Source organism: Bacillus sp. ISL-55 (assembly GCF_018613155.1).
Taxonomy (GTDB): Bacteria; Bacillota; Bacilli; order Bacillales; family Cytobacillaceae; genus Mesobacillus.
Map to the genome: position 1 here is coordinate 1 of NZ_JAGGQU010000013.1, position 115,343 is coordinate 115,343.

106 protein-coding genes and 2 other annotated features (1 of these 108 running past the window's edge) are annotated in these 115,343 nt (G+C 43.2%); of the genes, 24 read left to right on the plus strand and 82 right to left on the minus strand.

The annotated features are described in order from the left end of the window. The first annotated feature begins 190 nt into the window (after positions 1 to 190). Positions 191 to 592 (plus strand): sigma-w pathway protein ysdB, encoded by a 402-nt coding sequence (locus J7E32_RS07415; protein ID WP_214905837.1) that lies wholly within the window; start codon positions 191 to 193, stop codon positions 590 to 592. 37 nt (positions 593 to 629) lie between these two features. On the opposite strand, the gene J7E32_RS07420 is transcribed toward J7E32_RS07415, so the two are convergent. The 27 genes from J7E32_RS07420 to J7E32_RS07550 form a co-directional block, all read right to left on the minus strand. Next, positions 630 to 1,202, minus strand: coding sequence for a TVP38/TMEM64 family protein (locus J7E32_RS07420; protein WP_214905838.1), 573 nt, complete (start codon positions 1,200 to 1,202; stop codon positions 630 to 632). Between the two features lie 58 nt (positions 1,203 to 1,260). Next, a complete protein-coding gene (locus tag J7E32_RS07425) occupies positions 1,261 to 1,536 on the minus strand; it encodes a DUF1294 domain-containing protein (protein ID WP_353654028.1) in 276 nt (91 codons plus the stop codon). Positions 1,537 to 1,622: 86 nt separating this feature from the next. Further along, entirely contained in the window at positions 1,623 to 1,982 is a 360-nt protein-coding gene (gene rplT / locus J7E32_RS07430; RefSeq protein WP_041967619.1) for a 50S ribosomal protein L20, read from the minus strand. Positions 1,983 to 2,019: 37 nt separating this feature from the next. Next, positions 2,020 to 2,220, minus strand: a complete 201-nt coding sequence (gene rpmI, locus J7E32_RS07435) for a 50S ribosomal protein L35 (RefSeq protein ID WP_023627047.1) — start codon at positions 2,218 to 2,220, stop codon at positions 2,020 to 2,022. Positions 2,221 to 2,236: 16 nt separating this feature from the next. Continuing rightward, entirely contained in the window at positions 2,237 to 2,758 is a 522-nt protein-coding gene (gene infC / locus J7E32_RS07440) for a translation initiation factor IF-3 (protein WP_214906305.1), read from the minus strand. A 114-nt stretch (positions 2,759 to 2,872) separates the two neighbouring features. Then, positions 2,873 to 2,999, minus strand: a sequence feature (ribosomal protein L20 leader region). A gap of 512 nt (positions 3,000 to 3,511) precedes the next feature. Next, a complete protein-coding gene (gene thrS, locus J7E32_RS07445) occupies positions 3,512 to 5,443 on the minus strand; it encodes a threonine--tRNA ligase (protein WP_214905840.1) in 1,932 nt (643 codons plus the stop codon). 359 nt (positions 5,444 to 5,802) lie between these two features. Then, complete coding sequence (ytxC, locus tag J7E32_RS07450; RefSeq protein WP_214905842.1) at positions 5,803 to 6,678, minus strand: putative sporulation protein YtxC; 876 nt, start codon at positions 6,676 to 6,678, stop codon at positions 5,803 to 5,805. A gap of 133 nt (positions 6,679 to 6,811) precedes the next feature. Next, positions 6,812 to 7,744 (minus strand): primosomal protein DnaI, encoded by a 933-nt coding sequence (dnaI, locus tag J7E32_RS07455; protein WP_214905844.1) that lies wholly within the window; start codon positions 7,742 to 7,744, stop codon positions 6,812 to 6,814. A 5-nt stretch (positions 7,745 to 7,749) separates the two neighbouring features. Beyond that, complete coding sequence (locus tag J7E32_RS07460) at positions 7,750 to 9,165, minus strand: replication initiation and membrane attachment family protein (RefSeq protein ID WP_214905846.1); 1,416 nt, start codon at positions 9,163 to 9,165, stop codon at positions 7,750 to 7,752. Between the two features lie 157 nt (positions 9,166 to 9,322). Beyond that, positions 9,323 to 9,784 carry a transcriptional regulator NrdR gene (gene nrdR, locus J7E32_RS07465; RefSeq protein ID WP_214906308.1) on the minus strand — a complete coding sequence of 154 codons (462 nt, stop codon included), beginning with the start codon at positions 9,782 to 9,784 and terminating at the stop codon, positions 9,323 to 9,325. Positions 9,785 to 9,910: 126 nt separating this feature from the next. Next, positions 9,911 to 10,315, minus strand: a complete 405-nt coding sequence (locus J7E32_RS07470) for a hypothetical protein (RefSeq protein ID WP_214905848.1) — start codon at positions 10,313 to 10,315, stop codon at positions 9,911 to 9,913. Between the two features lie 103 nt (positions 10,316 to 10,418). Beyond that, a complete protein-coding gene (gene speD / locus J7E32_RS07475; protein ID WP_192471432.1) occupies positions 10,419 to 10,799 on the minus strand; it encodes an adenosylmethionine decarboxylase in 381 nt (126 codons plus the stop codon). A gap of 382 nt (positions 10,800 to 11,181) precedes the next feature. Next, positions 11,182 to 12,219 carry a glyceraldehyde-3-phosphate dehydrogenase gene (locus tag J7E32_RS07480; protein WP_214905852.1) on the minus strand — a complete coding sequence of 346 codons (1,038 nt, stop codon included), beginning with the start codon at positions 12,217 to 12,219 and terminating at the stop codon, positions 11,182 to 11,184. Positions 12,220 to 12,645: 426 nt separating this feature from the next. Then, a complete protein-coding gene (gene coaE / locus J7E32_RS07485; protein WP_214905854.1) occupies positions 12,646 to 13,254 on the minus strand; it encodes a dephospho-CoA kinase in 609 nt (202 codons plus the stop codon). A gap of 25 nt (positions 13,255 to 13,279) precedes the next feature. Then, on the minus strand, positions 13,280 to 13,912 hold the full coding sequence (gene ytaF, locus J7E32_RS07490) for a sporulation membrane protein YtaF (protein WP_214905857.1): 633 nt from the start codon (positions 13,910 to 13,912) through the stop codon (positions 13,280 to 13,282). 82 nt (positions 13,913 to 13,994) lie between these two features. Beyond that, complete coding sequence (gene mutM, locus J7E32_RS07495) at positions 13,995 to 14,825, minus strand: DNA-formamidopyrimidine glycosylase (protein WP_214905860.1); 831 nt, start codon at positions 14,823 to 14,825, stop codon at positions 13,995 to 13,997. A 39-nt stretch (positions 14,826 to 14,864) separates the two neighbouring features. Continuing rightward, positions 14,865 to 17,495 carry a DNA polymerase I gene (gene polA, locus J7E32_RS07500; protein WP_214905863.1) on the minus strand — a complete coding sequence of 877 codons (2,631 nt, stop codon included), beginning with the start codon at positions 17,493 to 17,495 and terminating at the stop codon, positions 14,865 to 14,867. Between the two features lie 114 nt (positions 17,496 to 17,609). Continuing rightward, entirely contained in the window at positions 17,610 to 17,966 is a 357-nt protein-coding gene (locus J7E32_RS07505; protein ID WP_214905866.1) for a hypothetical protein, read from the minus strand. A 162-nt stretch (positions 17,967 to 18,128) separates the two neighbouring features. Then, positions 18,129 to 19,058 (minus strand): protease modulator HflC, encoded by a 930-nt coding sequence (hflC, locus tag J7E32_RS07510; protein ID WP_214905870.1) that lies wholly within the window; start codon positions 19,056 to 19,058, stop codon positions 18,129 to 18,131. Then, complete coding sequence (gene hflK, locus J7E32_RS07515; protein ID WP_214905873.1) at positions 19,051 to 20,025, minus strand: FtsH protease activity modulator HflK; 975 nt, start codon at positions 20,023 to 20,025, stop codon at positions 19,051 to 19,053. The genes hflC and hflK overlap by 8 nt, the downstream gene beginning before the upstream one ends. A gap of 366 nt (positions 20,026 to 20,391) precedes the next feature. Beyond that, on the minus strand, positions 20,392 to 22,158 hold the full coding sequence (pnpS, locus tag J7E32_RS07520; protein ID WP_214905875.1) for a two-component system histidine kinase PnpS: 1,767 nt from the start codon (positions 22,156 to 22,158) through the stop codon (positions 20,392 to 20,394). Continuing rightward, positions 22,155 to 22,871 carry a response regulator transcription factor gene (locus J7E32_RS07525; RefSeq protein ID WP_214905878.1) on the minus strand — a complete coding sequence of 239 codons (717 nt, stop codon included), beginning with the start codon at positions 22,869 to 22,871 and terminating at the stop codon, positions 22,155 to 22,157. The genes pnpS and J7E32_RS07525 overlap by 4 nt, the downstream gene beginning before the upstream one ends. Positions 22,872 to 23,370: 499 nt before the next feature. Beyond that, positions 23,371 to 23,847: a MaoC/PaaZ C-terminal domain-containing protein gene (locus tag J7E32_RS07530; RefSeq protein ID WP_102263834.1), complete on the minus strand. Its 477-nt coding sequence runs from the start codon at positions 23,845 to 23,847 to the stop codon at positions 23,371 to 23,373. A gap of 136 nt (positions 23,848 to 23,983) precedes the next feature. Next, complete coding sequence (gene mdh, locus J7E32_RS07535; RefSeq protein WP_214905881.1) at positions 23,984 to 24,922, minus strand: malate dehydrogenase; 939 nt, start codon at positions 24,920 to 24,922, stop codon at positions 23,984 to 23,986. A 280-nt stretch (positions 24,923 to 25,202) separates the two neighbouring features. Continuing rightward, entirely contained in the window at positions 25,203 to 26,471 is a 1,269-nt protein-coding gene (gene icd / locus J7E32_RS07540; RefSeq protein ID WP_214905884.1) for an NADP-dependent isocitrate dehydrogenase, read from the minus strand. Between the two features lie 192 nt (positions 26,472 to 26,663). Beyond that, positions 26,664 to 27,779, minus strand: coding sequence for a citrate synthase (gene citZ, locus J7E32_RS07545; protein WP_214905886.1), 1,116 nt, complete (start codon positions 27,777 to 27,779; stop codon positions 26,664 to 26,666). A gap of 367 nt (positions 27,780 to 28,146) precedes the next feature. Further along, positions 28,147 to 28,605 carry a DUF441 domain-containing protein gene (locus J7E32_RS07550; protein ID WP_041966468.1) on the minus strand — a complete coding sequence of 153 codons (459 nt, stop codon included), beginning with the start codon at positions 28,603 to 28,605 and terminating at the stop codon, positions 28,147 to 28,149. Between the two features lie 410 nt (positions 28,606 to 29,015). Between J7E32_RS07550 and ytvI the strand changes: the two genes are divergently transcribed. Beyond that, positions 29,016 to 30,143 (plus strand): sporulation integral membrane protein YtvI, encoded by a 1,128-nt coding sequence (gene ytvI, locus J7E32_RS07555; RefSeq protein WP_214905889.1) that lies wholly within the window; start codon positions 29,016 to 29,018, stop codon positions 30,141 to 30,143. An 89-nt stretch (positions 30,144 to 30,232) separates the two neighbouring features. On the opposite strand, the gene J7E32_RS07560 is transcribed toward ytvI, so the two are convergent. The 8 genes from J7E32_RS07560 to dnaE form a co-directional block, all read right to left on the minus strand. Further along, on the minus strand, positions 30,233 to 30,619 hold the full coding sequence (locus tag J7E32_RS07560; protein ID WP_214905892.1) for an FxsA family protein: 387 nt from the start codon (positions 30,617 to 30,619) through the stop codon (positions 30,233 to 30,235). A 781-nt stretch (positions 30,620 to 31,400) separates the two neighbouring features. Then, a complete protein-coding gene (gene pyk, locus J7E32_RS07565) occupies positions 31,401 to 33,161 on the minus strand; it encodes a pyruvate kinase (RefSeq protein WP_214905894.1) in 1,761 nt (586 codons plus the stop codon). A gap of 33 nt (positions 33,162 to 33,194) precedes the next feature. After that, positions 33,195 to 34,154, minus strand: coding sequence for a 6-phosphofructokinase (pfkA, locus tag J7E32_RS07570; protein ID WP_214905897.1), 960 nt, complete (start codon positions 34,152 to 34,154; stop codon positions 33,195 to 33,197). A gap of 295 nt (positions 34,155 to 34,449) precedes the next feature. Continuing rightward, positions 34,450 to 35,427, minus strand: a complete 978-nt coding sequence (gene accA / locus J7E32_RS07575; RefSeq protein ID WP_214905900.1) for an acetyl-CoA carboxylase carboxyl transferase subunit alpha — start codon at positions 35,425 to 35,427, stop codon at positions 34,450 to 34,452. Next, entirely contained in the window at positions 35,412 to 36,290 is an 879-nt protein-coding gene (accD, locus tag J7E32_RS07580) for an acetyl-CoA carboxylase, carboxyltransferase subunit beta (protein WP_214905903.1), read from the minus strand. Before accD ends, accA begins: the two co-directional genes overlap by 16 nt. Before the next feature lie 174 nt (positions 36,291 to 36,464). Then, entirely contained in the window at positions 36,465 to 37,028 is a 564-nt protein-coding gene (locus tag J7E32_RS07585; protein WP_483297600.1) for a FadR/GntR family transcriptional regulator, read from the minus strand. A gap of 67 nt (positions 37,029 to 37,095) precedes the next feature. After that, positions 37,096 to 38,334, minus strand: a complete 1,239-nt coding sequence (gene ystJ, locus J7E32_RS07590; RefSeq protein WP_214905906.1) for an NADP-dependent malic enzyme — start codon at positions 38,332 to 38,334, stop codon at positions 37,096 to 37,098. A 235-nt stretch (positions 38,335 to 38,569) separates the two neighbouring features. After that, entirely contained in the window at positions 38,570 to 41,920 is a 3,351-nt protein-coding gene (gene dnaE, locus J7E32_RS07595) for a DNA polymerase III subunit alpha (RefSeq protein WP_214905908.1), read from the minus strand. Positions 41,921 to 42,278: 358 nt separating this feature from the next. Between dnaE and ytrH the strand changes: the two genes are divergently transcribed. The 3 genes from ytrH (at position 42,279) to J7E32_RS07610 (ending at position 44,469) form a co-directional block, all read left to right on the plus strand. Then, on the plus strand, positions 42,279 to 42,608 hold the full coding sequence (gene ytrH, locus J7E32_RS07600) for a sporulation membrane protein YtrH (RefSeq protein ID WP_031308334.1): 330 nt from the start codon (positions 42,279 to 42,281) through the stop codon (positions 42,606 to 42,608). Continuing rightward, positions 42,609 to 43,115 (plus strand): sporulation membrane protein YtrI, encoded by a 507-nt coding sequence (ytrI, locus tag J7E32_RS07605; protein ID WP_214905914.1) that lies wholly within the window; start codon positions 42,609 to 42,611, stop codon positions 43,113 to 43,115. It abuts the gene before it with no gap. A gap of 1,030 nt (positions 43,116 to 44,145) precedes the next feature. Beyond that, positions 44,146 to 44,469 (plus strand): hypothetical protein, encoded by a 324-nt coding sequence (locus J7E32_RS07610; protein WP_286182873.1) that lies wholly within the window; start codon positions 44,146 to 44,148, stop codon positions 44,467 to 44,469. A 49-nt stretch (positions 44,470 to 44,518) separates the two neighbouring features. On the opposite strand, the gene J7E32_RS07615 is transcribed toward J7E32_RS07610, so the two are convergent. Then, positions 44,519 to 45,457, minus strand: coding sequence for a DHH family phosphoesterase (locus J7E32_RS07615; RefSeq protein ID WP_214905917.1), 939 nt, complete (start codon positions 45,455 to 45,457; stop codon positions 44,519 to 44,521). Between the two features lie 357 nt (positions 45,458 to 45,814). Between J7E32_RS07615 and J7E32_RS07620 the strand changes: the two genes are divergently transcribed. After that, positions 45,815 to 46,111 (plus strand): YtpI family protein, encoded by a 297-nt coding sequence (locus J7E32_RS07620; RefSeq protein ID WP_102263849.1) that lies wholly within the window; start codon positions 45,815 to 45,817, stop codon positions 46,109 to 46,111. A gap of 47 nt (positions 46,112 to 46,158) precedes the next feature. Here J7E32_RS07620 and J7E32_RS07625 read toward each other — a convergent pair whose 3' ends face one another. From J7E32_RS07625 to J7E32_RS07635, 3 genes are all read right to left on the minus strand, one after another. Then, positions 46,159 to 47,478: a CBS domain-containing protein gene (locus J7E32_RS07625; RefSeq protein WP_214905920.1), complete on the minus strand. Its 1,320-nt coding sequence runs from the start codon at positions 47,476 to 47,478 to the stop codon at positions 46,159 to 46,161. Positions 47,479 to 47,861: 383 nt separating this feature from the next. After that, complete coding sequence (locus J7E32_RS07630; protein ID WP_214905923.1) at positions 47,862 to 48,110, minus strand: hypothetical protein; 249 nt, start codon at positions 48,108 to 48,110, stop codon at positions 47,862 to 47,864. A 106-nt stretch (positions 48,111 to 48,216) separates the two neighbouring features. Continuing rightward, positions 48,217 to 48,897 carry a metal-dependent hydrolase gene (locus J7E32_RS07635; protein WP_214905926.1) on the minus strand — a complete coding sequence of 227 codons (681 nt, stop codon included), beginning with the start codon at positions 48,895 to 48,897 and terminating at the stop codon, positions 48,217 to 48,219. 163 nt (positions 48,898 to 49,060) lie between these two features. On the opposite strand from J7E32_RS07635, the gene J7E32_RS07640 reads away from it, so the two are divergent. Beyond that, positions 49,061 to 50,158 (plus strand): M24 family metallopeptidase, encoded by a 1,098-nt coding sequence (locus tag J7E32_RS07640; RefSeq protein WP_214905930.1) that lies wholly within the window; start codon positions 49,061 to 49,063, stop codon positions 50,156 to 50,158. A gap of 278 nt (positions 50,159 to 50,436) precedes the next feature. On the opposite strand, the gene queF is transcribed toward J7E32_RS07640, so the two are convergent. Further along, complete coding sequence (gene queF / locus J7E32_RS07645; RefSeq protein WP_214905933.1) at positions 50,437 to 50,934, minus strand: preQ(1) synthase; 498 nt, start codon at positions 50,932 to 50,934, stop codon at positions 50,437 to 50,439. A 408-nt stretch (positions 50,935 to 51,342) separates the two neighbouring features. Between queF and deoC the strand changes: the two genes are divergently transcribed. The 3 genes from deoC (at position 51,343) to J7E32_RS07660 (ending at position 53,395) form a co-directional block, all read left to right on the plus strand. Then, positions 51,343 to 52,017, plus strand: a complete 675-nt coding sequence (deoC, locus tag J7E32_RS07650; RefSeq protein WP_214905936.1) for a deoxyribose-phosphate aldolase — start codon at positions 51,343 to 51,345, stop codon at positions 52,015 to 52,017. 36 nt (positions 52,018 to 52,053) lie between these two features. After that, a complete protein-coding gene (locus tag J7E32_RS07655) occupies positions 52,054 to 52,476 on the plus strand; it encodes a cytidine deaminase (protein ID WP_214905939.1) in 423 nt (140 codons plus the stop codon). A gap of 304 nt (positions 52,477 to 52,780) precedes the next feature. Continuing rightward, positions 52,781 to 53,395: an AmiS/UreI family transporter gene (locus J7E32_RS07660; RefSeq protein ID WP_214905942.1), complete on the plus strand. Its 615-nt coding sequence runs from the start codon at positions 52,781 to 52,783 to the stop codon at positions 53,393 to 53,395. 55 nt (positions 53,396 to 53,450) lie between these two features. Here the strand turns inward: J7E32_RS07660 and J7E32_RS07665 are convergent, their stop codons facing one another. From J7E32_RS07665 to J7E32_RS07675, 3 genes are all read right to left on the minus strand, one after another. Continuing rightward, on the minus strand, positions 53,451 to 54,380 hold the full coding sequence (locus tag J7E32_RS07665; protein ID WP_214906318.1) for a manganese-dependent inorganic pyrophosphatase: 930 nt from the start codon (positions 54,378 to 54,380) through the stop codon (positions 53,451 to 53,453). Between the two features lie 172 nt (positions 54,381 to 54,552). After that, positions 54,553 to 55,674 (minus strand): alanine dehydrogenase, encoded by a 1,122-nt coding sequence (gene ald, locus J7E32_RS07670; protein ID WP_214905945.1) that lies wholly within the window; start codon positions 55,672 to 55,674, stop codon positions 54,553 to 54,555. A gap of 313 nt (positions 55,675 to 55,987) precedes the next feature. After that, the gene (locus J7E32_RS07675; protein WP_214905972.1) at positions 55,988 to 56,143 is read right to left on the minus strand and encodes a hypothetical protein; all 156 of its coding nucleotides are present in this window, start codon (positions 56,141 to 56,143) and stop codon (positions 55,988 to 55,990) included. A 105-nt stretch (positions 56,144 to 56,248) separates the two neighbouring features. Between J7E32_RS07675 and J7E32_RS07680 the strand changes: the two genes are divergently transcribed. Beyond that, complete coding sequence (locus J7E32_RS07680) at positions 56,249 to 56,698, plus strand: universal stress protein (RefSeq protein ID WP_214780695.1); 450 nt, start codon at positions 56,249 to 56,251, stop codon at positions 56,696 to 56,698. A gap of 56 nt (positions 56,699 to 56,754) precedes the next feature. Here the strand turns inward: J7E32_RS07680 and argH are convergent, their stop codons facing one another. Both argH and J7E32_RS07690 read right to left on the minus strand, forming a co-directional pair. Beyond that, a complete protein-coding gene (gene argH / locus J7E32_RS07685; protein WP_214905975.1) occupies positions 56,755 to 58,125 on the minus strand; it encodes an argininosuccinate lyase in 1,371 nt (456 codons plus the stop codon). Beyond that, positions 58,122 to 59,327 (minus strand): argininosuccinate synthase, encoded by a 1,206-nt coding sequence (locus tag J7E32_RS07690; RefSeq protein ID WP_214905978.1) that lies wholly within the window; start codon positions 59,325 to 59,327, stop codon positions 58,122 to 58,124. The genes argH and J7E32_RS07690 overlap by 4 nt, the downstream gene beginning before the upstream one ends. A gap of 211 nt (positions 59,328 to 59,538) precedes the next feature. Here J7E32_RS07690 and J7E32_RS07695 point away from each other — a divergent pair, with 211 nt between their 5' ends. After that, on the plus strand, positions 59,539 to 59,856 hold the full coding sequence (locus J7E32_RS07695; RefSeq protein ID WP_214905980.1) for a hypothetical protein: 318 nt from the start codon (positions 59,539 to 59,541) through the stop codon (positions 59,854 to 59,856). A gap of 200 nt (positions 59,857 to 60,056) precedes the next feature. Here the strand turns inward: J7E32_RS07695 and J7E32_RS07700 are convergent, their stop codons facing one another. The 10 genes from J7E32_RS07700 to sppA form a co-directional block, all read right to left on the minus strand. Continuing rightward, positions 60,057 to 60,542 carry a GNAT family N-acetyltransferase gene (locus J7E32_RS07700; protein WP_353654030.1) on the minus strand — a complete coding sequence of 162 codons (486 nt, stop codon included), beginning with the start codon at positions 60,540 to 60,542 and terminating at the stop codon, positions 60,057 to 60,059. Positions 60,543 to 61,108: 566 nt separating this feature from the next. Continuing rightward, entirely contained in the window at positions 61,109 to 61,621 is a 513-nt protein-coding gene (locus J7E32_RS07705) for a MogA/MoaB family molybdenum cofactor biosynthesis protein (RefSeq protein ID WP_214905982.1), read from the minus strand. A 4-nt stretch (positions 61,622 to 61,625) separates the two neighbouring features. Continuing rightward, positions 61,626 to 62,462: an EcsC family protein gene (locus J7E32_RS07710; RefSeq protein ID WP_214905985.1), complete on the minus strand. Its 837-nt coding sequence runs from the start codon at positions 62,460 to 62,462 to the stop codon at positions 61,626 to 61,628. 343 nt (positions 62,463 to 62,805) lie between these two features. Further along, positions 62,806 to 63,993, minus strand: coding sequence for an acetate kinase (locus J7E32_RS07715; protein ID WP_214905988.1), 1,188 nt, complete (start codon positions 63,991 to 63,993; stop codon positions 62,806 to 62,808). 249 nt (positions 63,994 to 64,242) lie between these two features. Then, positions 64,243 to 65,238: a class I SAM-dependent methyltransferase gene (locus J7E32_RS07720; protein WP_214905991.1), complete on the minus strand. Its 996-nt coding sequence runs from the start codon at positions 65,236 to 65,238 to the stop codon at positions 64,243 to 64,245. Between the two features lie 414 nt (positions 65,239 to 65,652). Continuing rightward, entirely contained in the window at positions 65,653 to 66,153 is a 501-nt protein-coding gene (gene tpx / locus J7E32_RS07725) for a thiol peroxidase (RefSeq protein ID WP_214905993.1), read from the minus strand. A 172-nt stretch (positions 66,154 to 66,325) separates the two neighbouring features. Next, positions 66,326 to 66,838: a GerW family sporulation protein gene (gene ytfJ / locus J7E32_RS07730; protein WP_214905995.1), complete on the minus strand. Its 513-nt coding sequence runs from the start codon at positions 66,836 to 66,838 to the stop codon at positions 66,326 to 66,328. Positions 66,839 to 66,856: 18 nt separating this feature from the next. Beyond that, positions 66,857 to 67,552, minus strand: a complete 696-nt coding sequence (locus J7E32_RS07735; protein WP_214905997.1) for a DUF2953 domain-containing protein — start codon at positions 67,550 to 67,552, stop codon at positions 66,857 to 66,859. A gap of 74 nt (positions 67,553 to 67,626) precedes the next feature. Beyond that, positions 67,627 to 68,247: an RDD family protein gene (locus tag J7E32_RS07740; protein ID WP_214905999.1), complete on the minus strand. Its 621-nt coding sequence runs from the start codon at positions 68,245 to 68,247 to the stop codon at positions 67,627 to 67,629. A gap of 13 nt (positions 68,248 to 68,260) precedes the next feature. Further along, complete coding sequence (sppA, locus tag J7E32_RS07745) at positions 68,261 to 69,271, minus strand: signal peptide peptidase SppA (RefSeq protein ID WP_214906000.1); 1,011 nt, start codon at positions 69,269 to 69,271, stop codon at positions 68,261 to 68,263. A 143-nt stretch (positions 69,272 to 69,414) separates the two neighbouring features. Here sppA and J7E32_RS07750 point away from each other — a divergent pair, with 143 nt between their 5' ends. After that, positions 69,415 to 70,215, plus strand: coding sequence for an NAD kinase (locus J7E32_RS07750; RefSeq protein WP_214906002.1), 801 nt, complete (start codon positions 69,415 to 69,417; stop codon positions 70,213 to 70,215). 38 nt (positions 70,216 to 70,253) lie between these two features. Here J7E32_RS07750 and rarD read toward each other — a convergent pair whose 3' ends face one another. The 7 genes from rarD to ezrA all read right to left on the minus strand — a co-directional run bounded on the left by rarD (position 70,254) and on the right by ezrA (position 78,098). Then, positions 70,254 to 71,189: an EamA family transporter RarD gene (gene rarD / locus J7E32_RS07755; RefSeq protein ID WP_214906004.1), complete on the minus strand. Its 936-nt coding sequence runs from the start codon at positions 71,187 to 71,189 to the stop codon at positions 70,254 to 70,256. 144 nt (positions 71,190 to 71,333) lie between these two features. Next, a complete protein-coding gene (locus J7E32_RS07760) occupies positions 71,334 to 71,654 on the minus strand; it encodes an iron-sulfur cluster biosynthesis family protein (protein WP_214906006.1) in 321 nt (106 codons plus the stop codon). Between the two features lie 134 nt (positions 71,655 to 71,788). Continuing rightward, on the minus strand, positions 71,789 to 73,369 hold the full coding sequence (mbcS, locus tag J7E32_RS07765) for an acyl-CoA synthetase MbcS (RefSeq protein WP_214906010.1): 1,581 nt from the start codon (positions 73,367 to 73,369) through the stop codon (positions 71,789 to 71,791). A 197-nt stretch (positions 73,370 to 73,566) separates the two neighbouring features. Then, entirely contained in the window at positions 73,567 to 73,773 is a 207-nt protein-coding gene (locus J7E32_RS07770; protein WP_023626976.1) for an alpha/beta-type small acid-soluble spore protein, read from the minus strand. 91 nt (positions 73,774 to 73,864) lie between these two features. Next, positions 73,865 to 75,073, minus strand: a complete 1,209-nt coding sequence (gene thiI / locus J7E32_RS07775) for a tRNA uracil 4-sulfurtransferase ThiI (RefSeq protein WP_214906013.1) — start codon at positions 75,071 to 75,073, stop codon at positions 73,865 to 73,867. Beyond that, positions 75,070 to 76,215 carry a cysteine desulfurase family protein gene (locus tag J7E32_RS07780; protein WP_214906016.1) on the minus strand — a complete coding sequence of 382 codons (1,146 nt, stop codon included), beginning with the start codon at positions 76,213 to 76,215 and terminating at the stop codon, positions 75,070 to 75,072. Before J7E32_RS07780 ends, thiI begins: the two co-directional genes overlap by 4 nt. A gap of 191 nt (positions 76,216 to 76,406) precedes the next feature. Beyond that, positions 76,407 to 78,098 (minus strand): septation ring formation regulator EzrA, encoded by a 1,692-nt coding sequence (gene ezrA / locus J7E32_RS07785; RefSeq protein ID WP_214906019.1) that lies wholly within the window; start codon positions 78,096 to 78,098, stop codon positions 76,407 to 76,409. A 203-nt stretch (positions 78,099 to 78,301) separates the two neighbouring features. Between ezrA and hisJ the strand changes: the two genes are divergently transcribed. After that, a complete protein-coding gene (gene hisJ, locus J7E32_RS07790; protein ID WP_214906022.1) occupies positions 78,302 to 79,102 on the plus strand; it encodes a histidinol-phosphatase HisJ in 801 nt (266 codons plus the stop codon). Positions 79,103 to 79,158: 56 nt separating this feature from the next. Here hisJ and refZ read toward each other — a convergent pair whose 3' ends face one another. Then, entirely contained in the window at positions 79,159 to 79,794 is a 636-nt protein-coding gene (refZ, locus tag J7E32_RS07795) for a forespore capture DNA-binding protein RefZ (RefSeq protein ID WP_214906025.1), read from the minus strand. A 153-nt stretch (positions 79,795 to 79,947) separates the two neighbouring features. Between refZ and J7E32_RS07800 the strand changes: the two genes are divergently transcribed. Then, the gene (locus tag J7E32_RS07800; RefSeq protein WP_214906027.1) at positions 79,948 to 80,430 is read left to right on the plus strand and encodes a GAF domain-containing protein; all 483 of its coding nucleotides are present in this window, start codon (positions 79,948 to 79,950) and stop codon (positions 80,428 to 80,430) included. A 69-nt stretch (positions 80,431 to 80,499) separates the two neighbouring features. Here the strand turns inward: J7E32_RS07800 and megL are convergent, their stop codons facing one another. Both megL and J7E32_RS07810 read right to left on the minus strand, forming a co-directional pair. Beyond that, on the minus strand, positions 80,500 to 81,711 hold the full coding sequence (gene megL / locus J7E32_RS07805) for a methionine gamma-lyase (RefSeq protein ID WP_214906030.1): 1,212 nt from the start codon (positions 81,709 to 81,711) through the stop codon (positions 80,500 to 80,502). A gap of 178 nt (positions 81,712 to 81,889) precedes the next feature. Then, a complete protein-coding gene (locus J7E32_RS07810; protein ID WP_214906033.1) occupies positions 81,890 to 83,785 on the minus strand; it encodes a sensor domain-containing diguanylate cyclase in 1,896 nt (631 codons plus the stop codon). Between the two features lie 455 nt (positions 83,786 to 84,240). On the opposite strand from J7E32_RS07810, the gene rpsD reads away from it, so the two are divergent. Next, a complete protein-coding gene (gene rpsD, locus J7E32_RS07815; protein ID WP_041965450.1) occupies positions 84,241 to 84,843 on the plus strand; it encodes a 30S ribosomal protein S4 in 603 nt (200 codons plus the stop codon). A gap of 248 nt (positions 84,844 to 85,091) precedes the next feature. Here rpsD and tyrS read toward each other — a convergent pair whose 3' ends face one another. Continuing rightward, positions 85,092 to 86,351 carry a tyrosine--tRNA ligase gene (tyrS, locus tag J7E32_RS07820; RefSeq protein ID WP_214906036.1) on the minus strand — a complete coding sequence of 420 codons (1,260 nt, stop codon included), beginning with the start codon at positions 86,349 to 86,351 and terminating at the stop codon, positions 85,092 to 85,094. A 72-nt stretch (positions 86,352 to 86,423) separates the two neighbouring features. Then, positions 86,424 to 86,645: a binding site (T-box leader), on the minus strand. Positions 86,646 to 86,787: 142 nt separating this feature from the next. On the opposite strand from tyrS, the gene J7E32_RS07825 reads away from it, so the two are divergent. After that, a complete protein-coding gene (locus J7E32_RS07825) occupies positions 86,788 to 89,697 on the plus strand; it encodes a transglycosylase domain-containing protein (protein WP_214906038.1) in 2,910 nt (969 codons plus the stop codon). 105 nt (positions 89,698 to 89,802) lie between these two features. Here the strand turns inward: J7E32_RS07825 and acsA are convergent, their stop codons facing one another. Beyond that, complete coding sequence (gene acsA / locus J7E32_RS07830) at positions 89,803 to 91,521, minus strand: acetate--CoA ligase (protein ID WP_214906041.1); 1,719 nt, start codon at positions 91,519 to 91,521, stop codon at positions 89,803 to 89,805. Positions 91,522 to 91,809: 288 nt separating this feature from the next. Here acsA and J7E32_RS07835 point away from each other — a divergent pair, with 288 nt between their 5' ends. Genes J7E32_RS07835 through J7E32_RS07845 form a run of 3 tightly spaced genes read left to right on the plus strand, consistent with a single transcriptional unit; the run spans position 91,810 to position 94,290 of the window. Next, complete coding sequence (locus J7E32_RS07835; RefSeq protein ID WP_213369136.1) at positions 91,810 to 92,442, plus strand: GNAT family N-acetyltransferase; 633 nt, start codon at positions 91,810 to 91,812, stop codon at positions 92,440 to 92,442. A gap of 31 nt (positions 92,443 to 92,473) precedes the next feature. Beyond that, positions 92,474 to 93,121, plus strand: coding sequence for an acetoin utilization AcuB family protein (locus J7E32_RS07840; protein ID WP_214906043.1), 648 nt, complete (start codon positions 92,474 to 92,476; stop codon positions 93,119 to 93,121). Further along, positions 93,118 to 94,290 (plus strand): acetoin utilization protein AcuC, encoded by a 1,173-nt coding sequence (locus J7E32_RS07845; protein ID WP_214906046.1) that lies wholly within the window; start codon positions 93,118 to 93,120, stop codon positions 94,288 to 94,290. Before J7E32_RS07840 ends, J7E32_RS07845 begins: the two co-directional genes overlap by 4 nt. Before the next feature lie 125 nt (positions 94,291 to 94,415). Here J7E32_RS07845 and ccpA read toward each other — a convergent pair whose 3' ends face one another. Together ccpA and J7E32_RS07855 are read right to left on the minus strand one after the other, a co-directional pair. Continuing rightward, positions 94,416 to 95,414, minus strand: a complete 999-nt coding sequence (gene ccpA, locus J7E32_RS07850) for a catabolite control protein A (protein WP_214906048.1) — start codon at positions 95,412 to 95,414, stop codon at positions 94,416 to 94,418. A 360-nt stretch (positions 95,415 to 95,774) separates the two neighbouring features. Beyond that, on the minus strand, positions 95,775 to 96,848 hold the full coding sequence (locus tag J7E32_RS07855; protein WP_214906050.1) for a bifunctional 3-deoxy-7-phosphoheptulonate synthase/chorismate mutase: 1,074 nt from the start codon (positions 96,846 to 96,848) through the stop codon (positions 95,775 to 95,777). 356 nt (positions 96,849 to 97,204) lie between these two features. Here J7E32_RS07855 and J7E32_RS07860 point away from each other — a divergent pair, with 356 nt between their 5' ends. Continuing rightward, positions 97,205 to 99,358, plus strand: coding sequence for a cell division FtsA domain-containing protein (locus tag J7E32_RS07860; protein WP_286182880.1), 2,154 nt, complete (start codon positions 97,205 to 97,207; stop codon positions 99,356 to 99,358). A gap of 26 nt (positions 99,359 to 99,384) precedes the next feature. Here J7E32_RS07860 and ytxJ read toward each other — a convergent pair whose 3' ends face one another. The 3 genes from ytxJ to J7E32_RS07875 all read right to left on the minus strand — a co-directional run bounded on the left by ytxJ (position 99,385) and on the right by J7E32_RS07875 (position 100,779). Then, entirely contained in the window at positions 99,385 to 99,714 is a 330-nt protein-coding gene (gene ytxJ, locus J7E32_RS07865; RefSeq protein ID WP_214906055.1) for a bacillithiol system redox-active protein YtxJ, read from the minus strand. A gap of 85 nt (positions 99,715 to 99,799) precedes the next feature. Further along, positions 99,800 to 100,279: a YtxH domain-containing protein gene (locus tag J7E32_RS07870; RefSeq protein ID WP_214906058.1), complete on the minus strand. Its 480-nt coding sequence runs from the start codon at positions 100,277 to 100,279 to the stop codon at positions 99,800 to 99,802. Positions 100,280 to 100,299: 20 nt separating this feature from the next. Next, the gene (locus tag J7E32_RS07875; protein WP_214906061.1) at positions 100,300 to 100,779 is read right to left on the minus strand and encodes a DUF948 domain-containing protein; all 480 of its coding nucleotides are present in this window, start codon (positions 100,777 to 100,779) and stop codon (positions 100,300 to 100,302) included. A 798-nt stretch (positions 100,780 to 101,577) separates the two neighbouring features. On the opposite strand from J7E32_RS07875, the gene J7E32_RS07880 reads away from it, so the two are divergent. Continuing rightward, on the plus strand, positions 101,578 to 102,693 hold the full coding sequence (locus J7E32_RS07880) for an aminopeptidase (RefSeq protein WP_214906064.1): 1,116 nt from the start codon (positions 101,578 to 101,580) through the stop codon (positions 102,691 to 102,693). A 209-nt stretch (positions 102,694 to 102,902) separates the two neighbouring features. Here the strand turns inward: J7E32_RS07880 and murC are convergent, their stop codons facing one another. From murC to J7E32_RS07895, 3 genes are all read right to left on the minus strand, one after another. Continuing rightward, entirely contained in the window at positions 102,903 to 104,204 is a 1,302-nt protein-coding gene (murC, locus tag J7E32_RS07885; RefSeq protein WP_214906066.1) for a UDP-N-acetylmuramate--L-alanine ligase, read from the minus strand. A gap of 282 nt (positions 104,205 to 104,486) precedes the next feature. After that, a complete protein-coding gene (locus J7E32_RS07890) occupies positions 104,487 to 105,587 on the minus strand; it encodes a nicotinate phosphoribosyltransferase (protein WP_214906069.1) in 1,101 nt (366 codons plus the stop codon). Between the two features lie 83 nt (positions 105,588 to 105,670). After that, complete coding sequence (locus tag J7E32_RS07895) at positions 105,671 to 108,829, minus strand: DNA translocase FtsK (RefSeq protein WP_214906072.1); 3,159 nt, start codon at positions 108,827 to 108,829, stop codon at positions 105,671 to 105,673. 75 nt (positions 108,830 to 108,904) lie between these two features. Between J7E32_RS07895 and J7E32_RS07900 the strand changes: the two genes are divergently transcribed. After that, complete coding sequence (locus J7E32_RS07900) at positions 108,905 to 109,108, plus strand: hypothetical protein (protein ID WP_214906075.1); 204 nt, start codon at positions 108,905 to 108,907, stop codon at positions 109,106 to 109,108. Positions 109,109 to 109,155: 47 nt separating this feature from the next. Here the strand turns inward: J7E32_RS07900 and J7E32_RS07905 are convergent, their stop codons facing one another. The 7 genes from J7E32_RS07905 to J7E32_RS07935 form a co-directional block, all read right to left on the minus strand. Then, the gene (locus J7E32_RS07905) at positions 109,156 to 109,956 is read right to left on the minus strand and encodes a DUF1444 domain-containing protein (RefSeq protein ID WP_214906078.1); all 801 of its coding nucleotides are present in this window, start codon (positions 109,954 to 109,956) and stop codon (positions 109,156 to 109,158) included. An 89-nt stretch (positions 109,957 to 110,045) separates the two neighbouring features. After that, positions 110,046 to 110,360, minus strand: coding sequence for a thioredoxin family protein (locus tag J7E32_RS07910; protein WP_214906081.1), 315 nt, complete (start codon positions 110,358 to 110,360; stop codon positions 110,046 to 110,048). 240 nt (positions 110,361 to 110,600) lie between these two features. Beyond that, on the minus strand, positions 110,601 to 111,959 hold the full coding sequence (locus tag J7E32_RS07915) for an IS1182 family transposase (RefSeq protein WP_214906084.1): 1,359 nt from the start codon (positions 111,957 to 111,959) through the stop codon (positions 110,601 to 110,603). 49 nt (positions 111,960 to 112,008) lie between these two features. After that, complete coding sequence (locus J7E32_RS07920) at positions 112,009 to 112,221, minus strand: hypothetical protein (protein ID WP_214906087.1); 213 nt, start codon at positions 112,219 to 112,221, stop codon at positions 112,009 to 112,011. 41 nt (positions 112,222 to 112,262) lie between these two features. Further along, on the minus strand, positions 112,263 to 112,766 hold the full coding sequence (locus tag J7E32_RS07925; protein ID WP_214906090.1) for a hypothetical protein: 504 nt from the start codon (positions 112,764 to 112,766) through the stop codon (positions 112,263 to 112,265). 401 nt (positions 112,767 to 113,167) lie between these two features. Further along, positions 113,168 to 113,695, minus strand: a complete 528-nt coding sequence (locus J7E32_RS07930; protein WP_214906093.1) for a DUF84 family protein — start codon at positions 113,693 to 113,695, stop codon at positions 113,168 to 113,170. A gap of 66 nt (positions 113,696 to 113,761) precedes the next feature. After that, positions 113,762 to 114,835 (minus strand): M42 family metallopeptidase, encoded by a 1,074-nt coding sequence (locus tag J7E32_RS07935; RefSeq protein ID WP_214906096.1) that lies wholly within the window; start codon positions 114,833 to 114,835, stop codon positions 113,762 to 113,764. Positions 114,836 to 115,038: 203 nt separating this feature from the next. Between J7E32_RS07935 and J7E32_RS07940 the strand changes: the two genes are divergently transcribed. After that, positions 115,039 to 115,343: the 5' portion of a PepSY domain-containing protein gene (locus J7E32_RS07940; RefSeq protein WP_214906099.1), read on the plus strand. The gene runs 10 nt beyond the window's last position; only the first 305 of its 315 coding nucleotides appear in the window; its start codon is at positions 115,039 to 115,041; the stop codon falls past the right edge of the window.

The window sequence follows — 115,343 nt, forward strand, 5'->3', positions numbered from 1 at the left end:
TGACAGCTTTGCCTTGTTTCCGCCTATACCTGTCCCATCTCCTTACTTCTCGATGTTCCCTCTTTAAAATGGATCAATCCTCACCCGCAATCATCATCCGCATAAAAAAAGTATAAATCAATTATAAATTTGTTGAAACTATTTGGAACCTCATCCGTAAATAAAGAAAGTTCGCATTGGAGGGGCAGTCATGATTCTGCTTTTACGTCTTATTTTATTACTTTTATTCATTTTTCTAATATACAGCGCGGTGAAGTATTTATTCCACCCGAAAAGAAAGCTGGAGCTTGCTCATGAACAGAAGCGCTTTTTCTTATTGGATGATCAAGACAATGTCCGCAAGAATTTCTTATTAACATATAAGGGAGTTTTATTTGAGGGTGAAAAGTATTTAGGCACGACGCCGTCTGCTTTTGAGGTTGTTTCCATTTTTATTTGGCCTAAAAAAACTTCGGCCTTAAAAGGGCTTGTCCTTGAGGATTTCCAATTCATTGAACGGAAAATCCGTGAAAGCTATCCAGTGGCCAAAATTGACTGGAAAAGCCCAATTAAGGAATTCATGGCGAATCAGGACCAGAATGATGAGATATAAAATGTAAAAGCGTCCGAAATATTCCGGACGCTTTTTCTTATGTTGTTCTATCAAAAAATTCACGCCATTTTATGAAGGTAATTTTCTCTCGCAACAAATAGGCTAACAGCAAAAATACCATCATCATAAAAAGCCCTGTAAATGAGCTGAATTCTCCGACATACTCGCCGAATATCGTATAAAAGATAACGAATGGAATATTCGCAAGAAATGAAGCAATCATAAAATCTTTAAAATTGCTTTTCCGGTCGTAAAGGCAAAAGCTTAGCAGCTGGTAATGAATCACCGGCACAAGCCTCAACAGCGCGACCTGGGCGACGGTCAAATCCCTGAAGCGCCCTACCAGCCTTTTTTTCAGCCTGCTTAGCTTGTTCATCATTTCTGGAATCTGTCTCATTAAAAAGTAGAATAATATACTTGCACCCGACAAGCCGAGCAGCGAATATACAATTCCGGGTACGACCCCAAACATTAATCCTCCAGCAATACAGACAACCGCAGGAGGTATGAATACAAATTGGCGGAAAACATGAAACAAGATAAACAACACTGGTGCAAACCAGCCTCCAGATTCCACAACAATCAGCAGCATTGACCACGCATCATCCATTCTTGTCACCTGCCTGCTAAGTCTTTGTTGCTACTAGCTTATAGAATCATACAAGCTGTTATGCCAAAAGCTTAAATAAATATGTAAATATACCAATCTCAATTATCGCAAGCAGCGGCAACCCATATTTAAACTGGGCATGCTTCGTCTTATGCCTGTAATGCTTCATACCAGCTGCTGCCCCGATTGCTCCTCCAAAAAAAGCAATATTCCACAGAGTTTTTTCGCTTATTCGATAATGATTGTTCCTTGCCCGCTTTTTATCCATTCCCATGATAAAAAAGCCCGCAAGGTTCATAATAAAAATCAAGCCAGCCAAACTCCAAATCCCCACATCTTCACGTCCTCTTTATGTTGTATGAGATTCATTATATCTTAAAAAAAGAAAAAACCATCCTCTGGAGAGAATGGTTATCTTCATTACTTGTTGAATTGTTGCTTAGCTGTTTCAGCCAATTGAGCGAATGCTGCTGCATCGCTTACTGCTAGTTCAGCAAGCATCTTGCGGTTTACTTCGATACCTGCAAGCTTAAGGCCGTGCATCATACGGCTGTAAGAAAGGCCGTTCATGCGAGCTGCTGCGTTGATACGAGCAATCCAAAGTTTGCGGAAGTCGCGCTTCTTCTGGCGACGGTCGCGGAATGCATACATTAGGGATTTCATAACCTGCTGGTTAGCAACCTTGTATAATGTATGTTTTGAACCGTAATAACCTTTTGCTAATTTAATGACTTTTTTACGACGCTTGCGCGTAACTGTACCGCCTTTTACACGTGGCATGTAATTTCCCTCCTATATAAATCGAGCTCGCTCGAATTTACTTAATGTTGTCAAGCATGTGACGAATGCGTTTGAAATCGCCTTTAGAAACGATTGCAGATTTGCGAAGCTTACGCTTAGCTTTTGTAGACTTGTTAGCAAATAAGTGGCTAGTGTAAGCGTGTGAACGCTTAAGCTTGCCAGTTCCAGTTTTCTTGAAACGCTTGGCAGTGCCGCGGTGAGTTTTCATTTTTGGCATAGGGACTTCCTCCTCGTTACTTTTCAGTTTTAGGTGCTAGAACTAGGAACATGCTTCGGCCATCCATTTTCGGATGTGATTCAATTGTCGCTACTTCTTTGCAAGCTTCAGAGAAGCGATCAAGAACACGCTGACCGATTTCCTTATGGGTTATAGCACGGCCCTTAAAACGGATTGATGCTTTAACCTTATCGCCTTTTTCCAGGAACTTGATAGCATTGCGCAACTTTGTGTTAAAGTCATGCTCATCAATTGACGGACTAAGACGGACTTCTTTAGTTGTGATGATTTTTTGATTCTTACGTGCTTCTTTTTCTTTCTTTTGCTGTTCGAACTTGAATTTTCCGTAGTCCATGATTCGGCCTACAGGAGGCTTCGCGTTCGGAGCAACAAGGACAAGATCAAGATTTACACGTGTTGCGATCTCAAGAGCCTCAGCTTTGGATTTAATTCCTAATTGCTCGCCATTTTGATCGATCAGACGAATTTCGCGAGCACGAATTCCCTCGTTTAGTATCATCGCATCTTTGCTAATAATTAGCCACCTCCAGGGTTTTATCGAATACATTGTCAAGGAGAAGAAGTACATTGCCAAGGCCGAAGCCTTATCTTGCTCACACAATGACATACGATATAGTCCAATTTTTATTTTGCAATAAAAAAAGTGCAGGCGACGACACCCACACTTACGGAAACAAAATAATTAGACGTTTACGTATTACCTGCCAACAGCTGAAATGCGTCAGCCAGGTGAGAAGCGGGTGCTTCTTCTTTCCTAAAACTTGTATTCAGTTCACTCTTGCTAATATAGCATAAAGAAATTAATGTGTCAAACGAATCACTTTCGTTAACTGCAACAAAAAGTATTGTATCAGATAGAAATACAGGCTGCAATACTTTTTTTTAGGCATAAGTAAATTTCCCTGCGAAAAGTAGTCGCTAAATCATAACTATCATGATAATTTGTCACTGCCTCATTGCTTATTTCTTGCTATAATTATTGGTAGAAATAGACAAGAAAGCTGGTGTACAAATGCTGATCGCGATTATTATCACCGGTGTGGTCACTGGATTGCTCGCTGGCACCGCATTGAAATTTTTCAGGACTGGCTACGGTTTTTCCAATGATATTGACAATACGCCTGTTAACATAAAATCCTGCCGGAATTGCGGTGAAAGAATACCGCGCAGCTATACAAAAAATTTATGTCCAACGTGTTCCAAACCTATAGAATAATAGCTATAAAATAAGAGGAGCCTGGAGCTCCTCTTATTTCATATTAAGCTTTTCTTATTTCTTCGCTTCTTTCCTGAATGACTCCAGGAATTCATCAAAGGCAATTGTGTCTGATTTCTGTTCGCCGTATTTACGGACGTTGACTGCTTTTTCTGCTACTTCATTGTCACCGACTACGAGCATATAAGGAACTTTTTGCATTTGCGCTTCGCGGATTTTGTAGCCGATTTTTTCGTCACGGCCATCGATTTCAACACGGAAGCCTTCTGCTTTAAGCTTCTCTTTGATTTCTCTTGCATAGTCATAGTGGACTGAAGGAGATACCGGAATAATCTGTGCCTGTACTGGAGCCAGCCAAGTCGGGAATGCCCCTTTGTACTCTTCGATCAGGAAGGCTACAAAGCGTTCCATAGTCGATACGACGCCACGGTGGATAACGACAGGACGATGGTGCTTGCCGTCTTCGCCGATATAAGTCAGGTCAAATCGCTCTGGAAGCAAGAAGTCAAGCTGGACTGTTGAAAGAGTCTCCTCTTTGCCAAGGGCAGTCTTGACCTGGACATCAAGCTTCGGTCCGTAGAATGCTGCTTCGCCTTCAGCCTCGAAATATTCAAGACCCATCTCATCCATCGCTTCTTTCAGCATAGCTTGAGCCTTTTCCCACATCTGATCATCATCGAAGTACTTTTCCTTATCTTCAGGATCTCTGTAGGATAGACGGAAGGAATAGTCATTCATATCAAAATCCTTGTAGACTTCAAGTACAAGCTCTACTACACGTTTGAACTCTTCCTTGATCTGATCAGGGCGGACAAAGAGGTGAGCATCGTTCAAAGTCATGCCGCGCACACGCTGCAACCCAGCCAGTGCACCGGACATTTCGTAACGGTGCATTGTTCCAAGCTCAGCTATCCTGATTGGAAGCTCCCTGTAGCTATGGATGCTATTTTTGTACACCATCATATGGTGCGGACAGTTCATTGGTCTTAAAACAAGCTGTTCATTTTCCATTTCCATGACAGGGAACATGTTTTCCTGATAGTGATCCCAGTGTCCTGAAGTTTTATAAAGTTCGACACTTCCCATTACCGGAGTGTAGACATGATCATATCCAAGGCTGACTTCTTTATCAACAATATAGCGTTCGATGATGCGGCGGATTGTTGCACCTTTCGGAAGCCATAAAGGAAGCCCCTGGCCTACCTTCTGTGAATTAGTAAATAAGTTAAGTTCCTTGCCAAGCTTGCGATGGTCACGTTCCTTTGCTTCTTCCAACAGTCTCAAGTGCTCCTTCAGGTCTTCCTTTTTGAAGAAAGCTGTACCGTAAATTCTTTGGAGCATCTTGTTGTCACTGTCACCGCGCCAGTAAGCACCGGCAATGCTCAACAATTTGAATTCCTTCAGTTTGCCAGTTGATGGGACGTGTACCCCACGGCAAAGGTCGACAAAGTCTCCCTGTTCATAAAGAGTGACCTTCTCATCCGCGGGAATCGCTTCAATCAATTCAAGCTTATAAGGGTCACCAAGCTCTTTGAAAAACTTGACAGCATCCTCACGGCTTACTTCTTTACGGACAATCTCAATGTTCTCATTGATGATTTTCTTCATTTCCTTTTCAATCTCTGGCAAATCTTCCGGAGATAAAGAATGTTCCATATCGATATCATAGTAGAAGCCGCCTTCAATTACCGGCCCTACTCCGAGGTTAACATCTTTATAAAGACGCTTGATTGCCTGTGCCATCAAGTGAGCTGAGCTGTGGCGCAGGATTTCTAGTGCTTCTGGATGGTCAGGAGTGACGATTTCGATTGCTGCGTCCTCCTCGATCGCTCTCTTGAGATCATACGGCTGTCCATTGACCATACCCGCAATGGCTTTCTTCTTTAGGCCCGGGCTGATCGAGCTGGCGATATCTTCAGTCGTTGTGCCTGCCGGAAACTCCTTCACTGCTCCATCTGGAAACGATATTTTTAACATGTCTGCCATTGGCTTTTCCTCCTTTTAAAATGTGGCGCAATTTTTGCGCAAAAAATAAAAAAACCCGTCCCTGAAACAGGGACGAGTTTGATCACACGTGGTTCCACCCAATTCCCACTCTAGCGCAAAGATCACGCAGGAATGGCTCTGGTTGCGGTAACGGCTTCTGCCGCCAGCCAATACTTGCCCTATGGGCGTTCACAGCTGGAGTTCAGAGGTGGTAAGCGTTTCTTTAGTGTTAGGAAGTTTTCAGCCAAGCCTTCCCTCTCTTGAAACCTTTCAAGAATGCCCATGTCCTCATCATTACATTCACTATTGATTTAGTATGTACGTAATTATAGTTTGTAATGTTTTGAAAATCAAGTGGGCTATTGTATATTTTCACGATCCTCTTTAAAAAAGTTTACTTTTTCATCATAAAAAGCGGAAACTGGGCTGACTTTTACACGTTCTTCAAAAAGATTGATGATCGTCCTCACTAATGGCTGATGGGAATCATCTGTGTATAAGTAAATGGTTTCAGGCGCAATTGACAGCAACGGCGCAATCGTCCCGGAGTCAACATAGACAGGATGGTTGACAAGCAGCTTACGGTCAATCGTTTTAAACAGCTCACTCCGTTTCATTTCTGTGAATTGCTGATTATAAAAGATCATATTCTCGTCAATCACCAGATATAAATGGGACATCTGCGGCTTCCTGCCCTCAAGGAAATCCCTCAGTGTATGCAGGAAAACCTGGTACTCCTGTTCCATTTTATACTCATCAATCGCAATCTCTACCCATTGGGAGAGCTGCTCAGTATAGGCCTTAAGCCTGAACATGACAAAGGAGTCAAAAGAGAATGAAACTCTTTCATTAATAATTTCATTAATCGAACTCTGGATCATGCCTTGTTCCCCGACACCGTCCATGAAAGGAGCCAGCTCTTTACGGTTGCCTTCTATGACGGAATAAATGATATCAAGAATTTGGTCCTGTTCTTCACTGTCATTATAATAATACGATTCTGCCAGGATGGCTCTAAGCCAGTCATCGCGTTTCACCTTTAAAATAAAATCATAAACACTTTTCTTGAGTACATGCAATTTCTCATTTTTATAAAACTCTTCTGGAATAAGCACTCTATTTCGATCTTCATTAAGAAGAATTGAATTCGTTTCCTGCCACGAAGCAAGCCTGGCGACTAAATGTTGATACAAATTCCAGGCATCCTGCTTTTTTTGGAAGATGATTTCAATCAACCATATCCCCCCTCTTAAATAATCCCTGATTATATATATGGGGGACTTGGACAATTTAGAAGTGTCCATATGGCCGATAACTGGTTATAAGTGCAAAAAATGTGCCGCAGCTTGATTAGCTGCGGCACATTTTTTATATTCTGCGATTCTTTCCTTCTACTTTCACCGGTTCGGCAAGATATTTAATCCGTTCCATAATTCTTGCTGCCTTCAATTGTTCTTCTTCTCCCCGCTGGCTGTGCGTCAAATGATGCTCGAGCCCTTTTAAGTCGAAATTGGAGGTAAAGAAGGTTGGAAGGTTCTCAAGCATACGGAACTGCAGGATCGTTCCGAGGATTTCATCCCTCGCCCAGCTGCTCATCGTTTCTGCTCCAATGTCATCGAGCATGAGTACATTAGCCTTCTTGATTGCTTCAAGCTTGTCATTGACAGTATGATCACCGATCGCATTTTTCATTTCTCTGAAAAATTCAGGTACATAGACAATCAATGAACTAATCTGTTTCTGTGCAAGTTCATTCGCGATTGCCCCAAGCAAATATGATTTACCTGTCCCGAACGGTCCATGAAGGAATAAACCCTTTTGCTTTCGGCCCGGTTCATAATTCTCAACAAAGTCTTTTGCCATCTTGATCGCCTTGAACCTTCCGGCGTCATCCAGCTCAATATCCCCGAAAGATGCCTTCAAGATTTCCTTTGGCACAAAAATACTATTGATCAGGCTTGCATTCTTTTGCTGCTCATCATGCATGACCTTCTTCTTGCACCGGTCATATTTTATGTCAATGAAATTGCCTTTTATGAAAAGCTCTGGCTCATATCCCTTAATCATGTTCTTGCAGCCCGCGAGACTCTCGCAAACTTCACAGCCTTTGCTCTGGTTTGAGAACTCATAAAGCTTCGACATACTGCCGTCGAGCATTTCCCTGGTGATATACTCTGCATTTTCATCGAGGAATTCCTTGATATGCGGATCCTGCATGACCTGCCTCTTGATAGCTTCATAGCGCTCCTGAAAATTCTGGTTATTCGCCAGCTTCTTCAATGTTTCATTAATGTTTTGCAAATAAATCACCTCCCAGATTTAAATTTCTTTAATTCTTCTTCAAGCTTTTTCTTTTCTATTTCAAAATCAGGATCCACATCTGCAGCATTTTTTTGCTGCTCAGGTTCACCGTCGGTCTTTTTACCAAACCAATCGGGCAAAACCTCTTTACGGACAGGCTTCCTTTTTCCAGATGATGAAGAAGGTGCTTTTTTCCCTTCTGCCCATTCAAGATACTGCCTGTGCTCGCTTTTAGCCAGCTGCATTGCATCCCTGACGGTCGATATTTTTTTCCTGGACCAGTGGCTGGCAATCTTTTCAATATAACCCTTTGCCAGCTTCATATCCGTTTTGAGCATAACATATTGAACTAAAACATTCACGACTCCCGGAAGCAGCTTTTGCTTGAACATCACCTCTTCGATGATCTGTAAGTCTGCCTTCGATGGTTCCGCTCCGCCAGACAGGTCAATCAAAAGCTGGCGTGGGGATGTTTTTTCGAAATAAAGCACCAATTCCTCTTCCTGTGTTTTCGGCTTCTCGATACCAGCTTTTTGCTGGAGAGGCTGGGTCCGGTCCAGCAGTGCCGGAAGCTGATCCTGGTGTTCAAACTGATACCAGTCACGAGCGGCCTTTCGAAGTTCCTCTATATCTATATCGTTATCTGTATTTACCGCACTCAAAACGATGTTCTTCATCTTCAGGGCATCAATACCATATAGGAAGGCAAGATTGCTGATTGCTTCCTTAACCTTGGATGTAAATGCTTTTTTAGGTATGAGTGATTCCTGCAGCCCTCCCAAAAGCAAATCAAAGTTGAACTCTGCAGGGTCAATCTGTATTTTGGAAGTTTCTCCTCTGCCGATAAAGGAATTCCCTTCCTCCACCTTAAGGTCGGCAGCTGAATCTTCATTATGCATTAGTGCCTGAGTCGGTACAGACAAGAACACATCCTGGAATGCCTTCGTAATCTCCTCATATCCGGTCTCTGATTCAGCAGTTTTATCGCTGAAAAATCGTTTAAGCCGCAAAAATTGGTTCTTGCCGACTTTTCGATACAAATAGACATTCAACATGCCATCTAGGAAAAATTGTTCAGGAGTCAAAGGCGGCTGCAGTTCATAAATAAATGAACGGCCTTCCTCGCTATTTTTCACATAGGTCTTCAACAACCCCATGCCTTCGAGCTTTTGGCGAGCCTGGTAAATATCCTTAAGGTTCATGTCCATGATTGTCATCAAGTTATGGTGTGTGACAGGCTGTGACCAAAGCCGGTTTTCTTCCAGCTCTGCCCATAAGGTCATATAAAGGCTTAAGCAAGCTGGCCCAATCAAAGGCTGGTACAAGAAAGTGAGCACCTTGCGATCGTAGTCATGCAATAAACCACCTGATGCAACAATATATTGGTCTACAGGCAAAGTCTCTTGCCAATGCTGAGCCATCCTATTCCCTCCATTCTGAATCAATAAGTACACTTCATGTTAAGGCTCTCTACCATCGAATTCAAACCTCTAGTGAAATTCTAAAAAAGCCTTAAAAAGAGCTGAAGTTCCCTTCAGCTCTTCAGGATTTTTCCAGGAGTCAACCGGACCCCAATTGTTATGACTGCTCTTTTTTCAACAACTCTTTCAATTCATCAATAAAGACATTGATATCCTTAAACTGTCGGTAAACTGACGCGAACCGGACATAGGCGACTTCATCAATCTTAGCCAGCCTGTCCATCACCATTTCTCCAACGGCATCGCTCTTTACTTCAGAAACTCCATGGCTTCGAAGTTCTTTTTCTACTTCGGAAACCAAATCCTCGAGTTCTTTCAAAGCGACAGGCCGCTTTTCACATGCTTTTATTAAACCGCGAAGGAGTTTTTCCCGATTGAACTCTTCACGAGTACCTTCTTTTTTCACGACAATCAAAGGAATTTCTTCAACCTTCTCGAAGGTGGTAAAGCGAAATCCGCAAGCTTCGCATTCGCGTCTGCGTCGAATTGATCGGCTATCGTCAACCGGTCTTGAATCAAGAACCCGGGTAGAGTTATTTTGGCAAGTTGGACATTTCATTTCGATCAGCTCCGAATATTTTGAAATATAGTATGAGCGAAGGACCATTCGCTTGTTCCACCAATACGTCCATAAGCATTATCCTAGTATTATCTTATAAAAAAGATGGTGATGGGACAAGAGGAACTATTGCTTTCCATACTTGCCTGAACCAATAAACGGGTGTGTGGAGTCCAGTTTCTCATAAATCTTCACCAGCTCCTGCTTCAAAGTCGGGTTGATGCCTGCCAGTGAAAACTTTTCAGTAGAGATATGTAGGTCGACTGCGGTCTCAAATGGTTTTGTAGTAATAACTGTGGCCGTTAAAAAAGCAGACATCTTCCCCTTTAATTCGGCTGATATTTCTCCATGTTCTTTTGAAACACTCGTTATCTTAAACAAAGGGTCAGCCTTCAGCAAGTCTTCGACCGTCTGGAACATCTGGTTAAAGTTCGTTTTATAATAACGGGTCTTCAGCTGCTCATCCCTATTATTTTCACTTGTTCCACTGAATTTTTCGTACCGTCCTGTTATGGATTTTAATAGTGACATCAAAAATCCTCCTGCAAGTTATTTCTATTATCATTCTACCGTATTTTACAGCAAAATAAAAAGAGGTGTATCGCTACACCTCTTGTGAATTTTCATATTTTCATTATAGAGCTTTAGCTTGTGCTTGCTTCACATGCACAGGACCCATGCCGCGTGGAATTTCGATATTCTCACGAGTTTGAGCGCCAAGAGCTTCTGCAATATAGTCAGCTGCAATGTTAGGATTCAGATCACCGCAAGTGTAAACATCGATGCTGGCGTATCCGTGTTCCGGGAAGCTGTGAATAGTTAAATGAGATTCAGAAATAATGACAACTCCACTTACACCCTGTGGCGCAAATTTGTGGAAAGCCACTTCGCGGATTTCAGCACCTGATTTCAATGCTGCTCCAACAAAAGTTTGTTCAATAAAATCCATATCATTCAATTTTTCAAAATCGCAACCCCAAAGTTCAGAAATTACATGACGACCCATTGTTTCCATATTCAATTTCCCCCTCTAACAATATTAGAATGAATTTCTTTGCTTCAATGGTATCTTAACTACCACGGGGGAAAGTTAGTCCAGAGAGGTCCTAACCCTTTAAGTAGCCAATTGGTACCGTTATTAAGAAGTTCACGATGACTAGTATACTTTGTTTATATTTTTTTTGCAACACATGGAAACAAATTTTTTTCATGATTTTTATGCTTCGATTTTTATAGTTTGGGAGATAGCTATTCTATAGGCTTTTAGGGGGGATCCAGCTATAAAAACTGTCGGGTTTTTTACCTGGGGATCGGCTGCAAAGTTATATGAAAATAAGGTATGTAATACAGACAAAACAAAAAGCTTGCCGGTAAGCAAGCTTTTTGTTTTATGAAAATTACCCTACTCTTACCGTTGCTGAATTGGAATTAAACATTGCCTGGGCAACATGCTTTGTCAGGTCTACAACCCGGCTTGAATATCCCCACTCATTGTCATACCATGCAAGAACCTTTACTTTGTTGGCACCGATGACCATTGTAGACAGGCCATCAATGATTGCAGAATGTTCATTGGTATTAAAGTCGATTGAAACAAGGGGATCTGTTGTGATATCAAGGACGCCCTTGAGCCTTCCTTTAGATGCTGAATAGAACGCGTCGTTTATTTCGTCCACGGTTACCTCACGCTTCAGGTCGACAACCAGGTCAACTAGTGAGACGTTTGGAGTCGGTACCCTTAGCGCCATACCATGCAGTTTTCCTTTAAGCTGTGGCAGCACAAGTGAAAGTGCCTTAGCTGCCCCAGTTGATGTTGGAATGATGGATTGCCCGCAAGAACGCGCCCTGCGCAAATCCTTGTGAGGGTTATCGATATTATTCTGGTCATTTGTATAAGCATGCACAGTGGTCATCAAACCATTTTCGATACCGAAAGTATCGTCCAGCACTTTCGCAACCGGTGCAAGGCAGTTTGTTGTGCAAGATGCATTCGAAATGATATCATGCACTTCAATATTTAATGCGCTTTCATTTACTCCCATCACGATAGTGATATCCTCATTAGTGCCTGGTGCTGTCAAAATGACCTTCTTTGCGCCAGCATCAAGATGAGGTGCAGCCTTTTCACGGGAATTGAACTTTCCAGTAGCTTCTATGACAATATCAATCTTCATGTCCTTCCATGGAAGCTCGGCAGGATTTCGGTTGCTTAATAGTTTAACTGTTTTTCCGTTGACAACAAGATGATCATCAGCCGGAATGACTTCTCCAGCAAATTGTCCATGAGTGGAATCATATTTTATTAAATGCGCCAGTGTTTCAGCTGGGTAGCTCGCATTAATCGCTACAACCTCAAGATTTTCTTCAAGAATGGCTCTTCTGAACACCATTCTTCCAATTCTCCCAAAACCGTTAATCGCAATTCTCGCCTTCATTGTACGGCCCCTTCCGAATTAGTGTTATACTTAATAACCCCTTTGCATGGTATTAGTATAACATATTAAATTTTATTTGTGATAAATAAATGCACACAATTAAAATTTAAAATAATTCTGATAATAATATTCATTTAGAGGTAAATTTAATGGCCCACCAGAAATGAGTCAGTTCATTTCAGAACAAAAGCGCAAACGACTCGTTCAGCCCCGACAAGCGCTGCCCGCCTATAACGCCACATCCTGTGGCTGGCGGGTCTGCACGTCCTGTGCCTCAGAGGGCCGACCGGTGAAGTCGTTCTTTGACTTCATTGGGCGGCTCGAAGCGACTCGAGGGGCTAGGCGCTGGAGCTGGATTATGAAAACCACAAGCATTTATCCACACCTAAATACATTTATAATTTTCTTTAAGAACAAAAAAAGAGCCTACTCGGCTCTTAAGATTTCCCATTTAATTAGTATTTCCATCAGTTGCTGCTTCGATTGCACGACGCTGCCGCTGTTATCAATTACTGCGTCTGCCAATCTGACTTTATCTTTCAGTGGCATTTGTGAATTGATCCTAGAAGATGCTTCTTCTTCTGAGAACCCGTTCCGCTTCATCAGTCTTTCCAACTGGGTTTGCTCATCCACATATACCACGATGATTTTTTCGACCAGTCCTGTCAGCTTGCTTTCAAACAATAGCGGAATATCCAGTACAACGGCTTTTTCATTCGCCTCTTCAGCTTTCGCTCTCTTCTCTGCCATCCGTTCCCTTACTGCTGGATGGACAATCGAATTTAACAGCAAGCGCTTTTCTTCATTGTTAAAGATGATTTCCCCCAACTTAGGGCGGTTTATCAAACCGTCATCTCCTAAAATTCCTTGGCCAAAATGGCTGACAATATCATTGTATGCTTTTTCTCCTGGCTCCACAGCAAGCCTGGCCTCGATATCTGCATCGATCACCGTGATGCCAATGTCAGTGAACATGGCTGATATCGTGCTTTTTCCGCTTGCTATACCTCCTGTCAATCCGATAACTAATGACATCCCATTTTATCCTTTCAAGGGGCTGTTAAATTTTCATCAACCCAATTATGATCAATAATATTCCCGGTACAAAAGAAAATCTTTGCATCCATCCGCTCTCCGAAAAATAACTTCCCATCCTCATCCCTGCATACACAAATAATGAACTCATGCAGGCAACTGTCAAGGCCAGATATCCTGGAGAGAATCCTAAAAACGCCGCCCCTACCCCTGCACCAAATGCATCAAGCGACAGGGCAAGCCCGAGCATGACAGCTTCAATTCCATTGATTGTACCTGAACGGTCAAAATCCGCTGTCATTGGTTTTTTCAGAATATTGATGACGATACCAAGCGATTTGATTTCTAGATTAAGGATTATTTTTTCGTGACAGAGCAATTCTGTTTTGTCTTCGCGGAAAAATTGGAACAGCACCCATCCGCCTAAAACGATCAAGACAGCGCCACCCAGTGTCTCTGCCATTCCTGGTGAAAAAAAGCTCTCAAGAAAATGCCCGATCATCATGGCTGCCATCAGGACGACAGCCGAACAAACGGCTATTACAGCAATCGATTTAATCGGGATCTTCATCTTCCGCAATCCATACGTTAATCCTACACTGAAACTGTCAAGACTGACAGCGAATGCAAGTAAAAGCAGCGAGATTGTTTGTGCCATAAACTGAGCTCCTTCCTGTCAATCGCTACGTTAGTATATGGAAGGAGCCCAGTTATGGTGAGAAAATCAACATGTCATTATTTTATTTAAGTTTCTGGCACGACGGGCAATAATGGGTACCACGTCCTCCTACAACGGTTTTCTCCAATGGAGTGCTGCAAACCTTGCAGGGTTCACCCTTGCGTCCATATGCATAAAGCTGAAGCTGGAACATGCCAATCTGTCCTTGTGAGTTCACATAGGAACGGATTGTGCTCCCACCTTTCTCGACAGCTTCAGACAGAGTGCTGACTATTTCCTTATAAAGCACTGCCTCCTCATCTGGAGTCAGGGAATTAGCAATTCTTTCGGGATGGATCTTTGCCCGGAAAAGTGCCTCATCAACATAGATATTTCCCAGGCCAACAAGGATTTTTTGGTCAAGCAGTGCCGGCTTAATTTTTCTATTGGTTTTTTTTAGTTTTTCAGACAGCCATTCCACTGAAAAATCTTCTGAAAAAGGTTCCGGACCTAAATCGGCAAGAGGCTGCGTTTCAAACTCTTTCCCTTTTTCATAAAGGTGCATCGTGCCGAATTTCCTGACATCCTTGTAGCGCAATTCTGTGCCATCGGTAAAATGGAAAATGACATGCGTATGCTTATCCACAGGTTCATCCGTATTGAACACACCATATTTCCCTTCCATCCTTAAGTGGGAAACGAGCGCGAAATATTCCGTGTAAAGGATCAGGAATTTCCCCCTCCGGCCAACATTTTTTATCGTCTGACCTTTCAATGCATCGTTGAACTGCTCGACCTCATTTGGAAGCTTAATCATTTTTGGCCAAAAAACAGAGACTTCTTTAATTTTTTTGCCTATTGTCAGAACCTCTAATGTCCGTCTGACGGTTTCGACCTCTGGTAGTTCAGGCATTTTATCCCGCCTTTCTCTGTAAAAACCATGTTGCAAATGCTATTTTGCGTCATACCACGTCGGGCCATATGAGAAGTCCACCTTTAACGGCACCTTTAATTCAATGGCATTTTCCATGACTTCTGGCACGATCTTTTTCAATAACTCAATTTCATCCTCAGGTGCTTCAAAAATCAATTCATCATGTACCTGAAGCAGCAATCTTGTCTTTATGCCCTCTTCGCGCAGTCTCTCTGCCATATCAATCATTGCCTTCTTGATAATATCTGCGGCACTGCCCTGGATCGGAGTATTCATAGCCGTCCGTTCCGCAAAACTCCTTAGGTTGAAGTTTCGTGCCGTAATTTCCGGAATGTATCTGCGGCGATGCAATAATGTCTGGACATAGCCCTTCGCTTTGGCATCCTGAACGATTTCATCCATATATTCTTTAACACCAGGATAGCTTTCAAGGTATCGATCAATAAATTCGCCAGCTTCCTTCCTTGTAATGTTCAGGCTCTGGGACAATCCATAATCGCTGATTCCGTAGACAATCCCGAAGTTGACTGCTTTTGCATGTCGGCGCATATTGGAGGTGACTTCATCTTTCCCTACATTAAATACTTCCATTGCCGTCTTGGTATGGATATCCATGTCATTCTGGAAAGCATCAATCAGTTTCTCATCGCCGGCAATATGGGCGAGGACACGAAGTTCAATTTGCGAATAGTCCGCCGCAAAGATCACCCAGCCTTTTTCGGATGGAACAAATGCCTGCCTGATCTTCCGCCCTTCTTCAAGCCTGATTGGTATGTTCTGCAGGTTCGGATCCGTCGAACTCAATCTTCCAGTTGCTGTTAAAGCCTGGTTGAATCTTGTATGCACTTTTTCTGTTTCTTTATTGACGACCTTTTGCAAGCCTTCAATATATGTTGATTGTAATTTTCCTAGCTGGCGATAGTTAAGAATTTCTTCAATGATTTTATGTTTCGGTGCCAATTTTTCAAGGACATCCGCTGAGGTAGAATAGCCTGTTTTCGTCTTTTTCACAGCCGGCAGTCCCAGTTTTTCAAAAAGGATGACACCTAATTGTTTAGGAGAATTGATATTGAACTGTTCTCCTGCCATTTCAAAAATTCTGGTTTCGATATCGGCTAGACGGCCTTTGATTTCTTCACCCATATTATCCAGACGATTCATATCAAGCTTAACACCCTGATATTCCATATCGGCAAGCACCAATGATAGCGGCATTTCAAGGCTTCTGAACAGATCATATTGGTCATTGTCCCATAGCTCCTGCTCAAGCTTATCTTTTAATGACACAAGTACATCTGCCTTGCGGACCAGATGCTCTCCAAGGATACGCTCCTCAGGTATTTTACGTTTAGCACCTTTTCCATAGACAGCTGTGTCAGCCTGCACGCTCATAAATCCGTGCTGCCTTGCAATGGCAGACAGGTCATCTGGCGACTCCGAAGGATTGATGATATAGGATGCAAGTGACACATCGAAGTCGGCACCCTTTAAATGGATCCCGTGGTGGCGCAACGAAACCTCAGAACGTTTCGCATCATAAACTGTTTTTTTGCTGGACTCATCCTCGGCCCATTTCTTGAACTCTTCAGATTCCAGGGCTATTTTTACAGGCAGATAGAAGCTGCCGTTTTCATTGACTACTCCAAAGCCGATAATATCTGCATAATGATAGTTATCCTCTAGAACTTCGACATAAAAGCCATTGTCTTTGGCAAAAATATCTTTCTCAATCTGATCCAGCTGTTTGAACTCTATGTCTTCAAGCTCCACATCCTCTGTTTCCGCAACTGCTCCCAGCTTGTCCAGAAGGGAATTGAATCCGAGCTCTTTGAACATTTTCACGAGCTTTTCGTTCTCTGCTCCTTCATACTCAAGCTCACTCAACTCGACTCCCACTGGTGCTTCCCGCGTGATGGTTGCGAGTTCCTTGCTCATGACGGCCTGGTCTTTGAATTCCTCCAGCTTTTCCTTGAGCTTATTCCCGCTGACTTGATCAATGGAATCCAAAAGATTTTCAAGTGTGCCATATTCCTTCAACAGCTTGATTGCTGTTTTTTCCCCTACGCCAGGAACTCCCGGAATATTATCAGATGCATCCCCCATAAGACCCTTCATATCAATGATTTGTTCCGCAGTGAGACCATATTTCTCCTTGATGTGCTCAGGTGTATATTCCTCAATATCAGTGATTCCTTTTCTCGTGATATTGACTGTCGTTTTGTCAGAACTTAATTGCGTTAAGTCCTTATCCCCTGAAATGACCTTTGTTTCAAAGCCTTCTTTTTCAGCCAGCAAGCTTAATGTACCGATAATGTCATCGGCTTCATAGTTCTCCAGCTCATATTGCGGGATGCCATAAGCCGTCAGCAGCTCACGGATAAACGGAAACTGCTCAGAAAGCTCTGGCGGTGTTTTTTGCCTTCCACCCTTGTATTCACTGAAGGTTTTATGCCTGAAGGTCGTTTTTCCGGCATCAAACGCAACAAGGATATGGGTAGGCTTTTCATCCTCGAGAATTTTCATAAGCATCATCGTAAAACCATAAACCGCATTCGTATGTATTCCTTTTTCATTATTCAACAGCGGCAGCGCGAAAAATGCACGGTAAGCAATACTGTTTCCATCTATCAACACAAGCTTTTTAGACATGTCATTCCTCCTCTATTTTAAATTAGGCTCTGTTTACCACGGCTGTTGATTTTCGTTCCAGGCGCTTCGCTTTCCGCGGGGAAGAATTAAGAAAAAGCCCAACTGCCGGCTTTTTCAAAAATCAAATTCTTCCTTGCAGTCCGGGAGCCTCCTCGGCGCTTTCAGCGCCTGCGGGGTCTCCCGAAGACTTGCTAATCCCCCAGGACATTGATTAGCTTCCTCGAAACTACCCACGCACGATGAAAATGCGTTAGCATTTTCGGAGGAGTCTTCGCGCCTTCCACTGCAATCAACAGGAGTAAAAACTTCATTGGCGTTAACAGAGCCTAAAAGAAAATCTCGTTTCTTGCAAATTTTCGGTTGCATGATTTTATATAAAAAAAAGACCGTTAGATTCCTTCCTATTTTATCATGAGAGATGATAGAAAGAAAAATAACGGCCTTAGGCTGCTTCTTTGTTAATGTAATCAAAATGATAAATGATTTGCTTTAAATAAATAGTTATTCTTAATCTAGCTCCAGCGCCTAGCCCCTCGAGACGCTTCGAGCCTGCCAATGAAGTCAAAGAACGACTTCACTGGCAGGCTCTCCACCGCTTGTCGGGGCTGAACAAGGCGCTTATGCTTTTTGTTTTTAATTTGTATAACCCATCAGCATTCTTGCGTACGGTGAATCAGATGGGAGGACAATGACGGTTTCACCGTTGATTGTCTTTTTATAAGATTCCAGTGTGCGGAACATAGAATAGAATTCCGGGTCCTTGGAGAACGTTTGGTTGTATACTTTAGCAGCTTCCCCTTCTCCTTCGCCTCGGATGGTTTCAGCGTCTGCTGACGCCTTTGCGAGAAGCTCTTTCACTTCCCTGTCGGTCTGTGCGATGACTCTATTTTTCTGGGCATCACCCATGGAAAGGTATTCCTGCGCCTTAGACTCACGCTCAGAGATCATTCTCGTAAAAACAGACAATTCATTTTCTTCCGGCAGGTCGGTCCTCTTCATGCGAACATCTGTCACAACGACTCCATAATTACCGCCAGCGAGCAGCTCATTGACTTTTTCAGTCACCCTGTCATTCAATGAACCACGAGATGACTTTTCATCGTTGATGATTTCATCATAGTCCAGCTTACCAAGCTCAGAACGGACAATCGAATAAATGAATTCCTCCATTCTTGATTCTGCACCTTCTAACGTTCTTGCATTGGAAATCATCTTCTTAGGATCTTCGATTCGCCAGATCGCATAGTTGTCGATCAGCATTCTCTTCTTATCCTTCGTGTTGATTTCCGCCTGGGAAACATCATATGTCATCTGGTATTTAGGAAGAGTTGTGACACTTTGGATAAACGGAACCTTGTAATTTAAACCAGGTTCATCGATAATCTTGACAACCTCTCCAAATTGCCTTACCACTTTATACTCCCCTTGTTTCACGATGAAAACATTAGTAAAAATGAAGACAAGCAGTGCAATAAGGATGACTAAGAGGATTCCAACTTTGGTATATTTTTTCCAGGATCCACCGCCGCGTTCATTTATATCAATCACGTTTTGATCAGCCATTATTCTTTTCACTGCCTTCCTTCTCTGACTTAGGTACTGCTTTATCTGCTTCAAGCGGGCGAATCGGGAAATACTTCATTGTATTGCCATCATCATTCATGATGTAAATCTCTGTTCCCGGCAAGACTTGCTCAAGCGTTTCCAAAATCAAACGCTGTCTTGTGATATCCGGATTGGTTTTGTATTCAACAAGCAGCTTGTTGAATACCGCCACATCACCTCTGGCCCGTTCGATCCTCGCGGCTTTTTCACCTTCCGCTCTTGAAATTAACGCATCCTTTTCCCCCTGGGCTTCGTTCAACTTCTGGTTGCGGTATTTCTTTGCCTCATTTATTTTCGTGTTCATTGTTTCACGGGCATCCGTAACATTGGTAAAAGCCTTGCGGACTTCTTCATTAGGCAATTCAACATCCTGCAGTTTTACACCAAGGACAGATACACCTATATCGTACTTTTCAATCAAAGAAGACAATAAGTCTCGGACTTCTGCTTCGATTTCTGCTTTCCCAGATGTCAGGGCCTCATCAATTTCGGAGCTTCCGATAATACTCCTTACAGACGCTGAAGTTGCATCATATAAAATTTCTCTCGGATTATCAGCATTAAATAAATATTTTTCAGGATCGGTTATTTTCCATTGAACAACCAGGTCAGCAAGGACGATGTTTTCATCACCTGTAATCATTTTAGTTTCATCAGGAAATTCCTGGATTTCTCCATTCTTTTCCTCGTAACCAAACTGCAGGCTGAATGTTTCCTTTGATAATTTCTCGACACTCTGGATTGGCCAAGGCAGCTTAAAGTGCAAGCCCGGTTCGCTAATCCCTTCCTCCACTTTTCCAAACGTCAAGATGACCGCCTGCTCAGATTCATCGACTGTATACCACGTCGTGAAAGCCGAAAGACCCAAAATAATGGCTAAGACGACAATACCGCTCGTAACGTAGATCTTTTTTAAGCTTACCATTTTATCCCCCTCTTCCTATGCTTTTGTCTATGTTTGTTTTTACGTTTATAAACAGCAAAAGTTTCAAAAGAATGATAATTGTGATACAGAATTGTTTCAATGAAATATGAAAAAAGCACTAGCGGGGTCAGCTTGTGCTTTTTTCTAGCTCCTTGGATGAAGGGGTTTTCACTAATGATTGTAGCAAGGCAGTGTTAAGGAAAAATAAACCTTTTGTTAAGTGAATGTAAATTGGGTGATTTTTTTAAAATCATACTGTCATTTTAATACCAGCAGCTAAGAATTCCGCGGAAACAAGAACAAAGCCCAATTCTGTTATGAATTGGACTTGCTGATTAGTTATTGTACCCATTTGGTTAGTTTTCCCTATTGAGGCAGCTTTTTAAAGAGCTTAATCGTAAAAGTTGTCCCTTTGCCTATCTGGCTGTCAACTTCGATATGTCCTTTATGTGCTTCAACAATGTGTTTGACGATGGCGAGGCCTAGACCTGTTCCGCCAGAGTTTCGGCTTCTTGCCCTGTCCACCCGATAAAATCGTTCAAAGATCCTCGTTATTTCGCTCTTCTCGATCCCTATACCGGAGTCCTTGACTACAACCGAAACGGACTCTTCCTGGTCAGTTAGAGAAATCTCTACACTTCCTCCATTTGGCGTGTAGGTGATTGCATTGCTGACAAGGTTGATCAGCACCTGCTTGAGCCTGTCTGGATCTCCTTCAATGATCGTCTCTTCGCCTGGCTGAATGAGCTTCAGCATAATATCCTTTTGTGCTGCTTTTCTTTTTAGTATCTCAATAACTTCATTTGCTTCTTTTACGAGATCAACTTTCCCTATAGTCAGCCGGAAACCATGCTGCTCAATCTTCGAAAGGTCGAGCAATTCCTGGATCAATACCTGTAGGCGGTCACTTTCCTTTAAAATGATTTCGAGGAAAGCTTCAAGCGTTGCGCTATCATGCATCGCACCATCCAGCAGAGTTTCCGAAAAACCCTTAATCGAGGTAATTGGTGTCTTAAGTTCATGCGAGACATTTGCAACAAAGTCTTTCCTCATCTGTTCCAGTTTCTTCAGTTCGGTAATATCATGGAAAACGAGAAGGATTCCCTTCCAGACATTGTTTGTCCCGATAATCGGCACTCCATAAACTTCGAAATGGCGTCGTTCAATTTCCAATGGCAAAACAACTTGCTTCCGTACTTTTTGTTCTGTCATGAATATCTCTTCGACCATCCGGGTAATTTCTTCATGGTCAATTACTTCATAGTAAAGTTTGTAGAGGTACTCAGAAGCCTCGACATTAAAAATTTCCTTGTAAGGCTTATTAATCAAGTTGATAAAGCCCCTGCTGTCGATCAGAATCAAACCGCTGCCCATATTTTCAATCAGCGTGGTCAATCTGTCTTGCTGGGATTCTTTAAGCTTCATCAGTTCCTGAAGGTTTCTGGCAAGGATATTGATAGACGAACTCAGCATGCCTGTTTCATCAATATGATCCTCATATGTCCTGGCCCGATAATTCCCTTTTGCCAGCTCGATCGCGACGTTTGTGGCAGACTCGATCGGTTTTGTATAGCGGTTGGTGATCCTTGTACCGAGAAGGATGATGACCATTAATGCCATGCCAAGGCTAACGGTTAGAATCCACCAAATTTGACGGTAAGCTTTCTGCAGCTCATCAATCTTTGTTGTTAAAAAAACATAGCCTTCCTTTTCGCCATCATGAATGAGCGGTCTCCAATAATAATGCAGGTCATAACCTCCGCCTACTTCAAGGTCACTCTGCTTTTCAGGGGTCCCCTCAACGATGTCGCCAATAATATCCCTGTGCCTGTTGATTTTCGTGCTTGATAGTTCACCTGTGTCATAGTGGATGTCTCCCTCAAGATCAACGATGGTGATCCTTGCGTTAAGCAGGTCGCTCATCCGCGAAATTTCTTCAGTATCAAGCGATGCGAGTCCTCCATTTTGTTCGATATTGGAGGTTAAAAGATTCATTTCAATTTTCAGCCGTTCATTGAATGAATTAATAAAGTAATTCTTGAATAATTGCCCTAAAAGCAGGCCCAAGCCTACCAACACGATGATGATCAGGGTAATGAGGGCAAACAAGAGACGTGTCCGGTACTTTGTCATTCTCCCTTTGGTTCCTCCAGCTTATATCCCAGGCCTCGTATGGTTTTGATATAGGATGGCTTTTTCGTATTCAGCTCTATTTTTTCCCGTAAGTGGCTTATATGTACATCTACAATTCTTGTATCTCCCGCAAAGTCATAATTCCACACAGCGCTGAGCAGCTGATCACGAGTCAGCACCCTGCCTTTATTCTTTGCCAGGTAAAGGAGCAGTTCGAATTCTTTCGGAGTCAATTCAAGCAAGTTTTCCATAAAATAAGCTTCATAGAAATCCGGGATGATTTTAACATCACCAATCTTGATTTGCCCCTCATCCTCAGGTTTTTCCTCTACTATTTCTGGCTGGGTCTGCGTCCTTCTTAGTATGGCTTTTACCCTTGCTACGACCTCACGCGGACTGAACGGCTTAGTCATGTAATCATCAGCGCCCAATTCCAGACCTAGCACTTTGTCAAATTCATCATCTTTCGCCGTCAGCATCAGAATCGGCACATTGATTTTCTGCTGCCTGAGCTGCTTGCATACTTCCATGCCATCGAGCTTAGGAAGCATCAAATCCAAAATCATCAAATCCGGTCTTTCATCAGCAGCAAGGCGGATCCCTTCCTCGCCGTCCATTCCAGTTACCACTGAATAGCCAGCCTGTTCGAGATTATACTTCAGCAGTGTCACAATAGACTGTTCATCATCCACAACCAAGACCTTCTTGTTCATATAAGCCTCCAAAAAAGTTATTACCCCTGTTTCATCCAGGCTCTCTTCTCAAACTTTGCTGCTGTTGAATACAAAATTGGATTTAGCAACCAATGTTATTCAACAAATTAAAGCTTATTATGAGAAAGGAGCTCTCACACCTAATACCGACCTGCAAATTGGCTTTTCATGATGTTAAAATTTTAACATCAGTCTTAAAAAGACAGCCTTCATCCAGGCTCTTTTCTCAATCTTTGTTGCTAGTGACTACAAAATTTGATTGAATCACCAAAGTTTCTCTACAAATTAAAAGCTTATCATGAGAAAAGAGCTTACAAACTTAATACCGACCTACAAACTTCCTTTTGATCACGTTAAAATCGGCTTTAGGATTTTAACATCAGTCTTACGAAGACAACCTTCATCCAATAGCTCTATTTACATTATAATATCAACCCAACTGATAAAATCAAATTATAAACAAAAAGGGATGCACAATTATTGTACATCCCGAACAAACTTAAAAGTTTTCTAATGCTTTTCCTTCCATACGCTGGACTGGATATGGAGGACAGACGAGCAGAAGCCCCTTTACAACTGTCTCATCTTCTTCATTTTTTCCTGTAACCGAAATTTCAACATTATGCTTACTCCTGATCACCTCGGTTACTTCAAAGAAGAATTGGACTGTACCATAATGGTATACAGGCTTCACATACTCAATATCCTGCTTCAGAATATGGCTCCCTGGTCCTGGGAGATATTTTGAAACAGCTGAAGTGATGATCCCATTCAGCATAATTGCCGGAACAATTGGTTTTTCATAAGGCGTCTGTGAGGCGTAATCATGCTGGATATACAAAGGATTGGCATCATTCGTCAATCCCAAATATAAGAGAAGATCTTTATCTTCGATTTTTTCTGTTAATGTTAATTTTTCTCCGACAGTGATTTCTTCTATTTTCCTGCCAAGCTTACGTTTTCTTCCAAGCAGCATAGCATTTACCCCTTTGCAATAGAAGTTCAGGAATGTCCATTCCTATCTCTTGTCCCAAATTCATATACTTTATAATTTTTGCAAAAAAATCGGGGAATATTCCCCGATTCTTTTTTTACTAATAATATGCTAACGATTAAGCAAGTACAGCCATAACGTTGCGGACTGCTTCTGCAGACTTATCAAGTGCTGCTTTTTCTTCTGAAGTCAGTTCAAGCTCGATTACTTTCTCGATACCGCCAGCGCCAAGGATTGTCGGCACTCCAAGGTAAATTCCTTCGTAACCATACTCTCCTTCTAGATATGCAATAGAAGGCAATACGCGTCGCTGATCCTTCAAGATAGCTTCACACATTTCAACCAGGGAAGCTGCCGGCGCATAGTAAGCGCTGCCATTCCCAAGAAGGTTAACGATTTCGCCGCCGCCTTTGCGAGTGCGTTCGACGATGGCATCAAGGCGTTCTTTTGGAATTAGTGTTTCGAGAGGAATGCCCCCTGCATATGAATAACGCACAAGTGGAACCATGTCATCGCCATGGCCACCAAGAACGAAACCAGTAACGTCTTTAACAGACAGGTTTAATTCCTGAGCCACGAATGTACGGAAACGAGCTGTGTCCAATACGCCCGATTGACCGATTACGCGATTCTTAGGAAAGCCAGACTCTTTGAAAATAGTATAAGTCATCGCATCAACCGGATTCGTCAATACAACGATGAAACTATCAGGAGAGTGCTTGGCGATTTCCTGGGCTACACTTTTCATGATTTTTTGGTTCGTCTGGACAAGGTCATCACGGCTCATGCCAGGTTTGCGCGCAATACCAGCAGTTACAACAACGATGTCTGAGTCTTTCGTATCTTCATAGCTGGAAGTACCGGTAATGTTCGCGTCGAAACCTTGCACCGGGCTCGCTTCAAGCATATCAAGCGCTTTACCCTTTGTAGGGTTCTCCATTTGCGGGATATCGACTAATACTACATCCCCAAGTTCCTTCTGTGCTAGCAAGAATGCTGTTGTTGCTCCTGTGAATCCTCCACCAATGACTGAAATCTTTTTGCGTTTCAATGACATAAGGCTTCCTCCTCAGAACGAATATATTTTTAAAAAGGCTCTTTTCTCAAACTTTGCTGCTATATCTACTAAATAGGATGGAATTACCTATGTTTCTACAAAAAATCAACCCTTATGAAGAGAAAAGAGCTTGCAAACTTAGTACCGACATACAAAATGGATTTTATCACGTTAAAATCGGCTTTAGGATTTTAACAACCATCTTTACGAGAACAACCTTTAAAAATATATGTTATTTATGTAAAGGCTATCCTTAAAAAGGATAGCCTTCCGCACTTTTTTAGCCCATGTTCTTGATCAGTTCATCACCGAACTCAGAAGTCTTAACTTCTGTAGCGCCATCCATCAAACGTGCAAAGTCATATGTTACAACCTTTGAAGCGATTGATTTTTCCATTGACTTGACAATCAAGTTAGCTGCTTCAGTCCAGCCAAGGTGCTCAAGCATAAGAACGCCTGAAAGGATAACTGAAGATGGGTTAACTTTATCCAAACCAGCATATTTCGGAGCAGTTCCATGAGTTGCTTCGAAAATAGCGTGGCCAGTTTCATAGTTGATGTTTGCTCCAGGAGCGATACCGATACCGCCTACCTGTGCTGCAAGTGCATCAGAAATGTAGTCTCCGTTCAGGTTCATTGTTGCAACAACATCGAACTCTTTCGGACGTGTAAGAATCTGCTGAAGGAAGATATCTGCGATCGCATCTTTAACGATGATTTTGCCAGCTGCCTCAGCGTCAGATTGAGCTTTATTTGCTGCATCTGTACCTTGTTCATCTTTAATCTTGTCATACTGAGCCCAAGTGAATACCTTATCACCGAATTCCTTTTCAGCAAGTTCATAACCCCAGTTTTTGAACGCGCCTTCTGTGAATTTCATGATATTGCCTTTATGTACAAGCGTTAATGATTTACGGCCTTCTGTGATGGCGTAATTGATCGCTGAACGTACAAGGCGCTCTGTTCCTTCTTTGGAAACAGGCTTGATACCGATACCTGAAGTTTCAGGGAAACGGATTTTATTTACACCCATTTCGTTTTGCAGGAATCCAATAAGCTTTTTGACTTCGTCAGATCCGCTTGCATACTCGATACCAGCATAGATATCTTCAGTGTTTTCACGGAAAATAACCATGTCAGTGTCCTGTGGACGCTTTACAGGAGAAGGAACACCTTCAAACCAGCGAACTGGGCGCAGGCAGACGAATAGGTCAAGTTCTTGACGCAATGCTACGTTAAGAGAGCGGATTCCGCCACCGATTGGTGTTGTTAAAGGCCCTTTAATCGCGATTAAGTATTCATTGATTAATTCTAAAGTTTCGCTTGGAAGCCACTCACCAGTTTGGTTGAATGCCTTTTCTCCAGCAAGAACTTCTTTCCAGACAATCTTTTTCTCACCCTTGTATGCTTTTTCAACTGCTGCATCAAGAACGCGGACAGAAGCTGCCCAGATGTCAGGACCTGTACCGTCACCTTCGATAAAAGGAACGATTGGATTGTTTGGTACGTTTAAAACTCCATCTTTTACTGTGATTTTTTCACCTTGCATATTATTCTCTCCCTCCAAAATCCTACTTCATTTACAGATTCAAAGGTTAGCAGGCGAGATTGCCACTAACCTTTTTTAGAAGCTGATTATCCATCAATTTATAAAAATTCGGTTGGAAATCAGCTTCCTTCACTCTCCTATTAGAACAATTTTTCACTAAAAAGTAAAATATTGCTCCTTTATCTCTAATAATTATCTCATTTCGATGGCAACATATTCCTGCTTGCCAGGACCTGTATAATCAGCACGAGGGCGGATCAGGCGGTTGTTGTCATACTGCTCAAGGATATGCGCAAGCCATCCGGATACACGGCTTACAGCAAAAATTGGCGTGAACAGGTCATGGTCGATGCCAAGGCTGTGGTATACAGATGCTGAGTAGAAGTCAACATTTGGCGGAAGGTTCTTTTCGCCTGTAACGATTTCTTCAATCTTAGTGGACATTTCGTACCAGTGAGGTTCACCAGTCAGTCCAGTCAGCCTCTTGGACATTTCTCTCAGATGCTTCGCACGCGGGTCTCCCTGGCGGTATACACGGTGTCCAAAGCCCATGATCTTCTCTTTGTTCGCAAGCTTTCCGCGGATTGCCGGCTCAACATTTTCAAGAGTGCCGATTTCAGTCAGCATTTTCATAACTGCTTCATTTGCTCCCCCATGAAGAGGGCCTTTCAATGCACCGATCGCAGCTGTAACACCAGAATACACATCAGATAGTGTTGCAACGCAGACACGCGCTGTGAATGTTGAAGCGTTCAGCTCATGGTCAGCATGAAGCACTAGCGCCTTGTTCATAGCTTCTACTGCTATTTCATCTGGCTCTTCTCCAGTCAGCATATAAAGGAAGTTTGCCGCGAAGTTAAGGTCTTCTCTTGGCGCGATTGGCTCAAGACCTTTCCTTACTCTCGCGAAAGCCGTAACGATAGCTGGCATCTTAGCCTGGAGGCGGATCGCTTTGCGGTAATTCGCTTCTTTTTCCATTACATCTGATTCATCATCATATAATCCTAAAAGAGATACAGCCGAGCGAACGGCAGCCATCGGATGGACTTTATCAATCGGGTACATCTTGAAATGCTCAAGAACTTCTTTTGGCAAAGCCGCATTCTCTGCAAGCTGCTTTTTCAATTCTTCCAATTCTGCTGCTGTTGGAAGCTTGCGGTGCCATAATAAGTAAATCACTTCTTCGAAACTAGCATTTTCAGCTAGATCATCAATGTCATAGCCTACATAAGTCAGCGTGTCATCGATAATAGAGCTGATAGAAGATGTTGTTGCCACTACCCCTTCAAGACCACGTGTTACTGTCATACTCAATCTCTCCTTTGTAGTTAATTTCCCCATATCCCATTTTGTCTGTATGTTGAATTGCTGATAAAAACAACGATATCAGAAAAAAAGAATTTTCTGACACTTTATGTGCAAAGCCGGACCATACACCGGCGACAGACCGATACAGCCGATATACCCTAAACACATGGGTACCGAGCGCTTGCTCAGGCAACCGGCAAAAAGAAAATGCTTACATTTTATTAAATTTAAAAACCGTGGATACCTTCTCCATCCCCAGGCCTATGTAAGGGAATGGAAGCAGTTACAAGTCCTATTATAAACAATTATCTGACATTTGTGAATGAAAACAACTTAAATCAATATAAAATATTATTTTACAAAAAGGCTATTTAAATAATTCAAAGATTTTCATAGCCGCAAATGCGATACCGGCACCAATCAAAGGACCAACTGCTACTCCTTTGAATAATGATACGGCCAGAATTGTTCCCAGGACCAGAGCCGTCGTTATATGGGGATCTTCGGCCAGCAAGGTAACTCCGCCTTTTGCAAGCAGAGCAACTGCCATCCCGGATATCAATGCTATCCATGCATAGGGTGACTTGAAAGCACCACCTAAATCTTTAAAGCCAATATCACCGCTGGCAATGGGCGCCAGAACAGCAATAGTAATAACCGTTACACCCCAGTTAATACCCTTACCCTGGAGCAGAGAAAATGTTTTGGCTTCAACACCCGCAATCTTCATCACAAGCAGGACCAGGACCGCAATAATTAACGATTGGTTTTTCGCAAGAAAAGCAATTGCCAATAAAGTTAGTAAAAAAAGCATAGGCTCAAGCATAAAATTGTCATCCTTCCACGGTTAAAACTATTGTAACATAATTAAAAATATTACACCAAACAGGTAGGATTAACAGTTGTTGCACCTACTGATTATACGCTTTAGCTGCTTGTTTACATGCACAATTCCACAAATGAATATACTGCTTTGAACAATTTACATCATTTTATTTGGACAGCCTTTTTGCGAATTCTCCTTTCAAAGATTACGCCGGACGCAAATAGGTATGTGGATTTCAAAAAAGCCATTCTCTTAGATATTTTATATTTTAAAGGATTTTTTAAAATTAAATCGAATCTTTTAAAATTATAAGCCGTATATTTTAGGAAACTTTCAGGACTGGCATCAAGCTTTTAAGATATACAAACAGTATTGGCATCCAGTTGGCCATTCCAAAAGGAGGAACCTGTTTGAATCTAGTATATCTACATAGGACATTGCGTTTTATTTTCGTAATTGGTATCGTTGTGGCCGGCGCACTTGCACTTTTTTTCGTATCCAAAGTAACTTACCCATTCATCATCGGCTTCCTGATTGCTTTTATGATGAATCCGCTAGTAAACTTTTTCCAGACACGTGCAAAAATGCCCAGGTCTCTGGCGGTACTCATATCCCTTGTGTTAATCATGTTGGTGTTCGCAGGGCTGATTACATTGCTTGTTGTCGAGATCGCCTCAGGGGCTGAGTATTTAGCGAAAGTAGTTCCTGACCATCTGGTTACTTTGATCGATTATATTGAACATTTATTTGCTGCTCAACTAATTCCTCTTTACAATCAGCTGACAGGTATGTTCCAAAGCCTTGAATCGGGGCAGCAGGATACCATAATGGATAATATCCAAAACGTCGGCGCCACCATCGGGACAACGACAGGAAATTTTATCAAGGACTTTTTCGAAAAAATCCCTAACATCCTGTCCTGGTTTCCGAATGCAGCAACCGTCCTTATTTTCTCATTATTAGGGACTTTCTTCATAAGCAAAGACTGGTATAGATTATCGGCAATGGGTACCAGGTTTTTGCCTAATCGCGCAAGGACGAGCAGCAAGACTGTTTTTGATGATTTAAAAAAGGCATTATTCGGTTTTGTCAGAGCACAGGCTACACTGGTGTCGATCACTACCGTCATTATCCTGATTGGTTTGCTGATCCTTCGTGTCGATTATGCCATCACGATTGCCCTGGTTACCGGTATCGTTGATATCATTCCATATCTCGGAACGGGGGCTGTCTTTGTCCCTTGGATCATCTATGAGGCGATTGCCGGAGAGATGAGTACTGCCATCGGGTTAGGTGTCTTGTATGTTGTTGTATTGGTCCAAAGGCAGATCATGGAGCCAAAAATACTCTCATCAAGTATCGGGCTTGACCCGCTTGCAACCCTGATCGCTCTGTTCGTCGGCTTCAAGACCATCGGCTTCATCGGGCTGATTGTCGGTCCAGTCATCCTGGTGATTATCAATACACTGCAGCGCGCGAATGTGTTCCGGGATATTTGGACATTCGTTAAAGGCAAAGATGAATTGATTATAAAATAGGATAGGATCCACGCTTATGAAAAAACGCCAACCTCACAGCAGGTTGGCGTTTTCTATTTATCCAGCTTCAGCGCTTGCACTTTTCTATGTTAACGAATGACTCTGATCGTACCTTTATCAATCCAGTTACGGAATAATCTGAGCATTAATGCTTTAAAAAACTTCCTGGTCGGTGGTGCCAGAAGCAAAAATCCAAGAGTGTCAGTAATGAAGCCTGGTGTCAGGAGAAGAGTACCGCCGACTAGGATGCTGACTCCATCTAGGATGACATCGCCTGGCATCATGCCTCTGCTTAACTGGTCCTGAGTTCTTCTTATCGTTTCCAATCCCTGCTGCTTCGCTAAAAATGCCCCCAGGAAACCTGTAAGGATGATGAGAAGAATCGTCGGCCAAATTCCAATCGTTTGACCAGAAAGAAGCAGGAGCGCAATCTCAGCAGCCGGAACAATAACTAGTAACAAAAAAATATATTTCATTCTCCACCTCAATGTTTTGGAATAGCTTGTCCTTCTATTATACGTGGCGAGGTGACGAGAATACAATATTATGATTGGTGGAGATTCCTGAAGATAAAACGGGCTCGAAAAAGGGTTAACCCTATTGCACAAGCACTTCGGACATTTTCAGCATGATCACTCGGTGTTTTGTCCGAACATGCGGTGTCTTCGGACATTTCCAGCATGATCACTCGGGGTTTTGTCCGAACATAGGGTGACTTCGGACATTTCCAGCATGATCACACGCTGATTTGTCCGAACACGGGGTGTCTTCGGACATTTCCAGCATGATCACTCGGGGTTTTGTCCGAACATGGGGTGACTTCGGACATTTTCAGCATGATCACTCGGTGTTTTGTCCGAACATGGGGTGTCTTCGGACATTTTCAGCAAAATCACTCGGTGTTTTGTCCGAACACGGGGTGTCTTCGGACAGCTATTCCTCACTTCCTATGAAAGCTGTCTGAACTTGAGGTCACTTCGGACAGCTTTTCCTCGTTTCCTGTTAAAGCTGTCTGAACTTGAGGTCACTTCAGACAGCTTTTCCTCACTTCCTATGAAAGCTGTCTGAACTTCGACTGTCTTCGGACAGCTTTTCCTCACTTCCCACGAAAGCTGTCCGAACTTGGCACGACTTTTGCCGCTCTTCCTCATTTCCTGAAAAAGCTGTCTGAAACTGGTAGGCTACCCAAGGGTAACTCCAGGAATTATAAATAAAAGCGTGAAATCGGTAAGATTTCACGCTTTATTTGGATGATATTTATAAGACACTTGCATGTCCTTTGTAGATGACGCCTCTTGCTGAGTCAACCGTAATCTCCTGGCCATCTTCGAATAGTTGCATTGCGTTTTCTACGCCGACGATGACTGGGATTCCCAGGTTCAATCCGACAACTGCTGCATGGCTTGTCAAACCGCCTTCTACTGTAATCAAAGCACTGCACTTCTCAAGTGCTGGGACCATTTCGCGGTCTGAGCCGATTGTTACAAGGATGCTTCCTTGTTTTACCTTACTGATTGCTTCTTGTGCATCCTTCGCAATAACTACTCTTCCGTATGCAGACTTGCGTCCGATACCTTGAGCTTTTGCAAGGATATCGCCTACTACATGGATCTTCATCAGGTTCGTTGTGCCTGCTTCTCCAACAGGTACACCCGCTGTGATGACGACAAGGTCACCGTGCGAAACAAGACCGCTGTTCACACTTTCATCTACTGCGATTGCGAGCATTTCGTCAGTTGTTTCAGCTTTTTGGCCAAGCTGAGGATACACTCCCCATACTAGAGCCAAACGGCGAAGAACATGGTCATTCGATGTTGCTGCAATGATTGGAGCCTTCGGGCGGTATTTCGAAATCATACGGGCTGTATGACCGCTTTCAGTCGGTGTGATGATTGCGTTCACTTCAAGGTTCAACGCTGTATGTGCAACCGATTGTCCGATAGCATCCGTGATATTGTGCTCTGTATTTTTACTGCGAGCTGATAAAAGCTCTTTATGATCAAGTGCTTGTTCTGCACGCGATGCGATATTATGCATTGTCTGTACAGCTTCCACAGGATATTGTCCTGCAGCTGTTTCACCAGAAAGCATGATTGCATCTGTTCCATCAAAGATCGCATTTGCTACGTCACTTGCTTCTGCGCGTGTCGGACGCGGATTGCGCTGCATGGAATCAAGCATCTGGGTGGCCGTGATAACAGGCTTACCAAGTGTATTGCACTTTTTGATCAGTTCTTTTTGCACAAGTGGTACTTCTTCAGCCGGAATTTCGACACCAAGGTCTCCACGGGCAACCATCAGGCCATCAGAAACTTCAAGAATTTCATTGATGTTATCGACGCCTTCCTGGTTTTCAATTTTAGGGATGATTTGGATATAGGAACCGTTGTTTTCCTCAAGCAGCTGACGGATTTCCAACACATCTGTCGCGCGGCGCACAAAAGATGCTGCAATAAAATCTACACCTTGCTCAATACCAAATAGGATATCCTTTGCGTCTTTTTCGGTGATTCCTGGCAGGTTGACTGAAACACCTGGTACGTTCACACCTTTTTTATTCTTAAGCGTTCCGCTGTTCATTACCCTAGTTTTGATCTCATTGTTAGACTTGTCGATGCTGATAACTTCCAGACCGATCAATCCGTCATCAAGAAGGATTTTCGCTCCTGGATGTACATCATCAATCAATTGGTCATAAGTAACAGAGAACTTTTCCGCTGTGCCCAGCACCTCTGTCATAGAAACGATGCATTCCTGGCCTGTCGTAAGCTCGATCGCTCCGTTTTCCATATCATTCGTGCGGATTTCAGGGCCTTTTGTATCAAGAAGGATACCTACCTTCTTCCCTGTTTTCTCAGCAGCTTCTCTGATATTCTTGATACGTGCAGCGTGTTCCTCATGATTTCCATGTGAAAAATTAAGACGCGAAACATTCATACCTGCTTCAATCAATTGAACTAATTTGTCTACACTTTCACTTGCGGGCCCAATAGTACAAACAATTTTTGTTTTGCGCATAGCTTGCAACCTCCTGGTTTACTGTAAAAGAGATTAAATAGAAAGCTCTTTCGATAATTTATATAAGTTCAAGTCAACAGTATGCTCTTTTGCCAAAGCTTCAATGATATCATAATCAACTAATTGATTCTTTTCCATTCCAACAGCACGTCCGCCTTTGCCTTCCAGTAAAAGCTCTACTGCCCGTGCTCCCAGCCTGCTTGCAAGTACGCGATCGAATGCAGTTGGCGTTCCTCCGCGCTGAACATGGCCAAGGACCGTTACACGTGTATCAAAGTCAGTCTCTTCCTGCAGCAGCTTCGCGAAATCATAACCGTTCATGACACCTTCTGCTACAACAATAATACTGTGTTTTTTACCACGTTCATGTCCTTTTTTAAGTCGGCGAGCTATGTCCTTCATATCATGTGGATCCTCAGGGATCAAAATGGTTTCCGCTCCGCCTGCCAGACCAGCCCATAATGCCAGATCTCCAGCGTTGCGTCCCATTACTTCTACCACAAACGTTCTTTCATGTGAAGAAGCAGTATCACGGATTTTATCGATTGCATCAATGACAGTATTGAGGGCTGTATCAAATCCGATTGTGAACTCAGTTCCTGGAATATCATTGTCGATTGTTCCTGGTACACCGACACAAGGGAAGCCTTGTTCAGTCAACGCCTTTGCACCTCTGTAAGAACCATCTCCGCCAATGACGACCAGTCCATCGATACCAAACTTATTCAGTTGCTCTATTCCTTTTTGCTGGCCTTCTTTTGTCTTAAATTCTTCGCTGCGCGCAGAATAAAGGAATGTTCCACCACGGTGGATGATATCACCAACGGAACCAAGCTCCAGCTTTTTAATATTTCCGCTCATCAAGCCAGCGTAACCGCCATATACACCATAAACCTCTACATCATGATAAATTGCTTTTCTAACAACCGCACGTACTGCGGCATTCATACCGGGCGAATCCCCGCCGCTCGTCAAAACACCAATTCTTTTCATCTTTTCACCTCATTCAATATGTACTGTACCAAAAACTAAACGTAGTATTCTGATATTAGCTTGTCTTATTATAAACAGAATACCCGGGAATATTTCTAAAATACCACGTAGAATACCTTATCTCAACTGAATCCTCAATATTGACAATAAGACGGAATTATCGAGTAATTGCAAGCGCTTTAATAGTATTTTCAACACAGCCGCCTTCGTATTAATGACTACTTTTGGGTGCATGTTCAATTTGTCAAGATATATTTTTATAAAATAAAAATAAAAACGTGCTGTTTCGCACGTTTTATTTTACCCCTATAAATTCAGTTGGAAACGAAAACTCTCCAATTCGTTTATATTTTTCGTAGCGTTGACTCAGGAGTGTCCCTTCATCTAGAACAAGCAGTTCGGACATTGAGTCTTTTAAAACTTTATCCATATATTTTGCCTGCTGCTTTAGGTCTTTATGAGCACCGCCCTTAACTTCAGGTATGATTTCATCTATGATACCTAGTCCTTTAAGGTCTGGTGCAGTGATCTTCATTGTTTCGGCAGCTTTTTTCGCCAAAGTAGAATCTTTCCAAAGAATGGCAGCTGCTCCTTCAGGAGAGATCACAGAGTACGTGGAGTTCTCTAGCATATGAATGTAATTGCCGACTCCAAGCGCCAGCGCTCCACCGCTTCCGCCTTCACCAATGACCACACAGATTACCGGAACGGTGAGCCCTGCCATCTCGAATAGATTGCGGGCAATCGCCTCACTTTGACCACGCTCTTCTGCCGCTTTTCCAGGGTACGCCCCCTTCGTATCAATGAAGCAAATAATCGGACGCCTGAATTTCTCAGCCTGCTTCATCAATCGCAAAGCCTTCCGGTAACCTTCAGGATGTGGCATGCCAAAATTTCTGCGGATATTTTCCTTTGTATCTTTTCCGCGCTGATGGCCAATAACGGTCACGGGGTAGCCATGAAACTTAGCGATACCGCCAACAATTGCTTCATCGTCACCATATAATCTGTCACCATGACATTCGAAGAAGTCAGTAAAGAGCAAAGAGATGTATTCAAGCGTTGTCGGCCGATTTGGATGGCGGGCAATTTGTACCCTGTCCCACGGTTTCATGTTCTCGTATACTTCAGATTCAAGCTTTTGCAGTCTTGTTTCCAATTTATCAATTTCCGCGGTAAGATCTACATCCGTATTCTTCGTGAATTCCTTGAGCTCACTGATTTTATTCCTGAGCTCCATTACTGGTTTTTCAAATTCTAGTTCTCCTGCCATTCGAACGTCCCTCCTGGCTGATGGATTTCAAGTATTCCTGAGATTTTTTCTTTTAATTCTGTTCTCGAGATCACAGCATCAAGCTGTCCATGCTTCAGCAAGAATTCAGATGTCTGGAAGTCTTCAGGCAGCTCTTCGCGGATTGTCTGTTCAATGATCCTTCTTCCTGCGAAACCGATCAAAGCTCCAGGTTCTGCTAGATTGTAATCCCCAAGCGAGGCAAAACTCGCGGAAACTCCACCTGTTGTCGGGTGAGTCATAATGGAGATGATCAACCCGCCATTATCACTGAATCTTTTCAATGCGACGCTTGTTTTCGCCATTTGCATCAAACTCAGGACACCTTCCTGCATCCTCGCCCCGCCAGAAGCGGTGAAAATGATAAATGGTATCGATAATTCATCTGCTTTCTCAATCGCCCTGGTAATTTTTTCACCTACGACGGAACCCATGCTCCCCATCCTGAAAGTCGCATCCATGATCGCTATAGCGATATCAAGTCCATTCACACTGCCTAATCCGGTAACTACCGCTTCATTCAAGCCTGTTTTTTCCCGGTCCTTTTCGAGCTTTTCCTCATATCCAGGAAACCCCAATGGATTGCCTGAAATCATTTCTCGATCCAACTCGCGGAAACTTCCTGCATCGAGGAAACTGTCGATTCTCTCTGCTGAATTCATTTGATGGTGGTAACCGCACTGGAAACACACCTTGCAATTTTTATTCAGTTCTTTCGTATACATGATCTTCTTGCAGTTCGGGCATTTCGTCATGATTCCTTCAGGAACATCCTGCTTCGCTGCTTCAGAAGGAATTGTCGCGTACTTTTTCTTTTTCGTTTTCGTAAAAAGTTCCTTAAGCAAGTTATAACCCCCTCCGAATATGGCTAGTTATTTTGTAATATCCTAAATTTAGTAACAAAGAACTAAGTGGCCAGACCACTATTTCAAAAAAGAAAGAGAGGCTGCCCTCCAGGCATCATAGGCATGTCCACAAGTATATAACATCCTATTTACAAAAGATGTTACTTCATGTCGTCATTCTGTCGACATTTTCCGCAGCATGCGATACCTTTCGAGGATCAGGTCTCCTCTTTTTGTTTCAAGCGAGTCTACCAGTTTGTGATAATCTGCTTTTTCAGCTGGTGATACCTTCAACTGTAAGGCATCATAATAATCATTCAATATATACCAAATCCGATAAAACAGATGATTGTCGGCAAGCTCGGCAATTTTCCTGAAAAATTCCTCGTCCTCAAAATTATGGTCATCAATCCAGGCCTTTAATCTTTTGATTTCGCCTTCCTGCAACTTTTCAGAAGCCAAGTATAGACAATCAACCTCAATCATATTTTTTGTTTCCACTACATCATTTTTAGCTTTTTCATCCTGCAGGATAAAGGTGCTTAATAATTGGACAAGCTGGTTGCCGCGGAAGTCCCTGATAAACGTTCCTTCTCCCCTTCTCGTCTCAATCAAACCGAGAAGCTCGAGGGCACGCAATGCCTCGCGGACGGAGGAGCGCCCTGCATTCAGGCGCTCTGAGAGTTCACGTTCGGAGGGGATTTTATCTCCTGGCTTTAAGCCATCTTTATTAATCATTTCCCTTAGCTGCCTGACGATTTCCACATATACCTTTGTGCTTTTTTCAGGCTGTGCCACTAAGAGATCACTCACCTTTTCCAATCAATGCAAGGCGCATGGTGCGCTCTTTGACTTCTTCGGGATCCACTTTAATGCGCGCCACGCCAGTTTCCATCGCTGCATTCGCAACAGCCGCTGCAACAGCAGGTGCAACACGCGGGTCAAACGGGCCTGGAATGACGTAATCACTAGAAAGCTCGGATTCCTCAATCAGGCTGGCAATTGCGTTAACAGCAGCTACTTTCATCTTTTCGTTGATATGGGTAGCCCTGGCATCCAATGCGCCGCGGAAGATTCCCGGGAAGGCAAGAACATTATTCACCTGGTTAGGGAAATCGGATCGGCCTGTGCCGATAACCGCCGCTCCTGCCGCTTTGGCTTCATCAGGCATGATTTCTGGAACAGGGTTTGCCATCGCAAAGATAATCGGATCGTTATTCATTGTCTGGACCATTTCAGCAGTAAGCGCTCCAGCTACAGATACCCCGATAAACACATCCGCATCTTTGATAGCATCCGAAAGGGATCCTTCAACGTTGTCACGGTTGGTGAATTTAGCCACTTCTTCCTTGATCGCATTCATTCCGTTAGGGCGTCCTTCATAGATCGCACCCTTTGTATCGCACATGATGATGTCTCGGACTCCGTATGAATATAGAAGCTTTATGATCGCAATTCCCGCAGCTCCTGCTCCGTTTGCGACCACTTTAATTTCGTTCATTTTTTTACCGACAATTTTTAGCGCGTTCACGAGGCCAGCCACTGTTACAATCGCAGTTCCGTGCTGATCATCGTGGAATACAGGGATATTCGTTTCTTTTTTCAAACGTTCTTCTACGGCGAAGCAGTTTGGCGCTGCTATATCCTCCAGGTTGACTCCACCGAATGTCGGCTCAAGCAGTTTTACCGTCTCGACAATTTTATCAACATCCGTTGTATTCAAACAAATTGGAAAGGCATCGACGCCAGCAAAGCTCTTGAAAAGGACAGCTTTGCCTTCCATTACCGGAAGCGCGGCTTCGGGACCGATATTGCCAAGGCCCAAAACGGCTGTGCCATCAGAGACAACGGCCACCATATTGCCTTTCATTGTATAGTCATAAACGGTTTCAGGCTTATCATATATTTCCTTGCAAGGCTCCGCCACACCCGGAGAATATGCAAGACTCAAATCTCTTGCATTCCTTACAGGCACTTTTGATTTTGACTCTAATTTCCCTTTGTTTACACGGTGCATGTGCAAAGCTTCTTCACGTAAAGTCAACTCAGGTCCACTCCTTAGTTATAGGCTTTCTTCGCCAAATATTGGCGCTTTCGTCCTGCTCATTTCCCGCTGTGAAACAACTAGATTAACCGCGAGAAGGATGGACAGCATTTCTTCCAGAAACGACAATTATTTACGAAAAAATACCTGATTATAAAAAAAGTTTGCCAACTACAGTGGTCTGACCACACATATCCTTTTCCAATATAACACATCTATTATACTTGTAAAAGAACTAATTTTTCAGGACGACATTATTGTCACCCAATACCTTCTTCAACTCTCCCATACTTCCACGTTCTGCATTAATGCTGAACTCTCCTGGCAGCAATAGTGATTTCTCGGTTTCTTCGTTATACACTATTACCGGCACAGCGCCATGATGTTTTTTCAATAAAGCTTTGATGGCATTCATCTTGCCAGCACTGTCCGTTCCTCTAGCTATCCGCAAATATAGAACTGGTTTTTGTTCTGCTTCTTTTTCAAGGTCGAGTACTTGTTGCACGATAAATTGGCTTTTCCCATCACGTTCATCGAACTTTCCTTCCAGCAGCGCCATTTTCCCCTGCCCTAACACATGTCCATACTGCTTATATACAGTTGGGAATACGACAGCATCCGTTTCCCCGCTTGCATCGCTAATAGTGAGGAAAGACATTGCTTCACCTTTTTTCGTCCGGATTTTCTTTTCCTCAGTGATATAGACACCAAGCCGCACTTTACTTCCCGGCGATTTAGATGAGATTTTTTTAACACCTGCTGCCTTGAATTCTTTTTCGTGAATTGAAGCGGGATGCTTGGATAAGTAGACTCCGAGAACATCTTTTTCCAGGCTGAGCTTGTCCTCAATCCGCATCGGGTCGACCTGGGTATACTTTGGTTTCAGGGAGAACTCTGCTTCAGCGAACATATCAATCTGTCCAGAGTCATCAGGAGCCACCAGCTGTGCGTGTTCAATCGCGACATCAATCGTCGCTAAAAGCACGGCGCGATCCTGTCCGAATTCATCGAAAGCGCCTGAATAAATCAATGCTTCGAGCACTTTTCTTGTGGCTGCCTTTTGAGGCACTCGAATACAAAAATCGAATATATCCTTAAAAGGCTGGTTTCGTCTCGCCTGGAATATTTCCTTTAGAGAGGCAATTCCTACACCTTTAATCCCTGCGAGGCTATATCTGACACCATCCCCTTCTGGCTGGAAGCTGAAAGCACTTCTGTTGATTGAGGGAGGAAGAAGTTTGATTTCCATTTGCTGCAGCTCTCTTGCATACTGTGCAATTTTCACATCATTCCCGATTGCCGAAGTAAGCAGTGCAGCCATAAAGTAGAGCGGATAATGCGCTTTAAGATACGCCAGCTGGTAGGCAATCATGCTGTAGGCGACCGCATGGCTCCGGTTAAATCCGTAGTTAGCGAATCGGACAATCAAATCATAAATAAGATTCGCGGTTTGCGTATCATATCCTTTCCTTAAAGCCCCATTCACGAAATGTTCACGTTCCTGGTCAAGAACTTCCTTCTTCTTCTTTGAAACAGCTCTTCTCAGCAAATCCGCTTCACCTAACGAAAATCCTGCCATCTGTGATGCAATCTGCATGATTTGCTCCTGATAGACGATAACCCCGTATGTATCCCCAAGGATCGGTTCAAGGTCCTTATGGTAAAAATCTATAGGCTGCCTTCCGTGCTTTCGGTCTATAAAAAGCGGAATATTTTCCATCGGGCCTGGACGGTAAAGCGCATTGACCGCGACAATATCTTCAAACCTTGTGGGTCCCAGCTTCATAAGTACTTTTCTCATCCCATCAGATTCCAGCTGGAAAATACCTGTCGTCTCTCCCCTTCCAAGCATCTCGAATGTTTCCTTATCTTCAGCCGGAATGTCATGAATGTCCAGCTTGCGCCTTGTTTTTTGCTGGATCGAGTGAAGGATTGAGTCTATTAATGTCAGATTCCTTAATCCTAGGAAATCCATCTTCAACAGACCTATTTCCTCAAGGTGGTCCATCGAATATTGAGTAAGGAATACTTTTGACTGGCCGGATTGGATCGGCACGACATTTGTAAGTGGCTGTTCGCTGATTACGACCCCCGCAGCGTGAGTTGAAGTATGCCGCGGCAAACCTTCGAGCTTGATTGCCGTTTCAAGAATTCTCTTATTCTTAGAGGACTCTTCTATAAAACCCCTTAAACCGGCAGATTCCTTGATGGCATCTTTCAGGGTGATGCCAAGTCTCGATGGCACAAGCTTTGACAGCCGGTCGAGCTCCTTCGCGTTCAAACCAAAAACACGGCCAACATCCCTTACGGCTGCCTTCGCAGCGAGCGTTCCAAAAGTGGCAATCTGTGCCACATGAAGCTCGCCATATTTGGAGGCGACATATTCAATCACCTCATCCCTGCGATTATCAGGGAAGTCGATATCGATATCAGGCATTGAAATTCGTTCTGGATTTAAGAACCTTTCAAAGAGTAAATTATGTTCAATCGGGTCGGCATCAGTAATGTACAATACATAGGAAACAAGCGAACCAGCTGCTGAGCCACGTCCCGGTCCGATGAGGATGCCTCTTTCCCTAGAATACTTTATGAAATCCCAAACAATCAGGAAGTAATCGCTGAAGTTCATTTTTTTTATGACTGACAGCTCATATTTCAGCCTGTCGATATGCTTTTGGGACGGATTTTCGTATCGCTTCTCAAGTCCCTGAAAGCAAAGTTCTTCGAGCATTCCATCTGCACTTTTTCCCGGATCCACAGGGAATTTCGGCAGATGCCTTGATTCAAAGTCAATCATGACATTGCAGTTCTCCGCTATTTTCAGCGTATTCTCCAATGCTTCAGGATACTCCGAGAACAGCTCTCCCATTTCTTTTGCTGGCTTTAAGTAAAATTCACTGCTGCCCAGTTTTTCACGACCATCATCCTGCAGTTTCTCACCATTCTTGATTGCCAGCAGGCACTCCTGTGCAAATGAATCTTCTTTTTCCAGATAATGCACCTGGTTGGAAGCAGCCAGTGGAGTGCTGGTTTCACTGCCCAACCTTGCCAGCTGTCCAACTAATTCTTTTTGACCCGGCAGGCCCTGGTCCTGTATTGACAGGTAAAAGTTATCCCTGCCAAAGATCTGCTTGTATAGATCTACAGTCTTTATTGCTTGCTCTCTTTCACCGTTTGTTAAATAATTTTCTATTTCTCCCTGGGTTCCCGGAGTTAGTGCAAACAGGCCTGAAGCGTAATGTTTCAGCCATTTCACCGGTATTCCCTCAGGTGATTTCGTCTGTACAGCACTGGAAATCTTGATCAGGTTCTGGAATCCCTCATTGTTTTTCGCAAGCAGCACAAGCGGGTATGATTCATGTTCCAGAGTGGGGCTGACTACGTCTACAGTCAGGCCGAGCAGTGGTTTGACCGAGTTCCTCAGGCATTCTTTATAAAATGCGACACTTCCGTACATTACATTTCGATCCGTCAGTGCGAGAGCGGAAAATCCTTTTGCCCTGGCATCGCGGACTAGCTGCTCTACTGTCGCCGTACTCGTGAGCAGGCTGTATGCACTATAGACATGAAGGTGAATAAATGGCATTTCTCTCACACCCTTAAAGGTTAGGTTCATCTTCTTTCATTATAGGCTTTTCAGGCAAAAAAAGAAAATATGTTCTCATTTGATCAAGGAAGTTTAAACATATAGGCTGTTTCTCAAACTACGTTGCTATTGCCTACAAAATAGGATTGAATCGCCTGAGTTTCCTCACAAATTTAACGCTCATTATGAGAAAAGAGCTTGCAAACTTAGTACCGACCTACAAAATGGCTATTATCACGTTAAAATGGGCTTTAGGATTTTAACAACAGTCTTTACGAAAACAGCCAACATATTAAATGCAGTTTGTCCATATGATGAAATACGAGGAAAAAATCTACATTTACTGAGGGTGTTTTATGTGAATCAACCATTTGCTTCTCATTTATTCGAAGCCTATTTCATCGCGCTCGGTGTTTTGCTTGGAGGCTCGTTGATTGGCGGATTGGCCGCTTTTTTGACAGGTCAGCCTTTAATGACGGAAATTGCCCGGTTTTCAAGTTCCATCCGGATTTGGGCCATCATTGCTGCGATCGGCGGTACCTTTGATACCGTCTACAGCTTTGAACGGGGGCTATTAAACGGTGAGACAAAGGATATCTTCAAGCAGTTCTTGTTGATACTCACAGCCATGGGCGGTGCTCAGACTGGCGCACTTCTGATCAACTGGCTGACGCAGGAGCATGTTTAAATGAGAATCCCCCCTTATTATCGCAGGCCTGAATGGCAGAGATTTTTTTCAGGTATGGCTATAGGCGCTGTCTTAAGCTGGTGTGTGTTCCTATATATCAATGGTGTATCACTGGAGAAAAATGCGAAGACCATACATGAACAAAAAGATGAGATTGCTGAATTAAAAAGTGATATTCAAATCTGGATGGATGATTACGCTGAATTAAATAAAAAAAATCAGGAAAGTCTGACCGTCCAGGAGATTAAAGTGAAGATTGTTAACGACAAAAAATATAAACAATATCTTGATACTCTCAGCATCTATGAGATCGAAGAGGAAACCAAAGGGCAGCTGAACATGCTGCTTGCCAAGGATCTGGATTCAGTTTTTAAAAGCAGGGATTTGATCACCAGAGTGATTGAAAACAAATCCATCAAAGTGAATGACAAACGTTATAAACTGAAAATCAAATCAATGGTCATCTATACTTCTGTCAGCATTCAGGTGGAGATTAGCTTGGATTGATCAAGAAGCCGGAATGCGTGGCTGGTTTAGGAGAGACCTCGGAAATTCTTGCGAGTAAACTGCTTTTTGAAAGCTTTGGAGCATTCTGTAAGAAAGGCTGTCATGATACGGTCTCTTTATTTTTACAGCTTTGGATCTTGAACCCTGAAACCTGTCACAATATTGGCGTTTTCTTGACAGCTTTGGACTCTGAACCCTGAAACCTGTCACAATAATCACGTTTTCTTGACAGCTTTGACCTCTGAACCCAAAAACCTGTCACAATAACCGGGGTTTCTTGACAGCTTTGGCCTCTGATTCCTGAAATCTGTCACAATAATGGCGTTTTCTTGACAGCTTTGGACTCTGATCCCTGAAACCTGTCACAATAACTACGTTTTCTTGACAGCTTTGGTCTCTGATCCCTGAAACCTGTCACAATAATCACGTTTTCTTGACAGCTTTGGACTCTGAACCCTGAAACCTGTCACAATAACCACGTTTTCTTGACAGCTTTGGACTCTGAACCCTGAAACCTGTCACAATAACCACGTTTTCTTGACAGCTTTGGCCTCTGATCCCTGAAACCTGTCACAATAACTACGTTTTCTTGACAGCTTTGGCCTCTGATTCCTGAAACCTGTCACAATAATGGCGTTTTCTTGACAGCTTTGGACTCTGATCCCTGAAACCTGTCACAATAACCTCGTTTTCTTGACAGCTTTGGACTCTGATTCCTGAAACCTGTCACAATAATGGCGTTTTCTTGACAGCTTTGGCCTCTGATCCCTGAAACCTGTCACAATAATCACGTTTTCTTGACAGCTTTGGCCTCTGATTCCTGAAACCTGTCACAATACAGCTTTGAAGCTTGCTTCTCCAAAGTTGTCACAATTCATTCCTGCTTTTTTCGACCGCTTTGGATCGTTCTTAACGAAACTACCATAATCACTATTAGGTAATTCCCTCCAGTTGTTATCAGTTTGTGTCACACCTGATAAAACCGGGAAATATAAAAAGAAATTCGAAGATATCGACTGGAGGGATTCAGATGAGCTTTAACAATGGTGCAGGCAATAGCGGAAGCGGTGTTGGCGGAGGTTTATTCCCTGCATACGCCATGAATAACCGTGAACAGGAGAACCAGGTGAAATTAAATGAGGACCAGTATGATGTATACGTGAATGATGATTTTGTTGGTCAAAAAAGCCTTAAAAGCCAAGGTGAGAATCTTTCTGACATTGATGACTTCTTAAGACAGCAAGGAATAAGTGATTTTACAGCATCGCTTGATGGCGATCACTACAAAATCAGGACAGATGGTTATAATGCAGAAATTGCTGGTGCATTAAATGTTTATTTTAATAATAGATAAATGATAATAGCAAGGTGTGTTTCAGTATTGAAACGCACCTTGCTTTTTGCTAATATTCCTTGCAGGCTTGAACGAGGTCAGCAAGAACGTTGTCGACATCGTCCCATGAATAGATGGATGCACCTGCAGCCAGTGGATGGCCGCCGCCATTGTAATTCCTGGCGATTGTGTTGATCACAGGTCCTTTGGAACGAAGGCGTACCCTGATTTGATCTTCTTCCTCAATGAAGAAAACCCACGCTTTGATCCCTCTGACATTCCCCAATTCACTCACAAGCAATGAGGCTTCTGAAGGCTTGACGGAATACTGTTCAAGCAGTTCCCTTTTCATGACAACCTTGGCCGCTCCATTTTCCAGCAGCTCGAAGTTCTGGAGGATGTATCCATTTAACTTCACCACATTCGGTGCCAATTCATACATTTTGTCATAAAGCTCTGTGCGCGAGAAGTTATAGTGGATCAATTCTCCCGCGTAGGCAAAAGTTTTATTCGTCGTGCTTGGATACAGGAAGCGGCCAGTGTCGCCCACAATTCCCGCATACAGCAATCTGGCTGCCTCGTCAGACACCTTAAGGCCCTTATCCTTGAAAGTAAGGTAAAACTCATAAATCATCTCACTGGTAGAACTTGCAGAAGTTTCAACCCATTGAAGGTCTCCATACGGATCTTCATTTGGATGATGATCAATCTTTACAAGCTGCTCACCTAAACGATAACGCTCGTCACAAATCCGCTCAGCGTTCGCTGTGTCACATACAATGACCAACGCTCCTTTAAAAGTATCGTCCGAGATAGAATCAAGCCTTCTCAGATAATTAAGCGATCGCTCCTCTGCTCCAACGGTGTAAATATTCTTTTCAGGATACGAAGCCTTCAGGATTTCAGCCAGCCCTCCCTGTGATCCGTACGCATCAGGATCCGGTCTCACATGGCGATGGATAATGATCGTTTCATAATTTTCAATAGCTTCAAGAATTTGCTCTTTCATTAAATTGCTCCTTCACCTTTTTCATATCTTAATTATGAACATATTTTTTGGAAAAGAAAAGCAGGAAGACATTTTGTGGGGAGCGTTTCGCTGAAAAAAAACGCATTTTTTTTCAGTTTGTGAATAAACAGATGGTTTTCGCGAATAGAACCAATAGTTTCACGTAGAAAATCCTTTTCTTTTGAAATTAACTCTCTTTTTTTTCGATTAAAATTATTATCTTCCGAAATTTCATCTATTTTTTCACCATGGATGTTCCAAATAAAATCGATCCCACATAGCATTTCAACCTATGTTATGGCATTCTCCTTAAATTAGCGGTAAAATAGGAGTGATTCTGAATGTGGAGGAAATGCAATGCCTATTTTTGTACTACTAATCGTTCTTTCATTTGTCTTTTATATCTTTTACAAAATCAAATATGTTCGCAGCAAACGGCCTGCTGAGCGAAAATGGCTATCAGCCAAGTCAAGCATCGCTCTGGGTTTGTTCGTCGCACTATTTGGGATCAATCAGCTGTTCCTTTTCCAGACTACTGTCACATATATCGTAGGTGCTATATTCATTGTCATTGGTTCATTGAGCATCTGGGGCGGAATTAAAGCGTATAAATTCTACCTTCCCCATGCTGCCAAGGAAGCACAGGAAAACTAAAACACACAAAAGCCGATCCCGTTATTTAAGGATCGGCTTTATTTATTTTAGTGCCTGTCAATCAGCTGGCACATCATCATCGCTTTCCCAACGAGAACTCCGTCATTGAAGGCTTCGATATCGACCTTACCGAACTTCCTTCCTACCTCGAGCACCTTTGGATAAATTTCTATGACACTGTCAATCTGCACAGGTTTCATAAAATAGATCGTCATATTCTCGACAACCAAATCCCCTTTTTTATATCCACGCAGCACACGGTTCGCAGCTTCTGTCACGACTGTCGTGAACACGCCATAAGAAATCGTCCCAAGATGGTTTGTCATCTGCGGAGTCACCTGGCAGCGGAATATATCTTCATCCTTTGTTTTCCCTTTTGCCAGAACCAGCTGGTTTGTAACGGTATCATCGAGAGTCTCCCCTACCTGCGGCTGGCGCTGGATCATTTGAAGAGCCTTCAATACATCCTGTCTGCTGACAATGCCTTGAAGCCTGTTGGCGTCATCCACAACCGGCAGTACCTCAATGCCTTCCCATACCATCATGTGGGCAGCTGAAGCGACACTCGTCGATCCGCTTACAGTCATCGGATTCTTTGTCATGATTTTCTCGATCAATATTTCCTGTTCATGGCCCATAGCGTCCTTCGATGTTATCATCCCGATTACTTTCATATTCTGGTCCACTACCGGGAAGCGGCTGTGCAGTGTTTCATCCTTATGACGGTACCAGTCAGATACACGGTCATCCGCTTTCAGAAAAATGGTCTCAGAAACCGTCGTCAGGATATCCTCGACAAGGATGATTTCCTTTTTGATCAATTGGTCGTATATCGCACGGTTGATCATTGTCGCTACTGTAAAAGTATCATAACTGCTTGAAATGATCGGCAGCTGCAGTTCATCTGCAAGCTTTTTTACATGGTCTTCGGCATCGAAGCCGCCGGTCACTAGAACAGCTGCCCCTGCCCTTAACGCATGCTCATGAGCTTTGTCGCGGTTCCCGACGATCAGCAGATTGCCCGCCCCTGTATAGCGCATCATCGCTTCAAGTTTCATTGCCCCGATGACGAATTTATTCAATGTTTTATGAAGTCCAGCGCGGCCGCCCAGTACTTGTCCATCCACGATATTGACAACTTCGGCAAAAGTGAGCTTCTCAATGTTCTCTTTCTTTTTCCGTTCGATCCTGATGGTGCCGACACGTTCAATCGTGCTCACATATCCTTTATTTTCAGCATCTTTAATTGCTCTGTATGCAGTTCCTTCGCTTACGTTAAGCGCCTTGGCGATTTGGCGTACCGATATCTTTTCTCCTATTGGCAATTCATCTATATATTGAAGTATTTGTTCATGCTTAGTTGCCAAGACTTTCACCCTTTTTAGTAATTTTCCGTACAAAGTAGTTCTATCCATTCCCATTATAAGGTTTTAAAGGGTTGGATTCAATTTAATTAGGGTGTGAGAAATTTCCTTCCTAATAAGGGCTTATAAATCAGCCTGTTGATTTTCGTTCCAGGCGCTTCGCTTTCCGCGGGAAGAATTATGAAAAAGCCTTAATGCCGGCTTTTTCAGAGAGCGAATTCTTCCTTGGGGCGTGCGGTGAGCCTCCTCAGCGCTAAAGCGCCTGCGGGGTCTCACCTGTCCCGCTAATCCCGCAGGAGTCTGCGCGCCTTCCACTGCAATCAATAGGACGTCAAAACAACACTTAGCTTATATATCCTATAAAAAAGAAAAACTGGCTGATCCGCTCAGCCAGTATAAACGCGTGATTTTCTTTTCTGGTTGGATTCCATTTTTCTGCTGGCTGTCCGGGTGCGCTTCTTTGGAGTGTATAAAAAGGCTGCCAGATTCCCTGCAAAGACGAGCAAAGCCAGGAATAGCCATGAACCGGCGAACAAAGCTTCTTTCCCTCCACCCTGGAAGTTCAGCTCCGGCATTCCTATGTAAAGCATCATGCCGCATAACAACAAGTATAACAAGTAGCGGTTTTTCTTCATTTTCCCCCTCCTATAGGTTGTCTTATTTTATATCTATGCTTCCAGAGCTAAAAAAAGCATGGTAAATAGAAAAAGCTGCACAACTTTTTGTGCAGCTCGGTCACGGTTACAGCTCGATAGTCTCTCCAGCTTCAAGGACGGTGCCTTTGTTTTTCTTAAGCATTTTTACAAAAGCATGCGGGTCCTGCTTGATTGGCGGGAATGTATTAAAGTGGATCGGTACGACTTCCTTGGCATTCAGGAATTCAGCCGCTAATGCAGCATCTTCCGGTCCCATCGTAAAATTATCACCGATCGGCAGGAATGCCAGATCAATCGGATGCCTTTCACCAATCAGCTTCATGTCGGAAAATAAGCCTGTATCACCCGCATGGAAAACGGTCTTGCCCTCCGCCATGAACAGGATACCTGCAGGCATTCCGCCATAAATAATTTCGTTGTTTTCAGTCATCATGCCTGTACCATGAAATGCCTGAGTCATTTTGACTTTTCCAAAATCAAATTCATAAGCACCGCCAATAGACATGCCGTGAGTGTTCAAGCCTTTCCAGCTTAAGTATGTAGCCACTTCGAAGTTTGCGATTACAAGGGAGTCATGTTTTTTAGCCAGCTCAACCGTATCTCCCAGATGGTCTCCGTGCGCATGGGTCAGGATGATGACATCCGGCTTCACATCCTCCACCTTTAAATCAGTAAGGTCATTGCCGGAGATGAATGGGTCAATCAGGATGGTCTTTCCTTGCGTTTCAATTTTAACAACAGAATGGCCGTGATAAGATACCTTCATATTATCGCTCCTTTCAATCATTCATTAGATATTTCAACGTTACTTCCTTATCTCCTGCTTCCTTTTTCTGTATACCCACTAAGTCTCTACTATAAAAGTTTTACTTTTCAACTGTGAATTGCTACTCTCATAGTGTGATGTACATATCAGAGGAGGAATTTCTATGACTGAAAGATTGGCTGCATTATCAGGTTGGATGAAGGACAATAATGTCGATGTCACGTTCGTTACATCCCCTGACAATGTATTTTACCTGAGCGGATTTTTAAGCGATCCACACGAAAGACTTCTGGCTGTTGCCGTTTTCCAGGATGCCGAGCCATTCATGATTTGCCCGGCGATGGATAAGGAAAATGCGAAGAACGCAGGCTGGGAACTTGAAATCATCGGCTACAGTGACACGGATGATTCGATGGAGCTTGCTTACAATGGTATTAAAAAGCGCATTCCTTCCATCAAGAAAACTGCAATCGAGAAGGAACAACTGAATGTTGAACGATATGAAAAAATGGCTGGCCTTTTTGGCGGTTCTGAATTTGTTTCGGCAGAGGAAAAGCTTCGCCTGATGCGCATGGTTAAATCCGAAGAGGAGTTGCAGAAATTAAGGGTTGCATGTGAGTTAGCCGACTTCGCCATCCAGACAGGTGTAAATGAAATACAGGAAGGCAAAACCGAGCTAGATGTCCTTGCAGCGATTGAATACGAATTGAAGAAAAAAGGCGTCACGGAAATGTCGTTTTCAACGATGGTCCTTACTGGTAAAAATGCAGCGGCACCGCATGGCACACCAGGGCTGACAAAGATCAAAAAGGGCGACCTCGTCTTGTTCGATCTTGGCGTTGTGATGGATGGCTACTGTTCAGACATCACAAGGACCGTTGCTTACGGTGAAATCAACAAAAAGCAGGAAGAAATCTATAACACCGTGTTGAAGGCACAGCTGAAAGCCCTGGATACAGCACGAGCTGGTGTTGCCTGCTCTGAGGTCGATCTTGCCGCACGCCGTGTGATTGAAGAGGCTGGATACGGGGACTACTTCCCTCACCGCCTCGGACACGGGCTCGGAGTCAGCGTCCACGAGTATCCTTCATTAACAAGCACAAATTCTTTATTAATGGAAAAAGGAATGGTGTTCACTGCTGAACCGGGAATTTATGTACCGGGCGTGGCCGGCGTAAGAATCGAAGACGATGTCGTCATTACCGAGGACGGAATCGAAATTTTAACGAAATTCCCTAAAGAATTGGTTTTTGTATCGTAAAATAAACCCAGAACCGCCTGCGATCCCGGATCCAGGCGTTTTTTTTGGTAAAAAGCTTGTTTTTTCTCAAAACGTTTCAACATTTTTAATGCGATTTTTTTTTATAGCGAATTTCAGCTTTTTATAGCGATAATTACTTTTTTATAGCGAATTTCGATTTTTCATAGCGAAAATTTCTTTTTTATAGCGAAATCCCAATTTTAATAGCGAAATGGAAAATATTACTGTTTTTTCCAGTTAAAAAAAGAGCAGCACAATTTATGCTGCTCGTCCTCTTATTAACGATTATCCACTTTTTCCGGATACATATCATGGTTCATCATCCGGTAATCTGCCATTTCTTCATACTTTGTGCCAGGCTTTCCATAGTTGGTATACGGATCGATCGAGATTCCGCCTCTTGGAGTGAATTTGCCCCAAACCTCAATATATCTAGGGTCCATCAGCTTGATCAAATCGTTCATGATGATGTTCATGCAATCTTCATGGAAATCACCGTGATTCCTGAAGCTGAAAAGATAAAGCTTCAGCGATTTGCTTTCGACCATCAACTTGTCCGGAATGTAGCTGATATAAATCGACGCAAAGTCCGGTTGTCCTGTGATCGGGCATAGACTTGTGAACTCCGGTGTGTTGAATTTCACGAAGTAATCCCGGTACGGGTGTTTATTTTCGAACGTTTCAAGAATTTCAGGGCTATATTCAAACAAGTATTTTGTCCCCTGATTGCCAAGCAATGTTATATCTTTCAATTCCTCATCTTTTCTTCCAGCCATTTTAAGTGCCTCCTATATATCTGCACGCGCTTTTTGAGGCCCAGGAACCCTGCTTATCAAATAAAAAACCATATCCTCTGGGATATGGTTGAATTAATCAAAGCCATAGTTTTTTATAGAGGGTGTCCGCTATGAACCTCTCCCGCGAATGCAGGATGATTTATTCATTTTTATATAGCAACTATAATGAAATACCATTTCAAAGTCAAAAGAAAATTTTGATACTAAATATGACAAATTCATGTATTTCCATATTTTATTTTTACATATGTTCACGTGGTTATTTACATATGTTCACCTACCTGATATATTATTCATGTAAGTAACACATAATATATTTGGGTTATATATTTTTCTTCTATATGAAAGCGTTTCAACATATTTTTTATACGGAAAGGGTTTGATCCAATGTCTAAAGATTTAGCAGGAATGATTGATCACACATTACTTAAAGCAAATGCAACCGAAGCGGAGATTGTAAAGCTGGCTGAGGAAGCAAAAGAATATAAATTTGCTTCTGTTTGCGTTAACCCAACATGGGTTAAGAAAGCTGCTGAAGTTCTTAAGGATGCTGAAGGAGTAGAAGTATGTACAGTAATCGGCTTCCCTCTTGGAGCTACAACTTCAGAAACAAAAGCATTCGAAACAAAGAACGCAATTGAAAATGGCGCGACAGAAGTCGATATGGTTATCAACATCGGCGCTTTGAAAGACAAGCAATACGATTTGGTAGAAAAAGATATCAAAGCGGTTGTTGACGCTGCAAAAGGCAAAGCATTGACTAAGGTCATCATCGAAACTTGCCTTCTTACTGATGAGGAAAAAGAAATGGCATGCAAGCTTTCTGTCAATGCAGGAGCAGATTTCGTGAAGACTTCAACTGGTTTCTCAACAGGCGGAGCAACTGTGGAAGATATCGCCCTAATGAGAAAAACTGTTGGACCTGATCTTGGCGTTAAAGCTTCCGGCGGAGTAAGAAGCCTTGAGGATGCACAAAACATGATCGAAGCAGGAGCAACAAGAATTGGAGCAAGCTCTGGAGTAGCAATTGTCAACGGATTGTCTTCAGACTCTTCATACTAAGCAACAAATATATCATTCGGGAATGGGGAATGGACGATGGATAAAAAAACGCTTGTTGAAAAAGCAATTGAAGCAAGAAGCACAGCATACGTTCCATATTCTAAGTTTCAGGTTGGCGCCGCCATCATCACTAGCAATGACCAAGTTTACCTTGGCTGCAATATCGAAAACGCCTCTTTTGGCCTGACGAACTGTGCTGAAAGAACGGCTATTTTCAAGGCTGTATCTGAAGGCAATACTGAGATTAAGGCTATTGCAGTAGTCGCAGACACTGAAGGTCCCGTTTCTCCTTGTGGTGCCTGCCGCCAGGTAATTGCAGAGTTCGCAACTGACGATACAAAAATTTACCTTGCCAATCTGAATGGCGATGTAAAGGAAACGACAATCAGCGAAATCCTACCTGGATATTTCACATCCAAGGATATGGAGAAGGTTGATATGTCAAAGAAAATGGTATAGATTGATTTTTCAAGTTAACAAGGGGCAGCTCCTCTATCCTATTGGATATTAGAGTTGCTCTTTCTTATTTGATGGCTGTTTTCGTAAGTATTGTTGTAAAAATCCTAAAGCCGATTTTAACGGATTATATTTCCGGTTCGCAGGTCGGTATTAAGTTTGCATGCTCTTTTCTCATAACAAGCGTCAACTTTACGAAGCAACTTAGGAAGTTCAATCTAATTCGTATTCAATAGCAACAGAGTATAAGAAAAGAGATTTGATAAAGGAGGAAAGAGCCTGTCCATCTATTGGGACGGCATACATCATGGGAGACGCAGGTTTATTATTATCAGGCGCAGCACTCTTCCTGAACAGCTTAATGCTTCTGGGAAAGGCAAATGCGAAAAGCGTGGCAGTATTCAACTTATTCATCGGGACACTGCAAGTGATTGTTCCGTTTTACTTGATTGCTGTATCTGATCAGAACAATTGGACGATCTACAGCCTGGCAAGCATCTTTCTTTTTGGTTTTACCTATTTATATGTCGGTTTGACATTGTGGAAAGACCTTGATGGCAGCGGACTTGGCTGGTATTCCCTCTGGGTTGCAGTGCTTGCAGTCATTTATGCAGCAGTAGCATATGTACATTTTAAAGATATCGTGAACGCTTTGACATGGCTTATGTGGGCCTATCTATGGTTCCTGTTCTTCCTTTCAATGGGTATGAACAAGAAAATCGACGTCTATATAGGCAAGGTGGCGATGGTCCAATCTTGGCTGACACTAACCTTCCCGGCCTTGCTCTCGATGACTGGCTTATGGAAAACTGACCAGGTAGCCAACGCCTGGATCTACTTTTTAATTGCTGCTTTCGTTTATTTTGCTTATATTACATTAAAGCTGAAGAGGTCTTCTGCCAGAACAGAGGAGTTTGCTTAAAATTCAAAAACCGTCCTGCCAAATGAAATTGGCCAGGACGGTTTTTTATTAGGATTTACTTCGCAAGTACATTTGTCAGTACAGGAACGACCTGCTTTTTGCGTGAAACGACGCCTTTTAGGGTCGCCGTGTTGTTTTCAAGTTTTACATTGAAAGCTTCTTCAACTGCAGCAGCTTTTTCACCAATCGCAAGTGCTGCAGAATCATTTGTCAAGATATCAGTAATCACCAATAAGAATAGACCAAGATTCTTTTCTGTCACCTTATTGATCAATGCCTCTTCAAGCTCTACCTTGCGCAAAAGGACTTCATTGACGTCAACAGAGTTTACCTGTGCGATTTCAACCTTGGAATCTCCCATCTGGAATTCCTTGGCGTCAAGGGAAATAAGCTCTTCAATTGTTTTGCTGCTGAGATCTGCACCAGCTTTTAGCATTTCAAGACCATATTCCTCAGCATCTACACCTGCAATTTCAGCCAATTCACGCGCTGCTGCCACATCCTGGTCAGTGCAAGTAGGAGATTTGAACAATAATGAATCAGAGATGATCGCAGAAAGCATCAGGCCAGCGATATTCTTGTCGATTTCCACATTGTTTTCCTTGTACATTTTATTCAAGATTGTCGCTGTGCAGCCTACTGGCTCAACGCGGAAGTACAGTGGATCGCTTGTCTCAAAATTAGCCACACGGTGGTGGTCGATAACCTCAACGATTTGAACATCTGTGATGTCGTCAGCGCTCTGCTGGCGTTCGTTATGATCAACAAGGATGACCTTGTCCACTTCTTCTGAAACTCTCCCTGCAAGGCGTGGTGCGTCAGCTTTGAAGTAATCAAGCGCATATTGAGTTTCTCCATTGACCTGGCCCAAACGCACGGCTTCCGCCTCAACACCAAGCTTTTGCTTCAAGTTAGCATAGGCAATGGCAGAGCAGATTGTATCCGTATCAGGATTTTTATGTCCAAAAACAAGTACTTTTTCCATCATGACACTCCTCAATAACAAATTAACACGGGCATTCTAGCAAAAGAACCCGTATATCCCATAAATAATATACGCTAAAATGAAAAGTTTTTAAACAGCTTTGTGTTAAATAGAGTTGCTTTATCTTGCTCAATAATAAAAGATCCGGAATATTTCATCCGGACCCCAAAAATTAAATTTGCTCTAACAATGTTTTTGTTTCAGAGTATACAAGGTTATGTGCTTCAGCTACTGCCTGGTATGTTACATAGCCATTAAGCGTGTTGATTCCTTTCAACAATGCTTCGTTGTCAAGGCAAGCCTGCTTGTAGCCTTTGTTCGCGATTTGGACAGCATAAGGCACCGTCACATTTGTCAGCGCAATTGTTGATGTTCTAGGAACTGCACCCGGCATGTTTGCAACTGCATAGTGTACAACGCCATGCTTTTCATAAGTAGGATTGTCATGTGTCGTGATCCTGTCAGTTGTTTCGAAAATACCGCCCTGGTCGATTGCGATATCGACAACAACTGAACCTGGGTTCATCGATTGAATCATTTCTTCTGTTACAAGCTTAGGAGCCTTCGCACCCGGAATCAAAACAGCACCGATTACAAGGTCAGATGCTTTGACTGCTTCAGCAATATTCAAAGGATTGGACATTAGCGTTGTAATATCAGACCCAAAGATATCATCAAGCTGACGAAGACGGTCTGGATTCAAGTCAATCATAGTAACCTGTGCACCAAGGCCGACAGCCATTTTCGCTGCATTTGTGCCTGCAACACCGCCGCCGATGATTGTTACTTTTCCTCTTTGTACGCCTGGAACGCCGCCAAGCAGGATTCCTTTGCCGCCATGGACCTTTTCAAGGAATTGCGCACCGATCTGAGTAGACATACGCCCAGCAACCTCACTCATAGGTGTAAGCAATGGAAGAGAGCCGTTAGCCAGTTGTACAGTTTCATAAGCGATTCCGACAACCTTGTTCTCGATCAAAGCCTTAGTCAGCTCTGGTTCTGGAGCAAGGTGCAAATATGTAAATAGAATCAAGCCTTCACGGAAAAAACCATATTCTTGTGCCAGAGGTTCTTTAACCTTCATGACCATATCCTGTGCCCATGCTTCTTCAGCACTTCCAACGATTAGAGCACCAGCAGCCTTATAGTCCTCGTCTGTAAAACTTGAGCCGATTCCAGCTCCAGTTTCGATAAATACTTCATGACCGAAGTTTACTAGGTTTACTACTCCCGCAGGCGTCATAGCCACACGATTTTCATTGTTTTTTATCTCTTTAGGTACACCGATACGCATTATTGCATACCTCCTATAATAATAATTGCCCTACCATTTCAGCCTTGCCATCACTATATCATTTTTTCAATTAGTAAAGATAGATTGAGGCAAGATGAAAACACTTTCATTTTAGTAGAAAAAAATGCTTTTGGCAAAACAATTCGTATAAAATTCCCTAAAATATACTATTCTGTATATTTCTAATTTTAGAGAAAGTATCAGAGTAACTTAAAAGGCCTGCTGAGAGCAGTGAATCTCAGCAAGCCTACTCCTTCATTTTTGTACCTTTCTAAGAGAATATTGGATTGAAAGTACTCATTGAAAAAAGCTTTTACCTATGTTCTTCGTTGTTCTCTACTGCTGCTTTCATCTGTTCCTGCGGGACTACTCCGCTGTTGTATGAATCCATGATTTGCTGGTTTACCTGCATGACACCTTGATCATCGTAATCATAAAATGACTGGCCTTGCTGTTCCTTTTTATCCATGTGGAATCCTCCTTCAATATGATGCTTGCATCTATAGTTTTCGTTGGATTGTCACAGCTATACCAATGAAACTGTTGTATAATATAGGTAAAGGAGGCGAGAACTATGGCACTTTACTATAAGAACATTTTAGTTGCCGTTGATGGTTCTAAACAAGCAGCATGGGCTTTTAAAAAAGCCATTGAGATCGCAAAAAGAAACGACGCAAGTCTGGTCATGACCCACATAATCGATTTGCGCACCTTCGCTACTGTTGAAGCGTATGACCGCACGATTTCAGAGCGTGCGACACAATTTGCTACAGAGCTGATGGAAAGCTACAAACAGCAGGCAATTGAAGCCGGCATCAAAGACGTAGAGTATGACATCGATTATGGTTCCCCAAAGGTCAAAATTGCGAAAGATGTTGCAAAAAAATACAACGCCGACCTGATAATCTGCGGAGCAACAGGAATGAATGCAGTGGAACGCTTTTTCATTGGAAGTGTCTCCGAGCATATCACCCGCTATGCATCATGTGATGTCCTGGTTGTCCGGACTGACAAAGAAAATTAACCTTAATAAACATATAAAAAAGCACGCAGTTTTTCGAGACTGCGTGCTTTTTCCATTTATAATGTTGTTTTTGCTTTTTCTATTTGCATTTTCACCTGAGAAAAACCTGTGCCTCCAGCGCTGTTCCGTCTTTCCACTGCATTATAAGGATTCAATGCCTGGTAAATATTTTCCTCGAACAATGGGTTCATGGATTTGTATGCTTCCAGTGGCAGGTCTGCAAGATAGCATCCTTTTTGGATACACTCAAGGACAAGCTTTCCGACGATTTCATGTGCCTCACGAAAAGGTACTCCTTTGGCTGCCAGATAGTCAGCCAGCTCCGTCGCATTTGAAAAATCATTCTTGACCGACTTGGCCATTTTCTCGTCTTTCACCTTCATCGTACTGACCATGCCAGCGAAAATTTTCAGGGAGCCCTTCACTGTTTTGACAGTATCGAACATGCCCTCTTTATCTTCCTGCATATCCTTGTTATAGGCTAAAGGCAATCCTTTCAATACCGTCAAGAGTCCCATCAGGCTGCCATAGACACGGCCTGTTTTACCGCGAATCAGTTCTGCCATATCCGGATTCTTTTTTTGCGGCATGATGCTGCTTCCGGTCGTAAAGGCATCTGAGAGCTCGATGAACTGAAACTCCTGGCTCGACCACAGTATGATTTCCTCACACAAACGTGACAGATGCATCATTAAAATAGAGCTGCCTGATAGGAACTCAAGTATAAAGTCTCGGTCACTTACTGCATCCAGGCTGTTTTCATAGATACCTTCAAAACCCAGCATGTCTGCTGTCATATGGCGGTCAATTGGAAAAGTAGTTCCTGCAAGCGCTCCGGCACCTAGAGGGGAAAGATTGATTCTTTTCATGCTATCTATATAACGTTGTTTATCCCGGTCAAGCATCCAGAAGTAAGCCATCAGGTGATGGGCAAAAGAGATAGGCTGGGCTCTTTGCAAATGAGTATATCCAGGCATCAGCGTCTCGATGTTTTGTTCAGCCTGATTGACGAGTGCCTTTTGGAAATCAGTGATCAATTCAATGATTTCTGACACCTGCTCTTTCAGGTATAAGTGCATATCTGTAGCAACCTGGTCATTCCTGCTCCTTGCCGTATGGAGCTTGCCGCCGGTTGGCCCAATCAATTCAGTCAGGTGATGTTCAATGTTCAAATGGATATCCTCAAGCTTAGCAGAGTATTCCAATTCGCCATTGGACGCCTTTTGCCGCAAGGATCTCAACCCTTGAATGATTACATCCGCTTCTGCCTCAGTAATGACCCCGCACTTGGCAAGCATTGTGGCATGGGCGATACTGCCCTCAATATCCTGCTCCGCCAGTTCCTGGTCAAAGCCAATAGATGCACCGAATTCATCGACCCAATCCTCAGCGGATCCGGTGAATCGGCCTCCCCATAATTTCTTCACACTGTCACCTTCTTGCCTTGGACCATGCTGTGGACAACTGTCGGCAGTCCCCACAGATTGATGAATCCAACAGCAGCATTATGGTCAAACTCATCGTCCGCCGTGTAAGTGGCCAGCTTTTCATTGTAAAGGGAATACGGAGATTTTCTGCCTTCAATGATTGCATGACCTTTGAAAAGCTTGACGCGGACAGTACCCGTAACATGCTTCTGGGTTGATTTCAGGAAAGCAGCCAATGCTTCTTGAAGCGGAGAGAACCAAAGGCCTTCATAAATCAATTCTGTCATTTTCTTCTCAATTACCGGTTTAAAATGGGCTACCTCTTTTACAAGCGTGATATCCTCAAGTTCCTTATGTGCTTTAATCAAGGTCATCGCAGCAGGTGCTTCATACACTTCACGCGACTTGATGCCGACAAGGCGGTTTTCCACATGGTCAATCCTTCCGACACCATGCTTGCCTGCAATGGCATTTAATTCAAGAATCAATTCTGAAAGGGGATATGCTTTGCCATCAATTGCTGTTGGAACACCCTCAACAAATTCAATCTCGATGAGATCCGGTGTATCCGGTGCGTCTTCAAGCTCTGCCGTCAATTCATAAGCTTCAACCGGAGGCGCCTGCCATGGGTCCTCTAAGATTCCGCATTCATTGCTTCTTCCCCAAAGGTTCTGGTCAATTGAGAACGGGCTGTCGAGATTGATTGGAATCGGAATACCATTGTTGGCTGCATAAGCGATTTCTTCTTCACGTGACCATTTCCACTCACGTACCGGAGCAATGACCTTAAGATCCGGATTCAATGCTTTGATGGAAACCTCGAACCGCACCTGGTCATTTCCTTTTCCAGTGCAGCCATGCGCAACAGCTGTTGCCCCTTCCATTTCGGCTATTTCTACTAGTTTCTTAGAAATCAATGGACGTGATAGTGCTGATACGAGCGGATATTTCCCTTCGTATAATGCATGGGCCTGCAGGGCGAAAAGTGCATAATCCTTGGCGAATTCTTCTTTGACATCAAGCACATATGACTGGATCGCGCCGACCTTAAGAGCTTTTTGTTTAATGAAATCAAGGTCCTTTCCTTCACCAACATCAAGGCAGCAAGCTATTACAGCGTAGCCCTGGTCCTTCAGCCATTTGATTGCAACAGATGTATCAAGCCCGCCAGAATAGGCAAGCACCACTTTATTATTAGTCATTTTTCATGCTCCTTTTATATTCGGATATTTATTCATTTCTATAAATTTTTATTCATGTTTATAAAGTTAACAGGTTTTTGGGAACATTTCAAGATAAAATATATTTTTTATTGATCTAGCGACTGGCACTTGCATTAGACTAGTGTGGAAGCAGGTTTGAAAGTATAGTAGAATGTAAGCAAGAATTAGCGGAATGGGGGCAACATAAGATATGGAACAATATTTTCTTTTTAACAGCCGATTAGGCATTCCCCTGCCAGACTTAAAAGAAAACTGGGAAGAATATGACCTTGATACACGACACGGAATTCTGCTCCACTGGGAAAAAATTCGCGGCAGCATTCCTGACAGGATCGCAGAGCTTGAAAAAACAATCAACCTGAAGCAAGCTCAGCTTTCCGATGAGAGCAACTTCATCCGCTCATGCGAACTGAACAGTGAAATTTCCGAGCTGGCGTCCATCATAAATGACCTCTGGCTTTGGTATCGCACCCAGCAGGATATTTCATCAGAGAAAATGCATCGATAGCACTTTTTATTGCATAAAAAATAGCCTGAAAGCTCCAGGCTATTTTTTGTTTTTACTTTTATTAAAAGAATATACGGCACCTATCATAAGAGCTGCCCCTGTTAATCTCATTACACCATTGCCGAATGGACTGAGTTGATCAATGGTTGAACCCACCAGAATACTGCCAATAAAAATGAAAATAAGCGTAATTAATAACCTCATATATGCTCCTTTTGAAGTGTCTTTCCCATAATGACATATGATTCTTTATCATCATTTGGATAAAAGGCATCATTTAAAACGATCCATCCCAGGCTTTCATACAGGCTGCGGGCAGGAGCATTATTATGCTGAGTTGTTAACACCGCTGTCTTATGTTCTACACCATCTAACAGCCGGGTTACCAGCTGTTTTGCCAGCCCTTGATTCCTAAATGAAGGATGCACCCCCAATTCAACGAACTCAAAACAATCCTCTAACCAGTCTTGATACTCTTCTGAGTTGAACGCATTTGACAATAACTCATGATAATACTGACCTGGTTGAGAAAAGTAACCATAAGCATAACCAGCCACTTCCCCCTGCTCAGAAATAGCCACAAACCCTCTATAGCCATCATAGTCTGCATGCCTCAACACTCGGTCTCTAATGGAATCATCTTCTTTACTCCATACTTGTTGGTATAAGACCGCTACCTCGTTCACTAAGTCTTCATTTCTGTTTATTTCTATATACTCTAACAGCTTTTAGACCTCCCTTGTCAGCTTTTCTTGTAATTGCCTCAAACCTGTCACGATTCCGCTGCTTTCTTGACAGCTTTGCTTGTGTTCGCTTCAAACCTGTCACGATTCCGAGGTTTTCTTGACAGCTTTGCTTGTGTACACTCCAAACCTGTCACGATTCCCGGGTTTTCTTGACAGCTTTGCTTGTGTTCGCCTCAAACCTGTCACGATTCCGGGGTTTTCTTGACAGCTTTGCTTGTGTTCGTCCCAAACCTGTCACGATTCCTCTGTTATTTTGACAGCTTTTCTCGTGTTCGTCCCAAACCTGTCACGATTCCGCAGTTATTTTCACAGCTTTTCTCGTTTTCCTCTCAAACCTGTCTGAACTTACCATTGCAACTGATCAATTCTCGAGATTGGCCTTTAATAATCACAGTCATCTTCCTCTTATATGGAAACTCCATACAGTTATTCGATTATGCTTTCACAATTTCCTTTTTATCCACAAAAAAAGATGAAACCCTTAAAGGCTCCATCTCTGTTATGATTTATAAATCCTTCGTCAGTTCTCTCACCACGTGTCCTATCTCAGGAAGGATCAGCTTTTCCATTGCCAGTCGGACTGCACCTGTTGAGCCTGGTGTTGAGAATACGGCACGGTCATTCACGACTCCGGCTGCGGCACGCGATAGCAGGGCAGCTGAACCGATATCCTCTGTATAGCTGAGCATTCGGAAAATCTCACCGAAACCAGGAATTTCTTTTTCAAAAATGCTCTGGACTGTTTCGATTGTGACGTCTCGTTTGGCAATTCCAGTGCCACCGTTCGTTAGCACCACATCAATTTCGGAGTTGCTGCAGCCTTTTATTACTTCAGATTTGATCGGTTCTGCTTCGTCTTTGACAATTACGTAATCGACTATTTTATGCCCTGCAGCCTCGAGCATTTCCATCATCAGCTTGCCGCTTTTATCTGTATCTGGCGTTCTTGTATCGCTTACTGTTATGACTTTGCAGCGCACCTGGCTGGGTGCAGCTTGTTTATGTTCCTGTGTACTCATAACTCTAAAGTGCTCCTTTTTCTTTGAAATATCTCATCTGGTAAAATTTATGGGCGAAGTCCGTGACCCTTCTCGTCAATTGGTAGTTTGCCCCGGCACCGATCGCCATGCTGATCACCGGCATGCCCTGGACATGCTTTTTGCGGAACATCAGGATCGCCATACCCTTGAAAATCTGTTTGATTGGCTGTTCTAGCCATGTCACGTCTGTCAGGTCATCATTGCCTTCGTAGAAATAAAAATCCTCTGCCTGGTCGAGGTCATTTTTCAACTCTTCCCAGCCAGCGCTCTGCATCCTCGAAGGCATTGTCGCAGTGTGGAAAACCTTCAATGCAACCATCATTTCAAATGGAGTGTTCACTTCGAACCCATAGGTCATCGCAACCAGTTGGACAATCCGCAAATTAATGACTGCCATCGCCGGCATATCTGCGCCTAGCACAAGATTGCCTCCACTCCCTGACATTCCACCCTGGACGAAGGAATAGAGTCTGTGGCGGGCAATTTGCTGCCTGGCAATGAATTCAAGTTGTTCAATCGGCAGCTCCCTTAAATCATGAATGGTTTCAAGGTCGGGCTGGAAAACCCGCCCTGCAGAAAGAATCCGTTCCTTGGCATCCATCTGCAGCTGTGAACCCTGAATTAGGGAGTGAAGATGGAAAAGCCAGCCGTCGAATAAAGTGAAAAAGCGATCCTGCACCTCTTCAGGCAAAAGCGAAAAAGATCGTTCAAGGTAGCGGTCATACGCTAATTCAAAATCATTCGGTTCATACTCGTAGAGATTGTTTTCCCAAGCACTTAATTCATCCAGTACCTTTTGTTCCCGTTGAGTCAAAGGCATTGAAAAACCTCCAGCATATGTGAATTTTCTTCCAGTATAGCACAAGAAAAGCGGAAGCGCCTTGGTCAGCCCCGACAAGCGCTGGAGGGCTGACCAGTGAAATCGTTCTTTGACTTCATTGGGCAGACCGAAATCGAAAAGCGGAGGCGACTGTCCAACTCCGACAAGCGCTGGAGGGCCTGACAGCGAAGTCGGTTTTTGAGTTCATTGGCAGGACCGAAACGTCTCGAGGAGTTAGGAGCCACAGCTAGACAAGCGTCTCGAGGGGCTAGGTGCTGAAGCTAGACAAGCTTTATCACCACATAAAAAGGCAGAAGCTTGTACGCTTCTGCCTGAAAGTGATTTATTTTGCCAAACGCACGACGTCACGGGCGATCATGACTTCCTCGTCTGTCGGGATAACCATTACTTTTACCGGAGAGTGCGGGTAGCTGATGAAAGCTTCTTCGCCGCGCACTTTGTTCAAAGCTGGATCCCAGTAGATGCCCATGAACTCAAGGCCCTGAAGGACACGAGCACGGATTGCCGAACTGTTTTCTCCAATACCGGCAGTAAAGATGATGGCGTCAACACCGCACATGCGGGCTGCATATGAACCGATGTATTTATGGATTCTGTCCGCGAAAACTTTCAGTGCAAGCTCTGCACGATCATTTCCTTTTTCTGCTTCGTCTTCGATGTCACGAAGGTCACTTGAGAATCCGGATACTCCTAGCATACCGCTCTCTTTGTTTAGGACGTCCAAAACTTCATCAGCAGTTTTATCTGTTTTTTCCATGATGTATGGAATCAATGCTGGGTCGATGTTACCTGAACGAGTTCCCATCGTCACACCTGCAAGCGGAGTGAATCCCATTGATGTATCGATTGACTTGCCGCCTTCGATTGCTGCGATACTTGCACCATTTCCAAGGTGGCAGGAAATTAGGCGCAGGTGTTCAACAGGACGGCCAAGCATTTCAGCTGCACGCTGGGAAACATACTTGTGTGAAGTACCATGGAAGCCGTACTTACGGATTCCATACTTTTTATAGTAGTCGTATGGAAGACTGTATAGGAAAGAGTTTTCAGGCATTGTCTGATGGAAAGCTGTATCAAACACAGCAATCGCAGGAACATTCGGGAGCACCTGCTGGAATGCACGGATACCAGTCAAGTTAGCTGGATTATGCAGTGGCGCAAGCTCTGAAAGCTCTTCGATTTTTTTCAGAACCTCTTCAGTGATCAATACTGAATCACTGAATTCTTCACCGCCGTGAACAACACGGTGACCGATTCCTTCGATTTCATCAAGTGACTGAATGATTCCCAAAGAAGTCAGTTTATCAAGAAGGATTTTTACCGCAACCTCATGATTCGGTATATCAGTAACTTCCTTATTCTTTTCTCCATTTACTGAGATTGTAAAAATTGAATCTTTAAGACCGATTCTTTCAACAATTCCTTTAGTGATGACTTCTTCGCTTGGCATTTCGAATAATTGGAACTTAAGTGACGAACTGCCGGCATTGATTGCAATTATTTTAGACATTTGTACCGCTCCTTTTATATAACAACCTGATTAAAAATACAGTGAAATAGTACACCATTATTGTGTGCCACAGGCCGCAATTATATCTCTCATTTTCCCATTTAAACACTGTCTTTTTCACATTTCAAGCAAAGCTTTTCCAAATAGGAAATGAGTTTTTATTCAGATACTTCTAATGATTAGAAAAAAACATTAGCATGTTTTATATACCACAAACAAATGAAAAAAGAACCGGTTATGCAGCCGGTTCTATTGCTGTGCATTTTTATTTTCGTTAAACCATAGATCGATTTTATTTAGCATCCTGTTCACGGCTGCTCCGTCCGATAGTTTTGGAAGCTCGGCAAGGAGAGCCTGTTTTGGTGCTATTACTTCTTCACCGTTTTTCTGTAGTATAAGGATACTTTTAGCTGCCTGCTTGTTTTTAAACAGTGATGCTGGAAGCTGTAAAACACCCTGGACAATCAAATGGTTTTTAATGAACTCATGAAGCATCGGGGCTTGTTCACTTTCAAAAAGGCCATTAGGTATCATGAAGAACAAATATCCGCCTTCTTTCACATGCTTCGTACTTTGCTCGATGAACATGTGATGAGAGTACGTATGGCCCTCTTTTGCTTTTACTTCATATTGTTCCGCTCTGAGGTCATTAGGATAGTAGCCCACTGGAAGATCACAAATGACCGCATCGGCAGGATCGACAAACAATGGTTCAAGACTGTCCTGATTGAAAAATTCGACCGGATGCTTCTGAAGGTTGGCATTCACGAAGGCCAGACGGATCAGTAGGTCATCAATCTCAACACCGACGGACTCGATTTCCTTGTCGGTCTGCTGGTTCAATACCGTAGCGAGAAGGTTTCCAGTTCCGACCGCAGGGTCAAGGAGTCTAAATGATTTCTTGGCGACAAACTTATTGACCAGGTAGCCAATGAACATGCCGACAGAATCAGGTGTCATTTGATGGTTCGGCTGGGTATGCTCCTTCATTCCCTTTAAAATCGCAAGCTGGAAGCCTTTGCGGATTTCTTCTTTGCTAAAGGAATCAAGGTTGATCTCCTTATATACTTTTTCTAGCCGTTTCGCTGTGACTTCATTAAGTTCGTCCTGGAGCACTGTTCCCTGAAACAAGTTTTCCCCGCTTTCAGCCAGCGCTTCCAAATATGTACATGATAACTCTTCTTTTAAAATATCTGCAGTTGTATTGAATGCAGTAAATAATTGTTCGACCGGAGTCATACTCACTTTTCTTCCTCCTGATTTGAATAGATATTTATATATTTTAGACCTGTTTTGCTCTGTGTACAAGGTATATGGTCCGAATGGGGGCTGAATGGGGCTGAATGGGGGCGGACTGTACAGAGAGTCTATCGGACACTTACACTGCTTTTTGCCTTCTGTTTGTCCGATAGAGCCTTCCTATCGGACACTTCCAACGCTTTCCGCCTTCTGTTTGTCCGATAGAGCCCTTCTATCGGTCACTTCCAACACTTTCCGCCTTCTGTTTGTCCGATAGAGCCTTCCTATCGGACACTTTTCCTGGTCCCCGCTTCACGTTTGTCCGATAGGGGCCTATGATATCATTAATGTTTACACATTCCTATTCTTACAGCAAAACAAGCCGCAGTTTTTTTCTGCGGCTTGTTTCCTGGTTGTGTATTAGTTTGCTTGCTTTGCAGCTTCTACTGCTGCTTCGTAGTTAGGGTGGTCTGTTGCTTCGCTTACATACTCAACGTATGTTACTTTGTCGTTTGAATCAACAACGAATACTGCGCGTGCAAGCAGGCGAAGTTCCTTGATTGCTGCTCCGTAAGCTTCACCGAATGAAAGCTCGCGGTGGTCTGATAGAGTCTGGACATTATCAATTTCTGCTGCACCACACCAGCGCTTTTGCGCGAAAGGAAGGTCAACGCTGACTGTCAAAATCTTAACGTTATCAAGGTTTGCAGCTTCTTCATTGAAGCGGCGAGTCTGCGCATCACAAACTCCTGTGTCAAGTGAAGGAACAACGCTGATCAAACGTACTTGTCCTTTTGAATCCTGAAGTGTCACTTCAGAAAGATCGTTTGCAAGCACTTTGAAATCCGGTGCCTGGTCTCCAACCTTTACTTCATTTCCTAGCAATGTAACTGGGTTCCCCTTAAATGTAACAGATGCCATACCTGCTCATCCTCCTTGTCCATTATATGTACAGTGTTAATATATCTTTTAAAGAATTTTTTTGCAATTATTTTACTAAAAGGATACAAAGTACATAGCTAAGCTGCCTTCCCGCTGGAAAAGGCAGCTTCCTGCTAAATAGTTGTTTTTCGCAGTTCCGTGTATTCACCTGTTAAAATTCCAGGTCAGTTTTCGGACCGTTGTAATCAGCCTGAGAATGGCCTTGGTTTTTGTTCTGGCTGCCTTCCTGGCTGTTCTGGTCTTTCTTCGACATCATGTTCTGGATTTTTTCTACAACCTGCGGGGCAAGGTCTAGTATCTTCTCATACAAATGTGTATTTTCATCAAGGTGAAGCATTTTTACACCCTTAGAGTTGACGATCAAGAAAGCAATCGGCGTGATTGAAACACCGCCACCGCTACCTCCTCCGAATGGGTGCTGGGAACCTCCAGACTGTCCTCCTGAGCCGCCAGAACCGCCAGAGCCACCTGATCCTCCTTTAGAGCTTTCCAAAACGAATTCGCTTCCGCCAGCGGCAAAACCGAAACCTACCTTTGAAACTGTCAGGATCACGCTTCCATCCGGTGTTTCTACGGGGTCTCCAATGATTGTGTTAACATCAATCATTTCTTTCAAGCTTTCCATGGCAGTTGTCATTAATCCTTGAATTGGATGGTCGGACATTCCTGTTTCCTCCTTATTTTAGACAGAATTAGTATTATCACCAGAAAGGGCGGATAATGGCTTAGATTTAAATTCCGGCCAGCCGCCTTTCCAATATTTAACCAGCTTTATTCCTGCTAAAATAGCATGCCCGACTCTGAGTTGAATCATACATTTAAAGCTAGTAATTGAAACAGTTTGCTGAAAGCTTGGTGTAATCGTCATGACAGGCATTTCTTTCATTTTCATATAGTTGCTCAGGAGTCCGATTACTCCGCCTTTGACTGCCCAGAAGGCACCGGTAATCACACCTGTCGCCGCTGCATCTGAAACACCAACCATGGTGTGCCATTCAATATTCCGAACCGTAACTTTCTTTAAAAAATTCCTGATAATTTTATGAAAACCGGCGATGTGGGTGATCAGCTGCTTGAAATCATGAAGGCTGCTAAGTAAATCATTTTTGTCAACTTGAGTTGTTTTTTGTTGTTTCATATTTTCATCGGTCCCTGTTTTGATTTTTTGCTCGGCCACGATAGTGGGAGAATCATCATCGATTTTCACAACGGGCACTTCGATCTTGAACTTGATTAATCCGCCCCATGCCTTAATCGTTACCTTAAAATGATCATTATCATTGCCGTGGTAATAATCTAAATAAATCTTAACTTTGGTAAAAAGGATTATAAGTATAAGCACCGTGAGAAGCAGTATGGCAAGCAGCACCCATTTCATCGTCCTCCACAACCTTTCAGCCTATTATTATCAACAAAAGGGCAAAAAAATAAACCTGCCGCAGCAGGTTCATTCTAACGTGGTTCGTATATGACGGTTGTATCAGCAAACAAATCATGCAAGCCCTGTTTCTTTTTTGTAAAAGCAACGACCACATACAAAACTATGATGGTCGCTGAAATGAAACGTCCGATCCACTCGCGGAAAATAACGCTTCCCCAGGTTAGACCCTTGCCGTCCAGCTCTACCACCTTCAAGCCAAACACCATTTTTCCGAGGGTCTGGCCAAAGTACTTTGTCATTAACACAAAATATAAATAGAAAATGACAGCTGTCGCGATGGCTATCGGGGAAAGGACCCCCTCCTCAATCAACGGTACATCCAGTGCCCGAAACACAGGATTAATGATCATTCGGTTGACGCTCCCAATTACAATCAAGTCAAGCAAATACGCCCAAAAACGTGTCCAGAAACCGGCATAGAGACCAGCGTATATATGTTTCACGGGTTCAGCTTTGTCAAGTACATAACCATCAGGTTGTGAGTAATTGCTAGATTCAGGCTGAGATATTTGATGTTCCTTTTCAGTCTTAAAATGAGACTTGTCATCTAGGGTTTCGGACCCATCCATGTCTTCTTTTGGTTCAGATTGAGAGGATACATTGTCGCGATCTTTAAAATCATCCGAATTCATATTTTATCCCTCCTTATTCCGCATATAAATACATCAGGCGAGGAGAATTAGGCTGGGACAATATCTTCATTAATCCTGCCATTTCTGCGTCTTTCCCGATGATTTTTTGTGCGCTCAAGCTGAAGAACGAACCAAAGCCCATGCTTTCTGTGTATTTGACGACAGTAGCATCACCTAGTTTTTGATCTTTCCTGACACTGTCGATGACATCTTCAAGATAACCAAATCCATCGATCAAATTCAGCTGCTTTGCCTGGCGACCATCATAAATCCGGCCATCGGCAATTTCCTTGACTCGTTCAACAGACATTCCGCGTCCTTCTGAAATGACTTTCACGAATCCCTCATATGAGTTATCAATCATCGATTGAAGGATTTTGCGCTCATCCTCTGTCATCGGCCTTGATGGGCTCATGATATCCTTGTATGGCCCGCTTTTGATGGTCGTGAATTCAACGCCATACTTTTCGGCAAGGCCGGCATAATTAACTCCCTGCATGATGACACCAAGCGACCCGGTAAGCGTTTCAGGGCTGGCAAAAATTTTATCAGCCGGCGCAGACACATAATAACCACCGGAAGCGGCCATTGACCCCATCGATACATAAATCGGCTTTTTCGTTTCCTTCTGGATCTCCTTGATCTTGTCATGGATTTGCGCACTTTCCACGACACCGCCGCCAGGTGAGTTCACCTGCAGGATGATCGCCTTAACATCCTTTGCTTCTTTAACATGATCAAGCTGTTCCATGAATGCTTTATGATTATAGAGTGGACTTTCAAAGAATGATTCAGCATCACCTGTATCCTGGATTACCCCATTGATGGACAATACCGCTATTTTGCTAAGCATGTCACCTTCTTCGATTATTTCTTCAGCAAACATTTCTTCCGATACGGCAAACATATCCGTAAAAGCATTTTCCGCGTCACTAAATGCCACTGTAGACAGAAGATTTATAACTGTTGACGCAATGAATAATCCGACGGCTATTCCTAAAGCCGCCCATCTTTTCCCATTCATCTTGAAGCCCCCTTGTAAGTTTCTTGTACTTTCAAAACCTTATGAAAAAATGATAAACTGATGTCAATAACATTTATTTTAGCAAAAGATTTCAAAAGTGGGTAAAATTATGGAAGAAATACGAATTGTTTGGAGGAATTTATATGCCAGATCGCCGTAATATTTATTTTCACCATACACCCGACACAACTATGTTGGAAAAAGTTGAGCCCCTTTATGAGCTGGCTCGCCGTTATGATTTCAATATCGTGTCCGACTATCGCACAGCAAATATTATCGTAAGCATTGGTGATGACGGTACCTTCCTGCAGGCTGTCAGAAAGACCGGTTTCCGGGATGATTGCCTATATGCCGGCATTTCAGTTACTGGCTCCCTGAATATGTATTGCGATTTCCATCTCGAGGATACAGATAAAATGATTGAAGCAATCACAAATTCACAAATCGAAGTCAGACGCTATCCGACGATCGAGGTAACAATCGATGGTGATACAACTTTTGTCTGCCTGAATGAATTCAGCGTCCGTTCTGCGATCATTAAAGCTTTTGTCATGGATGTTTATATCGATGACAAGCATTTTGAAACCTTCCGTGGAGATGGAATGATCGTCGCTACTCCTACAGGAAGCACAGCGTATAACAAGTCGGTCAACGGAGCCGTTGTCGACCCGCTGCTGCCTTGCATGCAGGTGAGCGAGCTTGCTTCAGTGAACAACAATGATTACCGTACACTCGGCTCATCCTTCATCCTGAGTGGAGACCGGAAGCTTACCTTCAAGGTTGCCCAGGATGGAAATGATTATCCAATCATGGGAATGGATAACGAAGCTTTGAGTATCCAACATGTTGAAAAGTTTGATGTGAAACTTAGTAACAAAATCATCAAGACTGTCAAACTGAAGGACAACTCTTTCTGGGAAAAAGTGAAGAGGACATTCTTATAATAGAAAAGAGCTGCGGAAAAATCCGCAGCTCTTTTCTATTACATTGGCATTCCCTTTTCTTTTTTCCACTTAACTGTCATAGCTGTGGCCATTTTTGTCCTTGATAAAGAGTATAGGATCAAAGCTGACCAGATAAAGGTGAAGGCAAGCAGGTGGATTGACGAGAATGTTTCGTGATAGACGAAAACTCCAAGGATGAGTGTTAATGTCGGTGCAATATATTGCAGGATACCAAGTGTCGCGAGCGGAATCCTTTGAGCTCCTTTAGCAAAAAAGAGCAGTGGTACTGCCGTAGCCGCTCCTGCCCCTGCCAGCAGCAGCGTAGTCGACAAGGAACCAGCAAACAGGGAGTTCGTTCCCTGGTTCATAAGATAGCCAATGTAGATTGCTGAGAGCGGCATGACGACCAATGTTTCGAGCGCAAGCCCGACAGCAGAATCTACCTTGATCAATTTCTTCGCCAATCCGTAAAGACCAAAGGAAATTGCGAGTGATAGTGCAATCCACGGAAATTGTCCGTACGAAATCGTCATGATCAATACACCGATTGCTGCGAGCGCAAACGATAAATATTGCAATAAAGTTAAGCGTTCCTTCAGAAATACCATTCCTAGCAGGACACTTACAAGCGGATTGATATAATAGCCAAGGCTTGCTTCGATCATCTGGTCTGTATTCACAGCCCATATATACATGAACCAGTTAATGCTGATTAGCATGGATGCCACAGCAAGGGCGGCTAATTGCTTTTTGTTTTGGGCCAGCCCTCGCATTGTCCCTTTGAAAAGTCCCCATTTCTTATTAATGACCAGAATAAGGGCGATGAAGAAAAACGACCAGAATACACGATTAGCCAGGATTTCATCAGCATTTACATGATCTAAAAGCTTCCAATAAACAGGAAGGAATCCCCACAATATATAAGAAAAAGCTGCGTACAGGACACCAGCTTGTTGTTCGGTCCTTTTATTCATCCGAACAGCCCCCTAATCTTTCTAGACTCGAAATAATATCATTATAAAGGGGAACTCGGCGGGCTGACAATCTTTTTTTATGATCAATAACAGACAATTTGCGCACACTGTTTAATTCAATAATGAAAAATAACCCTGACCGGGTTATTTTTCATTTCGTGGTTTTAACTTGAAGTTATAGCCAAATGTCTCTTCGGCAGAGGATATTTTATAGCCGAAACCTGGCTTAAAATCCAAGAATATCTTACTTGGAAGAGATTCCAGCGATTTTTCTGGTACGAAAAAGTTAAAACCGCTTTCTGTAATCACTTCATCATCTGCCTGCTTTTCTTCAATTTGCAGTTGAATATCCGTTGCGATTGAACAAGTCCCAACAAACTCTGCTAAAATCCTTATTCCTTCATGAACACTGAATTGGACCTTGTTTAACTCCTCCAATGCAGCCTCTCTGATTTCAATGTTCATAAATAATCACCCTTTCTAATTTAAATATACCCAAGTTTTCAACCTCAACGCATCCACTGCTTTTTGGTATGATCCTCACTGAAATTAAACTAAATAGAAAAAGCAGACCCAGCGGCCTGCTTCTTGTTAAGAATTTATTTTGCACCTTCCAATTCCTTTTTCCTTAATTCAATACGGCGGATTTTACCAGATGTTGTTTTTGGCAGTTCTTCAAGGAACTCAATCTTTCTCGGATACTTATATGGAGCCGTTAATTCCTTCACATGCTGCTGCAGCTCAGCCACAAGGTTTTCCTGTTCAGGGCTTACGCCATCACGCAGGACAACAAATGCTTTGACGATATGGCCGCGGATTTCGTCCGGTGACGCGACTACCGCACATTCTTTTACATAAGGATGTTTTACTAGTGCGTCCTCAACTTCAAAAGGCCCGATTGTATAACCAGAGCTGATAATGATATCATCGCCGCGCCCCTCAAACCAGAAGTAGCCTTCTTCATCTTTGCTTGCCTTGTCCCCTGTTACGTAATAATCTCCGCGGAACTGCATTGCTGTCCGCTCTGGATCCTTGTAATAGTTTTTGAACAACGCAGGTGTTTCAACATGGACAGCAATGTCCCCAACTTCTCCTGGGGCACAAGGCTCACCATTTTCATTGATAATCTCGACCCTGTTTCCAGGCGTTGGCTTGCCCATCGATCCCGGTCTCAATTCCATGCCTTTTGTCACGCCGACAAGCAATGTGTTTTCTGTCTGTCCATAACCGTCACGCACTTCTACATTGAAATGCTTTTTAAATGTATCAATTACTTCACGATTAAGCGGTTCTCCAGCAGAAACCGCACTGTGAAGCCCTGGCAGATTAAAATCATTCAAGTTTTCTACCTTCGCCATAAGACGGTATTCTGTTGGTGTGCAGCAAAGGACATTCACATTGTATTTTTGTAAAAGTGATAAATACTTTTGCGGCTCGAATTTCCCCTGGTAAACAAGGCCGGTTGCTCCGGTTCCCATAACGGATAAAAACGGACTCCAGATCCACTTTTGCCAGCCCGGACCTGCAGTGGCCCAGACAGTGTCACCGTCCTGGATACCAAGCCAGTTTGCCGCTGCTGTGCGAAGGTGGGCATATGCCCATCCATGTGTATGGACGACCCCTTTTGGATTGCCAGTCGTTCCGGAGGTGTAGCTAAGGAATGCCATGTCATCGCGTTCTGTATCAGCCAGCGGAAGGTCGTCCGAAGCAGATTTCATTTCGGCATCCAGATGGATCCATCCTTCCTTTTCGTCTCCTATAACGAATTTAGGCAGGTCATTCGCTTCCTCGATCCCATTGAATTCATTGGTAAAAGGAGCATAGCTGACAATCGCTTTTACGTCGCCATGGTTGATTCGATATTGAAAGTCCTTCGTTCTTAGCATTTCTGAACTTGGAATGACAACTAACCCCATTTTCAAGGATGCAATATAAACCTGATAGGCCTCAATCAATCTTGGTACGACGACCAAAACGACATCACCCTGCTCTAAGCCATGTTTCGAGAAAACGTTTCCAATCCTATTCGCATTATTCAGTAGTTCACGGTATGTAATCTCTTTTGTGCTGCCTGCTTCATTTTCCCAGATTATTGCTTTTCTTTCCTGATCCTGAGCGAAACGCTCCATTTCAGATACAAGGTTATACTTTTTCGGTGCAATCAATTGTTCCCTGTTCATACTCTTCCCCCTCTTAATAATTAGTTAAGGCAAATTCCGCTTATGTACGTCTTGCCTTCTTATCCCCAATCCCTATTATACAAAATTATTTAAAAATTTAAAATTATAAGATAAAACTTTTTCAATATAATAATTCAATGCAATAAAAAGAGCGGGGCATCTGCCCCGCTCCTTGTAGCCATATTATTAATTTTTAATTAGCGAGAGAATCCGCCACCAAGTTGCTGTTCAGCCATTTGAACTAAACGCTTAGTGATCTCTCCACCTACAGAACCGTTAGCGCGAGAAGTAGTTTCTCCGCCTAGTTGTACACCAAATTCAGAAGCGATTTCGTACTTCATTTGGTCAAGAGCTTGTGATACTCCAGGTACTAGAAGTTGATTTGAGCTGTTGTTGTTTGCCATGTGTTTCACCTCCTTGTGAGTATAGAGTGTGTAAAAACACATGGCTTAATTCAAATCTTTAATTGGTAATTGTTCACAAATTTATCATAAATTAAAATAGATTATCCATTGAATCATCTTCTCGTTCTGAAGCAGGTTTTAAAACGATAATCTCCGTTCCTTCAACTGCTTTTTGAACCAATTCCTCGAAGTCGAAGAAGCTTTCAAAGTGTTGAACCTTATCAAGCTTTGGTTTTGTTTTAGGTGATGCAGGAACAAAAACCGTGCAGCAATCCTCATATGGGCGGATCGATATGTCATGGGTATCGATATCTTGGGCAATATCCATGATTTGAAGTTTGTCCATTGTAATCAAAGGTCTGATGATTGGTGTAGAAGTCACATCATTGATCGCATACATACTTTCAAGTGTCTGGCTCGCTACCTGCCCTAGACTTTCACCTGTGATGATTGCAAGTCCGCCCTGTTTTTCCCTGATGGCGTCCGTTATACGGAGCATCATTCTTCTTGTCGTTGTCATCGTATAGTTTTCAGGTATTTGCTTGTGAATGGCCTGCTGGATTTCCGTGAATGGCACAATGTGAAGTGCGAAATGGCCATTTACCTCTGCCAATTTTTCCGAAAGATCGAGAACCTTTTGTTTTGCTCGCTCACTTGTAAATGGAGGACTGAAAAAATGGATGCCTTCAACCTCGAGACCTCTCTTCATTGAAAGGTAACCTGCTACTGGACTGTCAATTCCCCCGGAAAGCATCAGCATTCCTTTGCCCGCAGAGGCAGCAGGGAGTCCGCCAGCACCTTTTATCGTTTCTGCTGAAATATAGGCGGCTTCTTTCCTGATTTCAATCTGAAGATTTATATCAGGTTTGCGGACGTCTACTTTCAAGTCATCAACATTCCTTAAGATGTGGCCGCCGAATTCTGAATTGATTCCGTTTGTATCCAATTCAAATGTCTTGTCCGAACGTTTGGCAGTGATTTTAAAAGTCTGGCCATGCTTATAAATCTTCCTGAAAAGTTCTAGTGCAGCATCTTTCATTTTATCGAGATCTTTTTCAACTTTTACAGCCGGACTGAAGGATTGAATCCCGAATATTTCTTTCAGCTTCTCTCCCACTCCGTCGCTATCCTCACCATTAAGAAGGATGAACATTCGGTCGCGTTCTGCCTTTATCGCTACATTCGGATAGTTGTATAAAGCTCTTTTAATATTTTTTCTCAGTCGATCAATGAATTTATTCCTGTTTCTTCCTTTTGTCGATATTTCTCCATACCGAACCAAAATACGGTCATACATCATTTTTTTACTACCTCGCTTAAATGTTTTACTGTTTCAGCAATTGCCTTTGTTGCTATTTCCGCTTCTTCTGCTGTATTGCTGTATGTCAGGCTGACTCTGATCGCGCTTTCTGCTTCCTCTTGTGGCACTCCCATTGCCAGCAAAGTCTTGCTTGCAGCTTTCTTTTTGGAGGAGCAGGCGCTTGTAGTTGATACATAGATATTTCTTTCTTCCAGTGCATGTACAATTGTTTCTGCCTTCAACCCCTTGATTGAAAAGTTCAAGATGTGGGGGGCACGATTCTCCATTGGCGTGTGAATGGTAATTTCCTTGATTTGGCTGATACCGCTTCTTAATCTTTCCATCGCTTCTTCCATTTGATTCAGCTTTTCTTTACTCTGTTCAAATGTCATTCTCAGAGCCTTTGCCATTGCAACCACGCCTGCTACATTTTCCGTTCCGCTTCGCTGCTTCCATTCTTGATTTCCGCCGGAGAATAATGAAGACAAATGAACGCCTTCTTTTATAAACAATGCACCTGTCCCTTTCAATCCATGGAATTTATGCCCCGATATGGTAGACAAATGGATTCCGGCTTCATAAAAGTTCAATGACACCTTTCCAACTCCCTGAACGAAATCAACATGGAAAAACGCTTTTGGATACTTTTTAAGCATGGTGCCAATTTCCTTTATAGGCTGAATCGTGCCAATTTCATTATTGACATGGATTACAGACACCAGGATGGTATCATCTCGCATTTCATTCTGAATTGATTCCGCGCTGATAAAGCCGTTCCTATCTGGTTTTACATATGTTATATCATAGCCGAGCGATTCAAGCTGTACCATGGCATTGTGGATGGATGCGTGTTCAATGCTTGTGGTTATGATATGCCTGCCTCTTTCCCGGTGGGCCATCGCGATTCCTTTAACCGCAAGATTATTGCTTTCCGTTCCTCCGGATGTGAACAGGATTTCCGTTTCTTTTACATTCAGCAGCTTGCCAACCTGAGAACGTGCCTGCTGAAGCAGCCTCTCTGCCTGCCCGCCGATTTTATGAAGTGATGAAGGATTTCCGAAAAAATCCTCTGAAACTGTTACAAATGAATCCAATACTTCCTTATAGGGTTTAGTTGTTGCGCTGTTGTCTAAGTAAATCACCTTATCCCCCCTTGTTTCAATACGTTTTTGCTAACTAGAAATCTTATCATATGAAGTAATTAATGAAAAATAATCGAAATTGACATTATATAGTATGCCCGGAAGATCGAAAAGCGCAAGTGCCCGGGTCAGCCCCAACAAGTACTGCCCGCATAAAAACAGGTCTCCATGACGGAGACCTACGTTTTTGATCACTCTTTTTCAGCTATCATTTGCTCGATTCTCTTCAGGGCACCAGGTTCTACTTCTTCAATTGAAGTAGCCGCCTGTTCAAGCGCATCGCGATAATCGTAATTTCGGAAATACTCTTCTGCTTCCCGAAGTCCCCGGTCAACCGAAGGATATCGGCTGCGGTACCTGTTGCCATATTGAATGACTCGCTCAGCCAGCATGACTGTCTCGACGATTTCTTCAGTCGATGCTTCAAGCTTTTCAACCGTCAGTACAGCAATTTCTAAATACTGTTGGACAACAGGAATATCCAGCGGCTTCTCCTCAAGCTTATCATTTACTTGTTTAATGCTTTCATTGGCATCTTCAAGAAGGTATTTGTATTCCTGTGACAAACCAGGCATATTGCTTTTGGAGACGATCCGGATCAGTTCTGAAATCTTTTTCGACAGATCCCATACTTTATCCCTCGCCGCCATTTCATCCTTCCTTAGAGCGCTCAACTTTTGCACCAATACTTTTTGCTCTTCAACAAGCACATCAAGCTGCTGCTTCGCTTCTTCAAGCTCCACCTTTATCAGGCTTTGCGCTGTGTCGTTTTCAGTGATTCTGTGATCGATTAACTCAAAGCGCTTAAGCAGGCCTTTGAGCTGTTGTTCTACATTCGTTTGTGCCGACAACTCTTTATCATTCAGGTGATAGCTCTCCTGGATATGCTTTGTCTCTTCTTTCAGCGTCTTGCTTTCTGTTATTGCTTTTACGAGGGTTTCTTTTGCCTCGTGTTCTGTCTTCGTAATGTATTGTTTAGCCAGGACCTCAGCTTCCAGGAGATCGAATAGCTTCTCAACACGTTCCTTTAACCCTTGAATGCCCTGTTCAGCGATTTCAACATCGCCCTTTTCCAGGGAGGTCCGATAATCAGTCAATTCCTTTCCGATTTCCTCAACCTCTTTTTCTGCGTCCAGATGGTCAAGCACATATCCCTGTGCAGCCATCTCCCTGACTCCGTCCTTCAGGTCGCTGACTTGGGCAGGAATGACCGACTGGCAATCATGCAGCAGCGCTGGGATGGATTCCATCTTGCTCGATACCTGTTCAAGCAGGGCCTGGATGGACAACACAGTTTCCCTTGCTTCAAGGTAATTGCCATTATCCGTTTTCTCATCAAAATCGATGAATTTTGCCTGAATGTTTTCAAGCATCGCTTCGAGACTGGCCTCTGCGCTTCCGAAACTGTGGCGGTGTGACAGAAGGTTTTTCTTATTATCCCTGTATTGCTCCTTCAGGCCATCGATTTCTTCACGGTTTTTCTCTTCGCTTCCGACAAGTTCATTCAACTCACCGAGGATTTTTTTAATCTTATCCTCTGTTTCCGTAAGCTTGCGGTCAATGACTTCAAGAGCTTCCTTCGCCTTTTTGAACCTGTATTTGTCAATGTACTCCTCCGCATCGAACAAATAGTCTTCGATGCCTGGCAGCTTGGACGTTACAAGTTCATCCCATTCCTGGCGCCAGCGCTCGAAAAGCTCCTCAGTCTGGCCTGTCATGTTCAGCTGTTTTACCTTTGACATTTCATCAAGTACCGGCCGGTTCATGATATCGATTTTCCATGACTCATACCGGTCGACCTCACTGTAATACTTCCGTTTCATAAAATATCCGATTAAAAAAAGAATTATTAATAAAGCAATCCCGCCAATTATGTATTCCATTGTTATCCCCCTGGCCTCACAAATTCCAAGTTCAGAATCCTTCTATATAAAATGAATTTATAAATGCGTGTATAATGTATTTATATTACCATGTAAACGACAATTTTTGACTATTAAATTCATATTTTTTGTTGAAATTATTCGAATTAAGCCGATTCAACTTAATATCAGGCATAATCTATTACTTCAGGAGGACTGAAATCATGAAAGATGGGCACGTACATACATCTTTTTGCCCGCATGGCACTAAAGATTCTATAGATGATTACATTGAGAGAGCGCTGAAGCTCGGCTATACAGAAATCACGTTCGCTGAGCACGCCCCTTTGCCGGAAGGATTCCTGGATCCTACACCATTGAAGGATAGCGCAATGCGTTATGAGGATTTGGAGCCTTATTTTCAAACTCTGGAAGAAGCGAAGCTTAAGTACCGCGGGAAAATTAAGATCAACACTGGATTTGAGATTGATTACATCGAAGGATACGAACTTCAGACTGCCAATTTCCTCAACGAGTTCGGTCCTCGTCTCGATGATGCCGTTCTATCCGTTCATTTTTTGAAAAACCTTTCAGGAAAATATGATTGTCTTGATTACAGTCCGGACAACTTTGGAGAAATGGTGAAGGTATATGGGGCGGCGGAAACGATCCATCGCCATTACTATCAAACTGTATTGAAATCCATTCTTGCTGACCTGGGTCCATATAAGCCAAAAAGAATCGGGCATATTACCCTTGCGAATAAATTCCGCTTAAAATACCCTATCGCGAAGGATTGTACTGATGAGATCACTGAAATACTGGAGAATGTTTCGAAGCATGGGTATGAGCTGGATTATAACGGCGCCGGTACAGCAAAACCATTATGCCGCGAGCCCTATCCACCAGAATGGGTAATAAGCGCAGCTCAAAAACGTGGAATCAGACTCGTTTACGGATCAGATGCACACCAGGCGAAAGAGCTTGGACAGGGGCTGGATAGAATGCATGTAAAACCTTTATGATTTAACCGCTCCCTACCCACACATAAAATAAGGAAACCGGCAGCTTTACCGGTTTCCTAAATATTGATCAACATTTTCTCCTGCACTTTATGATCTTTACAAAGTGTTCCTTTGATCCATTGTGAAATCTCATGGCTGAGCATATCGGCAAAGTATTTTTCATGAGGCTGCACATGGAGAACCTCGGTCACATAATGGGTATTCAAAAACGGCATCGACAGCAGCCCTTTTAATTGTAAAATGCTGAATTGGATGGAATGCTTTTTAAATTCACCGTTCCCCATTCCAGTTTCAAGCACCTTTTTAAACATATAGCGTTCTTTCACATGATAGGTGGACATAATTTCCCTGACCACCTGCGAGTCCATTGTCATCTCTCTTAAAATAAACCTTGTCAATTGACTGTTTTGGCACTGGTATCTCAATACATTATCAACCATCGCGTTCAGGCATAGTTCCGCACCGTATTCCAGCAATGAAAAGCCTTTTTCCAATTCTTCCATATAGCTTTCGAAGAAAACGGTAAAACAATTTTCGAGGAGTCCATTTTTATTCCGGAAGTAGTATGAGATATTCGCTGCATTTACGTCTGCCCTTGCCGCAATATCCCTTACAGATGTCCCATTGAACCCCTTCGTATTGAATAAGTAGATGGCCGCATCCATAATCGCAGCTTTTGAATTTTTTCTCATTGCTCCACCCCTCGCTTTCCGCAATTAACCTTACTGTTTACCTTTCTCTGAAATCATTTAAATTCCTTTATAAAAAGCTCGACAAAGTCTCCATTGTTTCGCCGATTTTTGATACAATGTAGATTAAAACTTCAGGAATGAGGGGGAATAACTGTGTTTAAAGTCGAAACATACAGCGACAGCCGTGAAAAAAATTACGATTTACTGATAAAGCAACTTAAAGCATTGGTGGAAGATGAAAAGAATGCGATTGCGAATTTTAGCAACGCTTCTGCTTTATTGAACCAATTTCTCGATCGCGTCAACTGGGTCGGCTTTTACTTGATGGAAGATGGCGAGCTTGTTCTCGGACCATTCCAGGGCCTTCCAGCATGTGTAAGAATCCCGCTCGGCAAAGGAGTTTGTGGTACAGCCGCATCCAGGCAGGAAACAGTAAGAGTTGAAGATGTCCATGCCTTCCCGGGCCACATCGCTTGTGATGCCGCGTCACAATCGGAAATCGTCGTTCCAATCGTCAAGGACGGAAACCTGCTTGGCGTCCTTGATATCGATTCACCGGAAAAAAATCGCTTCGATGAATTAGATCAGCAAAAGCTTGAGGAATTCGTTGCAATGCTGGTGCAGTATGTCAGCTAGTTTTTAAATAGATAACGTAAAGAAACCCTCCCGAATTCCGGAGGGTTTCTTACTGAAATGAGGATTCTCTTAAATCGAGCCAGTCTCCATTGTACTTTCTTTCCTTACAGCTTCGAATGCTGCTTCAAGGTCATCCCTTAAATCTTCCCATGCTTCCAACCCAACTGACAGTCGGAGCATGTTGTCTGTGATCCCCATTTTTTCTCTTGCTTCTTTTGGGACTACAGCATGTGTCATTGTCGCAGGGTGCTGGATTAGTGTTTCTGCATCACCAAGACTTACAGCTATTTTTATAAGCTTTAATTTGTTCATAAAGGCTTGCGCTTCTTTTTGGCCGCCTTTTATGTTGAAGGAAATCAGGCCGCCCGGCTTGCGCATCTGTTTTTTCGCAATTGCGTAATCAGGATGCTTAGGGTCGCCAGGGAAAATGACATCTTCGACTGCAGGATGATCAGAAAGGTATGCTGCCAATTTTTCAGCATTGTCACAATGGCGGTCCATCCTTACCGGCAGTGTTTTCAAACCACGAAGCAATAGCCATGCATCAAATGGTGAAATCACCCCGCCAATGTCTTTTTGCGTTGTCATCGATATTTTAGTCATGATCTCCTTTGGCCCCACTGCTACTCCGGCAATGACATCGCCATGTCCGCAAATATATTTCGTTGCGCTGTGGATAACAAAATCACAGCCAAGCTCGAGAGGATTCTGGAGATACGGCGAACTGAATGTATTATCAACAACTACCGGAATCCCTTTTTCCTTCGCGACATCCGCGACCATTTCCAGGTCAACCAGTCTCATTGTTGGGTTGATCGGCGTTTCGATATAGATGACTCTTGTCTCTGGAGTAATGGCAGCCAATACTTCTTCTCTCGTCGACATCATCGAAAAATCATGGTTAATATCATATTTTTCTTTCATAAGCTGCAGCAGTCCGAACGTACAGCCATACACGCCCTGTGAGCAAAGGATGTGGTCGCCTGAGCGTGTCAGCGCTACTAATATCGCAGAGACAGCAGCCATCCCTGAACCAAACGCAAGAGCTTTTTCCCCTTTTTCAATCGTTGCCATCCGCTCCTCAAGCATAGCAACTGTAGGGTTTCCAAGACGTGAATAAATGAACCCTTCCTCTTCTCCGGCAAAGCGTCTTTCACCCTGTTCAGCGGTATCGAAAGTGAACGTACTCGTTTGAAATAACGGAGGCGCAAGACTTCCCCTGTATTCGTCAGACTTATATCCAGAATGAATCACTTTTGTTTCGAATCTTTTCTCTCCCATTACGATTCCTCCTATATATTCTGTAAACGCTTACAATTTACCCCCATAATCAGGATATGACATTTACCCCCTTATTGAAAGTAATTTCTCTCACACTAATATAAAAAGTCCTGTTGTCCATTAAACGAAAAAAGCACTCACACCAGTTGAAAGCTCTGCTGTCCATAAAAAAAAGCACTCATTCTTGAGTGCTGTTAAAAGTAAACTGTTCATCATTCTGTAAAACTACTTTATTTTTCCCTGAGCCTTTTGCTTTATAAAGAGCCTGGTCTGCTCTTTTGAACACGCTCTTGGTTGTATCTTCCTGTCCTCTGATCCATGTGGATACCCCGCATGAAACCGTGACCTTGGGGTTCGTATGCTTTTCAACTTTATCTACTAGCCTATTGGCAATCATGACACCCGTCTCAAGAGGTGCTCCTGGTAGATAAATCGCCAGTTCCTCTCCGCCCCATCTGGCACCAATATCAGTCCCGCGGATATTCTTCGCAATATGACGGGCCAGCTGGATGAGAACCTCATCTCCCACCTGATGGCCATACTGATCATTGACGCATTTAAAATTATCAATATCAATCAAAATAAAGGTTCCCTGCTGATCTTCAAGCATGGAAAGATTCATTTTATCATCCAAATATCCACGAGAATACAGCTTCGTCAAATGATCGGTCACAACCATTTTTTCCAGCTCTTCACGCAGCATTGAATTGGTAAAAGCTAATGTTGAATGGTGAATAAGAGACTGGAGCAGCTTGAATGTATCAAACGCAAAGTGATATGGCTCCTCATGCATGACAAGCGCAAAACCCTTTAATTCCCCGCTCTGGATCATCGGGACACCCATGATCGAGTGGAAGTGTAAGGAGGCGTCTTCTCTGTCAGAGGAGATGTCTCCGATGAATAATGGTTCCATTTCCTGTTTGATTCGTTTGGCGATCCTCAATATATAGCCGGAAGCATCCTTTGAAAAGAAAAAGCTTGTGCTTCCCTGCAGGACTGAGTAATCCTCATGGTCTTCATCAAGCATGATGAAACCGACTTCCTGAGCATTAAAGGATTTGATGATTTGTCCGCAGATAAACTTCATCGTATCCGTCAGCCGCAAGCTAGTATTCAACTGATGCGAGGTTTCATTGATTAACTGCAAATCGGCAATCAATTTCCTGGATTGCTCATATAGCTTGGCGTTTTCCAGCGCACTGCCGGCGGTATTGGCGAGCAGCTTAATGAACTCCACTTCATTTTGCGGGAAAACAAGTGAGTTCGGGGCAATCACCTGCAAAACTCCATAAACACCCTGTTTGCCTTTTAAAGGTGCGTACATGATTGAATTCTTTTCTGTAACAGAATCCTCGAACTGGATGTGCCCGCTTACATAAGACTGCATGGCAGTCAGGTTGTCGCTATCGTATTCAAGGTCTTTAACCGGCAATCCACCATACCCCTTGTGGTCATGGGACAAAAGCAGAAAGTAGGTGAAAGAAGGATATACTTCCCTTAGGGTGGAAATGATTTCGCCAAGCACGGCTTCCATATCCATCGTCGAATGGAATTTCTTCGTCACTCTGAATAATTGCTTATATCTTTTTTCTTCTTCCATTGTATCCGCCAGGCTACGGGCCTTCTCAATAAATACATTACACTCATAAGATAGCTTATTACAGAAACTGTCTGATAACCGGGTTAGTGAACCGCCAGTGAACTGGAAGCCAAACAACCCCTTAGATTTTTCATTAGCGGCCAGGACAAGCAACAGTTCGTACTGAGGCATAGATTCTGGATATTTAATGAAAGAATAGGGTTTCTCAGCCAGTTCACTTACCAGACAATCAGGAAAAGGATCAATCAATTCGTCATTTGTCGATAAACGTGTTGTAGCCTCCAGGAGCATTCCCTGTTTCCATTCCCGGCAGCCGTAGTAGTCGATTTCATCAACTTGCAGGAGTTCTTTTAAAATAACCATCATTTGCGAGAGAACTTCTAAGTAAGGAACAGATAATCTGCCAGTGCTGATCAAATCAAAAAATCGGCTTTTCAGTTCTAATATAATCTCGCGTTCCAATAATTCTTCCATATATATCACCTGTTTTAAAATCACTTAACAGCGATTTGTAAGTAGCTGTTTGGACAGGCAGCAGCCTGAATTAATTAAAATGATTCATCACGCGGCAAGGTAATATCCAAATATTTGAAAAATATAGCAATTACTATTCATTATACCATAGGCCTAGTAAAATAGTATGATATAAAAAGACAAACTTTTTTAGATTAGCTGACATCTTAAAAGTATTTTATCTTAAATATAACCTTGACTTTATAGCACCATAAATTATATAATACTCTTTGTGTAAAATATCGCAGCCTATGTGGTCTACATTATGTATGTATTTTGTTCCTCGAACCTTGTTTGATGGTGTATCTCGTAACCCGCTGCTGCTAGGGCGAAGGTACATGAAAACAAAATACCCATAAATGTTTAATCACAATCTGTTTTTATTTTACAAAATAAAAACTAAGGAGGAGTCATTCATGGCTCGTTATACCGGCCCAAGCTGGAAACTATCCCGCCGTCTTGGAATTTCACTAAGCGGTACAGGTAAAGAATTAGAGAAACGCCCTTACGCACCAGGCCCTCATGGTCCTAACCAGCGTAAAAAATTATCCGAATACGGATTACAATTACAAGAGAAGCAAAAGCTTCGCCACATGTACGGAGTTACTGAGCGCCAGTTCCGTAACTTGTTCGACAAGGCAAGCAAAATGCCTGGTAAGCACGGCGAAAACTTCATGATCCTTCTTGAAGCTCGTCTTGACAACGTTGTTTACCGTCTTGGTCTTGCTCGCACTCGTCGTGCAGCTCGCCAGTTAGTAAACCACGGCCACATCATGGTTGATGGCGCACGCGTAGATATCCCATCTTACCGCGTAGCTCCTGGCCAGACTATCACACTTCGTGAAAAGTCTCGCAACCTTGATGTAGTGAAAGAAGCAATCGAAGTTAACAACTTCGTACCTGACTTCTTGACTTTCGATGCAGACAAGCTAGAAGGAACTTTCACTCGTATGCCTGAGCGTTCTGAACTTCCAGCTGAAATCAACGAAGCTCTTATCGTTGAATTCTACTCTCGTTAATAGAGTGCTTAATAAAACCCCGGCCGTATTGGCCGGGGTTTTTGTTTGTCCTCTTCCACACTTTTTTCTGCTTTTCAAGTTGGTCGAAATAATTGAAAATGTGGTCGATATATTTAAAAATTCGCTTGTATATTTGAAAATGTGGTCGCTAAAGCTAAAAACAGATATCTTTTTTATAAAAGAAACAGCCACCTGGGTTCCAGGATGGCTGTTTTCTTCATTATATTAGCTAATTTCCACATCGAAATCTAGTATTTAATCATAAAGTACTTCTTCTTGCCGCGGCGGATGATCGTGAACTGCCCTTCAATCTTGTCAGCATTGCTAAGTACATAGGCAGTGTCGGTGACGCGCTCTCCATTCAGGGAGACAGCACCGTTCGATACATCTTCACGCGCCTGGCGCTTGGATGGCGAGATTTTCGCTGCCACCAGCAAGTCGACTAATCCTTGCTCTTCTTCCCCTTCTACTGTAAAAGAAGGAACATCTTTGAAGCCTTGCTTGATTTCCTCAGCGCTCAGGTTTTTGATATCCCCGCTGAAAAGTGCTGCGGAGATCCTGATCGCCTGCTCTAGGGAATCCTCACCATGGATCATGCGTGTCATTTCTTCTGCCAGAGCTTTTTGGGCCTTGCGCAGATGTGGTTCTTCCTCTACCGCTTTTTCCAGCGCTTCGATTTCTTCTTTTTCTAAGAAAGTAAAGAATTTCAAGTACTTCACGACGTCAGCATCAGCCGTGTTGATCCAGAACTGGTAAAACTCGTATGGTGACGTTTTTTCAGGGTCAAGCCATACAGCGCCGCTTTCTGACTTTCCGAATTTTGTTCCGTCAGCTTTCGTTACGAGCGGGATTGTCAGGCCGAAAGCCTTGGAGCCTTCTGCACACATTTTACGGATTAATTCAAGACCGGTCGTAATATTCCCCCACTGGTCGCTGCCGCCAATCTGCAATTTGCAGTCATGTTTTTCGTATAAGTGGTAGAAATCCATTGCCTGCAGGATTGTGTATGTGAATTCAGTAAATGAGATGCCCGTTTCAAGTCTTGAAGCGATTGTATCCTTAGCCAGCATGTAATTTACGCCGACGTTCTTCCCGAAGTCACGCAGGAATGTAACAATATCCATGGATCCGGCCCAATCATAGTTGTTCACCATCAGCGCTCCGTTTTCACCTGCTACGCTAAAAATTTGCTCCAGCTGCTTTCTGATGCCGTCTACATTCAACTGTACTTGTTCAAGTGTCTGCAGTTTACGCTCCTCACTCTTGCCGCTTGGGTCGCCAATTAAGCCGGTCGCTCCTCCGACAAGAACAATTGGACGATGTCCTGCATTCTGGAAACGGCGCAATGTCAGGAACGGAAGAAGGTGGCCAATATGCATGCTGTCCGCCGTTGGATCGACACCGCAGTAAAGAGAGATTTTCTCCTTCGAAAGCAGATCCTTCATTCCCTCTTCATCTGTTTGCTGGTAAATAATCCCGCGCCATTCGAGATCTTTTAGTAATTCCATCTTTTCTTCCTCCATTCAAATATATATTTCGCAACCGGATTTTCGCCCAATAAAAAACGCCCCTGCAATAAATGCAGGGGCGCAGTATGCGCGGTACCACCCGGCTTGAAAACAAAATAAAACATGTCTTCCACTCAATAAAATAACGGTTAACCCGTCCGCGGCTACTGATGAATATGTTTCACTGCGGCGCTCGGGGAGGTAATTCATCCTTCTGTTTGTACCGGCTCACAGCGGCCGCCGGCTTTCTGGAACATTGACAGAAGCACTACTAATTCCCTTCAAAGCTTTTTACTATAAAGTTAATAAAGCATTTTTACCATAAAGCAATACTTGTTGTCAAATTCGACATAAATTTTCAGAAAAATTCACATTAACAGCTATTCGACAGCCTGTTTATGCTATAATGTATGTGATTTTAGGGGGAATGATATGAATGCATGAGGGAAAACAGGCTTGGAAAGAGAAGCTTAAATCCTTTGGTGCTTTTTTTACGAATAAAAAGACCGTAAAAGGAGCCCGGATTACTTATTCGGTTGTCTGGAACATGCTGTTGTTATTGATCATTGTATTGGTTCTCGGTGGTGGTTTCGCCGCCGGTACAGGTGCCGGATACTTCGCATCCCTTGTCAAAGATGAACAAATCCGACCTTATGAGAATATGAGGAAAGATATCTACAACTATGAAGAAACATCGGATTTATATTTTGATAACGATGTTTATCTTGGCAAGCTCCGGACGGATTTATACCGTGAGGAAGTAAAGCTTGACGATATGTCGAAGCATTTAGTAAATGCAGTAGTCGCAACAGAAGATGAGTACTTCTATGAGCATGATGGCGTTGTTCCAAAAGCAATCATGCGTGCACTTTTCCAGGAGGTCACAAACTCAGCGGCATCCTCTGGGGGAAGTACACTTACACAGCAGCTCATCAAGAACCAGATTCTGACGAATGAAATTTCATTCGAGCGTAAAGCGAAAGAGATTCTGCTCGCCCTCCGTCTCGAGAAATTTTTTGATAAAAAGGAAATCCTTGAAGCCTATTTGAATGTCGCGACGTTCGGACGAAACGCGAACGGCAGCAATATTGCCGGTGTCCAGGCCGCAGCTAAAGGCATCTTTGGAAAAAATGCAAAAGACCTGACATTGCCTCAGGCTGCTTTTATCGCAGGACTTCCACAGAGCCCATTCGGCTATACGCCGTTCAGCAGCGACCACGGCAAGCTAAAGGACCCGGCTGGACTTGAGCCCGGGCTTTCCAGATACAAGACAGTCGTCACAAGAATGCATGGAGCTGGTTTCATTTCCGATGAAGAGTTTAAGGAAGCGATCAATTATGATATCACTAAAGACTTTGTAAAAGAAGTTCCTAGTGATAATACCGTTGAGCAATACCCCTTCCTGACGTTTGAAATCGAGAAACGATCCGTTACAATCCTTGCGGAGATTCTAGCTGAACGTGATGGCTATGAATTAGAAGACTTGAAAAAAGACGATAAATTGATGGCGGAATACCATGCACTTGCAGACCGTGATATCCGACAGAATGGGTATAAGATTTATACGACCATCAATAAAGAAATTTATGAAAAACACCAGGAAACAGCTAATAAATACCAATATTATGGAAGTAACAAACCACAGGAAGTTCCAGATCCAGATGATTCAAGCAAGACAAAAACGATTTCGGAACAGGTGGAAGTTGGGGCAGTGTTGATTGAAAATAAGACTGGTAAGATGATCAGTTTCGTTGGAGGGCGTGACTTTAATATACAGCAAAGAAACCACGCCACCGATTCTCCAAGACAGAACGGTTCGACAATGAAGCCGCTTCTTGTTTATGCACCAGCAATGGAGCTTGGGAAACTGCATCCTGGTTCTGTCCTGCCAGATGTCCAGGTGTTTTTGAACGGTCCTGGCAGAGCCTGGCCAAATAACTATGATATGCGGTACAGCGGATTGACTTCAGCGAGACACGCATTGACAAAGTCTTATAACGTCCCTGCTGTTCTTGCCTACAAGAGTATCCTCAACCAAAGGCCAGCAACCTTCCTGGATAAAATGGGATTCTCTAATCTGCATAAGGATGACTATGAAAATCCATCAACAGCGATTGGCTCATTGCGCGGTGGTGTCACTGTTGAAGAGAACACCAATGCATTCGGTACATTCGCTAATGGCGGGAAATTCATAGATGCTTATATGATTGAAAAAATTGTTGATAAAAATGGCGAAGTCGTATATCAGCACAAATCAGAACCAGTTGAAGTTTTCAGCCCGCAGACAGCTTATTTAACAATCGATATGATGCGTGATGTTATTAACCGCGGTACAGCTACAGCTGTAAATGGCAGACTGAAATTCGGATCTGACTGGGCTGGTAAAACAGGAACAGGCCATGAATATATTGATTCGTGGTTTGTGGCTACCAATCCAAATGTCTCTTTCGGTGTATGGCTTGGGTATGACACACCAAAACCATTGGAAAAAAAATATAACGGACTTACCTATGGAGTCCGAACTCAATACATCTGGGCAGACCTGATGAACGATGCTTATGATGTTGCTCCTCAGTTAGTCGATCCTGAAGAGCGCTTCAAAATGCCTGGAGGAATCGTCAAGAGATCTTATTGTGCAGTATCTGGTTTGCTGCCTTCAAGCGCTTGCACTAAAGCAGGACTTGTTGAATCAGATTACTTTATTGCCAAATATGCTCCAACAAAGGTAGACGACAGCCTGGTCGAGAACAAATTCGTAACCGTCGGTGACAAGCGCTATATCGCCCTTGATTCAACTCCAGCTGAATTCACGGACACTGGAGTGATCCTGAATCCGGAATACATGGAAAACTACATTGGCCATAAAATCAGGAATCCTCAGCAGTTGATCCCTAAAAAGGATGCATGGAACAAAATTCTCGTTGCAGATGATAAGCTGAGCGAGAATGGTAAAACTCCTGCAGCACTGGGAATCAAGCTCTCAGGCAAGACAATCACCTGGGGCAAGCATCCTGAAACTGATATTGTCGGATACAGAATCTATAACAACAAGAAAAAAGTCGGCAGCATCAAAGCAGGGGAAGCTTTGAGTTTCAATGCTGGAGACGGCTCATTCTATGTCACAGCAGTCGATATTGCCGGGAAAGAATCCGCTCCATCCAATATCATTGAAATTGGACAAAAGCCAGAGCCTAAGGATCCTCCAAAGGAAGACAAACCGAAGGATCCAAAACCGAAAGACCCTCCTCCAACTGATCCTAAACCAAAAGATCCTCCTGAACCACCACCTGGAGATGGTGATGGTGACGGTGAAGGTGAAGGAACCGGCAATGGCGATGGAAATTAGCAATTAAGCAAAAAATGACACCGCGTCCGATCTGGATGCGGTGTTTTGTTTATCCAAACGCAAAAAGAGCGTGAAACCAGGTTTCACACTCTTGTAATAGTTCTATTAATCTTCCATTGTAGATAGGTCGCCGGTTGGGAGATCAAGTTCCCAGGCCTTCAATACTCGGCGCATAATTTTACCGCTTCGTGTCTTCGGCAGCTTATCGCGGAATTCAATTTCACGTGGAGCAGCATGTGCAGCAAGGCCTCTTTTAACAAATTGGCGGATTTCTTCGATTAATTCGTCAGACTGCTCATAACCGTCACGCAATGCGATGAATGCCTTGATGATTTCGCCTCGGACTGGGTCTGGCTTGCCAATGACACCAGCTTCAGCAACTGCAGGGTGTTCAACCAGCTTGCTTTCAACTTCAAAAGGTCCGACACGCTCGCCTGAAGTCATGATAACATCATCAATACGTCCCTGGAACCAGAAGTAGCCATCTTCATCCATATATGCTGAGTCACCGGAAACGTACCAGTCACCTGGCATGAAGTAAGACTCATACTTTTGAGGGTTGTTCCAGATTGTATGCATCATCGATGGCCAGCCCTTTTGGATTGCTAAGTTGCCCATTCTGTATGGCGGCAATTCGTTGCCCTGGTCATCAACAATCGCAGCCTTCACGCCTGGGATTGGTTTCCCCATTGATCCAGGCTTGATTTCCATGCTTGGATAGTTACAGATTAATTGTGCACCCGTTTCTGTCATCCACCAGGTATCATGGATGCGCAGGTTGAACACTTTCATTCCCCATCTGACTACCTCTGGATTCAGCGGCTCACCGACACTAAGGATATGACGCAGACAGCTAAGGTCGAACTTCTTCACTATCTCATCGCCCGCACCCATCAGCATCCTGAAAGCTGTAGGAGCACTATACCAGACAGTCACTCCGTATTCTTCAATCATCTTATACCATGTCTCAGGATTAAATCGCCCGCCAATGATGACATTTGACGTCCCTGCAAGCCATGGGCCGAAAATTCCGTATGAAGTTCCTGTTACCCAGCCTGGATCCGCAGTGCACCAGTATACATCTTCTTCTTTAAGGTCAAGTACCCATTTTGCCGTCTGATAATGCTGGATCATCGCATTATGTACATGGAGCACACCCTTAGGTTTTCCAGTGGAACCCGAAGTATAATGTAAAATCAGGCCATCTGTACGTTCAACCCATTCGATATCAAGCTTTTTGCTGGCTTCAGCTAGCTTTTGCTTAAAGTCAACATACTTGTCGTTTTCCACGATATTGTCGCCAACAAGTAGAATATGCTTCAAATCAGGAAGCTCATCAACAGGAACACGCTCAAGAAGCTCAGGTGTCGTCACCAATACCTTTGCTCCACTGTCCTCCAGTCTGTCACGGACAGCACCTTCCATGAATGCTTCAAATAATGGACCCACAATCGCGCCTAGCTTGACCGCCCCGAGAACAGCAAAATACAGTTCTGGAGAACGAGGCATGAAGATAAACACGCGGTCCCCTTTTTCCACATCAGCATAAGTTTTAAAGACATTCCCGGCTTTATTGGAAAGCTCCTTCATCTCTTTAAAAGTATATTTTTCCTTGCGTACCCCATCCTGATAATATAGCGCAATTTTATTTTTCCTGAACCCTTCTGCATGGCGGTCGATTGCTTCATATGCCATATTGACCCTGCCTGTTTCAGACCAGGAAAACTCTTTCTCCGCTTCGCTCCAATCAAATTGGCCATGAAGCTCTTGATAATTTTTTAAGTTATGATCCCCTTGTGTAACTGGTAGCGCTTCCACTTTCATGTATCCATCCCCCTTGGCTTTATATTTAAAATCCATTATAGTATAAAATTTCGATTTTCTCAATTTTTAAAATATTAGTAGAATATAAATTGTGATTTAAAATTTTCCATGGGTAAATAAGTATTCCTGATACATACCGTTTTAAGGCGGAGCATAACGAAATTTTTGTGAATTTTCCTTTCGAAAAAATTCATATTTAAATACAGAAAATTTTGTGAAAGCGCTTTTATCTGTTAGATTTTATGTATAATAGAATTATCGTTTGAATTGTTGACGGGTGGTGACTGAATGGAACATAAAAAGACTTATAACGCAAAAGAATTGAAAACTCCTCATGGCCGTTTAATCATTGAAGGCCCGATTTCTCCTGAAAAACTTGCAAGCTATGAATTCCATGAAGACCTAGTGGCTTTCCGTCCCCCTGCCCAGCAGCACAAGGCATTGGTTGAGATTGCCGGTCTGCCGGAGGGACGTATTATCGTAGCGCGCTCAGGCCATATGATTGTCGGTTATGTTACTTACCTTTATCCAGACCCGCTCGAAAGATGGTCAGAAGGAAAAATGGAAGATTTAATAGAACTGGGTGCAATCGAGGTCATTCCTGAATTCCGCGGCAGCCGAGTCGGCAAGAATTTGCTGATGGTTTCCATGATGGATGACGCGATGGAAGATTATATCATTATCACGACTGAATACTACTGGCATTGGGACTTAAAAGGAACCGGCTTGAATGTTTGGGAGTACCGCAAAGTCATGGAAAAAATGATGAATGCTGGCGGTCTAACCTGGTACGCGACAGATGATCCGGAAATCAGCTCCCATCCAGCAAACTGTTTGATGGCGCGAATCGGCAAAAGAATTCCACCCGAATCAATCCAGCAGTTTGACCAGCTGCGGTTCATGAACCGTTTTATGTATTGATGATACCTCATCATTCAAGGAGGAAGGAACCATGATCGTCGAGGAAATTATGAAAAAGGAAGTAACGACACTTTTTCCTGAAAATACAATTGCGGATGCAATCGAGCTAATGGCGAATAAAAAGATTCGCCATATCCCAATAGTAAATAAGGACAACAGTGTGATCGGACTGGTGTCCGACAGGGACATCAAGGATGCCGCCCCTTCTGTGTTTCATAGGGATGAGCATAAGGGTGATCTCGAGAATCCAGTCAAATCGATTATGACGACTAATGTGATCACTGGGCACCCTCTAGATTTTGTCGAAGAAATTTCAGCCATTTTTTATGAACATAACATCAGCTGCCTTCCAATCATCAAGGATAAAAAGCTGGTAGGCATAGTCACTGAGACAGATCTTCTGCATACACTCGTTGAGCTTACTGGCGCACATCAGCCCGGCTCGCAAATTGAAGTGAAAGTACCAAACAAAGCAGGAATGCTATGTGAAATCGCTTCTGTCATCAGCATGCGGAAAGCGAATATCCAGAGTGTTCTCGTATACCCTGACCAAAAGGATGAACGTTTTAAAATCCTCGTCGTAAGAATCCAGACGATGAATCCAATCGCTGTAATCGAGGACTTGAAAAAGGCCGGACATCATGTACTCTGGCCAAACCTTCCGAGAGTTTCATCATGAGCGATCGCTCTGTATTCGTCTTTTCTGAAGAGCTGCTGAATTATCGTTTCAGCAGCCATCATCCTTTCAACCAGATGAGGTTGAAACTTACGCTGGATTTGCTGCGTAAAATTGGCGCAATCGATGAGGAACATATTGTTGCGCCTCGGATGGCAACGGATGAGGAACTTCACCTCGTTCATGACCCCAATTTTGTAAACGCTGTTAAGCTTGCTGGCCAGGGAAAGCTTAAGGGTGAATCCGCGGAAGGATATGGATTGGGAACGGAAGATACACCGATTTTTGCAAATATGCATGAAGCGAGCTCTTTGCTTGTCGGAGGCACCCTGACAGCCGTGGATTATGTCATGACCGGCAAAGCCAACCACGCACTTCATCTGGGCGGCGGGCTGCATCACGGCTTCAGGGGAAAAGCGTCAGGCTTCTGTATTTACAATGACAGTTCTGTAGCAATCAAGTACCTTCAGGAAAAATACAATGCCCGCGTACTCTATGTCGATACTGATGCCCACCATGGAGATGGTGTACAATGGTCATTTTACGATGATCCTAATGTATGCACTCTATCGATTCATGAAACAGGACGTTATCTTTTCCCGGGTACAGGAAATGTGAATGAGCGCGGCCAGGGCAAAGGCTATGGGTATTCTTTCAATATCCCCGTCGACGCCTTCACAGAGGACGAATCGTGGTTAGATGCCTATAGGAGTGCCCTGAGGGAAGTTGCCGAGTTCTTTCAACCCGACGTGATTCTTACGCAAAATGGGGCAGATGCCCATTATCTTGATCCATTGACCCATTTATCGTCTACGATGAAAATTTATCGGGAAATACCAAAGCTGGCCCATGAAGTGGCCCATAAATACTGCGACGGCAAATGGATTGCTGTCGGGGGCGGAGGCTATGATATTTGGCGCGTCGTGCCGAGAGCCTGGTCACTGATCTGGCTTGAAATGATTGAAAACTCAAACTGTTATGGCAGCTTGCCGCAGGAGTGGATAGAAGACTGGAAGGATCAAGCACCTGTAGAATTGCCACAGGAGTGGGACGATCCTGAAGACTTATATCCGCCCATCCCGCGCAAACCGGAAATCACCGAAAAGAATGCCCAGACAGTGGAGAAAGCTCTGTATCCAATTCGATCAAATAAGAAATCTGAAACAGTGTAAGTTAGAAACCGGGAGATTCAATGGCCCGGTTTTTTTCGTTAGGCAGGTTTATTTATTCTATATAAAACAAAATAAGCAGATTCCAATGAAAAGCCCCTTGCATCCGCTGCAAGGGGCTTCTCACATTATTTTGTTGAATCTCTGTTCTCAATTCTGTGCGGCAGGACGACGATATTCTCATCTACATTTTCTTTATTCATATACTTCGTCAGTAAGCGCATCGCAACTGCCCCGATATCGTACAAAGGCTGGACAATCGTTGTAAGCTGTGGACGTACCATCAATGTCAATCTTGTATTGTCTGAAGCAATTACCTCGAAATCTTCTGGAACGCTGTAGCCGCGGTCAAATGCACCATGGATTACGCCAAGTGCCATTTCGTCCGATCCGACCAGGATTGCTGTTGGCTTTTTATCAAGCTCAAGGATTCTTTCAATAGCCTCGAGGCCTGAATCATACGTATAATCCCCTTCAACTACAAGCTCTTCGTTGTATTGTATTCCGGCATCTTTTAATGCACGCTTATAGCCCTCAAGCTTTTTATCCTTGTTGATTGGCTCCTGCTGAGGCCCAATCACGAATGCGATCTCTTTATGGCCTTTTTCAATAAAAGTGGATACAGCATCAAAGGTTGCCTGTTCGTAGTCAATATTGACGGATGGGATTTCACCCGTTTCCTCGATTGATCCAGCCAAAACGATTGGTACAGGGGACTTCTTGAATTGTTCTACATGCTCAGCCTTGATATTGCCGCCCATGAAGACAATTCCATCAACTTGTTTGCCAAGCATTGTATTTAACAGATGCAGTTCTTTTTCAATATTTTGGTCTGAGTTGCTCAGGATAATATTGTATTTGTACATCGTGGCAATATCTTCAATTCCTCTTGCCAGCTCAGCAAAGAACGGGCTAGCGATATCGGGGATGATGACTCCGACAGTCGTCGTCTTTTTGCTTGCCAGTCCTCGGGCAACAGCATTCGGGCGGTATCCGAGACGGTCAATGACTTCCATGACTTTCTTCCTTGTAGCTGGCTTTACATTCGGGTTTCCATTGACAACACGTGAAACCGTTGCCATTGAAACGTTTGCTTCCCGTGCCACATCATATATTGTAATATTCATCTATTTCACTCCTTCAGGTAATAAACGGCGCTTTTCAGTTAGTTTACAGCAAAAATTGCCACAATAATCATTTTTTAAGTTTGTGATTATATGTACAAGCTTAATTATGTTATTAATCATACGACATCCTTATCAATCCCGCAATCTGAACAGCTTAATTAATTTATTTTTATCACTAATTCTGTTAAATCACTTCTTTTTACGTTACCCTAAAATATTCAATATGAAAAGCGCAAGCGCCTTGGTCTGCTCCGACAAGCGCTGGAGCTAGACACTAATCTAAGTGGATAAGTTTATCTTTCTTATCCATTAAAACCATAAAAAAAACCTTCCTAAAAAGAAAGGAAGGTTTCAAGAAATTTATACTCTCACAAACGGAGTATTTTTTAATCCTTCTAAAAACTCGTCGAACTGCTTCAGATCCATCTGCTGGGCATTGTCGGATAAAGCTACCGCTGGATCTGGATGAACCTCTGCCATGACTCCATCTGCCCCAATTGCAAGTGCAGCTTTGGCTGCAGGGAGCAAAAGGTCTCTCCTGCCTGTGGAGTGCGTGACGTCAACCATAACTGGAAGATGTGTTTCTTTTTTCAAAATTGGCACTGCAGAAATATCAAGTGTATTCCGTGTAGCCCTTTCGTACGTCCGGATTCCACGTTCACACAGAATGATCTGGCCGTTGCCCTGTGACATAATATATTCAGCCGCGTTGATGAACTCCTCAATTGTGGCGGAAATACCACGTTTTAGTAAAATAGGTTTGTTCACGGCTCCTGCTGCTTTTAGAAGCTCGAAGTTTTGCATGTTACGTGCGCCGATTTGGATCACATCAAGGTAATCGACAGCGACCTCGATATCGGCAGGTGTGACAATTTCACTAATGACAGCGAGATCATATTCATCTGCTACTCTTTTTAAAATCTTAAGTCCTTCTATACCCAGACCCTGGAAGTCATAAGGTGAAGTCCGCGGCTTGAAAGCTCCGCCGCGCAGCAGCTTGAACCCTTTCGCTTTAACGGCTTCAGCCACAGTCGCCACTTGTTCATATGATTCAACTGAACATGGTCCGAAAACAAAGTCCGGGGTACCATCGCCGATTTTCAAGCCCTTAATATCAATGATTGTATCCTCAGGCTTCTTCTTCCTGGAAACGAGAAGAGCTTTACGGTGGTCATCTGATTGAAGCTCAAGGCCCGCCTTGAAAACTTCCTTGAAAATATGTTCTATTGTTGAATTCTCAAAAGGACCGTCATTTTTTTCCTTGATTAAATCAAGCATTTCTCTCTCGCGCACAGGGTCATAACGGTAGACACCCTGAGTTTCTTTTGCACGGCCAATTTCCTGGACGAGCAGGGCTCTCTCATTAATTAATGATAAAAGCTCTAAATTCAATTCATCCACACGATTTCTAAGCTGGTCAAGATTTTTACTCATTTTCTGTCCCGTCCTTTCGGAATTCATTTTAGTCCTAACCCTAAGACTTTTCAAACAAGAGAAACCTGTTACTTTCACTGCACTCTGGAAATTCGATTAAATTTGTAGCACCTGAATTTCTGGTGAAGCAATTTTTCTGCGGCTCCGATCCTAAAGCATTGTCACTCCAAAGCCGATAATAGAATAGAAGCCAGATGTAATAAAATGCAGCAAATGTGCTATGAATCAAGCTGTATAATATGATAAAGGTAATTATATCTGAAAAAATATTGATTGTCACGTAAAAATTCTTTAATAATTAAACGCTTTTAAGTGATAAAGCATCGTATGAGATCTTAAGTTAGAGGGTGCATGAATTGCATGTGAATAATAAACTGTTTGCGTTAGATATAGGAACCAGATCTGTGGTGGGAATCATCCTGGAAGAATCAGATGGACATTATGAAGCCGTCGACATCATTGTCCGTGAACACAAGGAAAGATCGATGCTGGATGGCCAAATCCATGATGTTTTGTCTGTATCAGAAATCATCACTGAAATTAAAGAGGCAATGGAAGTTTCACATGGTCCCTTAACAAAGGTCTGTGTAGCTGCAGCTGGCCGGGCCCTGAAAACTGAACAATCAAAAGCTCTAGTCGATATTTCCGGCAAGCCGATGTTTTCAAAGCAGGATATCCTCCACCTTGAATTAAGTGCAGTCCAGCTGGCACAAGCTGCTGTTGCTGGTGAAAAACACAATGATCATCACTATTATTGTGTCGGGTACTCAGTACTCTATTACCAGCTTGATGGAGAAGAAATAGGAAATCTTATTGACCAGCGGGGAAACGAAGCATCTGTAGAAATCATCGCGACCTTCCTGCCAAAAGTTGTCGTTGAATCACTGTTATCTGCCTTAGACCGGGCTGGTCTTGAAATGGACGCTCTTACTCTTGAACCAATTGCTGCCATCAATGTGTTGATTCCTGCTTCTATGAGGAGACTGAATGTTGCTCTTGTTGATATAGGCGCAGGTACATCCGATATCGCGCTCACTGACTCAGGAACGGTAATCGCCTATGGAATGGTCCCAGTAGCGGGGGATGAAATCACTGAAGCGGTTAGTGAAGAGTTTTTGCTGGACTTCCCTCTTGCTGAAAAAGCAAAGCGGGACCTACTTGAAAATGAATCTATTTCAATCACAGACATACTTGGCTTTGAAACAGAGATCAGCAGGGATGAAGCTGTTGAACGTATCGCTCCTGCGGTCAGCCGTTTGGCAGATACAATCGGAGAGGAAATCCTGAGGCTCAATGGGAATAAATCCCCTAAAGCAGTGATGCTTGTTGGGGGCGGAAGCCTTACTCCTGACCTGCCCAGGAGGCTTGCTGCCAAGTTGAACCTGCCTGAAAACAGGGTCGCCATCCGCGGACTTGATGCCATCAATTCCGTTTCATTTGCAGATCATATAACGAAAGGCCCTGAACTGGTGACGCCAATCGGAATTGCCATTGCAGCGAAGCAATCTCCTGTCCAATATCATACCGTTCATGTGAACGGCCAGCCGGTGAGGCTGTTTGAGGTCAACAAACTGACGGTGGGAGATTGTCTGCTGGCTGCCGGGATTAAAATGAATAAGCTATACGGCAGGCCGGGGCTCGCCATGATTGTCAGCCTGAATGGCAAAAATGTGACCATACCCGGTAAGCATGGACAGCAACCCGTATTATTGAAAAATGGTTTAGCTTGCTCATTTGATGATCAGGTAGATGGAGGAGATAAATTAACTGTCCAAAAAGGCGAGGATGGGGTCAGGCCAGAGATGACACTTGGTGAGTTGATCGGTGAACTTCCTTCCAGGACCGTCATAATCAACAGTAAAAGATATGAAGTAAGCGCAGGTTTAACCTGCAATAGCCTTCCAGCTTCGATGTCCCAACCAGTCGAAGACAGAGACGAGATCATTTTTGAAATGGCCGACACTGTCGAAGACGTTCTGAAGGAACTTAAACTCGCAGAACTCCTTAATGATACTCGCCCATTTTTTATAAAGGTTGACGGTATAGAACACAAAATCACAGCGCTTACGGGAAGTATTTTTGTAAACGGCTTAGCATCAAAGTTGCAAAACAAAATAGACCATCTTGATGACATCCGTTTTGAAAAGGGAACGGAACCTACACTTAGAAGATTGGCAGAAATACTGGGGATTCCTGTTACTGAATCATTGCCGATTTTTTTCAACGGGCAGCAAATTCAACTGGAACAGGAATTGATTGAATTCACGCGAGGGGGCATTAAGCTTGGGTTGGACGAACGCATATATGACGGCGACCATCTATCCACAAAGCAAAAGGATGTCCAGCTGTTTATCTTTCAGGACTTATTCAACTTTGCACAGATTGATATCCCTAAAGACAGCCGCGGGTTCACCCTATTGAGGAACGGAGAAAAAGCAGCGTTTGATGACCGTCTTGCACCTGGTGACGAGTTAAATATAATATTCGAAAGCCCAATAAGTTTAAAGTAAAAAAAACATCCTGTGCGGATGTTTTTTTACTTTGCATTTTCTTCTTTAGCTGCCGCCAATGATTTTGCGGTGATTTTAAAATGAGAAGCATGCCATGCAACATCTGAATTCACGAATAAAATTGCCTGAGGCGATTCATGTTTAACATGGAATTTCTCAGCAATATGGTTGGATAGATCACGTGAATCCTGGACTGTTAGATAATATAGATTATCATTGCCATCGTTTTCGAACTTCGCGAATTCATCATATCCAGCAGCGCTGATTGGGCAGGTCGTGCTGTGCTTCAGCATGAAGAATGTTTCACCGGAATCGACAAGTGCGTTAAACTGTTCGATTGAATCAATCTTTTTCATCCTACTCTCTCCTTTTATTCAAGCCTTTTTTATAAAAAAATAAACGGTGAAGCTATCTTACCACTTCACCGTTTCATTGACAAACTTACTGATTTAGCTTGTTTTCAGTATCATCGAAAGCCTTTTGTGTTTCTTCAAGCTTCTTTTGGATTTCTTCTCCAGTAGCAGTGTGTGTGTGTTCCATTGTGCTTGTCTCTGCCATGGATGTTGGTACTTCTTGAAGTTCAGCTTCGTCAACTTCCGTGTTCTGTGAAGTATTACCGTTTTTGTTCTTCATGTCCTTCACTTTGTTGGCAATTGTAGAAGACTGCTGTGAAACAGTTTCTTTCAAGCCGTTTGCCTTTTCCTTCGCTACCGATGCAAGGTCAGCACTCTTGTTCTTTAGTGTAGAAGTTTGCTCATTAAGCGATCCTCTTAACTCTTTGCCTGACTTAGGAGCAAGCAATAATGCTGCCAGTGCTCCGGCAAGCCCGCCAACAATTGCTCCAGTGACAAAATCCCTGGAATTATTGTTGTCCTCTTTCATCTGTCCGTTTACATCATATTGGCTTTGTTCTCTGTTCATAATTTTATCTCCACCTTTCATTAATACCGAACACGTTCACGCTGCCTCGTTACCATCTCTTCGCCTTCTAGCTGATGGTCAATCTTGGCTGTTTTTTTTGATTGCCACTTATCCTTCAACTCAAGGAATACGTTGCTCCACTGAACAACCTGGGAAATCTTGTCCTTATTTTTGTCAATCTGAAGATCCACCATTGTTTGGACATTATGAATAGATTGATTGAATCTCTGAACCGAATTTCCTACATCCTTCACAGCATTCACGACACCGTTCAAGCTTTCAGATTTTCTCGAAATATCGTCGGCCAAATTATTTGTTTTGTGCAGAAGCTCCGTCGTTTCACGAGTCACTCCATCCAACTGCTTTTCCAGGCCATCAAGTGTGCCTGATACACTGTCTAAAGTTGTTTGTAAGGATTTTAGAGTTTTGGATAACGACACGACCAAAACCAAGAATGCAATTGCTATGACAGCAACACTTAAATACAAAATAATTTCCATTGTTGAACACCTCCGTTAGCATATGTACATTTTACCCCGCAGTTAGCGACGTAAACCACCTTGTCTAATATGTATTTCAATATAATCATACCCTTTTCCTTCCTGAATAAGAATATCTTTCTACAAATTCCATCATTCATAGTTTTTATAGGAGATTGTTTAGTAAATCTGATGAGAAGAACGGCAGCCTTCAGTTACTTGGCACAACCAATGCAAGCTAAGTCTCCTTTCATGCCTTAGAGTATTTGTAATTTTAATTGTAATTCTGCCAAATAACTACTCCATTGGTAGAAACGGATTGACTTTGCTTACATAAGGGTTGCTTTCGGCTTGTACGGGACCCTTATAGAAGCGGATTGCCTTACATATGGGTCTCTTTCAACTGGAACGGGACCCTTATAGAGGCGGATTTGCTTACATAAGGGACTCTTTCGACTGGAACGGGACCCTTATAGAGACGGATTTGAACGCATAAGGGGCTCTTTCGACTGGAACGGGACCCTTATAGAGGCGGATTTAACCGCATAAGGGTCCCTTTCGCCTTGAACGGGACCCTTATAGAGGCGGATTTGACCGCATAAGGGCCTCTTTCCAATAGCGATACACTTAAAAGCTCCATTGGTGACCTGTTTTTCTATTTACTTCTATTTCCGTTCCTCAACCGGCGATCGATTATATCTTCTTGCAGCTAAACTAAATTGATTATTCTCAATCTCCTGAAAGGAAATGAGTACAAACATTACCCTTTCGGTTACAATATGATTATGTGCTTTATTTTAATACATAGGAGTGATATCGGTGAAAGACCCACGTATTCAAAAACTGGCAAAAAACCTTATCAATTACTCGGTCAAGCTTCAAAAGGGTGAAAAGGTCCTGATTGAAAATTTCGGTCTCCAGCGTGAGCTTGTTACGGCTTTAGTGAAAGAAGCATACGAAGCAGGCGGATATCCATTCGTATCATTGAAGGACCACCAGGTGGACCGTTCATTACTTATGGGAGCCCAGCAGGAGCAATTTGACATGATTGCTGAATTTGAAGCAAATGTGATGAGTAAAATGGATGCTTACATTGGCCTTCGTTCTGGAGATAATATCAATGAACACGCTGATGTTCCGGCAGATAAAATGAAAATCCATGGCAATACAATCGGCAAGAAGGTACATAGGGACATTCGTGTTCCAAAAACAAAATGGGTTGTCCTGCGTTACCCTAACTCAGCAATGGCACAGCTTGCGAAGATGAGTACGGAAGCGTTCGAAGATTTCTACTTCGACGTCTGCAACCTTGATTATGGAAAAATGGATAAAGCAATGGACAGCCTGGCAGATCTGATGAACCGCACAGATAAGGTAAGGATTACCGGACCAGGAACTGACCTGAGCTTCTCAATCAAAGATATCCCGGCTGTAAAATGTGCCGGTGAGCTGAATATCCCTGATGGTGAAGTTTACACAGCACCTGTTCGTGATTCAGTCAATGGCGTGATCACCTACAATACACCATCTCCTTACCAGGGGTTCACTTTCGAAAATGTGAAGCTTACTTTCAAGGATGGCAAAATCGTTGAAGCGTCTGCGAACGATTCAGAGCGCATCAACAAGATTTTTGATACAGATGAAGGCGCTCGTTTTATCGGAGAATTCGCAATCGGCGTGAATCCATATATCTTGCATCCAATGCAGGACATCCTGTTTGATGAAAAAATTGATGGAAGCTTCCACTTCACTCCTGGACAATGCTATGAGGATGCATTCAATGGCAACCATTCCAATATCCACTGGGATATGGTCAACATCCAGCGACCTGAATACGGAGGCGGAGAGATCTATTTCGATGACGTACTGATTCGCAAAGATGGACGCTTTGTTATTCCAGAACTTGAAGGCTTGAACCCTGAGAACCTTAAATAAGTGAGAGTCGAAGAACATACAAAAGGATGCGGACCAATTGGCCGCATCCTTTTGTATGTCAAAAAATATGGATTTTCCACTTCGAGAATTGTCCAGCTGCGGCTCCTAACTCCTCGGGACGCTTCGGTCCTGCCAATGAAGTCAAAGAACGACTTCACTGCCAGGCCCTCCAGCGCTTGTCGGAGTTGGACAGTCGCCTCCGCTTTTCTTTACACTTGTAACTGATTTTCATATGCTTGCTGGAACTTCTGAATATCGCCGGCGCCCATGAATAGGATAACGCCATTGCCGTGTTCTTTCAGACGTGTTGTATCATCTTCAGTGATGATTTCAGCGTCTTCAATTTTGTCTTTTAGATCGGTAATCGATAATTTCCCATGAATCTCACGGGCTGAACCAAAGATTTCGCACAGATAAACCTTGTCTGCCTTATTCAAGCTTTCTGCAAACTCATTCAGGAAAGCTTGAGTTCTCGTAAAGGTATGCGGCTGGAAAACTGCGACGATTTCACGATCAGGATACTTCTGCTTAGCAGCTTCAATTGTTACTTTGATTTCTGTAGGATGGTGAGCGTAGTCGTCAATGATCACCTGATCTGCAACCTTCTTCTCAGAAAATCTCCTTTTCACGCCTTCGAACGTTTCAAGCTGAGCCTGGATCACTTTTGATTCAATGTTTTCGTAATGGCACAAAGCAATGACAGCGAGCGAGTTCAGGACATTATGGTCTCCATAAGCCGGAATCGAGAAGGTGTCATAGAAGTTATTCCTTACAAAAACATCAAATGTAGTGCCTTCAGTTGACTTGACGATATTGCGAGCCTGGAAGTCGTTTTCTTCGCCAAAACCATAAAATACAACTGGCACCTTAGCCTGGATTTTCTGCAGCTGCTCATCATCACCGCATGCAAAGATACCCTTTTTAACCTGCCATGACATCTCCTGGAAAGCGGAGAAAACGTCTTCGATATTGGCAAAGTAATCCGGGTGGTCAAAGTCGATATTCGTCATGATTGCGTAATCAGGGAAATACGAAAGGAAATGGCGGCGGTACTCACATGCTTCGAATACAAAGTATTGAGCATCTTTGTCGCCTTTCCCTGTTCCATCGCCAATCAGGAATGATGTAGGCTTGGCGCCCCTCATCACATGCGCAAGCAATCCAGTAGTCGATGTCTTTCCATGAGCCCCAGTAACCGCAACACTTGTAAAGTTTTGCATGAAATCACCAAGGAATCGGTGATATCTGATAATTGGAAGGCCAAGCTTCATTGCTTCCTGAATTTCTTCATGGGTATCGGGATAGGCATTGCCTGCAATAACCGTCATCCCAGGCTGTATATTTTCCTTATCAAACGGAAGGATCTTTATTCCAGATTTCTCAAGGGCTACCTGGGTAAAAAAGTGCTTATCATAATCGGAGCCCTGTACCTGATAATCCATATCATGGAGAACTTGAGCTAACGCACTCATTCCAGACCCCTTTATACCTACAAAATGGTAAATAGTCATATAAAGAACCTCCAACAACGTCTGTATGTAACACAGTATATGACAGATATCCTGAATTGCTCATTTCGCCTGTTTACTGTATCAAACAGAGCAAATTCAATAAAAATTTATATCTGTCTCTCATGTATTGAATCATTATAACATCATTACGGTAAATAACACAGTTACATTAATGCTGTCCCATTGTGGAGCTATTTTTAAAAAATTGCACCAAAAGCAAATTGTAAAACCGCAATGATGAATAAAAGTATATATTCCCTTTATTAGTTGCTTTCAAACTTGTTAAAATTCTACTTTTTCAAGACGAGGATTCGGCCTGTACTTTCTGCCTGACTTCGCCTGATGTTTTCCGTTCAACATGACATTGTCGCCAGTAAAACCTACTTTTAATTTTAAAAGGCTACCGCCTACACCATACATGTCGACTGGTACATTATGCTTTTCAAACTCCAATATCCTTTTTTCACTAAAGCCGCCGCTCACGACAATTTTCACATGATGATAGCCTTCATCGTCAAGTGCTTTTCTTAGTGCAAAGATTAATTCTGCATTCACTCCGCGAGGATCGAATGTCCCAAGCAAGTGCTGATTGCGCAGGAAATACTGGTCGATCAGTGTACGAGAGGTATCAACCCTGACGCCCTTCAGCTTTGCCCCAAATTCCCTTGCGACTTTCAATGAGTCAGTAATCGCATCATTATTATAATCAACAAGAGCGATCAAATCATCATTAGGGAAGGTTTCCTGATAAGCCCGGGTTGCTGCGACGATATCGCCATTGAACATTTGGATCAATGCATGCGGCATCGTTCCCATCCCATGCTTGCCCCACCATTCATTCATCGCATGTGTGGCCTGGGCAGTTGCGCCTCCAATATAGGCTGCATAACCATCCCCAGCCTGTGTCGTATAATGGTCGTCACGGTCTCCCATGAAAATGACCGGCTTTTGATGGCCTGAATAACTTGCTGCCTTTACGACATTATAAACATTCGTTGAGACAGACGTTCTTCTAGCCAGGATGCCATCAATGATTCCCTCAAGGTAACCAAAACTCTGGTATGGCCCTGTTATGGTCAGGACGGTTTCAAACGGTGAGATTTTATCTCCATCCTTAAGTGAATGAATCTCCAGCTCCTCAGGACGGTCAGCAAATGTTTTTACCAGGGCGATCACTTCATCAGTGCCGCACAAAACAGCTTCGTCCTTCTGGAAAAACTGCATCGTGATGATATTGTCTTCATGGTATTTCTTTACAAGCTCACGAGTTTTTAGAAAATACACAGCTGAAAACCAGCCATCACGAATCCTTTCATCAAACTTAAATGTATGATTGGTCAGACGGCTGATTTTCCCCTGCATTTTCAATTCGATTTCTTTCATCCAAAAAGCTCCTTCAATAACAACCCAGCATCTATAGTTATTTATCCTTATTATAAGTACATGCTAATAAAGAATACCATTTATTAATTGAATGTACTAGTTTCCTGGAGGGCCTCAAGATCCGAAGCAGTAATCAGGACATCCCTCGGCTTGCTGCCCTTGCCCTCAGAAATGAATCCTTGCTGCTCCATCATCTCGATCAGTCTCGCCGCACGGTTATAGCCGATCTTAAAGCGGCGCTGGACGCTTGAAGTTGAAGCGCCGCCCTGGTCGATGACAAATTCACATGCTTCATAGAAAAGCTCATCTTCTTCTTCCGTGACCTGAGCCTTCTTGAGCAGTTCTTCTTGTTCAAACAAGTATTGTGGAGCACGCTGCTCCCTGACAAAGGCGACAATGTCATCAATCTCATTGTCGGTAACGAAGTTTCCCTGCAGACGGAATGGTTTTGATGATCCATTTTCCAGAAACAGCATATCCCCGCGGCCAAGAAGCTTTTCTGCCCCGCTGATATCAATGATTGTCCTTGAATCCACTTGTGAGGAAACAGAGAAGGCAATCCTTGTAGGAACATTCGCTTTAATCAGGCCTGTAATGACATCGACGGATGGACGCTGTGTCGCGATGATCAAATGGATTCCGCAAGCCCGTGCCTTTTGGGCAATCCGGCAAATAGCCTCTTCCACATCGCCTGGAGCCATCATCATCAAATCTGCCAGCTCATCGATGACAATGACGATATACGGAAGCTTATCAGAAAACCTGCGATATTTCTCGGCAAGTTCATTGAACCTGCCGATATCACGGACACCTGTATGCGCGAACAATTCGTAACGGCGTTCCATTTCCTCAACTGCCCACTTGAGCGAGGCTGTCGCTGCTTTTACATCAGTGATGACCGGGCTTACCAGATGAGGAATTCGGTTATAAGGTGCCAACTCAACCATTTTCGGGTCAATCAGCAGCAGCTTCACCTCATCTGGATGTGCTTTATAAAGCAAGCTGACAAGCATCGTATTGATGCAAACACTCTTTCCAGATCCAGTGGCACCGGCAATCAATCCGTGAGGCATCTTTTTCAGGTCAGTCACAATCGGATTTCCGGCGATATCAAGTCCAAGCGCTACCGATAAAGGAGACTCAAGCTCCATAAAACCTGCAGACTGTAAAATTTCACTTAACAATACCGGCCTGCTTGAATGGTTCGGCACTTCAATCCCGATTGTGTGCTTTCCTGGTATTGGAGCTTCAATTCGGATATCTTTAGCAGCTAAGCTCAGCTTTATATCATCTGAAAGATTAGTAATTTTATTGACTTTAACACCTGGTTCCGGCTGTACCTCAAAACGGGTAACCGATGGCCCCTGTGTCACATTGACCACTTTGGCGCCTACATTAAAATTCCTCAACGTCTCATTGAGCATATGCTCCTGCTCTGAAAGCCATTCAGGATCAGGCGCTTTAAAAACAGGCGGGCTCAAAAGGTCCAGAGGCGGGAAGTCGTATACCGCAGCTGGGTGGACTTCTGGCTGTATAGCCACTTCTACATCATTCGATTGGGTTTCTTCCCGTTCAGACTGACGGTTCATTTGTGCAGAAGAGGAATTCGCCACAGACGGTTCGGCTTGCGTTTGCTCTTCGCTTTTTGATGGAACCGTCACTGGGACAACTTCAACTGATAAATTTTTCTGCTGATTTTCGGCCGTATCCGGAATTGCTGCAGCTGTTAATATATCCACCTGTGTTTGAGTCTTTTCAGGTTCCTGTGGGGAGACTGCCAGCTCATCTTGTTGCATTTGCTGGAAATCTGAACTGCTGCCTGATGATAAAACTTCTTCTCTATGTTTTTCCATCTCTCCAGCAACAGTTGTTGGGGATTCTTCTACATCAGCCCGGTTTTCGCTATCTGCACCCCTGGATGCGCTTGTCTTTCTTCCTTCAGTCATAAAAGAAGGATATTTAGACGTGTTCCGCTCTTCCCACTTCCTCTTATCCTGCTTAAGCATGAGAACATTGAATGGAAGCTGCCTTTTTGGTTCTGCCGGCTTAACCTCTATTTTCGGTTCAGGGTCAGGACTGTGTTCAGTCTCTGACTTCTCATTAAGGTCTTCCGTTTCCGAGATTTGTTCCCCCGCAATATCAACAGGCTGATCGTTTACCTCATCCGTGGTTTGTTCCACTTCAATATCAACAGGCTGATCGTTTAGCTCATCCGTACTCTGCTGATAGCTTATTACTTCGGCCTCTTCCAGGCTATTTTGAATTTCGAGTACTTCGACCTCTTCTGGTTTATCTTGCATACCGGATGCTGCTATTTCTTCTAGGTCATGCTGATAACCGGCCAATTCTGTCTTTTCGGCACCCTGCTCAAGCTCAACTTCAGTTATCGTATCAATTTGAGAATCTACACTACTATACTCTGGTCCAGGCTCGCTATTAAGAATGATATCGAGCGCCTCTGTTTCCAACTCTGATTGTTCTACTTTTTCATCTGTTTCAGTGACCCCAAGATCCTGAGTTTCAGCAAGATCATCATCTATGTATATATCTTGCGTCGCTGCTTCTTCATGACTTTCTATTGAAACCGGAGCTTCCTTTAAATCCATAGATTGCGACTTTATCTGTTCAACTGCACTGCTCTGATTCTTTTCGAAACCCGCCAGTTCATATTCAACATCCTCCAGGTCCGTTTGGGTCTTACTTTTTCTAGGAGGTCTATTAAATGCATAAATCGGGGACGGAATTTCGGTTGGTTTAAAAGGCTGCCGGAATTTCGGTCCGATGTCTTTCCGATTTTCATACTGGAATTTCGGTGCAGATTCCACAGGTTTTTTAGGCTTGTATGGTTCAATTGGTTCTTTCGCAGTATCACGTTTGACTTTGCTCCTGGCATCCACGGCTGGCTCCCGGCGTTGATTGTGGAAGGACTCACTCTCAGATTGCCGCTCATTCTTAATTCTCAGTGAACCTTGCTCTTTAATGAACGGTTTGATTTCAACATCCTTGCTGACCCTCTCAGGACGCCCTTTTCTCGGCTTGGATTTTTCAGGCGCTGCCTCCTCATCCGGAATCAAAGGAAAACGAAACTGACCTTTTGGATATTGGTATAATACCTTTGCTTCTATATCCCTTTTTTCATTCTGCTCTTTTTTTAATGGCTTCGAAACAGGTTGCTCTTGTTCAATATCATTAAATTCATCATCATTTTGGAACACGCTAAAAATCTTTTTAATCCAACTCAATATAAATCACTCTTTCTTTCGCATTTCATTATTATTTTAACAGTAAATCAATATTTTTCGAGATAAAATGAAAGAATGAGCATTTTTTACGAGAAGAAATCTTCCTTAACAATCAACTTTAGGCTCAGTTATTTACAAAACATTACATCATATGTATATAAAGGAAAGTGTAAGCGCCTTGGTCAGCCTCGACAAGCGCTGGAGGGCCGACCGGTGAAGTCGTTCTTTGACTTCATTGGGCGGACCGAAGCGACTCGAGGGGCTAGGCGCTGGAACTAGACAAAGGAAAAAAGCCCGTTAATTCCGGGCTTTCTCTTCTTTCGTAACTATTCCTTTTTTGTTTTACCTAAAATAAAGATTGGCTCCAATTCTCCTTCTTCATACAGGAAGCTTAGGGCAGTAATTGGCACTCTTCCACTCGCAAAAAAGCTCATCGTCATCTGGGCCAATATATCATAACCTGTGTTATTTTCCACATCTGCGATGATCAAAACATCTTGATGGGGAACGGCCACAGTCATGGTTCCCTTCATCTTTTTCTTCATTTCATTCAAGAAACTTGTATTCAAAATCCTGCTGGCATCATAGCCGTCATTCGAATTGAGGAAATAAAATGTGTTATCTGCTACACGGTCCTCTTTTAATTTTACGGAGAGTGAACGGACATTGAACAAAGCCGTCTCACGGACCTGGCCTGCTGACCATCCTTCTTTTTTCAAAAGCTTCGAATCAATAAGCCTGTATGTAGTGCCTAAATCCAAAGCGTAATATATCCTTGTTTCCGCGGTATGATCATCATAAAGGAAAGGAACCCCTTCCTCGGCTTCTGATGGAAATGACGTCGACCGGATGACAGGAAAAATATTTTTTTCCTTTCCTGACAGCTCGACCTGGCTTTCCATCGCATTCAGACCTTCAGTTACATAATAGACGACCTCATCAATCGCTTTTTCCTTATGATCCTGCCACTTGGCGACAATCCCAGGAATAGCAATGGTGATGCCGCGGCCCGTATTTTTGTTTTCAATTCTCAACTGATCCTTTTCCCGGTCATAGGAAAAAGTCCGATCAGGATGTTGAAGACGATCCTCCAGCTCTTTCCGCATTTTTCTGCTATCCATTTTCATTTTCTTATCCCTCCATTTCTACAGGAGTTTCTGCAACTCATTTTACATGAAATTTCCCTCCACCTCAAAAGATGGAGGGAAATGATTAATTAGGCCAGACCTTCAATGAAGTTTTCGATTTCAGATTGTGTCTTTCTATTCTTGCTGACAAAACGGCCAAGCTCTTTGCCGTTTTCAAATGCAACAAAGCTAGGAATGCCATATACATCCAGCTGGATGCAGAGATCGATGAAATCATCACGATCCACAGAAACGAATGCGTATTCGCTGTATTTACTTTCAATTTCAGGCAATACCGGTTCGATTACACGGCAGTCTGGACACCAGCCAGCAGTAAATAAAAATATATGTTTTCCATCGTTTTTCAACGCTTCGAACTGTTCCATTGATTCCAAGTTTTTCATAAGAAAACCTCCCGGGAAAATCTCATTGTACTTTACTTATTTTACCCATGCATTGAAAAAAAAGAAACTAATCTGATTAAAGCTTTTTTGATAACGTGAAGAAGCGAGATAAAAAAAAACGCCATCATTAGAATGGCGTCACAGTTTGTAGACAAAAGGGGTTCGGAATGCTCTCATTCCGAACCCCTTTTTGAATTTTATCGTATTTCACAAATGAAATAGACTCACTTTACTATACTTTTAGGCCATTTCTGGACTTCTCCATGTCCAGTTGGCCATCTTCTTCAAGTTCAAGGCAGCGAAAGTAAGCATCGCCTGCATCGACAATTTTTTAAGTCCCCTCAGGGTTGTCCAACGCATGCCATGCTTTTCTTTTGCATCTGCGAATACACGCTCAATGGTTTCCTTGCGCTTCGCATAGATTTGTTTTACTTCTGGTTTGTGCCTTAAGTGATCTGCCTCTTCCACATACTCCTGCCAGATATGGCGGGTTACCACCTTTTGGTGGTCTTTGCTTTCTGTGCATTGCGCTAAAAACGGGCAGGTTGCACAGATCTGTTTGGGGGATTTATATTCACGATATCCCTCTTTCGATGTGGTCGAGTACTTTAGGACCTCACCGGCAGGACACAAATAACAGTCGTAGAATTCGTCATATACATATTCGTATTTACGGAAGAATCCGTCCTTCGTTCGTGGTCGGGTATAAGGCAAAGCTGGAGTCATTTCATTTTCTAACAGAAACTTCGTTATAGCTGGAGTTTTATAGGCTGCATCGGCCGCAACGGCATTAGGCTTTCCGACTTTCTCTATCACTTGTTCTACCAGTGGCTCAAGGATCAGGCTGTCATGCGTATTCCCAGGTGTCACAATGGTTCCTAAGACAAATCCGTTTCGGTCTGATGCCGCATGGAAAGAGTAGGCAAACTGCTTTGTTCGCTCGTCCTTAACGTAGTATCCACTCTCAGGATCAGTCGTGCTTTCCTTGATTTCCTTCGTTTCTTCCTTCTCGAACTTATCGGGAGGAAAAGGTTTCTTCCCGTGGTCTTCTCGATCCTGATTGATCTCTTCCTGGAGTTTCTCTTGATACGCGCGTGTTTCCTTTCGCACCACTTTCTTCTCGAATTTACGCTTATTCGCACTTGCTTTTACATGGGTTGAATCAATAAAGACATGTTCTGCACTAATAAGTTTCTGATCAGCTGCGGTCTTAAGAATTCGATAGAAGATCTGTTCAAACAAATCAGTGTCTTTAAAACGGCGTTCGTAATTCTTCCCGAAGGTGGAGAAGTGGGGCACTTTATCATGGAATCCATAACCCAAAAACCAGCGGTAGGCCATGTTCGTTTCTACTTCGGCAATGGTCTGGCGCATGGAACGGATACCGAATGTATATTGAATGAATGAGAGTTTAATCAGAATAACAGGGTCAATGCTTGGGCGTCCTACTTCCGAATACACATCTTTCACCAAGTCATAAATGAAAGAAAAATCAAGGGCAGCTTCCATCTTACGGACTAAATGTTCCTGAGGAACCAGCTGGTCTAAAGCAACCATTTCTAATTGATCACGTTGGATTGGATTATTTTTCGAAAGCATCTTTATCACCTCAAGCGTTATATATATCTATTTTAAAATAGACTTATCGTTAGTTCCACGTTAAGTTTGAATGTCCTGTTGATTGGAGTGGAAGGCGCGTAGACTCCTGCGGGATCAGCTGGACAGGTGAGACCCCGCAGACGCCAACGGCGGTGAGGAGGCTCACCGCCAGCCCCGCGGAAAGCGAAGCGCCTGGAACGGAAATCAACAGCCCCCATTCCAGCACCAACAAAAAAAGACTGTAGACAAGCTCGATTTCCATCGAGTTTGTCTACAGTCTGAAACGCCATCATTAGAATGGCGTCACTTAATATTGACAGAGTTGGCAATTTGCATCATCGCTTCTGCGTCTTCTCTCACATTCTCAGTTTCTGTAGTCAGCTTGACGCCGCCAATCCCAACAATCAGTTGAAACTGGTTTTCTTTCAGCTCTTTTACAAGCATATAGCCAAATTTGCCATCTTTACTGAACGTTTCGTTAGCGTCCCATTCCTTCTGTTGCTTCACAGTGGAGTCATAGACGACTTTACTATCTTCTTTTTCATGCTGATTATAAAAAAGAATATAAGTTTTTGAGCCATCTTTTAGCAATACATTATTAGGTGTTTCTTTTTCCACCTTGACATCGGACGGCAAGTAATAATCTATATCTTTAGTACTATTATTTGTTTTTTCTGGTTGGCTTTCAAAAGTAGACGCAACTTCCTTTTTGATCTCAGCCTTCTGTTCGGAAAAAGAGGCAGAACAAGCGCTTAGCAGAAATAACCCCACTATAATAAGCCCAAATGCCCTTCTGAACTTTATCATACTTTTTTCCCCCTTGGTAAGGACTTAACCACTTCTTTTCTATCATACCTTTCTTGTTTGGCGGGTGACAAGGCTTGCCGGGCATTTTTTGTTGGAATTTATGTTATTTTTCAGAAATTTGTCGAGAAATTTCTTTTATGGGACTATTTTATAAAATCCACTAGAGATTCATTTTCCAATTTCATCCTAGTTGGTGACCTTTTTTCTATGATTCGGATTTTCAGGACACTAATACGCTTCATTGATGACCTATTTTTCCATTATCCGAATTTTTAGGGCACCAATACACCTCATTGGTGACCTGTTTTTCCATTATCCGAATTTTTAGGGCACCAACATGATCTAGGCCTTTTTCTGAGAGTCTGAATGCATTTAAAGGAGTCATGCAAAAAAACAGCCCATCAGACTGTCTCTTTACCTTGTCCTGTTTGATATTCATATTGTCCAACTAGCAATTTCATGACATGTGTGAACATTTCGCTTCTGTTGATTTGTCCATTCGTGAAAATTCCGACTGCGCCTTCGTTTTTGCGGACGTTTTGCTTTTTTGCGTATTCATCCATTACTGGTCCAAGTTCGGCACCCATTAGTAACTGTTGGGCAATTTCGTCAGGGAGCGGGATCCTTGCGCCACCGGAAATGATTGGATCCATTCCTTTGGCAGCCAGAGCTCCCCAATTGCAAAGCATCAGCCCATATGGTGTCTGCTGAACGCCACCTTCGAGTCCGATGCCAATTTCCGCTTCACCCATTTCAGCCGCCTGTATGGCCCTGATGACTGCCCCTTTGATAGTTTCCAAATCAGACATCGGCTGTTCGCTTACACCTGATTCAGCATCGACAGAAATGATCTCGCACTGATACTCTTTAAAAGCTTCTTTTACTGCATTAATTTTAGCCGGATTTTTTGAGCCAACTGCAACTTGCATTATGTATGCCACCTTTCAATCCATGAAAAAGGAGCAGTTTTACCTGCCCCCTCATATCTCTTTTCATTAGCTATTATTCTTGATTGTTTCCACAGTCGTTCTATCTGCTGCTTTTACAAGCTTGACTAGTAGTTCCTTGGCTGCCGCATAATCATCAACATGGATCATGGATGCTGCAGTATGGATATAGCGTGAGCAGATACCGATTACTGCACTTGGAACTCCCTGATTGGATGTATGAACTCTTCCTGCATCCGTTCCGCCCTGGGAAACGAAGTACTGATAAGGGATATCATGCGTTTCAGCCATATCAAGAATGAACTCTCTCATGCCGCGGTGCGTAACCATTGAGCGGTCAAGGATTCTCAACAGCGTTCCCTTGCCGAGCTGTCCGAATTCGTTCTTGTCACCTGACATATCATTAGCCGGACTTGCATCCAGTGCGAAGAAGATGTCCGGGTCGATCATATTCGCTGCAGTCTGCGCGCCTCTTAAACCTACCTCTTCCTGGACTGTAGCACCTGAGTACAGCATGTTTGGCAGCTGGATGTCCTTCGTTTCTTTTAAAAGCTCGATTGCCAGGCCGCAGCCGTAGCGGTTATCCCAAGCTTTTGCAAGGATCTTCTTCTCATTTGCCATCGGAGTGAATGGACAGATCGGTACGATTTGCTGTCCTGGTTTGATGCCGATCTTGATGGCATCTTCTTTATCATCTGCACCGATATCAATCAGCATATTCTTGATTTCCATCGGCTTATTGCGTTTTGACTCATCCAGTAGATGAGGAGGAATCGAACCGATGACACCTGTTACCGGTCCATTGTTCGTGATGATCTGGACGCGCTGTGCCAAAAGCACCTGGCTCCACCAGCCGCCTAGTGTTTGGAATCTGATCATGCCGTTTTTCGTAATGGATGTAACCATGAAGCCAACTTCATCCATGTGGCCGGCAACCATGATTTTTGGGCCGTTCGGGTCACCTTTTTTAACGCCGAACACACTGCCTAATCTATCCTGGATCAGTTCATCTGAATACTGTTCTAATTGCTCGCGCATGAATTTTCGTACTGCGTGCTCGTTTCCCGGTGCTCCAGGCAATTCTGTCAACGTTTTAAACAGGCTCAATGTTTGCTCGTTCATTTATTTTCTCCTTCTCACCAAAAATTTAGATTCACTAAAGATTATGTATTTATAGATACCATTTTACAGAACATTCATTATCCTTGCCAGTCTTAATCCTGTCATACACATTTTTTGCGGTATTAATTCTTTGCTACACCTGAGTGATTTGTTATGATGAAGGTAACTTGAAATTCCATATTTAACCTTGGAGGTCCTTGACTATGAACTGGAAAGCCTTTTTCATTGGCGTTGGCGCAGGCCTGGCAGGTGCGTATGCTGTAAAGGAACTTGCTTCACAAAAAGAAACCGTGTCAGCTGATAAAGTACTGAATCATGCGAAGGCGGCCTTTAAAAAATCAGGGCCAATCAGTGGCTCATGGATCAATATGACTCCCGAGCCTTATTCAATAGCTCCCCTTGATTACCAGGTATATAAAGGCGGCATCTCCCGCAATAACGACGGCAAGGTGGAACAATTTGAATTCATCGCCGACGCTTCCACTGGAGCGATACTCGATGCTTATCC

Excerpts from the sequence above, each read along its gene's own strand:
- J7E32_RS07415 (WP_214905837.1), top strand. The coding sequence starts at position 191 with ATGATTCTGCTTTTACGTCTTATTTTATTACTTTTATTCATTTTTCTA.
- J7E32_RS07420 (WP_214905838.1), bottom strand. The coding sequence starts at position 1,202 with ATGGATGATGCGTGGTCAATGCTGCTGATTGTTGTGGAATCTGGAGGC.
- rplT (WP_041967619.1), bottom strand. The coding sequence starts at position 1,982 with ATGCCACGTGTAAAAGGCGGTACAGTTACGCGCAAGCGTCGTAAAAAA.
- rpmI (WP_023627047.1), bottom strand. The coding sequence starts at position 2,220 with ATGCCAAAAATGAAAACTCACCGCGGCACTGCCAAGCGTTTCAAGAAA.
- thrS (WP_214905840.1), bottom strand. The coding sequence starts at position 5,443 with ATGGCAGACATGTTAAAAATATCGTTTCCAGATGGAGCAGTGAAGGAG.
- J7E32_RS07460 (WP_214905846.1), bottom strand. The coding sequence starts at position 9,165 with ATGGCTCAGCATTGGCAAGAGACTTTGCCTGTAGACCAATATATTGTT.
- nrdR (WP_214906308.1), bottom strand. The coding sequence starts at position 9,784 with ATGAAATGTCCAACTTGCCAAAATAACTCTACCCGGGTTCTTGATTCA.
- J7E32_RS07470 (WP_214905848.1), bottom strand. The coding sequence starts at position 10,315 with ATGTCACTATTAAAATCCATAACAGGACGGTACGAAAAATTCAGTGGA.
- speD (WP_192471432.1), bottom strand. The coding sequence starts at position 10,799 with ATGGAAACAATGGGTCGTCATGTAATTTCTGAACTTTGGGGTTGCGAT.
- J7E32_RS07480 (WP_214905852.1), bottom strand. The coding sequence starts at position 12,219 with ATGAAGGCGAGAATTGCGATTAACGGTTTTGGGAGAATTGGAAGAATG.
- coaE (WP_214905854.1), bottom strand. The coding sequence starts at position 13,254 with ATGTCATTAGTTATCGGATTGACAGGAGGTATAGCAAGCGGAAAAAGC.
- ytaF (WP_214905857.1), bottom strand. The coding sequence starts at position 13,912 with ATGGCACAAACAATCTCGCTGCTTTTACTTGCATTCGCTGTCAGTCTT.
- mutM (WP_214905860.1), bottom strand. The coding sequence starts at position 14,825 with ATGCCTGAACTACCAGAGGTCGAAACCGTCAGACGGACATTAGAGGTT.
- polA (WP_214905863.1), bottom strand. The coding sequence starts at position 17,495 with ATGTCTAAAAAGCTTGTGTTGATAGATGGAAACAGTATTGCTTACCGT.
- hflC (WP_214905870.1), bottom strand. The coding sequence starts at position 19,058 with ATGGCTGATCAAAACGTGATTGATATAAATGAACGCGGCGGTGGATCC.
- hflK (WP_214905873.1), bottom strand. The coding sequence starts at position 20,025 with ATGGTAAGCTTAAAAAAGATCTACGTTACGAGCGGTATTGTCGTCTTA.
- pnpS (WP_214905875.1), bottom strand. The coding sequence starts at position 22,158 with ATGACAAAGTACCGGACACGTCTCTTGTTTGCCCTCATTACCCTGATC.
- J7E32_RS07525 (WP_214905878.1), bottom strand. The coding sequence starts at position 22,871 with ATGAACAAGAAGGTCTTGGTTGTGGATGATGAACAGTCTATTGTGACA.
- J7E32_RS07530 (WP_102263834.1), bottom strand. The coding sequence starts at position 23,847 with ATGCTGCTTGGAAGAAAACGTAAGCTTGGCAGGAAAATAGAAGAAATC.
- mdh (WP_214905881.1), bottom strand. The coding sequence starts at position 24,922 with ATGTCATTGAAACGCAAAAAGATTTCAGTCATTGGTGGAGGATTCACA.
- icd (WP_214905884.1), bottom strand. The coding sequence starts at position 26,471 with ATGCAAGGTGAAAAAATCACAGTAAAAGATGGAGTTTTAAACGTACCA.
- citZ (WP_214905886.1), bottom strand. The coding sequence starts at position 27,779 with ATGACAGTAACACGTGGTCTTGAAGGGGTAGTGGCAACAACATCTTCT.
- J7E32_RS07550 (WP_041966468.1), bottom strand. The coding sequence starts at position 28,605 with ATGCTTGAGCCTATGCTTTTTTTACTAACTTTATTGGCAATTGCTTTT.
- J7E32_RS07560 (WP_214905892.1), bottom strand. The coding sequence starts at position 30,619 with ATGAAATATATTTTTTTGTTACTAGTTATTGTTCCGGCTGCTGAGATT.
- pyk (WP_214905894.1), bottom strand. The coding sequence starts at position 33,161 with ATGCGCAAAACAAAAATTGTTTGTACTATTGGGCCCGCAAGTGAAAGT.
- pfkA (WP_214905897.1), bottom strand. The coding sequence starts at position 34,154 with ATGAAAAGAATTGGTGTTTTGACGAGCGGCGGGGATTCGCCCGGTATG.
- accA (WP_214905900.1), bottom strand. The coding sequence starts at position 35,427 with ATGGCAGGAGAACTAGAATTTGAAAAACCAGTAATGGAGCTCAGGAAT.
- J7E32_RS07585 (WP_483297600.1), bottom strand. The coding sequence starts at position 37,028 with ATGATTAATAAAGATGGCTTAAAGCCAGGAGATAAAATCCCCTCCGAA.
- dnaE (WP_214905908.1), bottom strand. The coding sequence starts at position 41,920 with ATGCCATTTATTCACCTTCATGTCTATAGTGCATACAGCCTGCTCACG.
- ytrI (WP_214905914.1), top strand. The coding sequence starts at position 42,609 with ATGAGAATCCCCCCTTATTATCGCAGGCCTGAATGGCAGAGATTTTTT.
- J7E32_RS07610 (WP_286182873.1), top strand. The coding sequence starts at position 44,146 with ATGAGCTTTAACAATGGTGCAGGCAATAGCGGAAGCGGTGTTGGCGGA.
- J7E32_RS07615 (WP_214905917.1), bottom strand. The coding sequence starts at position 45,457 with ATGAAAGAGCAAATTCTTGAAGCTATTGAAAATTATGAAACGATCATT.
- J7E32_RS07620 (WP_102263849.1), top strand. The coding sequence starts at position 45,815 with ATGCCTATTTTTGTACTACTAATCGTTCTTTCATTTGTCTTTTATATC.
- J7E32_RS07630 (WP_214905923.1), bottom strand. The coding sequence starts at position 48,110 with ATGAAGAAAAACCGCTACTTGTTATACTTGTTGTTATGCGGCATGATG.
- J7E32_RS07635 (WP_214905926.1), bottom strand. The coding sequence starts at position 48,897 with ATGAAGGTATCTTATCACGGCCATTCTGTTGTTAAAATTGAAACGCAA.
- J7E32_RS07640 (WP_214905930.1), top strand. The coding sequence starts at position 49,061 with ATGACTGAAAGATTGGCTGCATTATCAGGTTGGATGAAGGACAATAAT.
- queF (WP_214905933.1), bottom strand. The coding sequence starts at position 50,934 with ATGGCTGGAAGAAAAGATGAGGAATTGAAAGATATAACATTGCTTGGC.
- deoC (WP_214905936.1), top strand. The coding sequence starts at position 51,343 with ATGTCTAAAGATTTAGCAGGAATGATTGATCACACATTACTTAAAGCA.
- J7E32_RS07655 (WP_214905939.1), top strand. The coding sequence starts at position 52,054 with ATGGATAAAAAAACGCTTGTTGAAAAAGCAATTGAAGCAAGAAGCACA.
- J7E32_RS07660 (WP_214905942.1), top strand. The coding sequence starts at position 52,781 with ATGGGAGACGCAGGTTTATTATTATCAGGCGCAGCACTCTTCCTGAAC.
- J7E32_RS07665 (WP_214906318.1), bottom strand. The coding sequence starts at position 54,380 with ATGGAAAAAGTACTTGTTTTTGGACATAAAAATCCTGATACGGATACA.
- ald (WP_214905945.1), bottom strand. The coding sequence starts at position 55,674 with ATGCGTATCGGTGTACCTAAAGAGATAAAAAACAATGAAAATCGTGTG.
- J7E32_RS07675 (WP_214905972.1), bottom strand. The coding sequence starts at position 56,143 with ATGGATAAAAAGGAACAGCAAGGCCAGTCATTTTATGATTACGATGAT.
- J7E32_RS07680 (WP_214780695.1), top strand. The coding sequence starts at position 56,249 with ATGGCACTTTACTATAAGAACATTTTAGTTGCCGTTGATGGTTCTAAA.
- J7E32_RS07690 (WP_214905978.1), bottom strand. The coding sequence starts at position 59,327 with ATGACTAATAATAAAGTGGTGCTTGCCTATTCTGGCGGGCTTGATACA.
- J7E32_RS07695 (WP_214905980.1), top strand. The coding sequence starts at position 59,539 with ATGGAACAATATTTTCTTTTTAACAGCCGATTAGGCATTCCCCTGCCA.
- J7E32_RS07705 (WP_214905982.1), bottom strand. The coding sequence starts at position 61,621 with ATGAGTACACAGGAACATAAACAAGCTGCACCCAGCCAGGTGCGCTGC.
- J7E32_RS07710 (WP_214905985.1), bottom strand. The coding sequence starts at position 62,462 with ATGCCTTTGACTCAACGGGAACAAAAGGTACTGGATGAATTAAGTGCT.
- J7E32_RS07715 (WP_214905988.1), bottom strand. The coding sequence starts at position 63,993 with ATGTCTAAAATAATTGCAATCAATGCCGGCAGTTCGTCACTTAAGTTC.
- tpx (WP_214905993.1), bottom strand. The coding sequence starts at position 66,153 with ATGGCATCTGTTACATTTAAGGGGAACCCAGTTACATTGCTAGGAAAT.
- ytfJ (WP_214905995.1), bottom strand. The coding sequence starts at position 66,838 with ATGTCCGACCATCCAATTCAAGGATTAATGACAACTGCCATGGAAAGC.
- J7E32_RS07735 (WP_214905997.1), bottom strand. The coding sequence starts at position 67,552 with ATGAAATGGGTGCTGCTTGCCATACTGCTTCTCACGGTGCTTATACTT.
- J7E32_RS07740 (WP_214905999.1), bottom strand. The coding sequence starts at position 68,247 with ATGAATTCGGATGATTTTAAAGATCGCGACAATGTATCCTCTCAATCT.
- sppA (WP_214906000.1), bottom strand. The coding sequence starts at position 69,271 with ATGAATGGGAAAAGATGGGCGGCTTTAGGAATAGCCGTCGGATTATTC.
- J7E32_RS07750 (WP_214906002.1), top strand. The coding sequence starts at position 69,415 with ATGCCAGATCGCCGTAATATTTATTTTCACCATACACCCGACACAACT.
- rarD (WP_214906004.1), bottom strand. The coding sequence starts at position 71,189 with ATGAATAAAAGGACCGAACAACAAGCTGGTGTCCTGTACGCAGCTTTT.
- J7E32_RS07760 (WP_214906006.1), bottom strand. The coding sequence starts at position 71,654 with ATGAACATTGAAATCAGAGAGGCTGCATTGGAGGAGTTAAACAAGGTC.
- mbcS (WP_214906010.1), bottom strand. The coding sequence starts at position 73,369 with ATGAACAGGGAACAATTGATTGCACCGAAAAAGTATAACCTTGTATCT.
- J7E32_RS07770 (WP_023626976.1), bottom strand. The coding sequence starts at position 73,773 with ATGGCAAACAACAACAGCTCAAATCAACTTCTAGTACCTGGAGTATCA.
- thiI (WP_214906013.1), bottom strand. The coding sequence starts at position 75,073 with ATGATGTATGACCGTATTTTGGTTCGGTATGGAGAAATATCGACAAAA.
- ezrA (WP_214906019.1), bottom strand. The coding sequence starts at position 78,098 with ATGGAATACATAATTGGCGGGATTGCTTTATTAATAATTCTTTTTTTA.
- hisJ (WP_214906022.1), top strand. The coding sequence starts at position 78,302 with ATGAAAGATGGGCACGTACATACATCTTTTTGCCCGCATGGCACTAAA.
- refZ (WP_214906025.1), bottom strand. The coding sequence starts at position 79,794 with ATGAGAAAAAATTCAAAAGCTGCGATTATGGATGCGGCCATCTACTTA.
- megL (WP_214906030.1), bottom strand. The coding sequence starts at position 81,711 with ATGGGAGAGAAAAGATTCGAAACAAAAGTGATTCATTCTGGATATAAG.
- J7E32_RS07810 (WP_214906033.1), bottom strand. The coding sequence starts at position 83,785 with ATGGAAGAATTATTGGAACGCGAGATTATATTAGAACTGAAAAGCCGA.
- rpsD (WP_041965450.1), top strand. The coding sequence starts at position 84,241 with ATGGCTCGTTATACCGGCCCAAGCTGGAAACTATCCCGCCGTCTTGGA.
- tyrS (WP_214906036.1), bottom strand. The coding sequence starts at position 86,351 with ATGGAATTACTAAAAGATCTCGAATGGCGCGGGATTATTTACCAGCAA.
- J7E32_RS07825 (WP_214906038.1), top strand. The coding sequence starts at position 86,788 with ATGCATGAGGGAAAACAGGCTTGGAAAGAGAAGCTTAAATCCTTTGGT.
- acsA (WP_214906041.1), bottom strand. The coding sequence starts at position 91,521 with ATGAAAGTGGAAGCGCTACCAGTTACACAAGGGGATCATAACTTAAAA.
- J7E32_RS07835 (WP_213369136.1), top strand. The coding sequence starts at position 91,810 with ATGGAACATAAAAAGACTTATAACGCAAAAGAATTGAAAACTCCTCAT.
- J7E32_RS07840 (WP_214906043.1), top strand. The coding sequence starts at position 92,474 with ATGATCGTCGAGGAAATTATGAAAAAGGAAGTAACGACACTTTTTCCT.
- J7E32_RS07845 (WP_214906046.1), top strand. The coding sequence starts at position 93,118 with ATGAGCGATCGCTCTGTATTCGTCTTTTCTGAAGAGCTGCTGAATTAT.
- ccpA (WP_214906048.1), bottom strand. The coding sequence starts at position 95,414 with ATGAATATTACAATATATGATGTGGCACGGGAAGCAAACGTTTCAATG.
- J7E32_RS07855 (WP_214906050.1), bottom strand. The coding sequence starts at position 96,848 with ATGAGTAAAAATCTTGACCAGCTTAGAAATCGTGTGGATGAATTGAAT.
- ytxJ (WP_214906055.1), bottom strand. The coding sequence starts at position 99,714 with ATGAAAAAGATTGATTCAATCGAACAGTTTAACGCACTTGTCGATTCC.
- J7E32_RS07870 (WP_214906058.1), bottom strand. The coding sequence starts at position 100,279 with ATGAACAGAGAACAAAGCCAATATGATGTAAACGGACAGATGAAAGAG.
- J7E32_RS07875 (WP_214906061.1), bottom strand. The coding sequence starts at position 100,779 with ATGGAAATTATTTTGTATTTAAGTGTTGCTGTCATAGCAATTGCATTC.
- murC (WP_214906066.1), bottom strand. The coding sequence starts at position 104,204 with ATGACTATTTACCATTTTGTAGGTATAAAGGGGTCTGGAATGAGTGCG.
- J7E32_RS07890 (WP_214906069.1), bottom strand. The coding sequence starts at position 105,587 with ATGAAAGAAATCGAATTGAAAATGCAGGGGAAAATCAGCCGTCTGACC.
- J7E32_RS07900 (WP_214906075.1), top strand. The coding sequence starts at position 108,905 with ATGAGCATTTTTTACGAGAAGAAATCTTCCTTAACAATCAACTTTAGG.
- J7E32_RS07905 (WP_214906078.1), bottom strand. The coding sequence starts at position 109,956 with ATGAAAATGGATAGCAGAAAAATGCGGAAAGAGCTGGAGGATCGTCTT.
- J7E32_RS07910 (WP_214906081.1), bottom strand. The coding sequence starts at position 110,360 with ATGAAAAACTTGGAATCAATGGAACAGTTCGAAGCGTTGAAAAACGAT.
- J7E32_RS07915 (WP_214906084.1), bottom strand. The coding sequence starts at position 111,959 with ATGCTTTCGAAAAATAATCCAATCCAACGTGATCAATTAGAAATGGTT.
- J7E32_RS07920 (WP_214906087.1), bottom strand. The coding sequence starts at position 112,221 with ATGGAAATCGAGCTTGTCTACAGTCTTTTTTTGTTGGTGCTGGAATGG.
- J7E32_RS07925 (WP_214906090.1), bottom strand. The coding sequence starts at position 112,766 with ATGATAAAGTTCAGAAGGGCATTTGGGCTTATTATAGTGGGGTTATTT.
- J7E32_RS07930 (WP_214906093.1), bottom strand. The coding sequence starts at position 113,695 with ATGCAAGTTGCAGTTGGCTCAAAAAATCCGGCTAAAATTAATGCAGTA.
- J7E32_RS07935 (WP_214906096.1), bottom strand. The coding sequence starts at position 114,835 with ATGAACGAGCAAACATTGAGCCTGTTTAAAACGTTGACAGAATTGCCT.